133 protein-coding genes, 4 tRNA genes and 2 pseudogenes (1 of these 139 running past the window's edge) are annotated in these 113,342 nt (G+C 42.0%); 66 read left to right on the top strand and 73 right to left on the bottom strand.

The window, feature by feature from the left end; genetic code table 11:
- The 4 genes from J2755_RS10510 to J2755_RS10525 all read right to left on the bottom strand — a co-directional run.
- The coding region (locus J2755_RS10510; RefSeq protein WP_209683437.1) for a hypothetical protein at positions 1–284 on the bottom strand (284 nt) is incomplete at its 3' end.
- Positions 285–416: 132 nt separating this feature from the next.
- Positions 417–776 carry a DUF2149 domain-containing protein gene (locus J2755_RS10515; RefSeq protein WP_209683441.1) on the bottom strand — a complete coding sequence of 120 codons (360 nt, stop codon included), beginning with the start codon at positions 774–776 and terminating at the stop codon, positions 417–419.
- Complete coding sequence (locus J2755_RS10520; RefSeq protein WP_209683444.1) at positions 773–1,396, bottom strand: MotA/TolQ/ExbB proton channel family protein; 624 nt, start codon at positions 1,394–1,396, stop codon at positions 773–775. Before J2755_RS10520 ends, J2755_RS10515 begins: the two co-directional genes overlap by 4 nt.
- Before the next feature lie 19 nt (positions 1,397–1,415).
- The gene (locus J2755_RS10525; RefSeq protein ID WP_209683447.1) at positions 1,416–2,093 is read right to left on the bottom strand and encodes a DUF2162 domain-containing protein; all 678 of its coding nucleotides are present in this window, start codon (positions 2,091–2,093) and stop codon (positions 1,416–1,418) included.
- A 310-nt stretch (positions 2,094–2,403) separates the two neighbouring features.
- Between J2755_RS10525 and J2755_RS10530 the strand changes: the two genes are divergently transcribed.
- The 4 genes from J2755_RS10530 (at position 2,404) to J2755_RS10545 (ending at position 5,749) form a co-directional block, all read left to right on the top strand.
- Positions 2,404–3,444 carry a 60S ribosomal export protein NMD3 gene (locus J2755_RS10530; protein WP_209683450.1) on the top strand — a complete coding sequence of 347 codons (1,041 nt, stop codon included), beginning with the start codon at positions 2,404–2,406 and terminating at the stop codon, positions 3,442–3,444.
- Positions 3,445–3,459: 15 nt separating this feature from the next.
- Positions 3,460–4,614, top strand: coding sequence for an ATP-grasp domain-containing protein (locus J2755_RS10535; protein ID WP_209683453.1), 1,155 nt, complete (start codon positions 3,460–3,462; stop codon positions 4,612–4,614).
- A 125-nt stretch (positions 4,615–4,739) separates the two neighbouring features.
- Positions 4,740–5,234 (top strand): transcription factor, encoded by a 495-nt coding sequence (locus tag J2755_RS10540; protein ID WP_209683456.1) that lies wholly within the window; start codon positions 4,740–4,742, stop codon positions 5,232–5,234.
- A gap of 2 nt (positions 5,235–5,236) precedes the next feature.
- Positions 5,237–5,749, top strand: coding sequence for an HDIG domain-containing metalloprotein (locus J2755_RS10545; protein ID WP_209683459.1), 513 nt, complete (start codon positions 5,237–5,239; stop codon positions 5,747–5,749).
- Between the two features lie 44 nt (positions 5,750–5,793).
- On the opposite strand, the gene J2755_RS10550 is transcribed toward J2755_RS10545, so the two are convergent.
- The 4 genes from J2755_RS10550 to J2755_RS10565 all read right to left on the bottom strand — a co-directional run bounded on the left by J2755_RS10550 (position 5,794) and on the right by J2755_RS10565 (position 8,521).
- Positions 5,794–6,594, bottom strand: a complete 801-nt coding sequence (locus J2755_RS10550) for an ABC transporter permease (RefSeq protein ID WP_209683462.1) — start codon at positions 6,592–6,594, stop codon at positions 5,794–5,796.
- A 21-nt stretch (positions 6,595–6,615) separates the two neighbouring features.
- Positions 6,616–7,251, bottom strand: a complete 636-nt coding sequence (locus J2755_RS10555) for an ABC transporter ATP-binding protein (protein ID WP_209683465.1) — start codon at positions 7,249–7,251, stop codon at positions 6,616–6,618.
- A 154-nt stretch (positions 7,252–7,405) separates the two neighbouring features.
- Positions 7,406–8,134: a DNA/RNA nuclease SfsA gene (sfsA, locus tag J2755_RS10560; protein WP_209683468.1), complete on the bottom strand. Its 729-nt coding sequence runs from the start codon at positions 8,132–8,134 to the stop codon at positions 7,406–7,408.
- 45 nt (positions 8,135–8,179) lie between these two features.
- Entirely contained in the window at positions 8,180–8,521 is a 342-nt protein-coding gene (locus J2755_RS10565; RefSeq protein WP_209683471.1) for a DUF5518 domain-containing protein, read from the bottom strand.
- A 323-nt stretch (positions 8,522–8,844) separates the two neighbouring features.
- Between J2755_RS10565 and J2755_RS10570 the strand changes: the two genes are divergently transcribed.
- The 4 genes from J2755_RS10570 (at position 8,845) to J2755_RS10585 (ending at position 13,380) form a co-directional block, all read left to right on the top strand.
- Positions 8,845–9,357 carry a DUF367 family protein gene (locus tag J2755_RS10570; RefSeq protein WP_209683474.1) on the top strand — a complete coding sequence of 171 codons (513 nt, stop codon included), beginning with the start codon at positions 8,845–8,847 and terminating at the stop codon, positions 9,355–9,357.
- 20 nt (positions 9,358–9,377) lie between these two features.
- Positions 9,378–9,827: a TIGR00725 family protein gene (locus tag J2755_RS10575; RefSeq protein WP_209683477.1), complete on the top strand. Its 450-nt coding sequence runs from the start codon at positions 9,378–9,380 to the stop codon at positions 9,825–9,827.
- Between the two features lie 78 nt (positions 9,828–9,905).
- Positions 9,906–12,116: a DNA topoisomerase I gene (locus J2755_RS10580; RefSeq protein ID WP_209683480.1), complete on the top strand. Its 2,211-nt coding sequence runs from the start codon at positions 9,906–9,908 to the stop codon at positions 12,114–12,116.
- 16 nt (positions 12,117–12,132) lie between these two features.
- Positions 12,133–13,380 carry an MBL fold metallo-hydrolase gene (locus J2755_RS10585; RefSeq protein ID WP_209683483.1) on the top strand — a complete coding sequence of 416 codons (1,248 nt, stop codon included), beginning with the start codon at positions 12,133–12,135 and terminating at the stop codon, positions 13,378–13,380.
- Here the strand turns inward: J2755_RS10585 and J2755_RS10590 are convergent.
- Entirely contained in the window at positions 13,377–13,991 is a 615-nt protein-coding gene (locus J2755_RS10590) for a molybdenum cofactor guanylyltransferase (protein WP_209683486.1), read from the bottom strand. The genes J2755_RS10585 and J2755_RS10590 overlap by 4 nt on opposite strands.
- Positions 13,992–14,087: 96 nt before the next feature.
- Here J2755_RS10590 and J2755_RS10595 point away from each other — a divergent pair, with 96 nt between their 5' ends.
- From J2755_RS10595 to J2755_RS10620, 6 genes are all read left to right on the top strand, one after another.
- Positions 14,088–14,633, top strand: coding sequence for a ferredoxin domain-containing protein (locus tag J2755_RS10595; RefSeq protein WP_209683489.1), 546 nt, complete (start codon positions 14,088–14,090; stop codon positions 14,631–14,633).
- 41 nt (positions 14,634–14,674) lie between these two features.
- A complete protein-coding gene (locus J2755_RS10600; RefSeq protein WP_209683492.1) occupies positions 14,675–14,989 on the top strand; it encodes a DUF6951 family protein in 315 nt (104 codons plus the stop codon).
- A gap of 61 nt (positions 14,990–15,050) precedes the next feature.
- Entirely contained in the window at positions 15,051–15,455 is a 405-nt protein-coding gene (locus tag J2755_RS10605; protein ID WP_209683495.1) for a GNAT family N-acetyltransferase, read from the top strand.
- Between the two features lie 129 nt (positions 15,456–15,584).
- A complete protein-coding gene (locus J2755_RS10610) occupies positions 15,585–16,190 on the top strand; it encodes an NYN domain-containing protein (protein ID WP_209683498.1) in 606 nt (201 codons plus the stop codon).
- Between the two features lie 18 nt (positions 16,191–16,208).
- On the top strand, positions 16,209–16,808 hold the full coding sequence (locus J2755_RS10615) for a hypothetical protein (protein ID WP_209683501.1): 600 nt from the start codon (positions 16,209–16,211) through the stop codon (positions 16,806–16,808).
- A complete protein-coding gene (locus tag J2755_RS10620) occupies positions 16,801–17,361 on the top strand; it encodes a hypothetical protein (RefSeq protein WP_209683504.1) in 561 nt (186 codons plus the stop codon). The genes J2755_RS10615 and J2755_RS10620 overlap by 8 nt, the downstream gene beginning before the upstream one ends.
- A gap of 20 nt (positions 17,362–17,381) precedes the next feature.
- Here J2755_RS10620 and J2755_RS10625 read toward each other — a convergent pair whose 3' ends face one another.
- The gene (locus J2755_RS10625; RefSeq protein WP_209683506.1) at positions 17,382–17,798 is read right to left on the bottom strand and encodes a DUF1801 domain-containing protein; all 417 of its coding nucleotides are present in this window, start codon (positions 17,796–17,798) and stop codon (positions 17,382–17,384) included.
- Between the two features lie 246 nt (positions 17,799–18,044).
- On the opposite strand from J2755_RS10625, the gene kamA reads away from it, so the two are divergent.
- Positions 18,045–19,352 carry a lysine 2,3-aminomutase gene (kamA, locus tag J2755_RS10630; protein WP_209683508.1) on the top strand — a complete coding sequence of 436 codons (1,308 nt, stop codon included), beginning with the start codon at positions 18,045–18,047 and terminating at the stop codon, positions 19,350–19,352.
- Positions 19,352–20,179, top strand: coding sequence for a putative beta-lysine N-acetyltransferase (gene ablB / locus J2755_RS10635; protein ID WP_245312950.1), 828 nt, complete (start codon positions 19,352–19,354; stop codon positions 20,177–20,179). The genes kamA and ablB overlap by 1 nt, the downstream gene beginning before the upstream one ends.
- A gap of 16 nt (positions 20,180–20,195) precedes the next feature.
- Here the strand turns inward: ablB and J2755_RS10640 are convergent, their stop codons facing one another.
- From J2755_RS10640 to J2755_RS10665, 6 genes are all read right to left on the bottom strand, one after another.
- Positions 20,196–22,169: a DUF460 domain-containing protein gene (locus tag J2755_RS10640; RefSeq protein ID WP_342591088.1), complete on the bottom strand. Its 1,974-nt coding sequence runs from the start codon at positions 22,167–22,169 to the stop codon at positions 20,196–20,198.
- A 3-nt stretch (positions 22,170–22,172) separates the two neighbouring features.
- A complete protein-coding gene (locus J2755_RS10645) occupies positions 22,173–23,075 on the bottom strand; it encodes a serine/threonine-protein kinase RIO2 (RefSeq protein WP_209683512.1) in 903 nt (300 codons plus the stop codon).
- Between the two features lie 62 nt (positions 23,076–23,137).
- Positions 23,138–23,530, bottom strand: coding sequence for a DUF2111 domain-containing protein (locus J2755_RS10650; RefSeq protein ID WP_209683514.1), 393 nt, complete (start codon positions 23,528–23,530; stop codon positions 23,138–23,140).
- A gap of 62 nt (positions 23,531–23,592) precedes the next feature.
- Entirely contained in the window at positions 23,593–24,495 is a 903-nt protein-coding gene (gene trxB / locus J2755_RS10655; RefSeq protein WP_209683516.1) for a thioredoxin-disulfide reductase, read from the bottom strand.
- Between the two features lie 20 nt (positions 24,496–24,515).
- On the bottom strand, positions 24,516–24,758 hold the full coding sequence (locus tag J2755_RS10660; RefSeq protein ID WP_209683519.1) for a glutaredoxin family protein: 243 nt from the start codon (positions 24,756–24,758) through the stop codon (positions 24,516–24,518).
- A 121-nt stretch (positions 24,759–24,879) separates the two neighbouring features.
- Positions 24,880–25,569 (bottom strand): archaellin/type IV pilin N-terminal domain-containing protein, encoded by a 690-nt coding sequence (locus J2755_RS10665; protein ID WP_209683521.1) that lies wholly within the window; start codon positions 25,567–25,569, stop codon positions 24,880–24,882.
- Positions 25,570–25,927: 358 nt separating this feature from the next.
- Between J2755_RS10665 and J2755_RS10670 the strand changes: the two genes are divergently transcribed.
- From J2755_RS10670 to trpA, 5 genes are read left to right on the top strand one after another with little or no spacing between them, the layout of a single operon-like run.
- On the top strand, positions 25,928–26,554 hold the full coding sequence (locus J2755_RS10670) for a hypothetical protein (RefSeq protein WP_209683522.1): 627 nt from the start codon (positions 25,928–25,930) through the stop codon (positions 26,552–26,554).
- On the top strand, positions 26,547–26,906 hold the full coding sequence (locus J2755_RS10675; protein WP_209683524.1) for a hypothetical protein: 360 nt from the start codon (positions 26,547–26,549) through the stop codon (positions 26,904–26,906). The genes J2755_RS10670 and J2755_RS10675 overlap by 8 nt, the downstream gene beginning before the upstream one ends.
- 56 nt (positions 26,907–26,962) lie before the next feature.
- Positions 26,963–27,775, top strand: a complete 813-nt coding sequence (locus J2755_RS10680) for an indole-3-glycerol-phosphate synthase (RefSeq protein WP_394357568.1) — start codon at positions 26,963–26,965, stop codon at positions 27,773–27,775.
- Positions 27,772–28,959 (top strand): tryptophan synthase subunit beta, encoded by a 1,188-nt coding sequence (gene trpB / locus J2755_RS10685; protein WP_209683528.1) that lies wholly within the window; start codon positions 27,772–27,774, stop codon positions 28,957–28,959. The genes J2755_RS10680 and trpB overlap by 4 nt, the downstream gene beginning before the upstream one ends.
- Positions 28,916–29,725 carry a tryptophan synthase subunit alpha gene (gene trpA / locus J2755_RS10690; protein ID WP_209683530.1) on the top strand — a complete coding sequence of 270 codons (810 nt, stop codon included), beginning with the start codon at positions 28,916–28,918 and terminating at the stop codon, positions 29,723–29,725. Before trpB ends, trpA begins: the two co-directional genes overlap by 44 nt.
- A gap of 6 nt (positions 29,726–29,731) precedes the next feature.
- Here trpA and ftsY read toward each other — a convergent pair whose 3' ends face one another.
- The 10 genes from ftsY to J2755_RS10740 form a co-directional block, all read right to left on the bottom strand.
- Positions 29,732–30,781 (bottom strand): signal recognition particle-docking protein FtsY, encoded by a 1,050-nt coding sequence (gene ftsY / locus J2755_RS10695; RefSeq protein WP_209683532.1) that lies wholly within the window; start codon positions 30,779–30,781, stop codon positions 29,732–29,734.
- A gap of 21 nt (positions 30,782–30,802) precedes the next feature.
- Positions 30,803–31,228, bottom strand: a complete 426-nt coding sequence (gene pfdA, locus J2755_RS10700) for a prefoldin subunit alpha (protein WP_209683534.1) — start codon at positions 31,226–31,228, stop codon at positions 30,803–30,805.
- Positions 31,229–31,232: 4 nt separating this feature from the next.
- Entirely contained in the window at positions 31,233–31,409 is a 177-nt protein-coding gene (rpl18a, locus tag J2755_RS10705; RefSeq protein ID WP_209683537.1) for a 50S ribosomal protein L18Ae, read from the bottom strand.
- A 25-nt stretch (positions 31,410–31,434) separates the two neighbouring features.
- A complete protein-coding gene (locus J2755_RS10710; RefSeq protein ID WP_209683540.1) occupies positions 31,435–32,085 on the bottom strand; it encodes a translation initiation factor IF-6 in 651 nt (216 codons plus the stop codon).
- Positions 32,086–32,125: 40 nt separating this feature from the next.
- Positions 32,126–32,392: a 50S ribosomal protein L31e gene (locus J2755_RS10715; RefSeq protein WP_209683543.1), complete on the bottom strand. Its 267-nt coding sequence runs from the start codon at positions 32,390–32,392 to the stop codon at positions 32,126–32,128.
- A 10-nt stretch (positions 32,393–32,402) separates the two neighbouring features.
- Positions 32,403–32,558: a 50S ribosomal protein L39e gene (locus J2755_RS10720; protein WP_209683546.1), complete on the bottom strand. Its 156-nt coding sequence runs from the start codon at positions 32,556–32,558 to the stop codon at positions 32,403–32,405.
- Positions 32,559–32,653: 95 nt separating this feature from the next.
- A complete protein-coding gene (locus tag J2755_RS10725; protein WP_209683550.1) occupies positions 32,654–33,247 on the bottom strand; it encodes a DUF7411 family protein in 594 nt (197 codons plus the stop codon).
- Between the two features lie 11 nt (positions 33,248–33,258).
- The gene (locus J2755_RS10730) at positions 33,259–33,609 is read right to left on the bottom strand and encodes a DNA-binding protein (protein WP_209683554.1); all 351 of its coding nucleotides are present in this window, start codon (positions 33,607–33,609) and stop codon (positions 33,259–33,261) included.
- A 50-nt stretch (positions 33,610–33,659) separates the two neighbouring features.
- The gene (locus J2755_RS10735; RefSeq protein ID WP_209683557.1) at positions 33,660–34,109 is read right to left on the bottom strand and encodes a 30S ribosomal protein S19e; all 450 of its coding nucleotides are present in this window, start codon (positions 34,107–34,109) and stop codon (positions 33,660–33,662) included.
- 141 nt (positions 34,110–34,250) lie between these two features.
- Positions 34,251–35,522, bottom strand: coding sequence for an adenylosuccinate synthase (locus J2755_RS10740; protein WP_209683560.1), 1,272 nt, complete (start codon positions 35,520–35,522; stop codon positions 34,251–34,253).
- Positions 35,523–35,650: 128 nt separating this feature from the next.
- Here J2755_RS10740 and J2755_RS10745 point away from each other — a divergent pair, with 128 nt between their 5' ends.
- Together J2755_RS10745 and J2755_RS10750 are read left to right on the top strand one after the other, a co-directional pair.
- Positions 35,651–36,313, top strand: coding sequence for an acyltransferase (locus J2755_RS10745; protein WP_209683563.1), 663 nt, complete (start codon positions 35,651–35,653; stop codon positions 36,311–36,313).
- A gap of 13 nt (positions 36,314–36,326) precedes the next feature.
- Positions 36,327–37,409, top strand: a complete 1,083-nt coding sequence (locus J2755_RS10750) for a DegT/DnrJ/EryC1/StrS family aminotransferase (protein ID WP_209683566.1) — start codon at positions 36,327–36,329, stop codon at positions 37,407–37,409.
- Here J2755_RS10750 and J2755_RS10755 read toward each other — a convergent pair.
- The gene (locus tag J2755_RS10755; RefSeq protein ID WP_209683569.1) at positions 37,375–37,926 is read right to left on the bottom strand and encodes a VanZ family protein; all 552 of its coding nucleotides are present in this window, start codon (positions 37,924–37,926) and stop codon (positions 37,375–37,377) included. The two genes, J2755_RS10750 and J2755_RS10755, sit on opposite strands and share 35 nt — an antisense overlap.
- 146 nt (positions 37,927–38,072) lie before the next feature.
- Between J2755_RS10755 and J2755_RS10760 the strand changes: the two genes are divergently transcribed.
- Positions 38,073–39,056, top strand: a complete 984-nt coding sequence (locus J2755_RS10760; RefSeq protein WP_209683571.1) for an MraY family glycosyltransferase — start codon at positions 38,073–38,075, stop codon at positions 39,054–39,056.
- Here J2755_RS10760 and J2755_RS10765 read toward each other — a convergent pair whose 3' ends face one another.
- The gene (locus J2755_RS10765; RefSeq protein ID WP_209683574.1) at positions 39,057–40,250 is read right to left on the bottom strand and encodes a PGF-pre-PGF domain-containing protein; all 1,194 of its coding nucleotides are present in this window, start codon (positions 40,248–40,250) and stop codon (positions 39,057–39,059) included.
- 63 nt (positions 40,251–40,313) lie between these two features.
- Complete coding sequence (artC, locus tag J2755_RS10770) at positions 40,314–41,141, bottom strand: archaeosortase C (RefSeq protein ID WP_209683577.1); 828 nt, start codon at positions 41,139–41,141, stop codon at positions 40,314–40,316.
- 329 nt (positions 41,142–41,470) lie between these two features.
- Between artC and J2755_RS10775 the strand changes: the two genes are divergently transcribed.
- Both J2755_RS10775 and J2755_RS10780 read left to right on the top strand, forming a co-directional pair.
- Positions 41,471–41,974: a PEF-CTERM sorting domain-containing protein gene (locus J2755_RS10775; RefSeq protein ID WP_209683579.1), complete on the top strand. Its 504-nt coding sequence runs from the start codon at positions 41,471–41,473 to the stop codon at positions 41,972–41,974.
- Positions 41,975–42,087: 113 nt separating this feature from the next.
- Positions 42,088–43,140: a M42 family metallopeptidase gene (locus tag J2755_RS10780; protein ID WP_209683582.1), complete on the top strand. Its 1,053-nt coding sequence runs from the start codon at positions 42,088–42,090 to the stop codon at positions 43,138–43,140.
- Between the two features lie 203 nt (positions 43,141–43,343).
- Here J2755_RS10780 and J2755_RS11610 read toward each other — a convergent pair.
- A pseudogene (locus tag J2755_RS11610) lies at positions 43,344–43,673 on the bottom strand (chemotaxis protein CheD).
- Positions 43,674–43,776: 103 nt separating this feature from the next.
- On the opposite strand from J2755_RS11610, the gene J2755_RS10795 reads away from it, so the two are divergent.
- Genes J2755_RS10795 through J2755_RS10815 form a run of 5 tightly spaced genes read left to right on the top strand, consistent with a single transcriptional unit; the run spans position 43,777 to position 49,036 of the window.
- A complete protein-coding gene (locus J2755_RS10795) occupies positions 43,777–45,270 on the top strand; it encodes a (R)-citramalate synthase (protein ID WP_209683846.1) in 1,494 nt (497 codons plus the stop codon).
- A gap of 1 nt (position 45,271) precedes the next feature.
- A complete protein-coding gene (locus tag J2755_RS10800) occupies positions 45,272–46,966 on the top strand; it encodes an acetolactate synthase large subunit (protein WP_209683591.1) in 1,695 nt (564 codons plus the stop codon).
- On the top strand, positions 46,963–47,448 hold the full coding sequence (ilvN, locus tag J2755_RS10805) for an acetolactate synthase small subunit (protein WP_209683608.1): 486 nt from the start codon (positions 46,963–46,965) through the stop codon (positions 47,446–47,448). Before J2755_RS10800 ends, ilvN begins: the two co-directional genes overlap by 4 nt.
- A gap of 26 nt (positions 47,449–47,474) precedes the next feature.
- Positions 47,475–48,482, top strand: a complete 1,008-nt coding sequence (gene ilvC / locus J2755_RS10810; RefSeq protein WP_209683610.1) for a ketol-acid reductoisomerase — start codon at positions 47,475–47,477, stop codon at positions 48,480–48,482.
- A 32-nt stretch (positions 48,483–48,514) separates the two neighbouring features.
- Entirely contained in the window at positions 48,515–49,036 is a 522-nt protein-coding gene (locus J2755_RS10815; RefSeq protein WP_342591089.1) for a nitroreductase family protein, read from the top strand.
- Positions 49,037–49,051: 15 nt separating this feature from the next.
- On the opposite strand, the gene J2755_RS10820 is transcribed toward J2755_RS10815, so the two are convergent.
- The 7 genes and pseudogenes from J2755_RS10820 to J2755_RS10850 all read right to left on the bottom strand — a co-directional run bounded on the left by J2755_RS10820 (position 49,052) and on the right by J2755_RS10850 (position 54,942).
- Positions 49,052–49,501 carry a GIY-YIG nuclease family protein gene (locus J2755_RS10820; RefSeq protein ID WP_209683614.1) on the bottom strand — a complete coding sequence of 150 codons (450 nt, stop codon included), beginning with the start codon at positions 49,499–49,501 and terminating at the stop codon, positions 49,052–49,054.
- Positions 49,502–49,510: 9 nt separating this feature from the next.
- Positions 49,511–51,841: a DNA topoisomerase gene (locus tag J2755_RS10825; RefSeq protein ID WP_209683616.1), complete on the bottom strand. Its 2,331-nt coding sequence runs from the start codon at positions 51,839–51,841 to the stop codon at positions 49,511–49,513.
- A 54-nt stretch (positions 51,842–51,895) separates the two neighbouring features.
- The gene (locus J2755_RS10830; protein ID WP_209683618.1) at positions 51,896–52,333 is read right to left on the bottom strand and encodes a universal stress protein; all 438 of its coding nucleotides are present in this window, start codon (positions 52,331–52,333) and stop codon (positions 51,896–51,898) included.
- 222 nt (positions 52,334–52,555) lie between these two features.
- On the bottom strand, positions 52,556–52,858 hold the full coding sequence (locus J2755_RS10835) for a winged helix-turn-helix transcriptional regulator (RefSeq protein WP_209683620.1): 303 nt from the start codon (positions 52,856–52,858) through the stop codon (positions 52,556–52,558).
- Positions 52,859–53,092: 234 nt separating this feature from the next.
- Complete coding sequence (locus tag J2755_RS10840) at positions 53,093–53,497, bottom strand: M67 family metallopeptidase (RefSeq protein WP_209683622.1); 405 nt, start codon at positions 53,495–53,497, stop codon at positions 53,093–53,095.
- Between the two features lie 97 nt (positions 53,498–53,594).
- Entirely contained in the window at positions 53,595–54,482 is an 888-nt protein-coding gene (locus tag J2755_RS10845) for a radical SAM protein (RefSeq protein WP_342591090.1), read from the bottom strand.
- Positions 54,483–54,531: 49 nt separating this feature from the next.
- Positions 54,532–54,942, bottom strand: a pseudogene (locus tag J2755_RS10850) (threonyl-tRNA synthetase editing domain-containing protein).
- 337 nt (positions 54,943–55,279) lie between these two features.
- Between J2755_RS10850 and J2755_RS10855 the strand changes: the two are divergent.
- Together J2755_RS10855 and J2755_RS10860 are read left to right on the top strand one after the other, a co-directional pair.
- Entirely contained in the window at positions 55,280–55,516 is a 237-nt protein-coding gene (locus J2755_RS10855; RefSeq protein ID WP_209683625.1) for a sulfurtransferase TusA family protein, read from the top strand.
- Positions 55,517–55,794: 278 nt separating this feature from the next.
- On the top strand, positions 55,795–56,553 hold the full coding sequence (locus tag J2755_RS10860) for a 4Fe-4S binding protein (RefSeq protein WP_209683628.1): 759 nt from the start codon (positions 55,795–55,797) through the stop codon (positions 56,551–56,553).
- Positions 56,554–56,605: 52 nt separating this feature from the next.
- Here J2755_RS10860 and J2755_RS10865 read toward each other — a convergent pair whose 3' ends face one another.
- From J2755_RS10865 to J2755_RS10875, 3 genes are read right to left on the bottom strand one after another with little or no spacing between them, the layout of a single operon-like run.
- A complete protein-coding gene (locus tag J2755_RS10865) occupies positions 56,606–57,613 on the bottom strand; it encodes a DUF169 domain-containing protein (protein ID WP_209683631.1) in 1,008 nt (335 codons plus the stop codon).
- Positions 57,614–58,804 carry an O-phospho-L-seryl-tRNA:Cys-tRNA synthase gene (gene pscS, locus J2755_RS10870; protein WP_209683634.1) on the bottom strand — a complete coding sequence of 397 codons (1,191 nt, stop codon included), beginning with the start codon at positions 58,802–58,804 and terminating at the stop codon, positions 57,614–57,616.
- A gap of 42 nt (positions 58,805–58,846) precedes the next feature.
- On the bottom strand, positions 58,847–59,092 hold the full coding sequence (locus tag J2755_RS10875; protein WP_209683637.1) for a glutaredoxin family protein: 246 nt from the start codon (positions 59,090–59,092) through the stop codon (positions 58,847–58,849).
- Positions 59,093–59,195: 103 nt separating this feature from the next.
- On the opposite strand from J2755_RS10875, the gene J2755_RS10880 reads away from it, so the two are divergent.
- Positions 59,196–59,423, top strand: a complete 228-nt coding sequence (locus tag J2755_RS10880) for a hypothetical protein (protein ID WP_209683640.1) — start codon at positions 59,196–59,198, stop codon at positions 59,421–59,423.
- 10 nt (positions 59,424–59,433) lie between these two features.
- Here J2755_RS10880 and J2755_RS10885 read toward each other — a convergent pair whose 3' ends face one another.
- Positions 59,434–60,393, bottom strand: a complete 960-nt coding sequence (locus J2755_RS10885; protein WP_209683643.1) for an inorganic phosphate transporter — start codon at positions 60,391–60,393, stop codon at positions 59,434–59,436.
- Between the two features lie 194 nt (positions 60,394–60,587).
- On the opposite strand from J2755_RS10885, the gene J2755_RS10890 reads away from it, so the two are divergent.
- On the top strand, positions 60,588–61,448 hold the full coding sequence (locus tag J2755_RS10890; RefSeq protein ID WP_209683647.1) for a 4Fe-4S binding protein: 861 nt from the start codon (positions 60,588–60,590) through the stop codon (positions 61,446–61,448).
- A 143-nt stretch (positions 61,449–61,591) separates the two neighbouring features.
- A complete protein-coding gene (locus tag J2755_RS10895; RefSeq protein WP_209683650.1) occupies positions 61,592–62,335 on the top strand; it encodes a phosphoadenylyl-sulfate reductase in 744 nt (247 codons plus the stop codon).
- A 50-nt stretch (positions 62,336–62,385) separates the two neighbouring features.
- On the opposite strand, the gene J2755_RS10900 is transcribed toward J2755_RS10895, so the two are convergent.
- Both J2755_RS10900 and J2755_RS10905 read right to left on the bottom strand, forming a co-directional pair.
- Positions 62,386–63,297 carry an ABC transporter substrate-binding protein gene (locus J2755_RS10900; protein ID WP_209683653.1) on the bottom strand — a complete coding sequence of 304 codons (912 nt, stop codon included), beginning with the start codon at positions 63,295–63,297 and terminating at the stop codon, positions 62,386–62,388.
- 91 nt (positions 63,298–63,388) lie between these two features.
- Entirely contained in the window at positions 63,389–63,664 is a 276-nt protein-coding gene (locus J2755_RS10905; RefSeq protein WP_209683657.1) for a ubiquitin-like small modifier protein 1, read from the bottom strand.
- Between the two features lie 292 nt (positions 63,665–63,956).
- Between J2755_RS10905 and J2755_RS10910 the strand changes: the two genes are divergently transcribed.
- On the top strand, positions 63,957–64,775 hold the full coding sequence (locus J2755_RS10910) for a HesA/MoeB/ThiF family protein (RefSeq protein WP_245312952.1): 819 nt from the start codon (positions 63,957–63,959) through the stop codon (positions 64,773–64,775).
- Between the two features lie 19 nt (positions 64,776–64,794).
- On the opposite strand, the gene J2755_RS10915 is transcribed toward J2755_RS10910, so the two are convergent.
- From J2755_RS10915 to J2755_RS10930, 4 genes are all read right to left on the bottom strand, one after another.
- Positions 64,795–65,031 (bottom strand): sulfurtransferase TusA family protein, encoded by a 237-nt coding sequence (locus tag J2755_RS10915; protein WP_209683660.1) that lies wholly within the window; start codon positions 65,029–65,031, stop codon positions 64,795–64,797.
- A 270-nt stretch (positions 65,032–65,301) separates the two neighbouring features.
- Complete coding sequence (locus tag J2755_RS10920; protein ID WP_209683663.1) at positions 65,302–65,802, bottom strand: Fe-S-containing protein; 501 nt, start codon at positions 65,800–65,802, stop codon at positions 65,302–65,304.
- A 12-nt stretch (positions 65,803–65,814) separates the two neighbouring features.
- The gene (locus tag J2755_RS10925) at positions 65,815–66,480 is read right to left on the bottom strand and encodes an ABC transporter ATP-binding protein (RefSeq protein ID WP_209683666.1); all 666 of its coding nucleotides are present in this window, start codon (positions 66,478–66,480) and stop codon (positions 65,815–65,817) included.
- Entirely contained in the window at positions 66,473–67,648 is a 1,176-nt protein-coding gene (locus J2755_RS10930) for an ABC transporter permease (protein ID WP_209683668.1), read from the bottom strand. Before J2755_RS10930 ends, J2755_RS10925 begins: the two co-directional genes overlap by 8 nt.
- Positions 67,649–67,814: 166 nt before the next feature.
- On the opposite strand from J2755_RS10930, the gene J2755_RS10935 reads away from it, so the two are divergent.
- Together J2755_RS10935 and J2755_RS10940 are read left to right on the top strand one after the other, a co-directional pair.
- Positions 67,815–68,174 carry a BlaI/MecI/CopY family transcriptional regulator gene (locus J2755_RS10935; RefSeq protein ID WP_209683669.1) on the top strand — a complete coding sequence of 120 codons (360 nt, stop codon included), beginning with the start codon at positions 67,815–67,817 and terminating at the stop codon, positions 68,172–68,174.
- 18 nt (positions 68,175–68,192) lie between these two features.
- The gene (locus tag J2755_RS10940) at positions 68,193–68,873 is read left to right on the top strand and encodes a M48 family metalloprotease (RefSeq protein WP_209683671.1); all 681 of its coding nucleotides are present in this window, start codon (positions 68,193–68,195) and stop codon (positions 68,871–68,873) included.
- Positions 68,874–68,883: 10 nt separating this feature from the next.
- On the opposite strand, the gene J2755_RS10945 is transcribed toward J2755_RS10940, so the two are convergent.
- The 4 genes from J2755_RS10945 to J2755_RS10960 all read right to left on the bottom strand — a co-directional run bounded on the left by J2755_RS10945 (position 68,884) and on the right by J2755_RS10960 (position 71,818).
- A complete protein-coding gene (locus J2755_RS10945; protein WP_342591091.1) occupies positions 68,884–69,174 on the bottom strand; it encodes an ATP-binding protein in 291 nt (96 codons plus the stop codon).
- Between the two features lie 34 nt (positions 69,175–69,208).
- Complete coding sequence (locus tag J2755_RS11570) at positions 69,209–70,633, bottom strand: sensor histidine kinase (protein ID WP_342591093.1); 1,425 nt, start codon at positions 70,631–70,633, stop codon at positions 69,209–69,211.
- Positions 70,634–70,654: 21 nt separating this feature from the next.
- Positions 70,655–71,083: a hypothetical protein gene (locus J2755_RS10955; RefSeq protein ID WP_209683675.1), complete on the bottom strand. Its 429-nt coding sequence runs from the start codon at positions 71,081–71,083 to the stop codon at positions 70,655–70,657.
- A gap of 363 nt (positions 71,084–71,446) precedes the next feature.
- Positions 71,447–71,818, bottom strand: a complete 372-nt coding sequence (locus J2755_RS10960) for a DUF6713 family protein (protein ID WP_209683677.1) — start codon at positions 71,816–71,818, stop codon at positions 71,447–71,449.
- A gap of 299 nt (positions 71,819–72,117) precedes the next feature.
- On the opposite strand from J2755_RS10960, the gene J2755_RS10965 reads away from it, so the two are divergent.
- From J2755_RS10965 to J2755_RS10975, 3 genes are all read left to right on the top strand, one after another.
- Positions 72,118–72,621, top strand: coding sequence for a hypothetical protein (locus tag J2755_RS10965; RefSeq protein WP_209683679.1), 504 nt, complete (start codon positions 72,118–72,120; stop codon positions 72,619–72,621).
- Positions 72,622–72,751: 130 nt separating this feature from the next.
- The gene (gene thiC, locus J2755_RS10970) at positions 72,752–74,035 is read left to right on the top strand and encodes a phosphomethylpyrimidine synthase ThiC (protein WP_209683680.1); all 1,284 of its coding nucleotides are present in this window, start codon (positions 72,752–72,754) and stop codon (positions 74,033–74,035) included.
- 176 nt (positions 74,036–74,211) lie between these two features.
- Positions 74,212–74,880, top strand: coding sequence for a sensor domain-containing protein (locus J2755_RS10975; protein WP_209683683.1), 669 nt, complete (start codon positions 74,212–74,214; stop codon positions 74,878–74,880).
- Here J2755_RS10975 and J2755_RS10980 read toward each other — a convergent pair.
- A complete protein-coding gene (locus J2755_RS10980; RefSeq protein WP_209683686.1) occupies positions 74,837–75,124 on the bottom strand; it encodes a MarR family transcriptional regulator in 288 nt (95 codons plus the stop codon). The two genes, J2755_RS10975 and J2755_RS10980, sit on opposite strands and share 44 nt — an antisense overlap.
- A 144-nt stretch (positions 75,125–75,268) precedes the next feature.
- On the opposite strand from J2755_RS10980, the gene J2755_RS10985 reads away from it, so the two are divergent.
- The 3 genes from J2755_RS10985 to J2755_RS10995 are packed head-to-tail and all read left to right on the top strand — an operon-like array spanning position 75,269 to position 77,958.
- Positions 75,269–75,778 carry a response regulator gene (locus J2755_RS10985; protein ID WP_209683688.1) on the top strand — a complete coding sequence of 170 codons (510 nt, stop codon included), beginning with the start codon at positions 75,269–75,271 and terminating at the stop codon, positions 75,776–75,778.
- A gap of 6 nt (positions 75,779–75,784) precedes the next feature.
- A complete protein-coding gene (locus tag J2755_RS10990; RefSeq protein WP_209683691.1) occupies positions 75,785–77,512 on the top strand; it encodes a sensor histidine kinase in 1,728 nt (575 codons plus the stop codon).
- On the top strand, positions 77,509–77,958 hold the full coding sequence (locus tag J2755_RS10995) for a DUF3887 domain-containing protein (RefSeq protein WP_209683694.1): 450 nt from the start codon (positions 77,509–77,511) through the stop codon (positions 77,956–77,958). The genes J2755_RS10990 and J2755_RS10995 overlap by 4 nt, the downstream gene beginning before the upstream one ends.
- Positions 77,959–77,964: 6 nt before the next feature.
- Here J2755_RS10995 and J2755_RS11000 read toward each other — a convergent pair whose 3' ends face one another.
- The 5 genes from J2755_RS11000 to J2755_RS11020 form a co-directional block, all read right to left on the bottom strand.
- Complete coding sequence (locus J2755_RS11000) at positions 77,965–79,128, bottom strand: ABC transporter permease (RefSeq protein ID WP_209683697.1); 1,164 nt, start codon at positions 79,126–79,128, stop codon at positions 77,965–77,967.
- On the bottom strand, positions 79,115–79,798 hold the full coding sequence (locus J2755_RS11005) for an ABC transporter ATP-binding protein (RefSeq protein WP_209683700.1): 684 nt from the start codon (positions 79,796–79,798) through the stop codon (positions 79,115–79,117). The genes J2755_RS11000 and J2755_RS11005 overlap by 14 nt, the downstream gene beginning before the upstream one ends.
- On the bottom strand, positions 79,782–81,017 hold the full coding sequence (locus J2755_RS11010; RefSeq protein ID WP_209683702.1) for a COG1361 S-layer family protein: 1,236 nt from the start codon (positions 81,015–81,017) through the stop codon (positions 79,782–79,784). The genes J2755_RS11005 and J2755_RS11010 overlap by 17 nt, the downstream gene beginning before the upstream one ends.
- A gap of 131 nt (positions 81,018–81,148) precedes the next feature.
- Positions 81,149–81,643, bottom strand: coding sequence for a YIP1 family protein (locus J2755_RS11015; RefSeq protein WP_209683705.1), 495 nt, complete (start codon positions 81,641–81,643; stop codon positions 81,149–81,151).
- A 329-nt stretch (positions 81,644–81,972) separates the two neighbouring features.
- The gene (locus tag J2755_RS11020) at positions 81,973–82,299 is read right to left on the bottom strand and encodes a winged helix-turn-helix domain-containing protein (protein ID WP_209683708.1); all 327 of its coding nucleotides are present in this window, start codon (positions 82,297–82,299) and stop codon (positions 81,973–81,975) included.
- A 175-nt stretch (positions 82,300–82,474) separates the two neighbouring features.
- On the opposite strand from J2755_RS11020, the gene J2755_RS11025 reads away from it, so the two are divergent.
- Positions 82,475–82,966: a rubrerythrin family protein gene (locus tag J2755_RS11025; RefSeq protein WP_209683711.1), complete on the top strand. Its 492-nt coding sequence runs from the start codon at positions 82,475–82,477 to the stop codon at positions 82,964–82,966.
- A gap of 204 nt (positions 82,967–83,170) precedes the next feature.
- On the opposite strand, the gene J2755_RS11030 is transcribed toward J2755_RS11025, so the two are convergent.
- From J2755_RS11030 to J2755_RS11055, 6 genes are all read right to left on the bottom strand, one after another.
- Complete coding sequence (locus tag J2755_RS11030; protein ID WP_209683714.1) at positions 83,171–83,350, bottom strand: Rieske (2Fe-2S) protein; 180 nt, start codon at positions 83,348–83,350, stop codon at positions 83,171–83,173.
- Positions 83,351–83,425: 75 nt separating this feature from the next.
- Positions 83,426–84,652: a hypothetical protein gene (locus J2755_RS11035; protein ID WP_209683717.1), complete on the bottom strand. Its 1,227-nt coding sequence runs from the start codon at positions 84,650–84,652 to the stop codon at positions 83,426–83,428.
- Between the two features lie 210 nt (positions 84,653–84,862).
- Positions 84,863–85,444 carry a GTP-binding protein gene (locus J2755_RS11040; RefSeq protein ID WP_209683720.1) on the bottom strand — a complete coding sequence of 194 codons (582 nt, stop codon included), beginning with the start codon at positions 85,442–85,444 and terminating at the stop codon, positions 84,863–84,865.
- A 685-nt stretch (positions 85,445–86,129) separates the two neighbouring features.
- Positions 86,130–86,201, bottom strand: a tRNA-Gly gene (locus tag J2755_RS11045).
- A 12-nt stretch (positions 86,202–86,213) separates the two neighbouring features.
- Positions 86,214–86,290, bottom strand: a tRNA-Phe gene (locus tag J2755_RS11050).
- A gap of 53 nt (positions 86,291–86,343) precedes the next feature.
- Positions 86,344–86,420 (bottom strand) — tRNA-Val (locus J2755_RS11055).
- 308 nt (positions 86,421–86,728) lie between these two features.
- Here J2755_RS11055 and mbhE point away from each other — a divergent pair.
- The 9 genes from mbhE to J2755_RS11100 are packed head-to-tail and all read left to right on the top strand — an operon-like array spanning position 86,729 to position 93,873.
- Positions 86,729–89,098: a hydrogen gas-evolving membrane-bound hydrogenase subunit E gene (gene mbhE / locus J2755_RS11060; RefSeq protein WP_209683723.1), complete on the top strand. Its 2,370-nt coding sequence runs from the start codon at positions 86,729–86,731 to the stop codon at positions 89,096–89,098.
- A complete protein-coding gene (locus J2755_RS11065) occupies positions 89,095–89,511 on the top strand; it encodes a monovalent cation/H+ antiporter subunit B (RefSeq protein WP_209683726.1) in 417 nt (138 codons plus the stop codon). The genes mbhE and J2755_RS11065 overlap by 4 nt, the downstream gene beginning before the upstream one ends.
- Complete coding sequence (locus tag J2755_RS11070; RefSeq protein ID WP_209683742.1) at positions 89,508–89,927, top strand: NADH-quinone oxidoreductase subunit K; 420 nt, start codon at positions 89,508–89,510, stop codon at positions 89,925–89,927. Before J2755_RS11065 ends, J2755_RS11070 begins: the two co-directional genes overlap by 4 nt.
- A complete protein-coding gene (locus J2755_RS11075; RefSeq protein ID WP_342591092.1) occupies positions 89,927–91,462 on the top strand; it encodes an NADH-quinone oxidoreductase subunit M in 1,536 nt (511 codons plus the stop codon). Before J2755_RS11070 ends, J2755_RS11075 begins: the two co-directional genes overlap by 1 nt.
- Positions 91,459–91,953 carry a Na+/H+ antiporter subunit E gene (locus tag J2755_RS11080; RefSeq protein WP_209683749.1) on the top strand — a complete coding sequence of 165 codons (495 nt, stop codon included), beginning with the start codon at positions 91,459–91,461 and terminating at the stop codon, positions 91,951–91,953. Before J2755_RS11075 ends, J2755_RS11080 begins: the two co-directional genes overlap by 4 nt.
- Positions 91,950–92,216: a cation:proton antiporter gene (locus J2755_RS11085; protein ID WP_209683752.1), complete on the top strand. Its 267-nt coding sequence runs from the start codon at positions 91,950–91,952 to the stop codon at positions 92,214–92,216. The genes J2755_RS11080 and J2755_RS11085 overlap by 4 nt, the downstream gene beginning before the upstream one ends.
- The gene (gene mnhG / locus J2755_RS11090; protein ID WP_209683755.1) at positions 92,213–92,557 is read left to right on the top strand and encodes a monovalent cation/H(+) antiporter subunit G; all 345 of its coding nucleotides are present in this window, start codon (positions 92,213–92,215) and stop codon (positions 92,555–92,557) included. The genes J2755_RS11085 and mnhG overlap by 4 nt, the downstream gene beginning before the upstream one ends.
- Entirely contained in the window at positions 92,532–93,623 is a 1,092-nt protein-coding gene (locus tag J2755_RS11095) for an L-threonylcarbamoyladenylate synthase (RefSeq protein WP_245312956.1), read from the top strand. The genes mnhG and J2755_RS11095 overlap by 26 nt, the downstream gene beginning before the upstream one ends.
- 10 nt (positions 93,624–93,633) lie before the next feature.
- Positions 93,634–93,873, top strand: a complete 240-nt coding sequence (locus tag J2755_RS11100) for a hypothetical protein (RefSeq protein ID WP_209683758.1) — start codon at positions 93,634–93,636, stop codon at positions 93,871–93,873.
- Positions 93,874–93,887: 14 nt separating this feature from the next.
- Here the strand turns inward: J2755_RS11100 and J2755_RS11105 are convergent, their stop codons facing one another.
- Genes J2755_RS11105 through J2755_RS11115 form a run of 3 tightly spaced genes read right to left on the bottom strand, consistent with a single transcriptional unit; the run spans position 93,888 to position 96,316 of the window.
- Positions 93,888–95,090: a potassium channel family protein gene (locus J2755_RS11105; protein ID WP_209683760.1), complete on the bottom strand. Its 1,203-nt coding sequence runs from the start codon at positions 95,088–95,090 to the stop codon at positions 93,888–93,890.
- Positions 95,091–95,144: 54 nt separating this feature from the next.
- Positions 95,145–95,705, bottom strand: a complete 561-nt coding sequence (locus J2755_RS11110) for a magnesium transporter (RefSeq protein ID WP_209683763.1) — start codon at positions 95,703–95,705, stop codon at positions 95,145–95,147.
- Positions 95,702–96,316: a magnesium transporter gene (locus tag J2755_RS11115; RefSeq protein WP_209683767.1), complete on the bottom strand. Its 615-nt coding sequence runs from the start codon at positions 96,314–96,316 to the stop codon at positions 95,702–95,704. Before J2755_RS11115 ends, J2755_RS11110 begins: the two co-directional genes overlap by 4 nt.
- A gap of 104 nt (positions 96,317–96,420) precedes the next feature.
- Here J2755_RS11115 and J2755_RS11120 point away from each other — a divergent pair.
- Positions 96,421–96,497: transfer RNA gene (locus J2755_RS11120), tRNA-Val, on the top strand.
- A 52-nt stretch (positions 96,498–96,549) separates the two neighbouring features.
- Here J2755_RS11120 and J2755_RS11125 read toward each other — a convergent pair.
- From J2755_RS11125 to J2755_RS11140, 4 genes are all read right to left on the bottom strand, one after another.
- A complete protein-coding gene (locus tag J2755_RS11125; protein ID WP_209683770.1) occupies positions 96,550–97,887 on the bottom strand; it encodes a hypothetical protein in 1,338 nt (445 codons plus the stop codon).
- Positions 97,888–97,974: 87 nt separating this feature from the next.
- A complete protein-coding gene (locus tag J2755_RS11130) occupies positions 97,975–98,898 on the bottom strand; it encodes a sensor histidine kinase (RefSeq protein ID WP_245312958.1) in 924 nt (307 codons plus the stop codon).
- Positions 98,885–99,775 (bottom strand): CHASE4 domain-containing protein, encoded by an 891-nt coding sequence (locus J2755_RS11135; protein ID WP_209683776.1) that lies wholly within the window; start codon positions 99,773–99,775, stop codon positions 98,885–98,887. The genes J2755_RS11130 and J2755_RS11135 overlap by 14 nt, the downstream gene beginning before the upstream one ends.
- A gap of 189 nt (positions 99,776–99,964) precedes the next feature.
- Positions 99,965–100,318 (bottom strand): hypothetical protein, encoded by a 354-nt coding sequence (locus J2755_RS11140; RefSeq protein ID WP_209683779.1) that lies wholly within the window; start codon positions 100,316–100,318, stop codon positions 99,965–99,967.
- Between the two features lie 402 nt (positions 100,319–100,720).
- Between J2755_RS11140 and eif1A the strand changes: the two genes are divergently transcribed.
- Positions 100,721–101,065: a translation initiation factor eIF-1A gene (gene eif1A, locus J2755_RS11145; RefSeq protein WP_209683782.1), complete on the top strand. Its 345-nt coding sequence runs from the start codon at positions 100,721–100,723 to the stop codon at positions 101,063–101,065.
- Positions 101,066–101,159: 94 nt separating this feature from the next.
- On the opposite strand, the gene J2755_RS11150 is transcribed toward eif1A, so the two are convergent.
- Both J2755_RS11150 and J2755_RS11155 read right to left on the bottom strand, forming a co-directional pair.
- Entirely contained in the window at positions 101,160–101,564 is a 405-nt protein-coding gene (locus J2755_RS11150) for a hypothetical protein (RefSeq protein ID WP_209683785.1), read from the bottom strand.
- Between the two features lie 143 nt (positions 101,565–101,707).
- Positions 101,708–102,553, bottom strand: a complete 846-nt coding sequence (locus J2755_RS11155; protein ID WP_209683788.1) for a DMT family transporter — start codon at positions 102,551–102,553, stop codon at positions 101,708–101,710.
- Between the two features lie 193 nt (positions 102,554–102,746).
- Between J2755_RS11155 and mtaA the strand changes: the two genes are divergently transcribed.
- The 5 genes from mtaA to J2755_RS11180 all read left to right on the top strand — a co-directional run bounded on the left by mtaA (position 102,747) and on the right by J2755_RS11180 (position 109,792).
- Positions 102,747–103,778 (top strand): methylcobamide:CoM methyltransferase MtaA, encoded by a 1,032-nt coding sequence (mtaA, locus tag J2755_RS11160; RefSeq protein ID WP_209683857.1) that lies wholly within the window; start codon positions 102,747–102,749, stop codon positions 103,776–103,778.
- A 50-nt stretch (positions 103,779–103,828) separates the two neighbouring features.
- Positions 103,829–104,344 (top strand): deoxyuridine 5'-triphosphate nucleotidohydrolase, encoded by a 516-nt coding sequence (locus J2755_RS11165; RefSeq protein WP_209683791.1) that lies wholly within the window; start codon positions 103,829–103,831, stop codon positions 104,342–104,344.
- A 47-nt stretch (positions 104,345–104,391) separates the two neighbouring features.
- Positions 104,392–105,180, top strand: a complete 789-nt coding sequence (locus tag J2755_RS11170) for a 2-amino-3,7-dideoxy-D-threo-hept-6-ulosonate synthase (RefSeq protein WP_209683793.1) — start codon at positions 104,392–104,394, stop codon at positions 105,178–105,180.
- A 547-nt stretch (positions 105,181–105,727) separates the two neighbouring features.
- On the top strand, positions 105,728–107,470 hold the full coding sequence (gene glyS / locus J2755_RS11175; protein WP_209683796.1) for a glycine--tRNA ligase: 1,743 nt from the start codon (positions 105,728–105,730) through the stop codon (positions 107,468–107,470).
- Positions 107,471–107,545: 75 nt separating this feature from the next.
- Positions 107,546–109,792, top strand: a complete 2,247-nt coding sequence (locus J2755_RS11180) for a DEAD/DEAH box helicase (protein ID WP_209683799.1) — start codon at positions 107,546–107,548, stop codon at positions 109,790–109,792.
- Here J2755_RS11180 and J2755_RS11185 read toward each other — a convergent pair whose 3' ends face one another.
- The gene (locus J2755_RS11185; RefSeq protein WP_209683802.1) at positions 109,793–110,356 is read right to left on the bottom strand and encodes an Sjogren's syndrome/scleroderma autoantigen 1 family protein; all 564 of its coding nucleotides are present in this window, start codon (positions 110,354–110,356) and stop codon (positions 109,793–109,795) included. It lies immediately after the preceding gene.
- A gap of 289 nt (positions 110,357–110,645) precedes the next feature.
- Between J2755_RS11185 and J2755_RS11190 the strand changes: the two genes are divergently transcribed.
- The 4 genes in view from J2755_RS11190 to J2755_RS11205 are tightly spaced (at most 51 nt apart) and all read left to right on the top strand, a layout consistent with a single transcriptional unit that may run on beyond the window.
- On the top strand, positions 110,646–110,918 hold the full coding sequence (locus J2755_RS11190; RefSeq protein ID WP_209683860.1) for a UPF0147 family protein: 273 nt from the start codon (positions 110,646–110,648) through the stop codon (positions 110,916–110,918).
- Between the two features lie 51 nt (positions 110,919–110,969).
- A complete protein-coding gene (locus J2755_RS11195; RefSeq protein WP_209683805.1) occupies positions 110,970–111,605 on the top strand; it encodes a haloacid dehalogenase in 636 nt (211 codons plus the stop codon).
- A gap of 22 nt (positions 111,606–111,627) precedes the next feature.
- Entirely contained in the window at positions 111,628–113,247 is a 1,620-nt protein-coding gene (gene sepS, locus J2755_RS11200) for an O-phosphoserine--tRNA ligase (RefSeq protein ID WP_209683808.1), read from the top strand.
- Between the two features lie 18 nt (positions 113,248–113,265).
- On the top strand, positions 113,266–113,342 hold the 5' end (the start) of the coding sequence (locus J2755_RS11205) for a DUF169 domain-containing protein (RefSeq protein WP_245312960.1). Its footprint extends 559 nt past the window's final position; 77 of the gene's 636 nt are visible here — the first part of the coding sequence; its start codon is at positions 113,266–113,268; the stop codon falls past the right edge of the window.

Consider the following 113,342-nt stretch of genomic DNA (forward strand, 5'->3'; position numbering starts at 1 on the left):
CGTAAATCAAAGTCTGATAAAGGCTCACCGTTCTCAATCACAATTTCAGTTGTGTTGGTATACCATTTCCAGGTAGATGAACTGGAAGAGTACACGTGCTGAAGTGCAACAATCGCATAATTGCCATTGGGAACGTCATTGAAACTGTAATCACCATATTCACTACTCGTTGTATTGGCAACGAGCTCCATGTTATCATATTCTTCAGCCGATACCGCTGACACCGAAAGCGCCAGCAACAACATTATACTTATAGCTAATAAGCCACCTTTCTTCGTACGCATATTATCACCCGATGATATGCAGTGCATCCCGGCAAGGTTACCAGCCATTCCCCGGGATGTACCATCAATTTAATTAACACAATTTTAATTTCTCACATAACAAACATACTTGTTTTCATATGGAAAAAATAATTAGCCTCCTGTTTCATTGCCCGACTCGGGAACATAAATCACACGACCATCCGCCAGTTGGTAAGCCGTACCAAGAGCTTCCCCTGTTCCACCGCCTATTTGCTGAGTCATATTGAGAACCTCAATCTCTGCACCTTCTTTAACAATAATTTTCATATTTTCCTGACCGGGATTCTTAACGATTGTAATGTCCTCGGTAGGCGAAAGGAGTTCAGGAAGCTGGAAAGACATGACAAGTGCCACCAGAAGTGCTACTGAAAAAACCATTGCGATGTCGAAAAGATTTGCAACGCCGGTAAGCGGGTTCTGCTCATCTCCCTCGTACAGCAAGCCTTTTCGTCTGTTGTTGCCCCGACTCACTTTTTTACCTCCATGCAATCAAGGAGATAGTTGATGTCAGCCATGTCCTGCCAGTACCACCTTTTGCGCACCAGTGTCAGGACGTAACCCACAACACCCGCAAAAAGGCCGAGAACCGTTGTTGCAAAAGCAACCATTAAATTGTTGGCAAGCTGCAGGATGTTCCCTTCAGCCAGTCCAATAAGAGCAGGACCCAGAGGGATCAATGTTCCCATCAGGCCAATCATCGGGGCCACCGTAGAGAGAATCTTAGTATACTCAAGATTCTTCGTCATGCGGACTTCATATTCCTCGGAAAGCCAGTCAATTGAAGTTGAAACGTTTTCCCCCAGATGCCTTGCAGCATCCTTTGCGAAAGAAGTTACAAGATGATTCTGATTGATTTTATCAAGAGCAGATGATGCCGACCCATAATCAGAGTCGAAGATACTCTTCTCGACTTGTTTTCCAACCTGTTCAAGCTGTGCAACATTACGATGTCTTCTGGCATATTCGGAAATGAATTCCCCTATAAGTCCTAAAGAGAAAACAACTGCAAGTAAAAGGAGGATAACTACAGGATACAGTAAGGACGAAGATACTGTATACATTATCTGGAAAAGCGATGATTCAATTGCCATTTTTTAATTACTCCTAAAATCAAGATTGTGTTTTTAGCCTGTTTAAGCCAAATCCGATTGTAATTAGTAAAGCAAATCCCACAAAGGGAAACAGCTCAACTTCCGGCCCAACAAATTCCGGTAAACCCATCTGTTTTGTCTTCATGTACGCAGGAGCTATGATTGCACCAAGCATGTAGAAAATACCCAGGAAAGTCATGATATTGCCAAGGGTATCCGGGCCCTTTTCCAGCTTTCGAAGGGTTAGTGAGGAAACAATTACCGCTGCAAAAAAGACGATGCCTACAGCAAAGCCCAGAATTGCAGTACTTGTTTCAAGAGATGAACCCAGAAGCATAATAGATATGAAAAGAGCCGCAAGACAAACCGGACAGGGAATAGAAAGAAGTGCAAAAGTGCGATGGGAAACATCTTTTCCACTGTGCCAATTCTTGGAAGTATAAACACCTACACCTATGAGCAGCAGTGCCATTAAGGCATGAATTGCAATTCCCGCACTTGAGATTTCCATTAGGTAGGATATATCCACACGTGTCAGTATTATTCCTATTATAGTAGCCATTACCAGATAGCTGGATGCTATTAGCAGAATGTCCCTTTTATGAATCGTAGAACATCCACACCCTATACCCGCTTTAACTGCGAATACAAGAATGGAAATAAGGACCCCGATAACTTTGAGGGCAAGAATATCCATCGTTATACCTCATAAGACTGAAGTAGCAGATTTAAAAAGAAACAATCGTTCTTCGATGCTGGCTTATGCAAATTAAATTGAATATCTAAACGTTTTAGTTGTCCCATGATAACCACCTCATGCCACAATGTGGATCAAATAAGCAATTTAACTTGATCCATCCTAAAAAAAAGGTATATGGTACTTAAGAATTGGCAAATGGATTATACATGTAATCCGTCCGGATAACAAAATCCATCGAATGAAATAGCTCATTGAAATTGTAATCCACACAAAAGACTAATATCCAACCACATACTTTTTTGCAACAATGCACGAAGTAATTTGCCCGAAGTGCGGGAAAAACGCTGATAAATTATACAATAATGTATGTGATGAATGTTTCTTCAAGACATTCACACTTGCACAAATTGCTCCAGTGATGCATATCACTGTTTGCCCGAAATGCGACGCAATCCTTGAGCGTGGGCGATGGATTGATGGAAAGCAGATAGAAGATACTGCAATTGAGACTGCTGAAAAGGAACTTTTTATCCATGAACTGGCTGAAAATATTGAACTGAATGTTGAGCCGGTGAAAGTCAGCCCTTATATTTATCGTATCAAATTTTACATTAGTGCAGATATCAATGGAATGCCTGTCGAAGACGAGGTTGAAACGGAAATTCGCATTGAGCGTAACGCATGTGATACCTGTAGCCGTATTTCCGCAGGATATTTTGAAGGAATCCTTCAGCTAAGAGCTGCTGGCAGAAAAATTTCTGAGGAAGAAAAGAAGAAAGCAGGTTCTGTTATATACTCAAATCTTGATCGCCTTCAAAAGAAAGGAGACAAACTCGCTTTCCTCTCCAACTCACTTGACCTTAAAGAAGGCAGCGATTTCTATATCGGTTCAACTCACGCCACCCGGAATGTCTGCAAAGCCATCGTTTCGGAAATGGGAGGAAGCTTCACCGAGTCCCCCACTCTTTTCGGGATGAAAGACGGGAAAAATATCTACAGGGTCACCTTTTCGATGCGTCTGCCCCAGTACAGGAAAGGCGATGTGGTAAATCTTAATGGGAAAAATATCCAGATTAAAATCTCCGAAAAAGTTGTCAAAGGAATTGATCTGGTGACGGGTGACAGGGAGCTCATGACCCATGACGAGATTAGCGAAGCAAAATTCCTCGGCAACGAAAGGGATTCTGTCAAAGCAGTTCTCGTTGCTATCGAAGATGACACTGCCATGATCCTTGACCCGGAAACTTACCAGACCATCACAATCAAGAAACCCTATTTCCTTTCCGGTCAGGGAGGAAGTGAGATCCCCGTACTCAAAACTGAAGTCGGCATTATTCCCCTGCCATAAACGGAAAAGTTGCTTATGAAAAAGATTCTTGTTATTGGGTTTAGCAGTCGTAACATTGCAAGTTCAGCCCATCGGGCAGGCTACGAAGTCTACGCAATTGACGCTTTTTGTGATCAGGATCTGCAGGAACTTGCACAGGAATGCTACGAGCTCAGCGAAGAAGACGTGCGTGACATTGAGCCTGATAGAATATCAAAGGTTATCAGGAATTTCAATGTTGACTTTGATGCTGTAGTACTGGGATCCGGTTTTGAAACACTCGACAGGACTATTTTTGATTGCCCTGTCAGGAATAACGGCCTTGACTCGATAATGAGAGTATCCAATAAGAAGCAATTTGCTGATGAATTGAATGAAATCGGAATCCCACATCCCGAAACCTGGAACATAGGATCTCATCCTGAAATTAAAAAACCTATGATTCTGAAGCCAAAGACAGGGGGCGGAGGAGTTTTCAATCGTGTTGTAAACTCTGAAAATGAACTCGAAAATGCAATTGAAGAGCTTGGAAGCATCAACCCTAACCTGTCAAAAGAAAACTTGCTTCTTCAGCAATTCGTAACAGGAATTCCGGCAAGTGTCTCAGTCATCTCCACTGGTACAGAAGCCAGGGCAATAGCTGTAAACGAACAGCTTATCGGCATCCCATGGCTTACACGAATGCCTTTTGCATACTGTGGCAATATTACTCCTTTTGATACCCCATACAAGAATGAAATGATGGGAATATCCGAAAAACTCTGCACACACTTTGAACTGGTAGGCTCAAACGGAGTAGATTTCCTGATCACGGAAAAGGGTCCTATTGTCCTGGAAATAAACGCCCGTTTCCAGGGAAGTCTGGACAGCATTGAAATGGCAACCGGATTGAATCTATTTGAAACTCATATAAGATCCTTTGAAGGGATTCTTCCGGCGGAAATTACAGAAAATCGATTTGCTGCAAGAGCCATTATTTATGTTGACGGCCAGCCTTTGCAAGTTGGAGAAAGACCTGGAAAATGGGAAATTGTTACAAAGCTTGCCGACATCCCAAAAAGCAATCATATTGCAGAGCAGGATGAACCATTCTTGTCAATATTGGAAACGGGACAAAACAGGCAGGAACTTATGGAAAATCTACAGTCAGCCTGCCAAACTGTCCGAAACGATTCAAAGTTGAATAATTGATATTGGGACATCGATTTTATGCAATCGCAAATACGCTCTGCAAAACCATAACTATAAATACTAATCATAGCAAAAAGACAGAACTCGGTATTACTGATTGTTCTTTACTTATGAGGTGAGTGACTGTGATCGATTTAAATGACCCTGTTGTGCGCGGCTATTTACTCCAGCTTCTTGGAGAAGAAGGTATCAAGATAATAGAAAACATGCCTGAAGGTGAGGTCACTGATGAAGCGATCGCCGAAGCTACCGAGGTGCTTCTGAACATTGTGAGAAGAAACCTTTTCATTATGAATGAGAACAAACTTGCCGTCTGTCGTCGCGAAAGGGATTCAAGCAGCGGATGGCTTACGTACCTCTGGAAACTCGATCTTGATGATATCAACAACCAGCTTTCAAAAGAGCAGCGTAAGCTGATTAAGAACCTGCAGACCCGCCTTGATTTTGAAGAAGGAAATGTTTTTTACGTGTGTCCTGAAGGTCATATAAGGGTTCTTTTTAACGATGCAGCAGATCTGGAATTCCTCTGCCCCATGTGTGGGGAAGACCTTGAATTCAAGGATAACCAGATAATTGTTGATGCTCTCAAAAAACGATTGGAAGCGTTGGCCGAAAGCTAATCATGATCTCTTTTGATGATGCTCTGGAAATCCTTCGAAAAGAAGGAGCTGCCCAAAACGTAATAGAGCATTGCATCGAAGTCTCAAAAGTGTCAGTAGAGATTGCGGAGATATTACAATCCCGTGGAGACAAGGTTGATATTGAGCTTGTACGAGTCGGGGGGCTGCTGCATGATCTGGGACGCGCACGGATTCACGATATAAGTCATGCCCATGAAGGCACCCTTATGGCTAAAGAATTAGGACTTGATGAGCGGCTTGTAAAAATCATCAGAAACCATATCGGAGCCGGCCTTACAAAAGAAGATGCTAAGGAGCTGGGATTACCTGAAGAGGATTTTATCCCACGTTCCATTGAGGAAAAAATCGTAGCCCATGCAGATAATCTTGTGAAAGGTACAAGAAAGATAGGCATCGACAAAAGAGCCAGTATAATGAAGAAAAAGGGTGCAAGCCCTGAATCCATAAAACGTGTGCTTTCACTTGCCGATGAACTCGGTATTGCTAAACTCTGATAATTTGGAAATTTTTTCTTTCAACTGGCTTTTTAATTAAAAGGTCAGGATTTATTTTTGGTCTTACTGAGATCAGGTTTTAAGATGTGATAATCATCAAACCCAAGTCTCACAAAAACCATCAGACAGATCAAGACACCAAGAATAGTTGTTACAAAAATGGCAATCATTATTGTGATCTGGTATTTTATAGCAAGAATAGGGCTTGCACCAGCCAGAATTTGACCGGTCATCATCCCCGGAAGAAAAACAATCCCCATGGTAGCCATGTTTGCAAATGTGGGACGAAGCGCGGAATTCATGCTCTCACGGACATATGGCAACAGTGCCTCCTGTCGGGTTGCTCCAAGACCAAGGCGGTAAAGATAGCGATGCTCATTCGTACTGACCGACTTATAGAGATCATTTAATCCAACTATGTTTGCCCTCAGTGAATTTCCTGCAAGCATTCCGGCTATCGGAATCAAATAACGGGCCTCAAACAGGTTTTCAAGTTCAATTACAAATGCGTCGAAATAAAGAAGAACCAGAATATTGGACACTGAAAAAAGAATGAAAAGGGGACCAATAAAGGTCTTCACACGCAGATCCGCCGAATCAAGAATCGTATAGGACGCAAAGCAGAGCATTACAAAAACCCATATCAGATTGACAGCGGAGTTGTTGATGTCAAAAACAACTGTCAAAAGCATGCCAATCAGGAAAAGCTGAAAAGCCATTCTCGACATTGTTACGGTAATATACCTGATGACACCAAGCTTGAGATAATAGCTTACTGCAAATGAAATCAAAAGTAAGAGGCTGCAAAATACAAATCCCGTAACACCAATATTCTGGATTTCCATCTGTTAATATCTCCTGAACCCTTAAACTTTGTTTCCAACTTCCACAACCCTATCCACAATTTTTTCCCACTGGGGATCATGTGATACAATAAGAAGAGTTGAAGAGGGGTTTTTTGTGAAATACTCTGCCACTTTCTCTTTCATGTCAGAATCAAGCGAGGATGTCGGTTCATCCAGTAAGAAAACATTCCTGTCCAGAAGGATAGAAACTGCAAGAAGAAGACGTTGTTTTTCACCACCGGAAAGATCAGAAAAATCCTTATCTAAAACAGAATTATCAAGGCTGAACTCTGAAAGAATATCCGAGACAGATTGCTCATCCGCAGAAACAGATACGGATGAAAAAGAAAAAATGTTGTTGATGAAATCCCTGATATTCCCTTCTGCAACATCAGCATTTTGAGGAACATAGGAAATATTCGTCCTGACATTTCCAACAATCAAAGGACTCAGGGGTTTTCCGTTGAAAAACACATTTCCTGAATCGGGTTTTGAATACCCCATCAAATAGCTGAAAAGAGTGGATTTGCCACACCCGGATTTCCCTTTGAGAAGAATTTTTTCTCCTTCAAAAACCGAGAGATTAAAATCCTCAAGCACTTTTTTTCCAGAATAAGAAACTGAAATTGATTCAAACTGGATTAATTCCTGACCCATGTATCCACCATTCAAACTACCATCAAATTGGAATATAGCTATATTAAAGCTATTACCCAATAGAATATATAGAAAAACACAATCTATTGGGCTCTTTGTGACTCGATAAGAAGGATAATCAAACTCTTACCTGAAGCAACCAAAAAAAGATTTCTTAGCGTTTGCAGGTTTTTATTGTCATTTTGTACCTGATAGTTCCTTTTTCAAAACCGAATACAAAGGGATATACTTCAACGCCCTTGTCCAGTACGTCATAGAAGGTGTTGTAAAAAGCAGGATCTATTTTTTCATTCGGAGAAAAACATTTGGCTTCCTCGCGGAAAATCAGTATGAAAATCGCTGCCCTGTCACCGTTATTAACTGCTTCACCCAACTCCTCAAGATGCCTCTTTCCGCGAAGGGTGGGAGCATCCGGGAAAAGTGCGTTTTCATTTTCTGCCAATGTGCAGCCCTTGACTTCAATCCACCATTTTTCCCCGTTTTTTTCTGCCAGAAAATCAATCCGGCTTTTCCCGAGGTTTTGTTCAGCAGCAAGAGAATCTATTTCTCCAAGCGGGGATATATTTGGTTTGGAAAAAATCCATTCTGCAATTTTCCTGTGATAAGCGGAATTTATCAGAACCCAGTTTTCACCGATGCGACCCGCAATGACATCCCAACCGGTCTTACGATTTGGATTGCTGGCTTTTTTCAACAAAAGATGGTTTCCGGGATAGAGAATATCTTCAAGTCTCCCCGGATCATGAACATGGACGGGAACTTCTTCGAGACCTGCGACCGGGATGTCTACTATTGCAAGAAAACGATTCGGACGTTCCAGAAGAACAGCTTCGACGTCCCATCCAATTTCAAGAACATCCATCGATCTCAGTGATTTGGCCATTAACGAAAGACCGGGGCAATGTGACTTATAATTAACTTCGAAACATCATTCCTTTGAAACATAGCCACCAAGCATTGCTCCAAGGGTTCCGAGAATGCCGGTAAAAACCACCCCAAGAAGAACGAAGGTTACTCCCACAAAGGCGATGATTCCGGGCAACCATTCGCTGGCGAAACTTGGACCAAGCAGCGCGAGAAGAGCTACAAACGGTATTGCAAACAGCACTGTCATTAAGAGACCGACTTTCAATCCTTCACCCGCTGTTTTTGTTTCCAGGTAAGCACCTGCGAATCCCCCGATAAAAGCCGCAATTACGTTCACATACGGAACAAGATAAAGAACAATAGTAATCAACATTGAGATTACTGCACCTTTTACAATACCCATTTTAACCTGCCTCTTTACAAGGATTACTCATATCAAATAATAAACTTTTCCGGAAATAAAGAAACCCGGATATCTGAAAGTGAAAATCATATTTCCCGAGCAGCTGATGATTTTGACTGCTACTGCTTTAATTCAAAAACAACATCACGTTTACACCGTTAACACTTAAATAGAAAGAGGAACGAGTTATCTAAAGGCAGATAACATTCTGCTCTTCCCAAAGCATATTTGGGCAATATATCATACAACCACCTCTTGTGGATCCCGGATTTTCCGGGGTTCACAAAACCTCAAATACTCTTCTTTTAATATAGCAGCTTGAGATGCAGCGTAGTAACTACAGGCTTCACGTTTATCATGCAAACCAGTGCAATCCGAAAAAGTGCACCGGAAAACGTCTGAAAAAGTTTGAACTGGCACGTATTCATGAGAAAGTGAATTCCATTCCAAAATATTCCATATTACTGGATCCTTTTGCCGAGAAAGCCATCTCAAAGGAAGATATGGATACCAGGGACATTGTAGTGCTGGATTGCTCGTGGGAAACAGTCGAAGAAGTCTTCCCGATGTTGCTTAAAAGAAACTTTAAGCATCGTGCACTTCCCTATCTTGTTGCTGCAAATCCCGTAAATTTTGGAAGACCGTTCAAGCTGAATTCAGCGGAAGCTTTTGCCGCTGCCCTCTACATCATGGATGCCCGGGAGCAGGCAGAAGAAATTCTTTCCAAATTCAAATGGGGACCTACTTTCCTGGAACTAAACCACGAACCCCTTGAGGATTATGCTTCTGCAAAAAACAGCCATGAGGTTGTAGAAATGCAGAAGAGCTATATGTAATCAAATCTGATTTTTTTCGCATGAAACCTCATATAGGAGTTATCGGAGCGGGAAAATGCAGTGAGGAGATCTCAATTCTTGCAGAGGAAGTCGGCAGGGAAATTGCAAGAAGTGGAGGAATCTTGCTTTGTGGTGGCCTCGGAGGAGTTATGGAAGCTGCATCAAGGGGATGCAATAAAGAAGGTGGGACTGTAGTCGGAATACTTCCGACGGACAAACCAACGGACGCAAACGATTACGTTGAGGTTGTAATAACCACTTCAATGGGACACGGAAGAAATGCAATAATTGCGCAGTCTGCTGATGTGCTTATTGCAGTTGCAGGGGAATATGGTACATTGTCGGAAATTGCACTTTCACTTGCAATGGGAAAGAAAGTTGTCTGCCTGAAATCACAATGGAATATTGAGGGAACTTATCCAGTGGACACTCCTGAAAAGGCTGTTGAAAAAGCTTTTTCATTCATATGATAATAATTGGCACAATAAGTTTATATGAAATGATATTTGTCACTCAAGTGCTTTTAAAACAAAAATTACGGGTTTTCAATGCATTTAATAATTGCCGAGAAGCACATTGCTGCAAAAAGAATAGCGTCTATCCTATGTCCCGGGAAGCCGGACAACAAGCGTGTTAACGGTATTGATACATATCAGTTTGATGATGGTGACGAAAAAGTCATCATGGGATTAAGCGGACATATAGTCCAGGTTGATTTTCCCCGTGCGTACAATAACTGGCAGGAAGTGGATGCCGGAGAACTTGTCGATGCTGATATTATTACCACGCCAACTCACACAAGAATAGTCGGTGCCTTGAAAAAGCTGGGAAGGGAAGCTTCTAAAGTTACCATCGCTACTGACTACGATCGTGAAGGGGAGCTTATCGGTGTGGAAGCTCTTGATATCGTCAAGGAAGTTAATCCTGACATTGAATTTGACAGGGTTGTTTACAGTGCAATTACAAAATCCTCAATTGAAGAAGCGTTTGCAAACCCTTTAAAAATTGATTTTAATCTCGCAGACGCAGGCCACTCAAGGCAGGTAATCGATCTTGTGTGGGGTGCAGCCCTCACACGCTACATTTCCCTTGCAGCTATGCGCCTTGGGAAATCATTCCTTTCAGTGGGAAGAGTACAATCCCCAACCCTTGCGCTTATTGTGGACAGGGAAAAAGAGCGTGATGTGTTCGTTCCACAACCCTACTGGGAAATCTATGCAACCCTCAAAAAAGACGGGGAACTTTTCACCACAAAACATTCCACTGCACGATTCTGGGACAAGGATGAAGCTGAAGCGGCCTTTGGAAAAATCGGGAAGGAAGCTGTTGTTTCACTGGTTGAAACCGGGTCAAAGAAGGACCAGCCTCCAACTCCATTTAATACAACTGAATTTATCAGGGCAGCGAACTCCATAGGCTTTTCACCTGCAAATGCCATGAGAGTCGCTGAATCACTCTACACTAACGGTTTTATTTCATACCCTAGGACTGACAATACCGTATACCCGAAATCAATTGATCTCAGGGCACAAATCGAGATGTTCAGCAAAGGGGCTTTCAGTAGATATGCTACGAAGTTACTTGCTAAAAAGGAGCTCACACCCACAAGGGGCAAAAAAGAGACCACTGACCACCCTCCAATCTTCCCGGCCTCTGTTGCCAGCAAATCCAAGCTCAAAGAAGATGAATGGAAGGTTTACGAGCTGGTTGTAAGAAGGTTCTTTGCTACTTTTGCCGAACCTGCCGTCTGGGAAACAATCAAAGCTCGCTTTGATGTCAACGGCGAGGAATTCAGGGCAAACGGCGCACGTCTTATCGAAGAAGGATGGCGCTGGTACTACCATTACAATGCACCTGAAGACAGGTTGCTTCCAAAACTTGCCGAGGGTGAAACACTTCCGATTTCAGGAAAGGAAATGCTGGACAAGGAAACAATGCCCCCGGGAAGATACGGACAGGGTCGTCTCATTAAGATAATGGAAGATCTCGGACTCGGAACAAAGGCAACACGCCACGAAATCATCAGCAAGTTGTATTCACGTTCCTACGTGCATGGAAATCCGCTTCAGCCAACACAAACCGCTTATGCTGTCGTTGAAGCCCTTGAAAAATATGCTCCAACAATCACTAAGCATGACATGACGAGCAAACTTGAAGAAGACATGGATCGCATTGCGGAAGGCAATGTCAGTGAAGACGAAGTCCTTCTGGAATCAAGAACCATGCTTAATTCTGTTTTTGATGAGCTGAAAGAAAATCAGGAAAACATCTCCGAAGCATTAAGGGAGGGACTGCGCAAAGATAAGATCATAGGCGAATGTCCTGAATGCGGTTCTGAATTAATGGTGAGGAGATCTAAGAGAGGTTCAAGGTTTATCGGCTGCAACGGGTATCCTGATTGCACATTCTCGCTGCCTCTCCCTAAGAGCGGCAATATTCTCGTAACTGACAAGCAGTGCGAAGAACATGGCCTGTACCACATTAAAATTAATACCGGGAAGCGCAGGGCCTGGGATCTGGGATGCGTTTATTGCAATTATATTGAATGGAAAGCTTCCTCTAAAGAAGAGAAAAAGGCAGAAGATAAACCTAAAACTATCAATGATATCCCCGGAGTCGGGAAGGTTACTGCTGAAAAATTAAACTCTGCCGGAATCAACACCGTTGAAGAACTTATCAAAGAGGATCCAAGGGAACTTGCAAAAAATACCAACTTACCTATTGGCAAAATTATAAAATGGCAAGAGATCATAACTTAATGGGGAGGTTACTCAAATGCAACTTGATTTTAAAGGGGGAAGCGGAGAGGTAGGAAGATCCGCAGTCCTGGTAAATGAAGAGATTTTGCTTGACTACGGAATCAAACCCGGAGATTATCCGGAATATCCTTTAAATGGCATTTTCCCGAAGACAGTAATGGTTTCACATGGTCACCTTGATCACTGTGGAGCAGTTGCGAACCTGATGGATCTGCATCCAGAAGTATTCATGTCGCCCATGACTTCCAGATTTGCACAGATTCTGGGAAAGGATACTCTGAAGATTTCAGAAGATCGTGGCATTCCCACTCCTTATGATGAGCGGGATTTGCAGGTTATGGCCCAGAGAACGAGGCTCATAGACGCAGGAGAGAGCTTCAGAACCCACGGGTATGATGCACAGTTCTATGATGCGGGTCATATACCCGGTGCCTGTGGTATTTATCTTGAGGAACCTGATGGCAAGAGTCTTTTCTACACAGGAGATATCAGCACCACAGACACAAGGCTTGTGGGTGGAGCTAAAGAATTTCCTGAAGCTGATACACTGATTATTGAAAGTACCTATTATTCAGTTGATCACCCTCCAAGAAGAGAAACTGAAGAAAGATTCATAGATTCCCTTTATGACACCCTTGATATTGGCGGAACTGTCCTGATTCCTGCTTTTGCAATCGGCAGGACGCAGGAAATTATGTTGTTGCTCCAGTCCGAAGGCATTCCTGCCTATGTTGACGGAATGGGTGTCAGGATGTTTAAAGAAATGATGGAACACCCTGATTCGATACGGAACCCAAAGGAGCTGGGCCGGGCTTTTGAAAACGCCACAATGGTTACCGGAGCAAAAAGAAAGCAGGTAGAACTTGAGAATTCTGTAATTGTTACCACAGCAGGAATGTTGAACGGCGGACCTATTCTCTACTATCTGGAAAAACTCTACGACAACCCGAAAACCAAAATAATGCTTACAGGGTATCAGGTTGAAGGCACAAACGGCAGGCTCGCCATTGAGAAGGGAATGATTGAAAATAACGACCGTGTTATGCACCTGAAGCCAAAGATTGAGCAGTATGACTTTTCAGCACACTGCGGAGAGAAGGAACTGAAAGGAATTGTAAATCATTTCTGCCGCAATGGAACTGAAACCGTGATTGCCATGCATGGAGACGGGCAGAGTACAAAGGATTTCGCAGAATGGGCTGCTGAGACTCACGGAGTTGAAGCATACGCACCCGAAAACAGTGAAACTTACATCGTGGATTAATCCACGATGCTTATTCCCTCTTTTTTAAGATCCTGACTTGTATTGATGTTTACAAGGAATCTGAGATCCGGATCTATTTTACTGATTTCAGATATGTCCACGGCAACAACGTCATCAAGCTTGAAAACCGGCGCAAGGATGAAGTTTTTTCCTTCAGCAAGACATTTTTCAATTTCCGGGATCATGGATCTTGCACGATAAACAGCATAGATTGACTGGAAGCGTCCGTCGGATTTGCGAATAAGGGCAGCGTCATGTCCCTGTGCAGCCTTGAAAAGATGTTCAACTACGTCCAGATTGACAAAGGGCATGTCGCAGGCTGTGACAAAAACATAGTCATTGCTGCTTGCCTTAAAACCTTCAAGAATTCCGGCGAGTGGCCCCTTGCCCTTGAAACTGTCAAATACAACCTTCGAGTCCTGAAGCAATGGAGAGAGCAAAGCCCTCTGATCCTCATCCCGCAGTGAAAATATTATCTCGGAACTGACCGCTTTCAGGGAATCCGTGATGACTGTCAACAGCGGAGTTTCATCCAGAAGCAGGAGAGCCTTCTCCCGATTCTCCAGCCTCTCCGCTTTTCCACCTGCAAGGATGAGGGATGTTAATTGCATGTGCTTGCTCCTTTGTACTTCCGGGTTTAAATATTTCTGCCAGCTGAAAAAGAGCACAAAGAAAAAATTAAACGTAGAGACAACTTATCTGAAACCATGATACTGAACCACGAGAAAAACGAAATGGAAACAGTGGCAGCACTTATCCTCGCAGCCGCCCGCACCGCACCCAAAGCAAAAGGTATCGATGACATCGTTACGGCTTTTGCAGAAGCCGAAGATCGGGAGAAATTAGCAGCCAAAATGGAAGAGCTTGCAGACCTGAAGGGAGAGAAGTTTGCTTTCCTCAAAAGGGATGCAGGAAATGTCAGGCAGGCAGATGCCCTGCTTGTAATCGGTGTCAAGAGCTCGGGCATCGAAGGCTTAAACTGCGGAGCCTGTGGATATGCCGAGTGCAGCGAGCTGGCAGCACAGGATAAACTCACCTACGATTACAACGGACCCATCTGTGCATTCAAGCATATCGATCTCGGAATTGCCCTGGGAGCTGCCGCAGCAAAAGCCAAGGATCTCTGCATCGATAACCGCCTGATGTACACGGTCGGGATAGCTGCAAAACAGGCAGGTCTGATTGATGCTGATGTTGCAATAGGAATGCCGTTGAGTATCAGCGGGAAGAATCCGTTTTTTGATCGGAAGTAAGGTTTAGTTTTTTATAAGGATATACTTAGGGGAGTGATTAGATGACAGATGTAACAGTTAATTCAACAATATGCGATTTTGTGCATGAAATCCACGGAGAACTCAAAGACGGAAAAATAATAGTTGATATCGAATCCCCCTGTGAAAAGATCCAACAAATGTCACATATGGAGATTCCAATGATGGAAATTCTTGATATCAAAGAGAATTATGTCATGGAAAAGGCAAAGGAAGCTAAATGTTCTTCTAACTGTCTGGTACCTTGTGGTATTCTCAATCTATGCAGAGTAGAAGCTGGATTTTTGGCAAAATCCCTGGCTGAAAAGGCAGGAAGTATGAGCATTGAGTTCAAGTAAGCTTTGAAAAGAATACCACTTTACTGAAAAAAAGGAAGGGGAGCATAAGGGTGACAGCAATATGATTGAAATAAAAGAAACGTTTGAAATGTCGAAAGAAAGCATTATTTCACTTTATCAAGCCAACCAGTGGTCTTCCGCCCAAAAACCCGAGCAACTCTACAGAGCATTAATGAATTCACACTCCCTGGTATCTGCATGGGATGGAGAGAAATTAGTAGGATTGGCCAACGCGATTTCAGATGGCCATTTAGTGGTATACTATCCACATCTTTTGGTTTTACCTGAATATCAAAGAAGTGGGATTGGAAAACAATTGATGGATGTAATGTCGAAAAAGTACAGTGGTTTCCATCAACAAATGCTAACATCCGATGTTAATTCTGTGGATTTTTATAAGGCCTGTGGTTTTGAGAGAGCCGGAAAAACCGTCCCCATGTGGATTTACGACGGTGATGAACACTAATTTCTGATGATTTTTCAGAGATTGTGACGTCAACACTCTGGATGACTCACAAAACACAAAATTGAAACATAATGATAAAATATATACCAGTGTTTCACCATACTATTTTCTAAGTATGGTGAATTTACAATGCTAACTACGTCAAGAGGATCACAGCCAACTCCTTCTTACAGAAGAATGATGGTATTTGTCGATGGAGAAAATCTTGTCTTTAATTACCAGAGTTCACTAAAAAATGGAAGGAGACCTACTCCATCTGTTCAACATGAACAAGACGTCTTTGTTTGGAATATTAATTCAGTGATCAATCCACAGCTCCATGAAATTATCAGAGCGAACTATTATACTTATTTTACAGGGTCTGATGAGACCTACGAAGTGATAGTAGACAAAATCAAGAATTTGGCATATATGAAACCCGATAAGTCTCGCCTCCCAAACAACCTTTACCCAGTGGTTTTTAAAAAGCCAAAGAAATCAGCGCAAAGTAAAGGCGTAGACATCCAAATGACTGTAGATATCTTGTCTCAAGTATACAATAACAACATTGATACTGTTTATTTATTTGCAGGTGATGGAGATTATTTACCAATAATCAAAGAAGCAATTCGGATGGGAAAACAAGTATATCTGGCAGCTTTTTCACATGGGTTGAACAAAAAGTTGGTCAACAAAGTAGATCAATTCCATTTACTAGATAACATATACTTTGAACCGATTCCCCAAGATGAGTGAAAGGAATGGATGATTTAGATGGTTGATCCAAACTGGCTACCTTCTGCTATAATGCAAACTGTAGGTGCATTATATGGCATATTTATTGCTTTTTTTGTCTTGGTTCTTCAAAGTATTAACAAATACGAGATTTCTGGATCTTACAAAATATCTGTGAAAGCATTTGATGAAAAAATTGACTCTTTTAAAGGCCTTTTCTTAATACTCACTCTTATTGTTTTCATTACTGAGATCTATAATGCGTCACTAGTTTACTTTGTGTCAGATGGGATATATGCTAGCTTTGATTATCTTTTGTTATATTCTGTTTTTAGTTTCACAGTTTCTTTGTTATATATTTTGGGTTTTTCCTACTACTTAACTTCATTCTTAATTTCGCTTGTCAAAAAAACACCGGATATCCACGTCGAGAATGTTTCATTTTTTGAGAAAGTCAACCGCTATGATTTCATTGCAATTCTTATTTGGATGACCATATTTGTTGCAATAGCCATTCTTCTTGTCTTTCTACATGAAAAGCAAGGATTCTCATATGTCCAAACTCTTCTAGTAGGCATCTTGTTGCTAGTCGTCTCCTATACAATAATTAAATTGATGGGGAAAAAGAAAGATGAATGATTTATTTGAGCGATATAAAAAATGGGTTGATGGTGGGCATGCACTTTCTGAAATTGAACCATTTATGGTTCCTGTTGTCCACGGAATTGGCCAAATAGATCGCAAACTGATTTTTAATGATACAATGTATTGTGAATTGATAGCAAAAACAGGTTCAACGGGTTCTACAGATGAAGAAAATATGGAGTACAATGAACATATCATGATTTCATATTTATGGGTACTTGGGGCCTACGAAATAGTACGTTCAATAGATCAACGCGTGGATAAAAATCGTGGTGGAGATCCAGAGTTGCTGGATGAAGATTTGAATGCAAGGGTAAAAAAAGTAAAAAAGAATTTTGAACGAATCAGAATCCCTCTTGCAAAATTCGAACCAGCAAGATCACACGAAGATACTGATGCACCGATTGCATATCCCTATACTCATATGGATTTAGGATTTGCGTGGAGAGTTTCACAGGACACTTTTATCTCCAGAAGGGAACTTTCAAATGATCTATTGGAGTTATTGGTTGCAATTCGCGACCGCAATGTAATAGATACAAAATAATTCCGACTGGTTTTTTGTTCTCACAAACTCGTCTCTCGCATATACTCCACAGACTGCTTCACAAGCTCCCGTAGCACATCCTGATCCACATCTTCCAGCTTTTTGATATACAGACAGGACTTGCCGGTAGTATATTTGCCGAGCTTGCCCAGAAGCTCATCATACTGGTCGAAACCGGGCATGATGTAGAGCGTCAGGTTTTGCTTGCGCGGGGAGAAGCCGACCATCATCCAGTCTCCCGTGCGTCCGCTGGCGTACTTGTACGTATAACTGCCAAAACCAACGATGCTGTCTCCCCACATGACAGGTTCCTCACCTGTCACTTCCTGCATCATTTTCACGATTTCAAGGGAATCATTGCGCTTCTTCTCATTCTCCACGCCGTTGAGAAAATCCTCGACACTCGCATCATTCTTTCTGGTTTTCAGTTCTGCCATTTCCAAACCCCGCCTATTTTTTGAACTACTTATTATTTCATATGAGGGGAAAAGTATATAGGGATTCGGCCAATTTTATAAAAACACTACAAGCTACCTGGGGTATTTTATTTTATAGGCTACCGTCAACGAAAAATTGACAAAAAAATCTATCAGACCCGGAATTCAGTTCCCTATTTTATTCCAGAATTTGGATTTAAAAGATAGATACAATCTTCAAGCCGAAACTTGGCCAGTGGTATTTTAATGGAAAAAAACAGCAAAAAGCAGAAAGAAATAGCATCGAAAATTGATCCTGAAGAAGTTTTAACTAAATGGAAAGACTGGAATTGGCAGCTTAAACATTCAATTCAGGATATTGAAACCTTCGAAAAACTGCTTGGAATCAAATTTGAGCCTGCAGAAAAAAAGAAGGTCGAAAAAACATTGGAATTATTCCCATTATCTATTACACCGTATTATCTCTCCCTCATCGAGGCCGATGATTTCAGAAATGATCCGATTTATCTGCAATCATTCCCCTCACCTGACGAACTTATTGTATTATCGGATGAACTTGAAGATCCGCTTTCTGAAGACAAGGATAGTCCTGTTGAAGGGATTACCCACAGGTATCCTGACAGGGTACTATTCCATATCAGCAATGTATGCTCCATGTATTGCCGCCACTGCACCCGCAAAAGAAAAGTTGGAGACATCGACTACATACCCGGAAAAGAGAAAATAATCAAGGGCATCGAGTATATCAGGAATACCCCGCAGGTCAGGGATGTTTTGCTATCCGGCGGTGACCCTTTGATGCTACCGAACGAATACCTTGATTGGATACTCTCAGAGATAAGCCAGATTCCACATGTTGAAGTTATACGTATAGGCAGCAGGATGCCTGTAGTACTCCCATACAGGATTACGGATGAACTGGTGGGAATTCTGAAAAAATACCATCCTATCTGGCTAAATACCCATTTCAATCATCCCCGGGAAGTCACTGCCTCTTCAAGAGAAGCTCTCAGGAAACTCGCAGATGCCGGAATACCCTTAGGAAATCAAACGGTACTGCTCGCAGGAGTAAACGATTGTCCGAGAATTATAAAAAAGCTGCTTCATAAATTGGTTCAAAATCGGGTGCGACCTTACTATTTGTATCAATGTGATCTTTCAGAAGGCCTGTCACATTTCAGGACACCGGTGGGAAAAGGCATAGAAATAATGGAAAACCTGATAGGCCATACAAGCGGGTTTGCGGTTCCTACCTATGTCATCGATGCTCCCCATGGAGGAGGAAAAATACCGGTAATGCCAAATTATATTGTATCATGGTCCACAAATCGTGTGATTCTGCGTAACTATGAAGGCATCATTACCAGTTACAAAGAACCGGATTCATACACACAGACATATTGTGACCGGAAATGCAATGATTGTCACCTGCAGCTTAAACTGGATGATGCAACCGAGTATAAAGGAACCGGAATTGCAAAACTGCTTGCAGACTACGACGATACTACAAGCCTTGTCCCAAAAAACACTGAAAGAATGGAGAGAAGGACTTGATGGATACTATTGAAAAAATAGGCAATTCTGTTATCCAGCACGGCAAGTATAACGATCGGGTCTATCTTATGAAATTAGATCCTTCAGATATACCTTCAATCATGGATAAAATGGACTTCCTTGCCGAGCAAAAGCACTATTCTAAGATATTCACAAAAGTACCGGAATCATTCAAAAAACTGTTTTGCAAACGAGGATATATTTGTGAAGCGTCAATACCGAAATACTATGACGGAATAAAAGATGCAGTTGTTATGAGCAAGTTTCTTGATCCTGAAAGAAGCATTAACAGACTGAATGAAATGCATAAAAACGTTATAGAGACGGCTCTGTCAAAAGAAGAGATTTCACATTCCAGTCTTCCATCCGGATATTCTATAAAGAAATGTACGCAAGAGGATATTGAGAATATGGCGGATGTCTATCAGGAAACGTTTGAAACATATCCGTTTCCCATACATGATCAGGATTATCTGCGAAAAACAATGGAAGAGAATATAATTTATTTCGGTGTTTTCAAAGATGGGAAAATCGTTGCACTCTCATCGGCTGAAATAGATTATGAACACTCAAATGTGGAAATGACAGATTTTGCTACTTTGTCCGATTTTCGTGGAAAGGGGCTGTCTTCACAATTGCTCATAAGCATGGATAAAGAGATGAAAATATTAGGCATCAAGACTGCGTATACCATTGCAAGAGCGAGTTCCGACGGAATGAATATCGTTTTTGCAAAATGTGGATATGATTATTGTGGCAGACTGATTAATAATACCAATATATCAGGCGATATTGAAAGTATGAATATCTGGTATCGCTGCCTTTAACCTTTTTGGAGGTTTTTCAAACGATCCCACGCCGCCTCTCACTACGGTATTCATCCACAAGATGGTGAAGTTCCTCTTCCTCCTTTTTGTGCCTACGCTCTGCTGCAGACTCTTCCCACTTTGCTATTGCTGCGTCTAAATCGTCTGGGGCCACAACAGCAAAATCACCTACAACCTTGACTTCCAGCTTATGCAACAGAGGCACATTCCTCTCAAAAAACACTTTTTCCGCAGCATGTGCCACACTGTCTGGAACAAGAACTGCCCGAACCTCAAAATCCGCAAGAGTAGTAGCTGTGACAGCACTTCCCCCACTTGGGTCTCTCAGGAAAACAACATCCCCTTTCTTAAGGCCGTAAAGACTTGAAATGTGCTTTATGGCTTCAGCGGTAAATGAAGAAATAACCTTTATCGGGATACCTTCTCCGGTGCTCTCCAGCTTTTTTATCTGCTTGAGCTTTTTGGTAAGCTGCCTGGATTTAAGGAGATTCTTCTTTGACCTCTTAAGATCCTTTTTCAGCCGGGCAATATGCTCATTTCTGATACGGATTTCCTTGTCCCGCTGGATGGTTTCATAACTTGCTTCACGCATCTTCTTTATCTTCTTCTCAAGATTGCGGATTTTTTCATCCTTTGACTCAATGTCAGCCTTGAGTTCACCAATATATTCCTGCAATTCCTCCAGTTCCTCAATTTTCTTCTTCAGGTTTTCAGCAAGATTACGGATTTCCCCTTCATCCCTGCGTGATTCAACAGACTCCGAAACCGGGGTGTGCCGAACAACATCCTCATTTCTGACCTGTTCTATAGCGTCACCTATCGACAAACCCTGAATTACTTTTAGCTTGACTTTGATCTTGTCAACATCTGTAGGAGTTTTTCGGTCAACTTTCAAAAGCAGAGTCTTGTACTTCTTATATGCAGAAACGGCTGCTGTCAGGGAATCCCGCTCATGATCATTGGAATAATCATATGGACGTCCCATTGCGATTTTCTCTTCCGCCGGAATTTCGGCACCCGGGGAATATGCAATCGCGTTAAAACTTCTCCTGACACGCTCAACCGCATCAGGCATCGGATAAACGTCAGTGGCCACAACCGCAGGCTTCCCGTAATCTGCAATAAGTTTCACAACTTCATCAAACGATATTCCGCGAGAGCTGCCTGAATACAGGAGTTCCCCTTCAAGGGAGAGAATGGCAATTCCAACCGTAGTCCCTGGATCAATGCCGACAATCGTAGGCATCCTGCCGGAACTTTTAAGCTTTCTGTAACGGATCTTATCCCCTACAACACTGGTCACTTTTACCTGCACATCAGAACCCGAATAAGAGGACACAGGTACAGAAGATCTTCTGGCATAAACAATAAACTCGCAGCGGACATACCCCCCAAAACCTTCCACTGCCTTAGTAGTAAATGTGAAATTTCGCTCCTTAGAAGCCCGTTTCAGGGTGGCTTCGATTTCCCGGCTCTTCACCTTAACAGCACCATGGACTTTCCGACGATACCTGTTCTGGCTCCACCCACCGCGACCAAGGGAACGGGAACGACTCACTTTTATCCGGGTAACATCCTCGAAAAGCAAGACTTCACATCCCACACCCATATCAGCGAGCCGGGCGCAGGCTTCAGCCTCCTCAATCGGGTCTTTGGGATCAAAATTCAATCCATTCTTATGGGCAAGATGCAAAAGTCCTTCCTGCTTTATTCCACCGGTTACCTGCACAAGCTTGACGTCCGAAGGAAGCCCGTCAAGAATGTGAACAAGAGTTTTCTTGTCAGGAGCCAGCTCAAAAATATTATCAACGGCTATTATAGAAGGAACATCTTGTCTTACCATCCGCAGTATCCTGTGCAGGCTGATCATAGTGTGATATGTAACAGAATCATTGTCAAGTATCACTAAAGCGTAACGTGCAGCCTGCTTGGAGCGTGATGAGCCCCGCGCAATATCAATCCCATAAATGACACGACTTTTCATGCTCATCTATTATATCCGGACTTCATTCCCGGAGGTTAAATCATCATATATCGCATTGGCATCTGTCTGAATGCCGTACTTCTTTTCAAAATGTGTAAGAATGTTGGAAATATCCCTGAGGAGCAGATCCTTTGCATGAGGATGAGCAGGTGTTACATACTGTGGCCAGTCAATAAGCTGAACTCCCTCTGTGCTCACAAATATGTTATATTCACTCAAATCCGAATGTATAATGCCTTCTCCATAAGCATTCGCTACCTGCTGGAGAATTTCATTCAGGTAATGTAGAGGATCGCCCAGGCGGGTTTTAGCGAGGATAGAACCGCTGGCAACTTCCATAACAATAGCATGGCGGTTGCAATCAATAGGCTTTGGAATAGAAACCTTCGGAGACAATTTTTTCATAATTTCATATTCCCTCTGGGCGGCAAGCCTTGCAGCATAAATCCAGGAGAAATGTTCCTTCCCCTCCAGATGACTTCGGGCTCGTTTTACCGACTTGAAGCTGGTCTGCCCTTCCCTGTGAAACTTAACAATCGCAGGCTCATAATCACCTATGGCAAGCTCTGGCTCACGAATAGCCTCGTGTACAACAGATTCCTTACCTACTCCGATTTCATCCCCAATAGCACATATGACGTTGCGTTTTACAAACGCATTCAGAGCTAAAGCATCATAACCTTCAAAATAAATCCGGTACCCGTCATAAGGAGTATGAGTAGCTATCACAAAGTTATAGTGCCGGAGTTTCCTGAGTTTATATTCAAGGTCTCCGTAGCTAAAACCTGTAAAAGAAAGAAGATCTTCTACAGGAACCCATTCATGGGTTCGCATACCAAGCTCAATACCATTGAGTATTCTAAAATCTTTTTTGTCAAGCTCCTTAAAGACCTTGACCACATCACTGATCATAGTAATCTGCAATTACAGCTTCTGTTTAGAAATGTTTTTTGGAAAAAGCAAGAACATCTGAATTAACATTGCTGCTTCCGTGCTTCTTCAACTTCATCTATTATATCAGGATATTCGCGGAATACTGACAATATATCCAGGGCTGCAACAAGATCCACAACGCCGATTGCACCTACTACATCCCCGTTAAGTGTCTTTATTGGAGAAACAACAACTGCCTTACCTCTGTATACACCTTCAGTTGGAACCTTTCGAATTGTCTCATGAGTCTTCAGGACTTCTTCCAGAACCGGACCAGAATACTCCCAATCCACTACCTCACCGCGTTCCATCCTTATTCCGACATTATTCAGACTTCGAATTGTAACAGGTAAACCCAATAAAGAGTGAACTGCTTCTGCTATCGGCTCCAGTTCCTGTGCCCTTGAGTCTTCACATATCTTAAAGCATATCATAAATTCCACCTCTTGAGTATTATTGGACTCAAGAAAATATAGTCCTTGCCCATAATGAGATATTATTGCCCTCGCACATATTTTCGTGTGGAATATGCAGCAACTGCACCATCGGCGGCAGCAGTTATTACCTGGTAAAGAGGCGCTTTCCGGCAATCACCGGCAGCAAACAGGCCTGGCACGGAAGTTTCCATTGCCTCATTAGCCATAATAAAGCCCTGATCGTTCTTCTTCACATCCACAAAATCCGTGTTCGGCACTACGCCAACATAAATAAAAACGCCATCAATAGGAATCCTGGAATTTTCCCCTGTTACAACATTCTTTAAATTCACACCATCAACAAGTTGTTCTCCGGAGATTTCTTCAACAACAGTATTCCAGATGAAATCAATATTTTCCCTCGAAAAAGCACGCTCCTGAAGAATTTGTGACGCACGAAGCGTATCCCTTCGATGAATAACAGTAACCTGTTTTGCAATATCAGACAATACAAGTGCATCCGTGATTGCAGATTCTCCTCCTCCGATAACAGCAATTTCCTTACCAGAGAAAAAAGGACCGTCACAGGTTGCACAGTAAGAAACACCCCTTCCGGTGAATTCCGATTCACCTGGGACACCTAGCAATTTCGGAGCAGCTCCAGTAGCAATTATTACTGCTTTAGAGGTGATGCGGTCTGAATCCGTAACTGTTTCAAAACCGTCATCTGTAACAACAACTTCAGAAACAGAGGCTGCTTCCATAGAAACACCCATATCTTTGGCATGGTCAACGAATCTCTCCATCAGTTCAATTCCGGAAATATCCTGAAACCCCGGATAGTTTTCCACAAGCTTGGCCGAAGAGATCTGTCCGCCTACAGGAAGTGTATCAATAAGCAAAACATCAAGACCATATCGTACAGCATAAATGGCTGCAGTTAATCCAGCAGGCCCTGCACCCACAATAACAAGATCATGCAACTTGAATTACCCCATTAAAATTATGTAATTTTAGAAATTGCTTCATTCTTATCCGGAATGCCAACAAAAACCACATCATTATCGATTATTGTAGTTGGAACCCCCATTACACCAAGTTCCTCAACAAATTGTTGCCCTTCATCCGATTCAACGTCCACTTCCCGATAATCAAATTCATATTCTCCCTTCAAATCCTGCCAGAGTTTCTTGGCCTTCGGACAATTATGGCACCAGCCAGCGTATAAAAGAACAACAGACGTCATAGCATTCCTCCCAATTAAGAATACACTATAACAGTATTTCAAATTAATCATGAAGAAGAAAAGTGAAAACAAAAAAGGAAAAGAGAAGGATAGGGGAATCCTATCCAAATTTTAAACATCATTAGTTGAGGGAAATCCTCTTGTCAACACCGTATGATGTTGGAGTAATGAAACCAACGGTAAGTGGGCTTCCTACTTCTGGATTAAACGAAAGTTGCACATTTGTCCTTGGATCGAGTGAAAGACCTGAAACTTCTGCAGATGTGGCAGCTGTTCCATCAACATCGGTCATCTGGGCACTCAGTGAAGAAACTCTAATGAGAATCAAATCTCCCTGATTCATAACAGGGCTGGTTGCTGTGAAAGAAGAGTCTGCATCACGAATTGCAGTTGCTGTGAAAGAACTATCAGAATCACCGAGCAGTGCAGCAACAGTACCAGTCTGGTTATAGGTCAGTGTGTTACTGGTGGTACCATCACCTATGGTGACTACAAGCTGGCTAAGATCCATTGGTTCACCGCCAGCACTTACAGCAAGCTGAATTTCAATCATATCAACGTAGCTAGAGAGGCTTCCTGAAGAGTTACCACGGATACCTACTACACCCTCCAGACCAAAGTTTGAAGAGACTTCTGCTGTTGCTTGTTCACCTGTAGACTGTGCTTTCTCCTGGAGTACACCAGAAGTCTGGATAAGGACTGCTGCAGCAACAGCTGCTACCAATACCATAGCAATGAATATAATAAGGGTACCGATACCAACTTGACCGCTGGTGTCCTTTTTTAGCATAAATTTTGTGTTTGCTTTCATCCTTTTTTATCCTCCTGCTTGTCAGAGTCCTCATAGACCCTGTCTGAAGAGTCATGAGACTTATAATGATGATAATGAGGTGCTAGTATATATACTTATTGTTGGAAAATTCAAACAACAAACAAACCAATATTAACTATTAAAGTAAAGTTAGAAAAATCGCTTATATGGAGGAATCATAATCAGTCTCGAACTTGGACTCAATCTGATAATCTGCATCTCAATTAGTATTGCAGCACTTGCATTCGCAATTGAACTATATATCAAGCGTGAAAAAGGTCAACCAAAAAGCCTGCCGTCCCTCTATGCGCTTGTGTTTTTCTGGGCAGTGGTATCTATAATATACATTTTAACCAGTTTGAGAGTACTAAGTTCATGGAATGGATATTATGCAATTGATCTACAGTTGTTTAAAGGAACCGTCTTCGCATTCACCATACTTTCAGTACCGATAGCGTTCCTGATAACCTATGTATTAACCGGGAAAAGCAGGTATAGTAGTTTGATAGCTTCATTTTTCTTCATATTTGGAAGCCTTTACGCAAATGATATCTTCAAAAAAGGATTTGCAAATCCTGAAATTTCAGAATGGGGAACAATCTATGCATTTGGAAGCGAATTGTCAACATACATCTATATTTTCGGACTTTTCGTCATCCCAACGGCAATGATCCTCGGAATACTGGCAGTGACAATTCTCAGGAAAATGCCAAAGAGGAAGCGTTACCACATCACTTTTAGCCTACTTGCAATTTCATTTGTTCTGGATTTTGTACTTGTAGATCTTATTTCTACAAACCCTGGAGTACAGATAGGAGCACGGATTTTCATACTTATTGGAACAACACTTGGATATCTGGCCCATTTTACACCAATGAAAATTGAGCGAACTCTTGGGATTCAGGATTCTATTGACATAGATGACTATGATGAAGAGTATGACACGGAATTCTTGATCGAAGACGAGGTCCCAAAAAATGATTGATATAGATGTCGACTTCGAATCCAGAGTTGCAGAGTTCTACCAATCACTGGGAGTTAATCAGGGACCCGGAGATGTCCAATACAGGATAATACTTCGCGTAATGGAACAAAACGAAGGAAGAATAGTTGAATTCTCAGAAATCAGGAGATATACTGACAAATTTGCAGATAAGGGAAGCATCGGAAGCAAAATGAAAAATGTATTCCAGTTTGCAGGCCTTGTTAAGAAAGTGAAAAGAGGCGGCTACATAATCACAGACAAAGGAATGATAGCAGCCGATTTCCTAGAAAGCAGCACTAGCTATTACAACAAGTCCAGAAAGCTTGTTGAAATGATGGAAAGGTTGCCTTAACGTAACCTATAAATAGACAAATGTCTATGTACAAATTAATACATTAATGTACATAGGTGTTCCATTTGCATCAACTAATCAATGATATAATCGAGAAAACAACTGCCCGCATTTCTGACTCCGAAACACGGGAAAAAAACGTATCAGAAAGCATAGCACCAAAAAGATCAATACTTGATGCCATTGCTACAGCTAGGAAGAAACAAAAGGTTGCCGTCATTTCCGAAGTAAAACCGTCATCTCCAAGAGAAAAGATAAAAGATGTTACCCCTTCTGACGCAGCAGCCATTGCAAAGACAATGGAAGAAGCGGGTGCAACTGCCATTTCAGTCCTTACGGAACCTCATTATTTTAATGGCTCAAAAGAAAACCTGAAAAAAGTCAGGAAAGAAGTTACTATTCCAGTTTTAAGGAAGGACTTCATCATCGATGAAAGACAAATTGAGGAGTGTGAAAATGATATCATCCTCCTGATAGCTGCTATCCTGAGGGAGAAACTGCCTTCCTTTGTAGAAACTGCTCTTTCAAAAGGAATTGAACCACTTGTTGAAATCCATAATCTTGAGGATCTGGAGTTTGCATTTCAATCGCAGGCGAGACTACTGGGAATAAACAATCGCGATCTGAATACACTTGAAGTAGATATTGGAACTACAGAAAAACTTCTTCCTTACATCAAAACACATGAAAAAGAGAATAATCGCACTTATTTTGTGGTAAGTGAAAGCGGGATCGGAAATCCCGAAGATGCCCGAAGAATGATAAATGCGGGAGCTGATGCACTTCTTGTAGGAACTTCAATCATGAAAGGTGACATATACGATAACACAAAAGCAATTGTAACAAGTCTTGAAGGTGGAATAAAATGAAGGGATACTATGGAAAATATGGGGGTCAATTTGTTCCTGAACTCCTTATGCCTGCTCTTGAAGAGCTGGATCGGGAATACGAAAAAATGCGTTCTGATAAAAAATTCCAGGATGAACTTGACTATCTGCTCAAGGATTTTGGGGGAAGACCAACTCCCCTTTACCACGCACCAAACCTCAGCCAGAAATATGGAATTAAGATCTACCTGAAAAGAGAAGACCTTGTCCATGGTGGTGCTCATAAACTGAACAATGCGCTTGGTCAGGCCTTGCTTGCAAAACATATGGGTAAAAAGCGCATTGTCGCTGAAACCGGAGCTGGCCAGCATGGAACAGCTACTGCAATGGCCGCAGCAAGACTGGGAATGGAAGCTACCGTCTACATGGGTGCCAAAGACGTCGAAAGGCAGAAAATGAATGTTTATCGCATGGAATTGATGGGTACCGAAGTTATCCCTGTGGAAACCGGATCCAAAACCCTCAAGGATGCCATTAATGAAGCAATGAGGGATTGGGTAACTAATGTAAAAGACACTCACTACCTGATAGGTTCAGTAGTTGGACCACATCCATACCCCATGATAGTAAGAGATTTTCAGAGTGTTATCGGAAAGGAAGCCCGAAAACAAATCCTTGAAAAGGAAGGGAAACTTCCCGATTCTATCGTAGCATGTACAGGAGGAGGAAGCAACGCCATGGGAATCTTCCACCCCTTTATCAAAGACGATGTGGACCTTTTCGCTGTTGAAGCCGGAGGCAAGGAACTAAAAGAAGGAGCCACAGTAGCATATCACTCTGCCTCGCTCTGTGAAGGTAAAGAAGGAATTTTGCATGGAGCACATACAAAAGTCCTGCAGAACAAAGATGGCCAGATCCTCGAATCGACCTCTATTTCAGCCGGCCTTGACTATGCTGGTGTCGGACCCGAACTTGCTTATCTTGTAAATATCGGTCGCCTTAAACCAAGATATATTACTGACGATATGGCCGTTAATGCTTTTAATGAATTAAGCCGGAAAGAAGGTATCATTCCTGCTCTTGAATCATCACATGCTGTGGGATATGTTCTGGAGAATGCAAAGAGCGGAGAACTTGGTGAAACAGTAATCATTAACCTATCAGGAAGGGGAGATAAGGATCTTGAGAGCCTCATTAAAAGGAGAGATGGAAATGAAAATAGCTGATAAATTTGAAGAACTTAAAGAGAAAAAAGAGGCGGCTCTTATAACATATATCTGTGCAGGAGATCCTGACATTGAATCCACAAAAGATATTGTTTATGCACTGGAAAAGGGCGGTGCAGATATTATCGAGCTGGGATTGCCTTTCTCAGATCCGGTTGCTGACGGACCGGTTATACAGGCAGCATCAGTGCGTGCAATACAAAACGGCATGGATACAGATAGTTATTTCAAACTCATAAGTGACCTTGAAACAGACATCCCACTTGTCTGTATGACATATTACAATTTGGTTTATGCACACGGAATAAAAGAATTTGTCTCAGATTGTGCAAAAAGCGGAATTTGTGGGTTAATAATCCCGGACTTACCTGTTGAAGAAGCAGGTGAGCTCATCGCAGAGTCCCGGGAAAAAGGAGTTGCAAACATTTTCATGGTGACCCCAAATACACCGGCAGACAGAATTGAAAAAGTCTCACAAAACACATCCGGCTTTATTTACGTGGTTCCAAGAATGGGAGTTACGGGAGGCAAAACCGAACTTGGAGAATCCCTTAAAGTGCAGCTTGATGGCATTAAAAGTAATAAACCAAAAGCAGTAGGTTTTGGAATTTCAACAAAAGAGCAAGCTGAAGAGGCCGTCAAAGATGGAGCCGATGGTGTAATTGTAGGTTCAGCATTAGTCAACATAGTTGCTTCTGGAGACAACGTATTGGAAAGAATAGAATCCCTCACAAGGGATATCAAAAGTGGTTGTAAAAAAGCTTGAAATGGATCAATTAAACAATTGATCCACAAACCATTTTGGATCGAATTTCTGCAGGTCATCATAGCCCTGACCCATACCGAGGAAGAGAATAGGTTTCCCGGTGATGTAGGCTATTGATATTGCAGCACCACCTTTTGAATCTGCATCTGTTTTGGTAAGAATCGAACCGTCGATGGGAACGGCTTCATTAAACTGCTTTGCCCGCTCAACCGCATCGTTACCTGCAACTGCCTCATCCACAAATACGATGAGATCAGGAGCGCTTACGCGACAGATTTTCTCCAATTGTGACATAAGATTGACGTTTGTGTGCATACGGCCTGCAGTATCTGAAAGGATAACATCGGTGTGATGTGCTTTGGCATATTGCACAGCATCATAAACAACAGCAGCCGGATCTCCGCCAGGCTGGTGTTTGATAAGTTTCACACCGAGATTGTCTGCATGAATGGCAATCTGATCAATTGCTCCTGCACGGAAAGTATCGCCTGCTGCGATTACTACTGACCTGCCATTGTCTGTCAGGTGTTTTGTAAGTTTGGAAATTGTTGTTGTTTTCCCGGTTCCGTTGATTCCGATAAAAACAACATGCACCGGTTTATCATGAGAATCGACAAAATCATCGAAGTCAAAAACGTTAGCGGACATTACATCATAGATAGACTTCTTCAACGCATCTTCAACAATGGTGCCTGTATTGGAACCAATTTTCCGACGACTGCCCACAAGCTCATTTTTGACATCAGAAACGATTTTTTCAGAAACTGATAGTGCAATATCACTTTCAATCAAAGCCATTTCAAGTTCCCAGAGGGAATCTTCAATATCACTTTCAGTAAGGATAAATTCCCTTTCAAAAACAAGAGCTTTTGCTTTTTGGGCAAAGCCCAGATTCTTCTTGTTTTCCTGAACAGGTTCTTCCTGAGAAACTACTGCCTCTTCGACAATTTCCCCTTCAGGTTCAACCGGATTCTCCAAAGGAGTAGCTTTTTCATCTATCTGAGTCTCTACAGATTTCGTGAAACCCGATAGCTTTTCTTTGAGTTTCCCAAACAAACCCAAAACCTCTGAAAAACCTTACTGTGGAGGAACTCCACCCTGCTGCTGTGCTACCAAAGATTCAATTGACTGCATTTTCTCAGCAATCCTGGAAAGAGATTGAGTCATGTTATCCAGAATCTTTTGGAAATTATCACAGCGTTTGTTAAGGATTTCCTTTGCCCCCTCTGCAGACTTCTCGACACGGAATCCCGCTCCGACATCTACGACAACTTTATCGTTATTCAGGACACGGGCATTAAGGAAAGAACCGGAACCTATGGGAATTAAAGATTCCAATTCGGGCTCATCGGGCAACTCATCAAGAGTATTAATAGCCATTTTGCATTCGTCAATCGAAACTTGAACCATGCTTATCTGTTGCTGGATAGTCTGAGCCTGCTGCTGGTATTCCCTGTGCTGCATTGCAAGGTTCTGAATATCCTGCTGCCCGATTTCTGCCATAGAATCATGCCTCATTAACTACATCAATGTTAATCAAGGAGCGCTTGATTCCGTGTTTACTTCCAAAAATGGAATAAACCTTTTCACGTGCGTTCTTTTCATTCTGGCTTTCTACATTCTTAGTGAACTTTTCCCAGTCATGGCCAGCTTTGAATGTACCTTTTACCACGAAATTTTTCATATAAAATCACCAGTTTCTTTAATAATTAATTCATAAGGGCATCTTCAATTCGCCCCAGTTCATGACCTGTTGTTTCAGATCCTGCAACATATCCTTTGGAATTAGCAAGAACACCTGATCCTACTACCTGTGAGCCGTAGTTTACTGTACCCACTTCAATGGGAAGATTGAAAACATCTTCCAGTCGTGCTAATTCATGCTGGTTAATGCGAGGATGTACTAACAAGCCTCTGTTGGTGGCCACTGCTGCCATTCCCACGGTTTTGACCCCTGCAATTGTTCCCCTGTGGACATCTACATTAAGAGCCCTGGAAATAACTTCAATTGCTCCATCTGTAAGTTCGGGGTTCACCAATGCTGCTGAATCATTTACAAGGATATTGTTACCCATGGCAGTAAGATTTCCCGGGACTTCTACAATGGGTATATCACTACCAATTAATCCTGGCAGGGAACTCTGTCGGGGCACAAGCAATCCGGAAGAATTGCCACATGACAAAGAACCTACAACTACACTTCCACTTATAAGAGTGGAAAAGACATCCACGTCAAGATATTCATTAAGTGATTTGACAATGTTTTCACCAGTACCATAAGGCACAATTGCAGCATTTTCAGTGCAAGTGGCAAAAACCCCAATCACAGGATTATCATAGATGTTCAAAGTTCTAATCATGATGTAACCGATTAAATGTCAGTGCTGTCACCAAAAAGCATCAGGCAAGTTCTGCCTGTACTTCGCCATCATCGAATTTTGCCGCCCTTACACGTATGGAGGAAGGTGGCTTTTCTGAACCCCTGTTCCAGATCAGTTCATTGATTGTGCTATCAATTTTGATCTGTTTAGGATCAGCTTTCATGTGGCGTATCAAATACTTTCTTATAAGTGTAATTGCACGGTTTGCACGCCTCCATTTTGGAGCCAGTTTGGCTGCACGAAGAGGAATTGTATAAACCTGCTCTTTTACTATATCGCCTTCCATGGTCTTCACCTCACTTTACCTTAAGACTGCCCCTTCTCCAATGCCTTCTCTTTGGATGGGTGACAACCTTTCTGTTAGTCTTTATAATTGCCCAAGTAGGAACCCTCTGGTTCTGAACATGGGCTTTTGCCAACCTTTTCTTCTGTCCTTTTGTATTATGGCTCACGTATCTCACCTGAATCGACGTTGCTCTCTAGATTTAAGTGCATAAACCAGCTAATCATATAAATCTTTAATCTGCCTGATAAACCAATGACACCATTACTTGCGGGAAATTACTCTTGATTGTATGTGCTCCGGGAAAATTTCCCCGATTTTTTCATCACCGCATCGATCCTTGATCAGCTGTCTGAGTTCAGTTTCATAATCTGCCTTGTCCAACCTGTCGCTTAAATCTTCCTTAATAACCAGATGCTGGTTCACAAGATCATTGACCGCAGCCCTTCCGTACCCAACAAGAGGAGATACGCAGGAAACTCCAAAACGATCTTCTATACTTCGGAGATTTGATTGATCAAGCCGTGGTGCTATGTCATCCCTCCGGATACCATCTGCGATTACGTATCCCGGAGAAAGAGAAGCAACCTTTTCAAGGGCTTTCAAATGAACGTGGTTAATGGCATTCCTTGGATATCCGTCCCCCAGAATCATCTGAAGAGCTTCGTCCAGAACAGCCATATCCATTTCAATAGCTGTATGTTTTAATCCCAGCTTAGCAGCAACTTCTGCAGCAATTTCGGCAACTGGTGCCAATGAAAACGTACAGGTTACCAATTCCACATCAAAGAATGGCTCCAGAAAGAGCGCGGAAAGGGAACTATCCTTCCCTCCACTAAACAGTACTCGCGCCTTCATGGATTAACTTCTCACATCCTTGTGATCTTGGTTTCACGCTTTTTTGGCTGCATCTGCATAAGCAGGGCTTTCAATTTTTCATCATCAATTTTGCTTTGTAAACGACCGCTCTGAGCAAGTGAAACAAGCTGTGCTTCGATCTGGTCAGCCATTTCTTTGCGTGACATTTTTAAGCGTGTCAGCCTTTCCCGGGCTTCAGGAGTCATGATCTGCCTGAGGACAGATTGAATCATGGCTTCCCTTTCAGCCATCTCTTGCTCTTTTTGGTATGCAGCCTGGACATCACTCTCACCCATTGCCGCCTGTTGGCGCTGGAGATCTTCCATCCGTTTCCTGCGTATTGCTTCGAGATCGTCTTCCATAGCATCACTTCCATCTGGATACTGCCCATCAGGGCAGAATGCAGAACATATCAGTATTTTTCAAGACCTGGAACAGCAGAAACCAATTCAGCTTTGACTTCAGTTGCTGTATTATCGAGTAAAGACTGACCTGCAGGTGTTACAATCCTACCGCCTTTAAGCTGGGATACAAAACCTGCTGATTCCAACTGCTGGGAAACCACACGTGCAACAGAACCGCTGCCTTTGGCCTTCTTTGAAGGATTTGCGCCCCTGTTCTTCTTTCCACCATAAACGGATCTGAGCCTCTGGATTCCGATAGGACCATCTATATAGATCCTTCTGAGAACTGCGGCACATCTGGTGTACCACCAGTCACTGTCCATTGGAGGCAGTTCCTTGTGTACTCCGGTCTTTGCAAATGCAGCCCATTCAGGGGGCTGAATGTTATCATTTTCTTTTAGCTTCTCTGCCAGCTTGGAAATAATATCAGTAGCAGGCACATCATACGCTGTAGTCATTATATCCTCCTTGAAACTTGAAATATTTGATGAATCTTCTCAGATTATCATGAGTTTTATTTTGCTATATGCAGTGAGATAAGGTTCTTAAAGCTATCGTTTCATATATATGGTTTTTGGCCGATTAATGGAATCAGGCACTTACTTTTCAAATGTCTGTTCCCTTGCCGGACCAACCGAGACATATTTTATAGGAACTCCGATGAGTTCTTCCATTTTTTCAACATACAAACGGGCATTCTCAGGGAGCTTCTCATAAGAATCCACATCTGTAAGATCCTCTTCCCACCCCGGGAAATCCTCATAGACAGGAACGCATTCAGAAAGAACTGTTGTACTCTCCGGCGGATAGTCAAGTTTCTGTCCTTCAGACATGTATCCCACACAAATCTTAATTGGGTTCAGTCCTGTCAGAACATCCAGTTTTGTAAGGGCAAGTGAAGTGTATCCATTGAGATAAGCGGCTTTTTTAACGAGGGGAAGATCAAACCAACCACAGCGTCTGGATCTTCCTGTAGTTGTACCGAATTCATGACCTACATCATGCAAATGCTTACCTGCTTCATCTTCAAGCTCAGTTGGTAGCGGGCCGGCACCCACACGAGTAATATATGCTTTGACAATGCCGAGTACTTCATCCACCCTTGTAGGACCCACACCAAGACCTGCACATGCTGAACCGGCAATGGTGGAAGATGATGTCACGTATTTTTGCGTTCCGTGAATTACATCAAGATGACTGCCCTGAGCACCTTCTGCAAGGACATTCTTTCCCTCATCAAGAGCACGGTTAATTTCAAGTGACACGTCTGTTACATAAGGAGCAAGCATTTGACCGAGTGCGGCATAACGGGATATTTTTTCATCATCGAGAACGATAGATGCATCCCCACCCATTTGGACAATCGTAGCTTCTTTTTGAGCTGAGATTTCAGCAAGGCGACTGCGCAGGCGCTCTTCATCCACAAGATCCGCCATTCGAATTTCATCCCGGGCAACCTTGTCGATATAGGCATATCCAATGCCCCTTTTGGTAGTTCCTATTTTTTCAGAGCGTGCAGCCTCTCTCAGACCATCCATCTCAATGTGATAAGGCATAATAACACTGGTTTTTGCATCCACACCCAGTTTTTCGGATGTCACCGGAACACCAGCTTCCTCAAGCATCTCCATTTCTTCCGCCAGAACAGCCGGGTTTAAGACTGTCCCGGGCCCAATAAGAACACGGGAATCTAAAAGGAAGCCTGAAGGAATTAGATGGAGTTTGTAAACTTTTCCACCTGCTTTCACTGTATGGCCGGCATTGTCACCGCCCTGAAAACGGGCGACAATGTCGTAGTCTTTTGCCAGCAGGTCGACAATCTTCCCTTTTCCTTCATCTCCGAACTGAGAACCAGTGATGATAGTGAACATAGGGTGCACATAGGAATGGAAGCATAATAATGTTTTGATTATCTCTTACAGATTAATTCAGAAATAGCTATTTAAACTACAAACGCTCCTTTCTTAACAGAATTAAAAATATTAAGAGCCTGATACATATGGACAAGGAATACATCCATCCTTCCGCAAAAATATACGGGAATTCTACCATCGGAAAGGAATCTGTAATAATGGAGAATTGTATTATCGGATATCCTGAACATAATATACTCAAGGAAATAATTGCAAAAGGTATCATTGCGGAAGAATATGATTTTGCAGGCTCAAACATAGGAAACAATGCTATGATAAGAGCCGGTACAACTATCTTTAGCAATGTAGTTACCGGGAACCGTTTCATGACAGGTCATAATGCCATGATAAGGGAGAATACAGAATTCGGCGAACATGTGTTGGTGGGAACAAATACAATCATTGACGGCAATTGTAAAATCGGAAGCAATGTGAGCATTCAGGGAAATGTGTACATTCCCACCCATGTTACGATTGAAAACAATGTTTTCATTGGACCTTGCTCCTGCCTCACAAATGATAGGTATCCGGTGCGTGGAGAATATGTTCCAATGGGCCCAACCATTCGAGAAGGAGCAAGTATAGGAGGAAACGCAACTATTGTGCCAGGGGTTGAAATCGGTGAAGGTGCAATGGTAGCCGCCGGAGCTCTCGTAACAAAAGATGTACCCGACTGGAAAATGGCCATTGGGTGCCCTGCAAAAACAAAGGATCTTCCTGAGAAGATGAAAATTGCAAACCAGATCTAAAAGGAGAATTGTCATGATAAACATTGCAAAACCGGACATCGGGCAAGATGAAATTGAAGCAGTCACAGAAGTAATGAAAAGCGGAATGATCGCATCCGGCCCACAGGTAACAGAATTCGAAAAAGAATTCGCAAGTTATATCGGGACAAAACACGCAGTCGCAGTAAATTCCGGAACTGCTGCCCTTCATGCTGCATTACTTGCAAACGATATTGGCAAAGGTGATGAGGTAATCACTACACCTTTTACTTTCATAGCTACAGGAAATTCCATCCTGTTTACCGGTGCGAAACCTGTTTTTGCAGATATTGATCCCATTTCATTCAATATTGATCCAGACCTAATTGAAGACAAGATAACAGACAAAACAAAAGCAATAATGCCTGTACACCTTTACGGGAATCCTGCCGAAATGAAAATTATCATGGAAATTGCCGATGAATATGACCTTGCCATAATCGAGGATGCATGTCAGGCACATGGAGCAGAATACAATAAAAAGAAAGTCGGATCTTTCGGATGTGGTGCATTTAGCTTCTACCCCACCAAAAACATGACGACAGGCGAGGGCGGAATAATTACTACAAACGATGACGAAGTTGCAGAAAAGGCTCGTATGATACGTGCACATGGATCGCGTGAGAGATACATGCATGAAATGCTGGGATATAATTTACGCATGACCGACATATCTGCCGCAATTGGAAGAGTGCAGTTGAAGAAACTGGACACATATATTCAGAAACGCCGGGACAATGCCAGATTGCTTAATGAAGAGTTCGGAGATCTGGAAGGTATTACTGCACCTGTAGAGGACACAAATGCCAGGCATGTTTACCATCAATATACCGTACGTGTAAAGAACCGTACAAAAGTTATTGAATCGTTAAAAGACTCTGATATTGGTTATGGAATACACTATCCACTCCCACTTCACAAACAGCCTTACTATTTAAGCCTTGGATACAAAGATAACCTGCCACTATCAGAAAAAACTGCTGAAGAAGTTATTTCTCTACCAGTTCACCCAGCGCTTGGTGAAAGCGAGTTATTGCAAGTTATTAAGGCCATGAAAAGAGGGCTTTCAAATAGCTAAAAGCTTTGCGAAAAATACCTGTACGCTTTTTTTCTTTTTTCCAAAAGAGGGCTTTGATTATTGCAAGCCAGAAAATTATCTGGGCTATTGCAAGCCCAATACTATTTGCAAGAAGATCATCGGTTGTGGCAGATCTACCCGGTACAAATGACTGGTGAATTTCATCTGTAATTCCATACAGGACACCTATCAAAATAGCAAAAATCGGAGCATAATGTTTCAAAGTCCGATTGTTAGAATTTCTGAACGTAAGATGTAAAAGAATTCCGAAACCAAAATAAAGAAACATGTGCACAATTTTATCAAAATTGTCATACGAATAATTGACGATATCGACTGCAAATTGCATATTATGTTGTTTGAAAAAATCTCCCAGATCATGAATAAACTGTAATTGTGCAAAATCTGACGCAAGTTGTGTGGGATCACTGAGGGAAGATAAGTAAAAAATGAAAATGGCATATACTATTGATAGAAAAGCAAAAATCCGGAATTTGGATATTTTTAGCATGTGCATTTTAAATCACAGTTTGCAACAATACAAAATAAAATTACTTCGGCACTTTAGACCTTAATATGCATAGGTAATAGATATATTCTATTGGTGTCTATAATGACCAAATACTAAAGAAATAGCATATGAATTAAAAAATGGGACTGTTTATGCTGGAAAATCTTTCATACTATGAACTTGAAGCACTAATTGTTGCAAGCAATTTCCTGATACCCTTTGCTGCGACTGCAATTTCAATGCCTTACTTCATTCGCAAGTTAAAGGAGAGAGGAATTACTGCAAAGGACTATTACAAGAAAGGAGAAGTAATGGTTGCTGACAGGGGAGGAGTTGCAATACTCCTCATAGCCATGCTTTCAATTTCACTGAATTCACTTTTTTTCCAGTTTCCTTCAACTAATTATGTTGCTCTGATAGTTGTTGCAATGTTTGGGATATTCGGCATTCTTGATGATATGATTGACATAGGCAGAGTTTCAAAATTACTGCTTATGTACTATTGCTCGTATCCCCTCATCCAGTATGCAACCCACACGGCAATTACCTTACCATCCTTAGGTCAATTTGAAATGGGCATACTATACCTGCAATTTATAGTTCCGACTTACGTGCTTGTAGCGTCCAATCTCGTAAATATGCATTCGGGGTACAACGGTCTTGCTTCCGGACTTTCTCTAATAGTATTATTATCCCTTATAATCAAATCAATAATCATTGGAGATGTTGGAAACATAATTGCAATTATTGGAATTGCAGGTGCTCTTTTTGGATACTGGCTTTATGACAAATACCCATCACAAATATTTTGGGGAAATATCGGATCTCTGACCATTGGTGCAGCCATAGGGACAATAATAGTCATACAAGGCTTCATTATCAGCGGTTTTGTCATGTTAATCCCGCATACCATCAATTTCCTTATGTATTTTTACTGGAGAGTTACTAAGAAGTACCCTGTTGCTAAATTTGGGCGTGACAGGGGAGATGGAATCCTTGAGGTTCCAAATCCATTAACTCTGAAGTGGGTACTTCCATACTACTACAATGTCACCGAAAAACAGGCAACTTATGCCATGTATGCATTTACAGCTATTTTCTGCATAATAGGCATCTTCCTACCAGGAAGGATTTAATCATCGCCTGTAAAACATCAGCATTATAAAAGCAATTAGCAGAAGAAATAAACCGTTCTGAGAAACTTCAGGGAAGATCGTTTCATCCCTATTATTTTCGGAGATGCTAGCACCATCTGTATCATCTTCCAGAATTTCATCGCTTGAAGAATCGGAGTTATGTTTAGACTCTTTTTCAGCATATACTATTGCAAACGGCGAAAACCCCGGCGTCTGCGCTCTGAAATACGAATTTCCTTCATTTTCAAATAAAAAGTAAGTGGGCAAAGAAGACCACGAACCTTCATCATAACGCCTCAGTTCAATTTCTGAAAAAGAAATATCATTCCCTTCAAACCACCCCATTGGTACCTTAAATACAATCTCTGCATCTTCTATGTTTGAAGGAGTAGCATAACCTGCAAGACCAATCCACAAATTAAAATTGGCATACACGTTTTCCCCGGCAGGAGAATCCACGAAAACAGAAGTGTCGTTAAGTAACTCAACTGTAGCTTTCGTTTGTCCCGCATTGGTTAATGGTGTAAAATTTATGTAAGCAATCGGGTTTAAAGGATCATCAAATGCGTATGATGCCGGATTTCGTGCAACGAGAATGTTGCTTGAAATTTGCTTGAGAGCCACGTTTGAGGGAGGTTCGCCATCAGACCCACTGCCACCTCCCCCGCCACCAGTGCCCCCCGAAGAAGATGACGAAGTTCCGGAAGAAGATAAACTTACATAAACAGATTGTGATACAAAAGGAAGCGAGTCCCCATCTTCATTACTTACAACAATATTCTGGGCTTCGAATTCATAGGTTCCACTGGAATTGCCAGCGGCGAACTCAATGTGGGCAAAGTGTCCATCGGAAGAAGTGTTACTTTTTCCCAAGATTACACCAAAAACATTTGATATCGTCCCTAACTCCGCATCAATATCACCGGAATTGAATATTGTTGGTGACCCTGAAGTCTGAAGAAAGCTGCCTTCATCGACCAATGTAGCTTCTGCAAAAGTTGGTTCAAAATTTATGTCCATTTCTATGCCTGTAACTGGAACATCGGGGTTGACATAAACACTAATTGTAAAGTTATCCCCTGAAGAAACTGATGTGGAAGATGATTCCAAGAATATCTCAACTTGTCCAAGGGCAGGTATAGAAGCAAATAGAATCAAAAGCACTATAGAAAAAATAAATGGAGTTTTTTGCATCAACTCTCCTTTTCTAACAGAAACTAAAAAAGTATTTCGTAAATTCAATGCTTATAATTCAAATTATCGGTACTTTTCAAGTAAGAACATAATCGAACCTGCAACTGCCGCAAATATGATCCACCCAAGATGGGTATGTACTACCATCATGGTATCAAGACCGTAATAAAATGCAGTAATATAAAGAATAATGACACGAACCAGATTTGAAATATATGCTACAACAACAGCAACTCCCAATAGCGCAAGGGTTTTGTTGAGTTCCATTTTTTCAATTCGGCTATATCCAAAAACGATTCCAATCAAAAGGAACATGGAATAAAGACCGGAACATGGCCCACCGATAACAATTGTCATTGGCACTACCCCCCCAAGTTGGACAGTTTCAGTAGCCACAACCTCAACAGGAATTCCAAACAATTTAATTACTGAAACTGTAGGCAATAATACAAAGTAATGATCAAAAAGGTGAAGAAAATCAATGTTTAAAGCACCAAATGTACTATAGAAAATTATGAAAAGAAAGAGAAATGATGCCGAAATGTAAATGCCAAATTCACCTAGTTTCGCAAATTGCTGGATGTTTAGACCATAAACAACAAGTGATGCTCCCAAGAAAAAAACCATCGTATCAAGGGTTCCAAGCTGATTCAAGGCTTGGAGATTATAGGCAACATCCGCAATGATCATTACCACTCCAATTAGAGCATAAATATAGGAATTCTTTGCCGAAGCGGACGAAGTAATCTGAAGACGTGTGAATACCAAAACCGCAAGAAGAATCAAGACTATACCCGCAAGTGCAGAACCTTCACTCATTTCTATTGTTGCGCCAGTGAATAAGGCGAGTATCAACAGAATGTACAAAATGTTTTTGTTTTCTTCAGGCATTTATTCCTATGTCTCCGAAATACAAAAAGCCTTTTTTATATAATATTCTTTCTACTAATATAGATACACAAATATCTTAATTAATCAAAGGAGCGAGAGTGTCCTGTTTTTTGAAAAATTCATGTCAATAAAAGTATAATATATTAAACTCCACACGGTTTAATCCAATACTGCTCAAAAGCAGCATTTTTAGAGATGAAATAATATAGAGTTGAAAATACCACTCATCATTATCATAATAATAACATTTTACTTTTTTTCACAATGTTTAAATAGAAGAGAGATATATAATATTCATTAACTAAGGATTACCAGAAGGTGGTACAATTATGAAAGCAAAAGTATTAGTGGCCATACTGGCAGTATTCCTGCTTAGTGCAGGAACAGCTGCGGCATATGATGCAAACTTGTGGAACGCAGATGGAAGTGCAGCACTTCCAAATCCAATTATCATCCAACCAGGAGAAAACATTACGGCAAGTTTTTTGATGGAAAATTTGTTGGCGAATGACCTGAATGAAACGTTCTACTACGACTATACAGTAGTTGTAGTATCTGGTAGCGGAGTTCCAAGTGACATTACAGTCACAACCCCGGTTAGCGTGGTGCCAACAACATCACCATACATGGATGTTGGAGTTATCAAGATTGAGAAAGATGCAAACGCACCAATGGATACCGTTTACAGAGTACAGGTAGAAGCTGGTGGAGAAGGAACTGAAATTGATACTGCTTCAAGGACAATTAACGTTCCAGAATTCCCAACCGTAGCACTCCCTATCGCTGCAATCCTCGGACTTGCATTCTTCATACAGCGCCGCAGGGATGAATAATCCCTTCATCCCCTCTTTTTTTCTTTTTTATTTTTCCTTGAGCTAAAAGCTCGGTTAAAACTATTTATTCCTTAAACACCAACTACCCTACTATTCTTTTGAGGTAGATCAAGATGGATGTTAAAGAAATCCTTCAGGAATTAGCAAATGCCCACGGCATATCCGGCCATGAACAGAATATTCGGCAGATAATGGAAAGAGAAATCAAGCCTTATGTAGACAAAATCAGAACTGACAAAATGGGAAACCTGATTGCTACCAAGAAGGGAACCGGGCCATCCATAATGCTTGCAGCTCACATGGATGAAATTGGCCTCATGGTGAAATACATTGACGATAACGGATATCTCAGGTTTGTGAAAATTGGAGGATGGTTTGACCAGACACTACACAGCCAGAGAGTCATTGTACATGCGGAAAACGGCCCTCTTCACGGAGTAATTGGTTCAAAACCTCCACACGTCATGAAAGAGGAAGATAAAAAGAACCCGGTTAAAGCAGATGACATGTTCATTGATATCGGAGCAAAGAACAAAGAGGAAGCAGAAAAACTGGGCGTTAAAGTCGGAACCTCCATATCCCCGGACAGAGATTTTGTGCCACTTCTCAATGGACTTTACACATGTAAAGCATTTGATAACCGTGCCGGTGTAGCGATGTTAATCGAAGCGATGAGGCAAATTTCCGAAATGGATATTGATGCGACTATCTATGCAGTTGGTACCGTACAGGAAGAAGTCGGATTGAAAGGAGCGCGAACCTCTGCGTTTGGGCTCGATCCTGATGTTGCAATTGCCACAGACGTAACAATACCAGGAGATCATCCCGGAATTGAAAAGAAAGACTCTGCGCTCGAAATTGGAAAAGGTCCTGTTATCACAGTAGTAGATGCAGGCGGGAGAGGCCTCATGGCTGACCAGAATGTTGTTCGTTGGTTGAGTGAAACTGCAGAAGAGAATGAAATCCCATACCAGCTTGACGTAGGAGATGGCGGAACAACCGATGCAACGGCTATTCACCTGACAAAGGAAGGAATACCATCAAGCACAATCAGCGTCCCTGCACGTTATATTCACTCCCCGGTAGAGGTAATTTCTATTGAGGATTTGAAGGCGTGTGCAACTCTTATCGCAAAAGCTGCAGCAAACGTGAGCAAATATTTTTAAAACAGTATTGGGGCTTCGCCCCTTTCTTTTTTGAACACTAGTGAGATCAGCCATCCCAGGAAACCGAACAACATAATGAAAATTCTGTTTCCCCACAGAAAGGATGTTGAACCCTTGGACAAAACCCGAGTATAGATCTCTATGATGCATGTATCTGATGCATCTACTTATGCATGATTTTAACTAATGAGTACCAGAATATTTCAGATAAAGACCTCACCGCATAGAAAACTTTTTACCAAAAGTTCACCGCTACCAGTATCAAACACAATAGTACGCCCATGATTCTTTCCTATGTCTTCAGCAATTATAGGAATGTCCAATCTGGACAGTGTTAATTTCGTTTCCTTAATATTTCGTTCTCCGATAGTCATCTATGCTGCCTTGCCAAAAGAAAACATATGTGCACCCCCAGCGAGTTTTGCCCAGAGACGGTTCTTTACAGCACCTTCATTTGCCATATCACCTATCAGAGAAACAATCCCAGCATCTCCAAATTTTGAATGCCATGGGTTATAAATAAGATAACTCAATATTCCATATCGTGAGTAAGGTATGGATAAATTAAGGCAGTAAAACCCAGCTTTTATTCTGGTTTGTCACATTTGTACAGCGCTTACAAAAATACCGTGAGGGATTGTATTATTCGAAAATGTACGCTTTTTAGACACTACACTCCGAGATGGTGAACAAACACCTGGAGTCGCACTGAATACCGAAGGTAAACTTGCAATAGCCCGCAAGCTTGATGAGCTGGGCATATCTATAATAGAAGCCGGCTCTGCAATTACTTCCGAAGGCGAACGCAATGCCATGAAAGCTGTAGCCGCCGAAGGACTTGATGCAGAAATCTGCAGCTATTGTCGTATAATGCAGCAAGATGTTGATTATGCACTTGAATGTGATGTTGATTCCATTCACTTGGTAGCTCCGGTTTCGGATCTTCACATCAATGTGAAATTGAAGAAAAGCCGTGAAGATGTTATTGATATGGCAGTCAATACAACCGAATACGCCAAGGAACACGGCCTTATCGTCGAGATTAGCGGAGAAGATGCCTCAAGGGCAGATTTCGAGTTCCTGAAAAAGTTCTATCAAAAAGGAATTGAAGCTGGTGCGGACAGGGCCTGCTATTGCGATACTGTCGGATTATTAGTGCCTGAAAAAACAACCGAGATCTTTGGTGAACTTGCAGATTTCTGCGAGGTGCCCGTAAGTATACATTGCCACGATGATTTTGGTATGTCAGTGGCAAATACAGTGGCTGCCCTAAATGCAGGAGCAAAAGAAGCCCACTGTACAATAAACGGCATTGGCGAAAGAGCCGGAAATACTGCTCTTGAAGAAGTAGTGATGATTCTGGAATGGTTATATAAATATGACACCGGAATCAAAAAAGAGGAATTATACCGCACATCCCGCCTTGTGAGCAGGCTCACCGGAATACCGGTGGCAATCAACAAATCACTTGTGGGAGGCAATGCGTTTACCCATGAAGCAGGAATCCATGTACACGGCCTGCTGGCAGACACCTCCACTTATGAACCCCTGAAACCAGAAATTGTGGGAAGGGAGCGCAAGATTGTTCTTGGAAAACACGCAGGAAAGAGCTCAGTCACCCTTGCCCTGAAGGAACTGGGGCTTGACGTCGATAAACCACAACTTGATGAAATCCTGCTCCGCGTAAAAGAACTCGGTGATCACGGTAAAAGAGTTACAGACTCTGATCTGCAAACAATCGCAGAAACAGTTCTTGATACTTACACTGAAGCCCGCGTCAATCTTGAAGAATACAACATTGTATCCGGAAGCAGAGTGATGCCAACCGCATCCGTCAGGCTTACCGTTGACGGCAAAGAAGTCATCGAAGCAGATGTTGGAGATGGCCCCGTTGATGCAGTAGTGAAAGGCATCAGCAAAGCTGTTGCAGGAATTGCCGACATCCAGCTAGAGGAATATCATGTTGATTCCATCACTGGCGGCACAGATGCACTCGTAGAAGTACGTGTAAAATTGTCCAGAGATGGAAAGATGGCAACTTCAAGAGGGGCTCGTACAGATATTATTATGGCATCCGTTGAAGCCGTAATTAACGGAATTAATCAACTTATAAAAGAAAACAAGGGATAAGATGAGCGAAAAGAAACAGAGGATGACAGGCGCAAGAGCCCTCATCGAATCGCTCCATAGAGAGAATGTCGAGGTGATCTTTGGGTACCCCGGAGGTGTCCTGTTACCCCTTTATGATGAATTGTATGATGCTGACATCAGGCACATACTTGTGAGACATGAACAGGCAGCAGCCCATGCTGCGGAAGGATATGCAAGAGCAACAGGAAAGGTAGGCGTATGTCTTGCAACATCCGGCCCCGGTGCCACAAATCTTGTAACAGGTATTGCAAATGCCTACATGGATTCCATACCAATGGTAGCGCTAACCGGACAGGTGCCAACATCTCTGCTTGGAAATGATGCATTCCAGGAAGCTGACATCACCGGAATTACAATGCCAATTACCAAGCACAATTACCTTGTACAGGATGCAAACGATATCCCCCGGGTTATCAAAGAGGCATTCCATATTGCATCTACCGGCCGCCCTGGTCCCGTATTAATTGATATTCCAAAAGATGTCACAACAGATGAAATTGACTTTTACTACCCTGAAAAGATTGATTTGAGAGGCTACAAGCCGACATTCAAAGGAAACCTCCAGCAGGTAAAGAGAGCGGCATCCGCAATTGCAAAATCATCCAGGCCACTGATTTATGCCGGTGGAGGAATAATCAGTTCAGGAGCTCATGATGAGCTCATAGAATTCGCAGAAACAATTCAGGCACCTGTAACAACAACCCTGACAGGAATCAGCAGTTTCCCTACCGGACACCCACTTTATCTGGGAATGCCTGGTATGCATGGAACAAAATATGCGAATTATGCAATTCAGGAATCTGATCTGCTAATTGCAGTGGGTGCAAGATTTGATGACAGGGTTACAGGAAAACTCCAGTCATTTGCACCAAATGCAAAAGTCATTCATATCGATATCGACCCTGCAGAAATCTCAAAGAATGTTAAAGTTGATGTTCCGATTGTTGGAGACGCTAAGAATATTCTGGCTTCTCTCAACAAGCATGTCAAAAAGGCCGAAAGGAAGGACTGGATTGAAAAGATTAAGAACTGGATAGACAGCTATCCACTCCACTACATTAAGGAGAAAAATTTCAATCTTAAACCACAGTTCATACTTGAGCAGTTGCACGAAGTCTGCGATGATGCAATCGTTGTAACCGAAGTCGGTCAACACCAGATGTGGACAGCCCAGTATTACAAGTTCAAAGAACCAAGAACTTTCATCAGTTCAGGTGGTCTCGGAACAATGGGATACGGTTTCCCTGCTGCAATGGGTGCCAAGGTAGGCAAGCCTGACAAAGTTGTCTTCTGTATAGCAGGTGATGGCTCATTCCAGATGAACATGCAGGAACTCGCCACAGTTATGCAAAATGACATTCCGGTTATTGTTGTTATCATGAACAACGGTTGGCTCGGGATGGTTAGGCAGTGGCAGGAATTGTTCTTTGACAAAAGGTATTCATTTACCTGTATTCAGGATAGTGTTGATTTTGTCAAACTGGCTGAAGCCTTTGGAGCTCTTGGAATTCGAGTTACCAAAGAGGAAGAAGTCAAACCGGCTATTGAGAAAGCAATCGAAGCTAACAAGCCAACTGTTATTGACTTCATTGTTGAATGTGAAGAGAACGTTTCACCAATGGTACCAGCAGGTGCTGCAATTAATGAAATACTTGATCTGGAGAGGAAAGAATGAGACACACACTTGCAGTTCTGGTAGAAAACAAGTTCGGTGTTCTGTCAAGGGTTTCCGGACTTTTCTCAAGACGCGGATACAATATTGACAGCCTTGCAGTGGGCATTACTGAGGATCCCAATATTTCAAGGATGACAATTGTAGTTCGTGGTGATGATCATGTCCTCGAACAGGTAATCAAGCAGCTCAACAAACTCATTGATGTGATAAGGGTCATGGATCTCGGCGCGGAGGAATCCGTGGAAAGGGAACTTGCACTTATCAAGGTCAATGCAGACAAGGATAACCGCGCTGAGATTATCCAGATAGTGGATATTTTCAGGGCAAGAATCGTTGACGTTGCAGCCCGTACCCTTACAATTGAAGTAACAGGTACAGAAGGCAAAATTGAAGCAATTGAAAACCTGTTGAAACCTTTCGGAATCAAGGAAATGGCACGTACAGGTAAAATAGCGCTTAACAGGGGAACTAAGAGTCCCTGATTACATTGATATTAGGAGATTGAATTATGGTAGAACTATTCTATGACAAAGATGCGGATTTCGCCGCAATGGATGGAAGGAAAATTGCAGTTATCGGCTACGGAAGTCAGGGTCACGCACAGGCACAGAACCTGCATGACTCCGGTCTTGACGTAGTAGTTGGTCTTCGCGAAGGAAGCCGCCGGTGGAAACAGGCTGAAGGCGATGGCCTTAAGGTCATGACAGTGGAAGATGCAGCCCGAGAAGCAGACATCATCCAGATTCTCATGCCCGATGAGATCCAGGCTGATGTTTACAATGAAAAGATTGCACCTGGACTTGAATCCGGAAACGCACTTGTCTTCTCCCACGGATTTAACATTCACTACAACCAGATTGTCCCACCAAAAGATGTAGACGTTTACATGGTTGCACCAAAAAGTCCGGGACATCTTGTCAGAAGGACTTACAAAGAAGGCGCTGGCGTACCTGGTCTTATCGCTGTTTACCAGGATGCAACAGGCAACGCAAAAGCACTTGCACTTGCCCATGCACGTGGTGTCGGATGTACCCGTGCCGGTGTAATTGAAACCACATTCCGCGAGGAAACCGAGACTGACCTCTTTGGTGAGCAGGTTGACCTCTGTGGTGGTGTTGCATCCCTTATCAAGACTTCATTCGAAGTACTTGTTGAAGCAGGATACAAACCAGAGATGGCATACTTCGAGACACTCCACGAACTCAAGCTCATTGTCGACCTCATCCATGAGGGCGGTCTTGAGAAGATGTGGTACTCCGTATCCAACACCGCAGAATACGGTGGTTTGACTGTTGGTCCACAGGTTATCAACGAAGAATCACGCGAAGCAATGTACATTGCTCTTGAGCGTATCCAGAACGGTGAATTCGCTCGTGAATTCGTGCTTGAAGGCAAGACAAACCACGCTGTGCTTACATCCATGGAACGCCTCGAGAACGAACACCCTGTAGAGGTTGTTGGTAAGAAGCTCAGGGCAATGATGCCATGGCTCAACAGTGAACTTAACGAAGAGTAACTTTTTACTCTTCCTTTTTTGGAGGAATGATTGTGGGAAACACAATCGATACTATTTTTTCCCGGCGTAGTGTCCGGGAATTTACTAAAGAAGATGTGAGTGATGATGCTATCACCACCATCCTTGAATGCGGACGCTGGGCACCTTCGGGACTCAACAACCAGCCCTGGAAATTTGTGGTAATTCGAGAGCAAGATGGAATTCATAAACTTGCAGATTGCACAAGATACACAAAAACCGTTCTCAGTGCAAATGTCCTGATTGCAGTTTATTTTGATAATGAAACTTCCTACAACAAGACAAAGGATATTCAGGCAATAGGAGCGGCTGTACAAAACATGCTGCTTGCCTGCGAAGAACTTGGTCTTGGTGCAGTCTGGCTTGGGGAAATTCTCAACCAGCAGGAAGATGTTGATTTCATCCTGAAAGCTCCTGAAAATGCAGAGCTTATGGCTGTAATTGCCATAGGGCACCCTGTTGAGAAAGCGAGATCGTCTTCAAGAAAAGACCTTGAAGATATTGTTTTCAGGGAAAAATTCGGCACTAAATGGTGATAGAACTTCACCAATTCATTTTTTTGCTGTTTGTGGAATCAAAGACATTTCTATAATCGATTTTTTAATCTCTTCTATCGGACACTTCTCCCTATAAAAAAGATGAGAATCGCAGGAACAATCCGAGCATCCAAACCTGCTTATTCCGGAATCAAACTTCCCTGCTAGAAGACATTCGATTCTCTTTTCGGATTCCACATAAACAGCCTCTTCAAGAGCAAAAAGTGGACTCAAAAGCAAATAATCAATATGCCAACGCGGTTTTTTGGCAGAATCATTCCTCCGCCTTTCAGATAAAGAAATATGTCGATGCATTCGCTTTAGTCCACCAGAACCGAGTGCAGAACCAACATAAAAGTAGTAGCCGGATTCAAAATCGATTTCCCCAAGACTTCCGACAACTTCTGTACCACCGTCGCATTTCAGGATGAGACAGTACGTTCCTTTGGGAAAACCTTCAGCCAAATAAATTCCTCATAAAAGGTTCCTGAATTTCTTGGAACAACGCTTGTTAATACAGAAATGGCGCGCATCACTTCCAGTCTCCTTAACCCTCACAATGCGCCATCCACAATCTTCACAAACTTCGTCACGTAGTGTGACCCTTCCCTTTGTAGGATATGAGCATGTAAATCCACATTTCTCAAGGCAGCCCACAAACTTGGACTTTGCAGTTTCAATCAAAATCATGTCCTTTCCGCATTGAGGACATTTCCCGATTACAGTAGGTGGGTAACATTCCTTTTGCTTTTCACAGGTAAAGCACGGACCAACCCCTACTGCCCAGAAATATTTGCCTCCACCAACCTTTAGAACTGAAGGACTGCCCATTTTACATTCACGGGATCGCATCACGTCAAGTGTACCCTGTCTGGGAAGTGGATGCGTATTCCTGCAATCAGGATAGCCACTGCAACCCACAAACCTTCCTTTATCAGTACTTATGATTTTAAGAGCCCTTCCACATTGATCACAGGTTCCAATGTAATTTTTCTTATCTTCAGCAATCTTTTCATCCTGAATTGTACCGGCAATCCTTGAAACCATTTCTTGCTTTCCGGCAGTAAGCTGCCCATACATCCGTTTAATTAGAACTACACCTTCATCCAGTGCCTCATCCAAGGATTTCTTGCCATCTTCAACTTCCTGAATCAAAGCTTCAATTCTTGCCCTGATCTCAGGTTGTATGAGAATAGGAACACTTGAACCCAAAGCATCCATTAAAGTGTAGCCGGTATCCAGCATATTAATCGTCTTGCCCTTTGTCTCAAAATAGCCACGTTTCTTATTGGTCTCGATGTGAGATGGAGCAGTTGCTTTAGTCCCGATTCCATGTTTATCCATGAGAGTCAAGAGTTCAGCTTCAGTCAGCCTTTTTGGAGGAGAAGTTGCTGATTTAGTGTTCTTTAATTCATTTACGCCAACCGTATCTCCCTCTTTGACAGACGGTAGAAGTTTTTCCATGGAAGTCTCATAAGGATAAACTTCCATCCACCCTTTTTCCCTGAGAACGGACCCCTTTGAATCAAAAGGCTCATCCTTGACGTGAATTTCAAGCCGGGTTTTCTCAAACATCGCCTGTTGCATTAGATTTGCAAGGTAGTGCCTGACAACCATATCATAGACATCCCAAGCGTTCGGAAGCCGGACAGATTTTTCAATCTCAGCTTTTGAAGCTGCCTTTATTGGATGAATTGGAGGGTGATCATGCCCGTCTTTTTTTCCATTGCGTGGAATAATCTCCCTTTCAAGTAACCTGCTTACAAAATCGCGGTAATCATCCAGTTTATGGAGGGAAACAAGCATTGACTTGAAATCATGCCCATCCTCGTAGCGGTTAGTCTCAGTCCTCGGATAACTGATAAACCCTGAAAGATACAGTTGTTCTGCAATTTCAAGGGCTTTATCCGGACTGACACTGAAATACTTGGATGCACGCTTGAGAAACTCATTGGTATTTAGCGGATATGGGGGATTTGTAGGCTGCTCACGAACTTTTCTTACAACAACCTTTGCGGAATTGCAACCTTCAAGTTTTTTGGAAATTGCAGCTGCTTCTTCGGGGTTTCGCATATTCCCTTTGCGGTGCTGCCCTTCAAATTGAATTCCATTGAAATCAAAGAGTGCTTCTATCTTCCAGAAATCCTCAGGTTTGAAATTCCGAATAGCTTTCTCCCGCTCATACACAAAACCACAAGTTGGGGTCTGGCAGGGACCAATCGAAAGGATATCCTTTGTCCGGGCTTTTTCCCTAACTGAAAGAGTCACAAAACGCGTAAAGGCCGCACCCATCTTAAGATCAAGAATCTGGCGAGCCTCTGCCGACATGGCTAGGTTTGTGTCCGGTTCCACTAAATTATCAAAAGCACTGTTGACTTCTTTTGCAGAAAGAGACGAGAAGCGTGCACGTTTTACCGGGAACTTGCCCATCTTTCCGGCAATGTCCCGTGCCTCAAATCCAATATTTTCCCCTTCGCGATCATAATCGCAGGCAAGGACTAAATTATCAGCTTCCTTTGCAAGACTCATTACTGCATTTGCATAATTTACCTTTGTAATCCGTTTTTGCGGTTCTGCCACCAGCAACGAACCCGGATCAACGCCTCGCCAATCCTTGTAAGAAGGATCAAAATCATATGAGGTTATATGACCTGCAAGACCCATGATTTTCCAATCTGACCCATCCCTTGTAAATGCGTAAACCGGCAGGTCGTTGACATAGATTCTTTTGCTGTCTCCCCTGCTTAAAATTGCCGCAATCTTAGCTGCAGCTTTGTTTTTCTCCGCAAATACAACAGTAGTCATGATAATTGCATTTAGAAGGAGGTGAAATTACATAAAGATAGCTGGAAAAGCAGTTCAGCGCACCATCAAAACCGGACGTTTGGAGTGACGGAGCACATTTTCGGCAACACTTCCCAAAAGAAAACGATCCATGCCTGAACGACCAAGACATCCCATTATAATTAAGTCAATATCAAGCTCATCGGCAACCCTGATAATTTCGTTCACCGGGTGACCTTCTACAATCAAACCTCCAAAATCCACCTTCTCCCTGTCACAGAGTTTCTCTATTTTAGCAAGTGCTATTTCACCTTCTTTTTGAATGGCAGCATGAGGAACCCGATTTTCTAGCATGAGTTCCCTGCCAGGCATTAGTTGCGGAAACACTTGTGGAATCACAAAAACAGCGGTTACAGCAGCATCTGTAGAAGAAGCAAGTCTGACAGCTGCATCACCTGCATTACATGCGGGTCTTGAATTATCAGTCGCAACAAGTATTCTACTAATCCTCACATCTATTCCCCATAATAATATTTCCTGTATAATATTTCAATTTTATTCGATGAAATAGAAGCAGGTAAAAGAGAAAAAGGTAAATTTACAGAAAAGTTAGAAGTAAGCTGCCATCAGGTAAAACAGGTTGTTTGCTTTGGATGTGAGGAGGTTGTTCCACCCATAGGCAGCATATTGGTTGAGATTTTACTTTTAGCTATCAATTAGCAATTGTTCGTGTTTTTAGAGAGATGTTCCGACAGCAGTAGCAGTCATGCCTTCCTGCACAGGGATAGAAGTAGCCATTGGTTTCGCCAGTGTAGGTATCAACCCATACAGGCTTTGCCGTGCATCCTTAAAGTAAAATTTCTCCTGCAGGAAGTCTTCAACCTTCAGGCGGTTTAATGCATACCTCACAGTCCTTGGTGGAAGGAATGTCTCCTCTGCAATTTCTTTCTGCGTCAGGAAACCGCGATATTCCAGTACTTTGAATACCAGTTTCGCAGACGGGGGTAATTCTTCCAGGGTCTTTTTGATTTCTTGCATATTTTCACCGCTTGTTTCTTTTTTTATCTGTACTTTTATTTCGTCGCTATCAACAAAAACGATCCCTCATTTCATTTTCACCTTTTTTTGTGTTATGTGATTCACATATGTGAATTCACAACGTGAATATTGTCTATATTGTATATATAGTTAATGGCAATATGAGTCATACTAATAAAATGTGTAGGGATTATGATTTTGAGAAATTAAGAAAGAAGAAACACTCAAACAAAATCATCGAAGGATAGCGATTTCCCTTATCCCCATGTCAAATAGTTCATATGCAAAAATTCCGTCAATCCCCGCAATCAACCATATTGGAGGAGAATTTTCCATGGATTTCTGATCCCAGTCTGAGGGGCGGGCATTGCTCTCAGGGTGGGTATGGTACACACCAATTAAATCCATGTTTTCTTTTTCAGCAGTGTCCCAGGCATTGTAAAACTCCACAGGATCCAGTTCAAAACTTCGCTCCGTCCGCCGGGAATTCTTAATCGGAACGGTTCGCTTCACATACGCAATATCTCCCTCGTAAACACCTACAAGAACTCCACATGCCTCAAAAGGGCGATTCAACTCAAGTTCATCAAGTATTAGTTTCACATCTTCTGGAGAAATACTCACTTTGCTGGTACGCATATAATCGCTCAATCAAGATCTATGTGCGGATTCAGATCACAACCTGTACACGGCAAGCACATTGTTTTTGAAATATCAGCCCTCAACTCATTTTCGTCTAAAATCCTCCGAAGAAGGGTGTAAGCCTGAGCAACCGGTCCCTGGTTGGCCTTTCAACATCGATTTCGCCCATGCGCAGAGGATGCATACCGCCTGCACGAAGAATGGGAACAACACCCATGGAAACGAGTTCTTCAAGCCCTTTTTCCACAGTTTCATCCGATTCACCCAAACCAATAATAAAATTCGAGAAAACCCTGTTTCTCCCAAATATGCTTACAGCTTCTTTCAGGTAGTTGAGAATTTCGTCCAGATCCTGATCTGGACACACCTTCGGATACAAGTGCCGATCCATGGTTTCAACGTTGTACTTGATTTCATCTGCACCTGCATTTTTCAGGACAACAGAAGAATCCGGTGTCGGGTATACTGACACACCAATAGGAACATCGTGTTTTTTTACTGCCCTGACAACTTCAAGGGCACGTTTAACTTCATTTTCAGGAGTGCTTTCCACGCCCGAGGTTATAGAAATGGCTTCCAGTTTGCCTGTGGAATGAGCTTGTTCCACAAGTTCCAAAACCTCGTCGAGGGATTTCACCTTCCCATCAAGTTTTGGAACCGGACAAAATTTGCAATCAAATACGCATTTTTCGCTCATAGTGATAAATGCCTGACCGGGACAATGAAGCAGTTCCTCCTCAAGCTCACCTCTCACAAATTCCTTGCCACCCTTCATGATTACAATATCATTTCCATCCAAAACAGCGCTTAGTGGCGACCCTTCATTCACAGCAAGGCGAACCCGATGACCATCGGATTTGAAAAAGAACGCAGTGCTACCTGCACCCGGTCCTGCAGTCGGAATGGTTATTTTCCCGATAAGGGATTCATCCATATCCACAGCACCGATTGCGATTAGCTCTGCTTTAACTTCCGGTTTCATGTATCCAACTCAATAGTACCATAATCTGGAAAGACACGTTTTACTGATTTCAAATTTCCTTGAAAACCTTCGCAAGGGATTCTCCTTTGACATGGATTGAAAATTCTGAAAAGTATCCAAATGGAGTTGTGTACACCTCGAAATTTCTGCTTTCAAGTTTTTCTTTGATTATTGAGATGATTTCTGTCGCGAATTCCGGCGATGAATTGCTGTTTGACAGATGTGCAAATGAATGCAAGACTATCTTGTCTTTGTTCACTTTATTGAGATACCATTTGAGATTCCTTACTGCAGTTTTTATTACCTTGTTTTCCCTTTCTTCATCCTATGCTTCAACATGGATAAAAATAACAGCAGCGTCTTCTATCTTCTCCTCTTTCTCCATATCTTCTGCTGTTTCGAGGTTTTTTTCAAAGGTCTCAAACCAGAAGTCTTCGGTATCAAACATTAGTAATTTCATAATTCACCTTTCTGTTTCCATAGCTAAATGGAAGTGTATTTCCGGTAAATATAAGCAATTCAACTGACAAAAATTGCCAGAATCAACAAAACATGCAGTCATTGCTTCCCAGAAACATATCACCACATGAATTCACAATTGTGAATTTACTCTTATGAGATATAAACCTGAGGGATAAACAAAAGTCACAACCCACCAGTGTGAAATGCCTACATGTCCCGAAGCCGTAAATAGAATTCCCACTCATGCGCCTGTCTCCTATTTGCCGAGACCTCAAGCTATTTATCTTTAGAGGTAAAGGTTTTCTCAGTCGTATAATTGGGAATCAGGAAAAAATATGGAAAAAAAAGAATTTGAATTGGATCTGAGAGGAGAAGTTTGCCCGTTTACCTTTGTAAAAACAAAACTCCAGCTTGAAAAAATGGAAAGCGGTGACAAACTAGCTGTTATTTTTGATCACGCTCCAGCAATCGACAATGTTCCGCGAAGTGTAAGAAATGAAGGACACAAGATTCTCGGAATCGATAGGATAGAGGGCAAACTCTGGAAGATCCATATTGAAAAAGTAGACTAAGTCGCTACTATCTTTTTTATTTTAACTATTCTGTTGGTCATGCCATATTTTTTCCGCTCTATGAACCCTGATTTTCAAAAAGATCCAGAATTCTGGCGAGTTTAGATCTTGGACTATTTGGAATAGTAATGTCTTTCGGCAGATCACCTATCGTATCGAGAGTCAGATCAGGGGCACTCGTTTTGAGAAAAGAGATCGTTAAAGTTATAAAAATATAAAAAGTATTAATAGAACGCTAGGTTCTACTTTCTGATTTATTTTCAGTATCAAGGATACCCATGCAACAAAATGAGGGAGAAAGCTTGAAAAGACAAGAATTCAGAAAACTTATACTTATCGTATCATTCTTTTTGTTTCCGGTCACAATAAACTACCTATCGCCTTATCTCATAATTAAAGGAGCTTCAAATGGAATTGCTTCGGGAAGTCTAATTGTATTTAGTTTCCTTTTTCTATCTTCACTTCTTGTTGGGAGATTGTGGTGTGGTTGGTTATGCCCTGGTGGTGGCTGTCAGTTGTTGCTAATGCCTGTTAATAAACAGAATGCCAAAGGTGGAAGATACAATCTAACAAAGTATGTCATCTGGACCATCTGGATATCTGCTATCGCCATTCTTGCTGTGATGGCAGGCGGATTTAAAGTAGTTGATTTCTTCTACATGTCCGAAAGCGTCGTCTCGGTTGACAGCCTGTATAAATACTTCATCTATTACACAGTATTAGCTGTTTTTGCACTCCTTGCAATCACATTGGGAAAAAGAGCAGCATGCCATTATATTTGCTGGATGGCGCCTTTTATGATTATTGGAAGAAAAATCAGAAATCTATTGAAATATCCTTCACTGCGCTTGAGAAAAGATGAAAATAAGTGCATTGATTGTAAAAAATGCAATAAAATATGCCCAATGAGCATTGATGTAAACACAATGATACATAGCCAAACAATGGAGAATACCGAATGCATCCTTTGTGGAGAATGTGTTGATGTCTGCCCCAAAGGTGTTATCGGATATTCTTTTAGCTCTGGCAACGAATGAAGTATTTCTGATTCGAATTAACAATAAGTGATGTGGATATCTCAATATCCCATCATTTGATTGCTTTTCTCTTGAATTTTGAGATTTTCTCAAGCATCACTTCTATCCCGTCATTTACAAATGCAGTAAATTTTTCAGGTTTTGCAGCTGCACGATTGATAGATTCATAAAGTTCTACCAGAAGCACAACGTCAATCCAGTTTTCACGCCTGCGGTACATCATCAAGTCTTCAAACAAGGTTGATGCCACTTCTTCTGCAGCTTCTGCCGCATCATTATCCTTGAACTTGACAGGTACATGAAGCGTAACCGTCGAACTTTTTCCGCGTTCGTCCTTCGGAATATAGAGTCTGATGATTTCATCGCCGAAGCGTCCAATGAAGTGATCAGTTCCCTTTGTGAACCCGAGGGAAAGAATTGAATCCACAACCCTTGCAGGCAAATCATCCATGAGACAGCCACAAAGCGCCTTGGTGATACTATCCTCTTTTAGGGATTCGACAAGGTGCACAAAGGAGTCCAACGGGAAACCAAAAGCAAGCTCGTCACTTCTGTAATCACTAAACATGCGTGCGCCACTGCACAGCATGGAGAGATTTGTCTTATTTTCCATTACTGGAATAGCGGTACATTCTCCACAAACTGCAAACTCACCTTTGAATTTTGAAGCTATCATACCTCCCTCAACTTTTGCAAGGGTTGCAGCTATTCGCATGAGTTTAGCAGAACTGCCTACAACAACAACTGCGTCAGGTTCAAACTCTGTTTTATCTAACGGAGAGACGGTTATTTGCTTAGTATCTGCAGGTTTTACCCGTGGATAAACTTCCCCGTAACTGGGTTCTGTAAATCCAAGGGATACTTCTGCACTTGCACAGGACATTTCATCAACCGTTGCGGTAAAAGTGGTTCCGAGTGCCGCACTTTTTCGAACCATTTCACAGTATCTCATAGGTGAAGAAATGTTAGGAGTCTCGTCGCTGTTGAATTTCACTGCAACCGGAGTAAGAGGAAGTTCGAAGAATTGCCTGAAACTTTTCGTCATTTCTGCATATTTCATTCAAATATCCTCCACTGGAATTTCGTATTGCCTGGCAATATCCAGGAACGCGTCAGCCACATATTCAACCTGCTCCCTGCTAAGCCCGTATGTATTTAGTTTGAAATTTTTACTCATTCCCGGATGTACTCCGATTATTTTTCGTTTCTTAAGTTCATGATAAAGGAAATAGCCGCGTTTCTTGGTAGTTCCCGCAACTTCGAAAAACGGCAAAGTCTCAAATGCAACCATTGTGTGTTCTGTGGGTTTTACACCCATCTGGTAGAAGCCTTCTATCCTCTCAAGCTGAGTTGCGAGGTACCGGGCATTTTCGACTTCTTCATCCCAGTGTTTGACACGTTCAACCACAGCCGGGAAGGAGGCCATAAGAGACATCACAGGTGCCCCGAAAACAGGGGAGCATCCAAACAATGCAACTTCCTTCTTTGTGAAACCTCGTCCACTCCAGTCTCCACGGATCGTTGATTTTTCAAATACCTGCTGGTTCCACTCGAATGTAGTTGCAAGAATACCCATGGGAGCCGATGCAGCCCAGCTTTTGTGTCCGGAGCAGCAAAGGAAATCCACACCGAGTTTCTTGCCGTCAATAGGCATAATACCGGATGAATATGCTGTGTTCAGCAGGAATGGGACGCCATATTCCTTACAGATTTTACCTACCCCGGCAGCATCCGCCACATTACCGTAGCGATAGTCTACATGCGTGAGCAAAGCCAATGCAGGAAGAGAACCTGTTTTCCGTTCAACTTCCTCAAACTTTTCAGCATAGTTCTCCGGATCAATGGTAAATTCAGGATATCCGCTATGAGGCACTTCCACAACACGCAACTGGTTTGCTTCGGCTGCAAGATATGAAGTGTAATGGGCAAGGGAATCCAGAACCAGAGTATCCCCAGGTTCGGTGACCATGTGCATGGCAGCCCATTTTGCATGGCGGCATCCGGCAGTATAGCGAACATCATCCATATTCAGGAATTCAGCTATATCCGAAGACAGGTTCCTTACCGGAGGATTCTGAACCAGATCTACCCTGGACTCAAAACAATAATCACATACAGAGTAACCGTCTGCAAATTCAAGAACAGCTTTCCTGGCTTCGGGTGTAAGTACACCTCCACGCTGGATGGGGTTTAAGTTTATGTATGAACTTTCAACACCCCGTTTCAGATCATTGTAAATATCCAGATTCAAAAGGACTACCTCAGTTTCAATTTATAACAGTACTCAATTCAATTACAGGAAACTGTTAATTTCCTGCTCTATATCGTCTTTGTCCACCCGCCCGATGAGAACAACTTCCCCGTCAATGGCAATTGTAGGAACTTCTTCAATGCCCAACTGCCTTGCACGCTCTGCGCCTTCGGAACCGGAAATATTGATTTCCTTAAACATAATCCCCCCCGGGAGAATGTCTACTATCTGTTTCCTGACATAATGGCAATTTGGACATGTATCAGAATAATATAGCTCTAACAACATTATATCACAATTGGTAGGGGTATAAATAACAAGTCGTATCCTGACAAATCTTGCCACACCCCGGTATGTTATACATTAATAGAAGTCATACATATTTGATAATATGGATGAAACTACCCTTAACCGTACAAAATCTGCAATTGATGCATTGATAGATGTCCAGCAGCTATGGATTGAAAATGTTCCGGAATACAATTTGTCAGATCAGGATCTTATCAAATTGAAAAAGCGCCTGAAACGTGCAATGGACAATGTACAGAAGATCTACAATGAAAATGAAGATAAGTTTGCGGCAGCGGAAGAAAATCTCAAAAAGAAGAGACGACCCTAACAAGCTTTTTTCAGGAAACAAGGCGGAGTCCTGCATAAGCCAGAGAACCCGCTATCAGTGGTGAAACCAGCCACATTGTCAGGATTCGTTTGACTGTTTTACTTCTTACAGTGTCCATTCCTTTGCTTGCGCAGCCTATTCCGATTACCGCAGCCGGTACTACCTGTCCCAATGCCACGGGAATACCTGCAATTGAAGCGGTATGAACTATTACAGCCGCAATAAATTCGACAAAAACAGCACGTATTGCACAAATTTCGGCAATGTCATTGCCGACGGTTTCAAGGATGCGACCCCCGATCAATATTGCACCGACACCAAGTGTTAGCCCACCGAGTATTGCCCCATTGAGTGGAGAAAGGAAACCGGCTCCAACAAGCGGACCTACAGCATTTGCAACATTATTGGCTCCTGCGGAATAAGCTACATAACAACCGGAAACCGTGAGAAGCATGCCTATTATTTTCCTGATCTGGGCTTCGGATTCATGATCAACCAGCCATACCAGAACCTGTGGATGAAGATATTTACCGGCTATGTACGCAAGTACAAACGCAAGGACCGGGGTTGCTACCCACCACACCACAATGTAGGATAAAAGCTGGGTATTCAGAACACCGAGAAACACACCTATACCTACAACAGCCCCTACAGCAGCCTGACTTGCGGATATGGGAACTTTTAGCCAGTTGCCGACAAATAAACTGATGGAAGCAGCCGCTATTGCAACAATAGCAGCAATAAGTGTCATCGAACTGCCGGGTATAATGCCTTCGCCAAGTGTTTTGATGACTTCACCGCCGCTAAAAACAGCACCCAGCAGAGAGAAAACAGCAATTAATAGCACAGCCTGGTTTTTTGTTCGTGCTTTTGCACCGTATGCAGCACCCATGGAAGCGGAGGCATTGTTACCACCAATATTGAGTCCCATAAAAATTGCTGCTGCAAAAGCTGCCAGTACTATTAACATATCCATACCCTCCATCACAGCCTATAAGAATTTTCCCATAAGCTAGACTCATCCAGAGAACATTTCAACAACGTTTGTTGAATATATAGCACTGGAGAAACAGGCCAAATTTACCACATATTCTAACGCAATATTTGCCTTTTAATGCAGCTATATATAAGAAATGTATGTTATACCTAGGGTAGTGAACTTCCATGGAAGAGAAAGAAATTAACTATGACAGGCTTAAACAGGGTGGTTTTCTTCGTCAGCGCCAAAAGGAAGATTTCTTTTCCATACGCCTTCGTATGGTAGGGGGACAGTTAACATCCAAGCAACTTCGGGCATTAGCAGATGCAGCGGAGAAATATGGGAAAGGGGAAATCCATATCACATCCAGACAGGGAGCTGAAATTTCATTTGTGGAACTCGAAGAAGCAGACGATATGCTAAACGAACTTGAAGCCGCAGGAGTGCATCAGGGTACCTGTGGACCAAGAGTAAGGGGAGTTATTGCATGTCAGGGAAATAGGGTTTGTACTCACGGTTTAGTAGATGCACTCGGCATTGCGGAAAAAATCGATGAGAAATATTTTGCAAAAGAACTCCCAAGCAAGTTCAAGTTTGCTGTCACTGGTTGTCCATCTTCCTGTATGAAACCACAGGAAAACGATTTTGGCATCATGGGTGCTCTTGAGCCGGAGTGGATAGACGAGAAATGTACTCGTTGCGGACTCTGTGAAACAATTTGCTCGATGGATGCTATTAAGATTGAAGATAATACGTTCCATTTCTACGAAGACAAGTGTAATCTTTGTGGAGATTGTGTTGCAGTCTGCCCGACTTCTGCATGGATAGAATCCAAATCCGGTTTCACCTTATGGGTGGGCGGCAAAGTCGGAAGGCGACCTGAACTCGCTATTAAATTAGTAAATATTGTAGATGAGAAAGAACTCTTTGAAATCATAGAGAAAACTATCGAGTTCTACAAAGAGAATGCACCTGCAGGCGAGAGATTCAGGGACACCATCGATAGGGTAGGCCTTGATAAGTACAAAGAAGCCGTGCTTGGGTAAATTTATTCTAATTAACGATTTGCAGGACAACAGCTGTTGTTCTGCAGACATATTCAGAATTTGTCCTGAACTCGGGGTAAATTAGAAAAGGATATCCTGAGTACTACATATGCTATTATCAATTATATTACGGGGATCACCAATTGCCTGATACTGATATATACTTTAAAGGAAAAGCAGAGCAGCTAGCCAAAGACCTTGAGAATAGTTCCCCACAGGAAATACTTGAATATGCCCTGGAAAACTATTCCCCGGATATAGCTATCGCATTCAGTGGTGCCGAAGACGTAGTGCTCATCGATATGGCAAAGAAGATCCGCAAAGATGTGAGAATGTTCTCACTTGATACCGGAAGACTGCATCCTGAAACATATCGTTTCCTGGAAAAAGTCAGGGAACATTATGGAATTGATATCGAGATATATGCCGCAAACCGGGATAAAACCGAAGAGCTTGTTCGCGAAAAAGGCTTATTTTCATTTTACAAAGACGGACACAAGGAATGCTGCTCCGTAAGGAAAGTGGACCCTCTCAGGAGAGCTCTTTCCAGTCTTGGTTCATGGGTAACAGGTCAGAGAAAAGACCAGAGCCCTAATACGCGTCAGTCTGTTCCTGTAGTGGAACTCGACCCCGTATTTGGCAACGGGAATCTGCTCAAATTCAATCCCCTGGCAAACTGGACATCAGAGCAGGTCTGGCAGTATATCAGGGAAAACAATGTTCCATATAATGAACTCCATGAGAAGGGATTTGTCAGCATTGGATGTGAACCATGCACAAGGCCAGTTCTGCCGGGACAACATGAGCGTGAAGGGCGCTGGTGGTGGGAAGAAGCAACAAAGAAAGAATGTGGCCTTCATTCAGGGAACATTAACAGGAAGACATGATTCACTTAAGCCATTGCAAACAAAAACATTCGATATGTGGAATGGAAGATTTAGAGTTTCAATTCATTCACAAACCGCATATCAAAAATTTCTTTTTCTTCCAATGGACGTGAAATAAAATCAAGTTCATGCAAAACAGGGCTGAACTTCATAGTGGATTCAATGTATTCCCTTGTAAGCGAAGCTGAATATTTTGGAGATATGGCGAACAATTCCTGTACGAAATCAGCATCCACAATACCAACCTTTTCCGCAACAATTCGGGAAGCTTCAAGGGGATTTTCAATAATGAATTTGCATGCCCTTTCATGTTCTTCAATGAAGCTCAAAACCAGCTCAGGTGATTGCTCGATCAGCTTTTCGCTTGCAATAATGCCGTAACTGGGATTGTTAGGCCACAGCCTGTAAGGCTCAATAACTGTCTTTGTATCACAAAATCGTCGTGCTACAACCGCCAGTGAAGGAGTGCCAACTGCAACCTGGATTTCCCCGTCTGCCATTGCATCGGGAATCATGTCAGCCCATTCAAAATTCTTAACTAAAATTTCCTTTTCAAATCCGGCTTTTTTGATACAATTTCGGATTATCACATCATGAATAGAACCGCCGGGAGGGCAGGCAATTGTTAAGCCTTTAAACTGCCCGAAAAATAAGTGTGCATCATTGTTTAGCTCATCCAGTGACTTAAATTGTGGATTTGCAATCATCACAGTTCCTTCAACGTGACCCCCTGCAACACATTTCATAGGAACTCCCCTGTCTATACCGATCATCACCGGAGGCAAACCAATGTACCCCAGATCAACTTCCCTATTTTCAAATGCCCTGACAATTGCAGGACCTCCACCAAAAAGCTTCCAGTTTGCCTTTATGCCGGATTCTTCAAGCCAGTCTGTACCCATCAGGATAAATGATGTATGGTACATTGTCGAAAGATGACCGATATTCAAGGATTCACCCATAAAATAACCTCAACAATTCTTAAAATAAAAACAGCCCTGCAATCAGGAAACCAAAAAAGGATTTCATTACAGGTACTGCACTTTTAGGAATTTAACCGCCGCTTACCGCAGGGAGAATGGAAATCTCATCGGATGCTTTGATTTCAGTCTCAAGTCCTGAAAGGTGCCTGATGTCCTCACCATTCACATAGACATTAACAAACCTGCGAATTTCCCCGTTCTCAAAGAGACGATGTTCAAATTCATCACCAAACTCCTTTATTAGTTCATCAAATAAAGCGCTGATAGTAGTATCACCTAGATCAAGATCAATAGACCTTGTTTTTGTGATATTATTCAGCGCTGATGAAAATCTTACTGATACCATTGTTTTCACTTCCTTTTTTATGCACAGGTAGCTTCATTGATATAACCATGGTTATAAGGCAATGTTTGCCGCCACATAAAAGAATGAATTGTCATACTCTGTTTCTATTATTCTCAGCAAAATTTCCATAATAATCGTTTAAGGATACGTATATTTCAGAAGAAAGAAAAGCACAATTGTTGCCCAGAACAAAATACTTTTATTGCGCTGATACTTTCTGAAATTAAATAGTACCCGCAGTAATAATCGCTTTTATGGGGTTTCAGAATTAGATCAAACAATAACGGGGCTTATGATGATTGATGATTTCACGGATGAACAAATAAGACGATATTCAAGGCATATATTGCTTCAGGAAGTAGGAGGGATAGGCCAGCAAAAATTACTGTCCTCAAAAGTCCTTTGTATAGGCGCAGGCGGCCTTGGTTCACCTATAATACAATACCTTGCGGCAGCAGGTGTAGGTACTATCGGCATCGTTGATGATGATATTGTTGACCTTAGCAACCTCCAGAGACAGGTCATACATGGTGGAAACGTTGACAGGCCAAAAGTGGAATCTGCAAAAGAGTTTGTGCAAAAACTGAATCCTTATGTCAATGTAATAACTTACAATCATAGGATTAATCCGGAGAATATCCTGGAAATAATCGAGGACTATGATATTATTGTGGATGGATCTGACAATTTCTCAACCCGCTTCCTCGTAAATGATGCCTGTGTTCTCGCAAAAAAACCACTCTCTCATGGCAGCATTTTCCGATTTGAAGGACAGGTGACCACTATATTACCCCATGATGGACCCTGTTACAGGTGTCTTTTTGAGCATGCACCCCCCGCAGGCATGGTTCCAAGCTGTCAGGAAGCAGGTGTTATCGGTGTCCTGCCGGGAATCATTGGAGTCATCCAGGCAACAGAAGTTGTCAAATATCTTCTCGGAATCGGTGAATTACTAACCGGTCGGATGATCTATTATGATGCTCTTTACATGTCGTTCGATGAGATCAAAATACGCAAGAATCCGACATGTCCGGTTTGTGGTGAAAATCCAAAAATAACGTCAATCAAAGAGGAAAATTATCAGGATTCATGTGCCTGCTCAATTGAATGATGAAAATGAAAGAGATGTTTCAATTTTTCTTGACATATATAGTAAAAACATCTCCCTCTTTCTCTATTGAAATCAGCACGTCTCCAGACTTTTTTGTCCATGCTACGATGTTCTGGGGCGTCATCGGATCGTCCGATATTACCATCAGGACTTCATCCTTTTCAAGAGTATCGAGCATCTCTTTAACTTTTACAAGAGGATATGGGCAGCACTGCCCCTTAACATCCAATTCAAAATCTGCAATGATATCAACCATGAATTACCCTTTTCATTAACACTTTGTTTCTTATTGTAGGTATTGAATGAGGCAATATTTAGATCATTGCATTTAACTTTCACGTAAAAGAAATTGTTCAACGATTAAGTTACATATATAGCTTAAATTACATGTCAAATGTTAAACAAAAAAAAGATAATGGAAATCCCCAACACATGTGAAAGGTTGTGTGGTGGAGGTATGATTACATATGTTGGGGGATTTCGCACGAGTTGTATGTTGATTTGGAAGAAGAATTGGTTATCTTCTTCATCCCTGCTGAATAGTCTTCCTGTGAGCCTCAACGATATCATCGAAGTCCATTACAAGATTCCCGTCGGCTTGTGTATATTTTATTTCCTCTTTTGGATAGGCTGCACATGCACCCTGTATTCCTTCCCCGGTACTCGTTTCAAAAGTTGTCCCACATGAATCACATACAAGGGTGTCAGATGCCAGACTAAAGCCAATCGAGTTGCACGGAGGACAGACATTGGACCTGACAATAATGTCATCATCCTGCTCATACGCCATCATGGCAATTGGACCAGTGCTCGTATCAACTGAAAAATGTACAATTGTGTTATCCTCTACTTCCTGAGCTGGAATTGAAACGAGGTTGCCCTCTATCTGTGGGGTAATCCAGGTTGCCGCTATAGGACCTGCTGCGGACATCGAGGATTCTGTTTGTGAGTCTGTTCCGGTACATCCTGACACCATGACAATTACTGAAAATACCAACAATGCCATTGCTATTGATTTTATATTCATATCTTACACACCTTATTTTCTGATTGTTCCATCTTCTAAGTGGATAATGCGATCTGATTGTTCCGCAAGCGCCTCATTATGAGTGATCATTGCGACTGTTATTTCCCCGGACAATGATTTCAGCAGGGAGATAACCAACTCACCAGTTTTGGCATCCAATGCCCCTGTTGGCTCATCGGCAAGCAGTATTTTCGGATTCATAACCAATGCGCGTGCAATGGCAACCCTCTGCTGCTCCCCACCGCTCAATTCACTTGGTTTATGGTTCATCCTGTCGGAAAGACCGACACGTCCCATGACATCTTCCACGGCCTTTTCGTTTTTCCTGCCGGCAAATATCAGAGGAAGAGCAACATTTTCATACGCGGTCAATGAAGGAATTAGATGGAATTGCTGGAAAACAAATCCAACGGATTCACGCCTGAAATCTACCAATTCTTTTTGGGATTTATTTGTGATATCCACACCATCTATCAGAATTTGTCCGCTGGTAGGTCTGTCAAGCATCCCGATGAGATTCATCAATGTTGTTTTCCCCGAACCAGACTGACCCATTATTGAAACAAACTCACCTTCATTGATGCCGATATTGATACCATGCAGAACTTCAACATCAACAGGACCAATGCGATAATTTTTGGTTACATCTTTAGTCTGTATGAAGCTTGTATCAAACACTTCTGAGCACCTCCGCAGGATCAATACTCAATGCACGCTTTGCCGGGATAATGGATGCAACCATTCCCACAACTACGGATACACCAACTACTGCAGGGAGGAGAATCCATATAGGAGACGCAGTTGCCGAAACGATTATCGGAGCTGCCACATACGATACAGCCGTACCGAGTGCAAAACCAATGGTTCCACCAACAACACCGATGACAAGACCTTCAAGGAACAGCATCCTGACAATCTGGATATCATTGGCCCCAATTGCTCTCATTATGCCGATTTCTTTGATTTTCTCATTAACAGATGCAATCATTGTGGATGCAGTGGTAAGAGCACTCACAAGAAGTGTGATGATTGAAACCGCCATCGCAGAAGATTGCATGTGGCCTATGACAGCCATCTCGCTTTCTACTATCTGGCTCATTGCACGTGCTTCAAGGCCCGGAAGAACTCCTTCAATCTGCCGGCTCATTTCAGGAACCGGACATGAGTTACACAGAGCCCTCACTTCCAGGCTGCTAACCTTACCTTCCTTGTCCAGTAAGTATTGTGCAGTTGCAAGTGGAAGTATGATTTGACTATCCTCTGTCCCGCCAGTACTTTCAATAACACCGACAACGTTTGCATCCATTGTCCTATTTCCACTGGTCAAAGTAATAGATGAGCCGGGTTCAAGTCCCAAAGGAACAGCAATATCCGATCCTACCATTACCTGTTCACTTCCGGAGCCTGTATCCGAAATCCATTCCCCTTCAATATTCCACCAGGGTTTCAATTCTTTTTCATCTTCTACAGAAACTCCCATTACAACAACGGAAGAATTGCTAATTTCCGCAACTCCATACAATCGTGGAGCAACAACTGCCAGGTTGCCGCTATTCTGTATTGTATAGATCTTTGGAACATCCGATTCGGGAATATAGTTTTCACCTGTAGAAAGGGAACCAATTGATGTTGATCCAACTACAAGCGGAACATCGGTTACCTGTGGTCTCACAATGATATTTGCACCGAACTTGGTCGACTCTTCATAAAGACTATCAGACGCAGCTGAGAAAGTCGTAACAACCGCAACAATTGCAGCTGCAGCAACCACCACTCCCAGTATTGCAATCGCAAGTTTGGATTTCCTGCGAAGAAGATCTTTCAATACAATAGAATCTAAACGCATTTTTAACCTCAAAATTTAATGGCTTGAAACAATACCCTGTTACACCAACCTGTGTAACACCCCACTATACACTAGGTGTAAAACGTATTTTAACTTTACGCCTATTGTAAAACACACCATATACCCGGCTCATAAGGTTTATATTCGTTTACAACAATTGTAAACCATGGTTAAAGTGGATAGGATTAACCTGTCAAATGAAGGATTAACTAAATTCTTCAGCCCTACTGAAGCACAAATAATGGGTGTTCTGTGGGCACATGACGAGCTTACCACATCAGAAATCACTACAAAAACCGACATTTCACTTTCCAGTGTCGCAGGCACTTTGGATAGACTGGTCAAAGCAGGTTTTGCACAGCGGCATATTGACAAGAATGCGCATCCTGTAAGGTATGTCTATTCTGCATCAGATTCAATTGAGGAAACCGCTAATTCAATAACAAGACGTGTGCTTGACAGCCTTGTAGATACTTTCGGGAAAGTGGCTGTCGATAATTTCCACAATTACCAAAAGAAAGAATAATTCTTTTTGATGATTGGCATGGGTGTAATAGAAGAGGGAGTGGCATGCTATGTAGCATGCGTAAATAATTCAGGCTACCTGCCTATTATACTCCTGTTGGCAGTATCAACCATGCTTCTACTCCTTGCTTATCTGAAAACCCAGACACCTCTTTTGCGGATATTCTCATTTGCAGGAGTGCAACTTTCGATGATAGGAATAATTTCTCTTATCATACTTGCGATGGAGTGTAGCGGAATGCTGGCATTGCAAATATATCTTGGATATGTTGCGATTTCAACACCAGTAATCATCCTGTTTCCCAGGATGTACTATAAGATACTGATTCGAAGGTTCAATGCGAAACCTGTATCTGATATTGTCTCATGGCCTCAGGAATTTGCAAATGAACTGGCTGGCGGGGCAAAAGTGTATTATTTTGATTCTGCTGTTCCAAAAGCATTTACCTCCGGGAAAGCAATTTTCGTTTCACTCGGTATGCTTGAACTTTTCAGTGAAGATGAAATAAAAGCTGTACTTGCACATGAAATCTGGCATTTCAGAAACCGTGCAAAAACACCTGTTTTAAGGCAGCTTTCAGCAATGACTTTTACAAGATACAAGTCTGAGCCGGAACTTGAAGTTCTCGCTGATGAATTTGCACAGAAAGTTGTTAGCAAGGATGCTCTGGAATCCGCAAGGAAACAGGTTGAAAATTGATTTCTGAAGCTTATTCTTCGGCTCCACAGGAAGAATACCCCTCAGCAATAACCGGGATTTCAAATGTGAAAGTGCTTCCTTTTCCAACCTCACTTTCAACCAATATACTGCCGCCATGCATCTCAACATGCTGTTTGACAAGGGCAAGCCCTAAACCGGTTCCCTCATATTTGCGGGCATGGGAAGCGTCAACCTGCCTGAATGGTTCAAAAATAATCCCCAGATCCTCCTCCTCAATCCCAATTCCAGTATCGGAAACTGAAACCTGAATATATCCTTCAATACATCTGGATTTAACCACTACTTTTCCGTTTTCAGGTGTAAACTTAATAGCGTTACCAATACAGATTGTACATTATTTGCCTGAGCTTGGTCCTGTCAGCACATATTTTCACATCATTGGGCTTCAAATCGAGCTCAATAATAATGTTCTTTTTCTGTGCCATTAGTTTCATGGAATTTTCAACCTCAAAAATTACCTCTGACAAACTAATCATTTCAGGATTGAAATCCATGTTTCCTGCCTCTACCTTTGAGATATCCAGAATATCATTGATGAGGCTGAGTAAATGCTTTCCACTTTTTGATATATTGCTTAAATAGCGGGTTTGCCTTTCAGTAAGATCGGCCTCGGAATCTCCAAGAAGTACATCAGAGAAACCAATAATGGAATTCAAAGGAGTTCTAAGCTCATGGCTCATGTTAGCCAAAAACTCTGATTTTATACGAATCAATTCCTCAGAGATATTTCTGGCACGAGCAAGGGCATGCTCAGCAAGCTTGTAAGTTGTTATATCCACAATAATGATCAGGACATCATCATCCATGCTGCCGATTATGCGAGCCTCATAATCACGGATATCATCATTCACTGAAAGCTGGTATTGGAAATTTTGCGCTTCACCGGTTTGGAACGCCTGGTCAATTGCATGCATAACCTGCTTCGCAACATCTTTGGGGAGAACATCACAAATCTTCTTGCCCAGGAATTCTTCTTCAGGTACAAGAGTTGCTTCTCCTGAATGGGCCTGATAATCTAAAAATGTCCCATCTCTTTTGCACTCAAATGCTAAAACCGGCAATGCATCCAGTATAGCCCGGTTTTTCCTGTCGCTCTCATAGAGTGCCCATTCGCTTTTCAAAATGCTATTGTCCGTTCTTTTCAGGATGATATAATAAAGGGTTGAAAGAATTCCGAAAATAAGTACCAGAAAAACAATTACAAACTTCAGATGATTGGAAAATGCTTCCTCACTTGCAGTAACATCCTGCAATATGAACAAATCTCCTATTTCATTTCCAGCACTATCCGTCAGAGGAATCCCCGAAACCACCCATATTCTCTCACCGTTCCTGAGTTTTTTTGATTCGTGGGAAGACCCCTGAGAAACGGTAAAATCATGAATATTCGAAATATCGTACAGGAATTCATCAGGCAATGCAATAGTACTGTATGTAAGAACCTGATCAGGGTAAGCATCCCAGTTGTGATCCCTGCCAAGCATCTCCATACCTGATTCCCAATGCTCGCGGTAGAGTTCATTTTTATGAATGAAGATCATCATTTCAGTACGTGATCTGGAGGCAGAGGAATCCAGGACTTCTTTAATATCTTTGCCTATTTCGATATAGCCAACCAGTGTCCCGTTATGATATACAGGCGTCACCACACGCAATGAAAAAGAACCAAACGTACCCAGCTCAACATCGCTGGCTGTTTCTCCTGTTTGCTCGGCTTCAAGAAGGCTAAATCGATCTATTACATCCCCATTACGTTCAGGCTAATGAACACGCAGGATATTTACACGATCCGGCCCATGGAAATAAAAAAGGCTTATATTGTGAACTCTTTGAAGCCTTTCAAAATAGTCCTGGGAATTAAGGAGCAATTGTTCAGAATCATTTTCTGCCATCGCTTTTTGGAGTAAAGGATCTTTTGCTATCCATTCTAGTTCTCCCGCCAATGCAGTGGATTGCGCAGATAGAGAATAAACATACTCATCATGGGCAACAGAAAGGGAATTCTGGAGACGATCATCTGTCTGGTAATCATAATGCCAGACTAATGTTGCGAAAAATGCGGCAATAACTATTAGTGCCACAAGAGCCAGTGGAAACAAAAGAACCCGTGTGATAGGCTGAGAAGACGTCTCATCTTTGGACTCAGGGAACCTATTGCCAATTGGTTTTGATTCCGTCTTTATCTTCATTTTTGCTCCCTTCCAGAAGGTGTTTTCCTGAGTTATTCTATCGGGTTTTCGCCTGAAGCATTGAAACTCCTTAAGAATTTTGGAATTAATTCATTAGATCTGACAAATTTCTTTTTTAAAATATACTTATAGAGTATGAAGTAAGCACATATAAATTGTTTGGAAGGTGAATGCTTAATGATGGTCTATTGATACCGAAAAAAACAGAGATATTAATTTGGATTCCACTTCTGAACCAGGCCGATTAAAATTATTCAGGCAGACTAATCTGTAAAGTTAGATGAATTGAAGCCGGAAAGATTACACATTGTTATCTTGCTGCTACAGACGAGTTCTATCTTTGGACAAAAACGCATGTGACTTTCAAAGCAATAAAGCCAGTGTAAAAGAGAGTTGTACGGCAGACACAACCAGTGTGGAGAGCAGGATAAATATAGACACAGGTGTTGTGAATTCCTCATTTCCTTTCAGCATGAAAAATGTATGCGCCGTGAAAGCAAATATACCTGAAAGTGCCAGAAGTAACGAGAAGAATAAACCGTATTGGATATTTGCATAAACCAATACCAAGCCATAGAGCACGAATAAAAGAATTGGAAAATGCAAGAGCAAAAAACCATTGATTCCACCAGGAAGTTTGAAAAGGTTCCACTCTTTCCAATATGCCGAGTCTATTTCGTGACTAATCAGTAAAATAGCATTTGTGAGATAAAGCCAGAACAGGAGCTCAGCCATAATAGCAGATTTATTCCTTTATTTAATAAATTTGGCACCCTGACAGCAGCATTTATAATGGAATGAATCTATAAAAATAGATTCTCTAATTATTGAAATATATATTTCACCAAATTTTGATGTTTTGTTCAAAAGATTTATATCTGTTAGATCTCTTCTAGCAAGAGGTGTGGCGAAAGGTGATGGCTTAAAAATCTTAGCTTGATGGCCTGGATCTTAAACCGGTATTTAGACTTCACTAGGCATAGCTTTAGGCATGGCCATATTTGTAGAACACATAAAAATTTTGGTGAGCGGTAATGGGGTGCAGAGTTGTCAGTGTTGCCTATAAATCAGAAGGTTTTAGCGTAAAGGAATTCTGGAACAACCTTTCAAGTATGCAAGGAGAATCCAGGTACCAGACCGGAAAACTTGACTTCGAAATAGGAGTTGAAAAAACAAGCATAAAGCCCCATGAAGTTTTCAAAATCGATCTCAAAATGACAAATACGGGTGCTTTTCCGGTTAATCTATTGAAAATGTATGAGCACGTAAGCTACGAACTTATTTTCTGCTATCCGGATGGTTCAGAGATCCCATATGAGTGTGAAATCGTTCACAAAAGTTCGCTGAATGATAACGATCTTGTCGAACTACATCCCGGTGTTTCAATAATTGCAAGTATAGAATGTGACTGCTGGTACCTCAGGGAAGGCGAATACCAGCTGTACGCCGTGTACCATACAACAGATGAGAAAAACATCAAAACTCCATATTGGCATGGAAAAGTAAAATCAAATTCTGTCAAAATTGTAGTTCATTAACTGCACTCCGGTTTTCCTGCAATAGCAGATTATAAGCATTTGAAACAGACGAACAGCCTGGCCTGTGAAACATATATATGCAAACACCGTATAATCCACTCCAGAAACATAAGAGGCAGCAGGCATTACCATGACACTGATGGACGAGGCAAGAAAAGGAATAATCACTCCTACAATCAGAAAGGTGGCTGAGAATGAACACATCGATCCGGATACTGTAAGGAAGTATGTTGCAGAAGGCCTTGTAACAATTCCACAGAATATCAAGGGAAAATCTAGATCGATGGGTATCGGAAAATGCATGAGTGTCAAGATTAATGCCAATGTCGGAACATCAAGGGATTTTGTTGATGTAGACGATGAAATTGAGAAGGCAATAACTGCTGTCAAATACGGTGCTGACACAATAATGGATCTTTCCACAGGTGGCGATCTTGATAGTATCCGCAGGCGAATAATGGATGCTGTGGATGTGCCATTCGGAACCGTTCCCCTTTATCAGGCAGCCTCCTCCAAGGAAACCGTTGTGGACATGAGTTCTGACGACATGTTTGATGCAGTCCGAAAACATGCGGAAAGCGGTGTTGATTTTGTAACTATTCATGCAGGAGTGAATCAGAATGCACTCCAAAGGCTGCGAAAGGGAAATCGTATCATGGATGTTGTGAGCCGGGGTGGCTCCTTTACTATTGCGTGGATGCTCCACAACAATGAAGAAAACCCATTTTATGCAGAATTTGATTATCTTATTGAAATTGCAAAAGAGTATGATCTGACGCTCAGTCTGGGTGATGGAATGCGCCCGGGATGTGTACATGACGCGTCTGACAATGCGAAATTCATGGAATTCATCACATTGGGAGAATTAGTCAAACAGGCTCGTGAAGCAGGCGTCCAGACATTTGTTGAGGGGCCCGGTCACGTGACTGCCGATGAAGTCCAGCTCAGCGTAACAAGTATGAAGCAACTTTGCCACGGAGCACCTCTTTACCTGCTCGGCCCTCTTGTGACCGATATCGCTCCGGGATACGATCACATTACCGGTGCAATTGGAGGTACTATTGCAGGAATGTGCGGGGCTGATTTCCTTTGCATGACAACGCCTGCCGAACACCTTGCACTTCCAACCTGCGAAGATATCAAGGAGGGAGCTATTGTCACAAAGATAGCTGCTCATGCCGCAGACCTGACACGTGAAGGGCAGCGCGAACGTGCAAGGGCCACAGATATGGAAATGGCAATGGCACGGAAATCTCTTGACTGGGAAAAGCAGTTTGACATTGCCATCGATAAAGAGAAACCACGCAAAACACGTGAAAGCAGGAAAACAGGCAGTGACGCATGTTCAATGTGCGGAGAACTCTGTGCATTAAAAATAGTCCAGAAAGCACTGGAAGAAGATAAGCAATTGTGAGATTTGCAGCTTCTTATTAATTTTTTTGGCCAAACCCATATTTCATAGGGTAGTATTTAAGTATAGTTAATGCATTGTCTAACTTGACTAAAAATAGACGTGTTTGAACAAATCTCTGCAGATATGGCTGAAGCAATTTTCCACAAACACAGTAGTTGGAACAGGTGTTTTCTTAAATGAATATCGAAGAAAAAGCGTGGTCACAGATTTTTGGTGTTCCGTTCAGGCGCCAGACATACCTGAACATGCTTTACATTCTTTTCACTTTTCCATTGGGAACGGCATATTTTATATTCCTGATCTCCGGCCTCCTGATTGGCCTTAGCTTTTCGATAATACTACTTGGAATTCCGGTTTTGCTTCTTGTTTTCATCGCATGGTGGGAATTAGTTGCCTTTGAAAGGGAACTTGCAATACATCTTCTTGGAGTACAAATTCAACCACTTTCAGAAAAGGAAAGTGCAGATGGAGGATTCTGGAAAGAAATCAAAAACAAAATACTAAACCCGGTTGCATGGAAAGGACTGGCATTTCTTTTCATAAAGTTTCCGTTAGGAATCTTTTCACTTATCGTTTCCATAACATTAGGAGGAATTTCAGTTATCTTTTTCCTGACGCCTTTGTTTTACCAGTCATTTACTATGGGAATTATGGATCTTACAGTTTCAAGTTTGCCTGAAGCAACCTTTTTTTCCATTGTCGGAGTATTGCTCTTTGTTCTAACGTTGCACGTAATCAATACTATGGCGACAATATCAGGATATCTTGCAAGAGTGATGCTTGGAGGACATAAGAAGGGAATTAGCTATCAAACTGTGCCAGATTATCATAAAATTCAAGAATAAGACCTGTCAATTCATTTTTAGTATCAAGTTGGAAAGTTCTAATTTGCTTTCCAAGGGGTTTTTCTATTACCACGCCAACTTCAACAAGAGGGGCAATAACCCGTGCAACACTTGAATGAGAAAGACCTGTTTCTTCTGCGATTCCTGAAAGGTAGGTTGATTCATCCCGATGTTTAATAAGATTCTTGAGCACGGTCATCTGGGCAGTTTTCCCAAAAATCCTTTCAAGTGTATCCGCATCCATTGGATTTAATTATTGCATCATCGGTAATAAGGATTTCTAATTATAAACACAGTTTGTCTATATATCGATAAACAAGACGTAAAATCAGAAACCTATTAATAGACCAAAAATTAATATTATCCACCAATAAATCAGGGGTTTCACATGCAGCACAATGAATTAGACAGAAAAATCCTCAAGATTCTGGAACAAAGAGATGCTTCTTCAAAGGAGATTGCTGCAGAACTGGGTGTTGATGAATCACTAATCCAGCAAAGGCTCAATAAACTTGCTGACAATCGACAGGCGATTATGATTGTTGATGATGAACCAGATGCATTACTGGCAACACAAAGAGCCCTTGAAGCAGATGGCTATAACGTTATTGTTGCCCGAAGTGGTCTTGAAGCACTTGAAAAAATGGAAGAGACAATTCCTGATACCATTCTTCTGGACGTAATGATGCCGGACATGGACGGATTTGAAGTATGCAGAAGGCTCAAGGAAAACAAGCGTTTGAAACATATTCCTGTGATAATGCTCACAGCTAAGGGGCAAACGGACGATAAAGTTGAAGGCATTGAATTGGGAGCTGATGATTACATCACAAAACCATTTGAACTTCGTGAACTAAAAGCCAGAATTAAAATGGTCCTAAGAAGAACAGGACAATAAGGAAACATGCTATTCAGAAAACGAAAACTGAATGTCCTGATAATTCTCTTCATTGCTTTTCTTTTTATTAGTTCAATTATCTTTTTCGGAACACGTGCCAACCAGGAAGTTCAGGAGATTTTTGAAGAACAATTCACCCGACAACAAACCCTTGTAGCAATGCAAATCTCCTCCGGGATAAGTGAATTCCTGAATGAGAAATTTGTAGCGCTGGAGATTGCAGCAAACTACGAAAATGGAGTTCCACCTGATAATTTTTCCCGACATTTTGAAGCTATATACAACCATTCCGCCGGATTCTACGCGCTTGAATTTGTGGATAAAAACGGAACAATTGTTTCAGGATATCCAGAAGAAAACGTACCCCTGGGATACAACCTCTATGAAAATGAAAGAGCAATTGCATTTGAGAAAACAAAAGAGATAGGAACCACATACGTAACCGATCCAATAGAATCAATAGAGGGAGACCTCACAATATTTGTATGGGTGCCTGTTTACAAAGAAAAAGAGTTTCAGGGGACAATTCTTGCCTTAATCCATACTGAAGAAATAACAAAGCGTGTGATTCGGGAATACAATGCATCTTCCGGATATATTTACATAATAGACAGCAATGGGAAATTACTCTACGACAGTTCAGAGGATTACTATCCAGGAGACAACTATTTTGATCTTTTAAGCGAACCGGATCACAGGCGCCTCTTCATCCTTGGGGAGCAGGTAGAAGGAAACAGTGGCTCAGGATGGTATCGGGAATTAAATGAAAATGGGGAAGAAGAAATCAGATTGGTTTCATACGTTCCTATTGAATGGCATAATCAGGTATGGTCGGTGGGCGTTGTCACCCCTCTGCAAGATATAATCGCAATCATTCGAACAGTTTACCTCAAGCAGGCAACTTTCATGCTTTCAACGGGATTTTTTATTCTATTCTTCAGTGCTCTTATGGTATTGATATTCGCTTCGTGGAACCGAACCCTTGAAGATGAAGTTGCTCGCAAAACCGCAGAACTTGAAAAATCAAATCGGCACCTTCGAAAGCTGGATCGCCTGAAAAATGAATTCCTTTCAATGGTTTCACACGAATTAAAGACACCGTTGACAGCCATGCGAACATCCAGCGAATTCCTCAAAGAAGGAAAATGTGACAGTGAAACTCAGGATGAAATGCTTGACTTGATTATCCGCAACATCGATAGACAGTCAAGGATGGTTGATGATTTACTTGATATTTCCAGAATCGAATCCGAAAAAATGACTTTCAAAGAAGAAAAAGTCGATATTGCAGAAGCAATTCATAATGCCATGGAAGTAGTCAGATCAAAGGCAGAAAAAAAGAAAATTCATTTAGAGATCGATGACATGGATTTACCCGCAGCAAGAACCGATAAAGATAAACTGATTCGCACCCTTGTAAACCTTCTCGACAATGCTATCAAATTCACCCCATATAATGGGGAAGCTATTCAGATTAGTGGAAAAACCGAAGATGATTTCCTCAGGTTGACTGTGGCCGATAAAGGAACTGGCTTTCCTGCAGAGGAAATCGAGAAAATATTTGATAAATTCTATCAGATAGACAGCACTGCAACAAGAAAAGCTGGTGGAACAGGTTTAGGCCTTGCAATCATCAAAGGAATTGTGGAAGGGCAGGGAGGCAGGATTTCCGTTACAAGCGACCCGGGGAATGGAAGTACTTTCACATTTACAATAAGGAAGTGGGTGGAGTGAAAAAACTAGTTTTAGCCGTTTTGGTCCTTTTAGCAATATTCTCTGCCGGATGTGTGCAGGAGACAGAAAATAACGACGTACAGGAAAAAGTGGATCCAATAGCAGACAGACTTGTTGAAGCAATTATTGAAAAAAATTATACCAAGTTTTCCGAGGATTTCACACCATTGATGCAAAAAGCATTACCTGAAGAAATGTTTGTTGAAAACAACAAACTTGTTTTGGAAACACTCGGAGAGCCTACGTCAAAAGAATTCCTGAAAGCGGTTGAAGGAGACCGCTATACTACAGTAACCTATGTGCTTACCTTCGAAGATGAGTCGGAAGCATTTTTTAACATCGCTTTACTGGAAGAACATAACGAAACAAAGATAGCAGGCGTTTGGATTGATTCGCCTATATTAAGAGAGAAGCTTGATCTGGAGAGAAAAGAAAGGCACCCCTAAAGTGCCTCATTCATATCTCAATGCATCCAGTGGTTTCATCATGGATGCTTTCCAGGCAGGATAAAGACCTCCTATCAGGCTTGTCCCGATTCCAAAAGCAACTCCTGCACTGATGTAGAGGATTGTTGTTATAGAGAAGAAATAAGAGATGTCTTTTGTTATAAGGTAAATCAAACCCATACTTCCACCTACCGTAAGTATTCCACCTGCTGCACTTGCGAGTATCCCGAGGAACAGGGCTTCATACAAAAACATTTTGAGAACATCGTTTTTTGATGCCCCTACAGCTTTCATGATGCCGATTTCACGAGTACGTTCCATGGTAGACATGAGCATGACATTGAGAATACTGACACCTGCAACCAGAAGGGAAATAGAACCAATCCCCATAAGGAACAGTGAAATTGATCTGAAAGCTGTATCAATTTCCTGGTTAATTATATTGGTTGCAAAGATTTCCACTTTTTTTTCTTTCCTGTTCAGCGTCTCATCAATATCATCCTTGACAGAATCTACCTGATTTATGTCCTCAACTACCACCACAACCTGATCGTAGCCATCCCCTTCTTCAGGATAGAGTTTTTCGTACATATCAAAAGAGGTGAAGATACTACCATCGGCACTTATATCAATTCCAATACCCTGCTCCTTAAGAATCCCAACCACACGGAGTCTTGATCCATCAACTTCAACTTTGCTACCTGTTTTTAGTTCAAGTTCGGAAGCTAAACGATTTCCAACTACACATTCCGTAGATCCGGATTTGAAGAATCGGCCTTCTTCAAGCTCCACCAGATTTGAAAGCTTGTCTGATTCAATTCCATAAGCAGTTCCATAATAGATCTCATCCCGTGACTCAATGGCCTCGCCTGTCACCCAGAAAGGAATAATCTGCTCGATCCCGCGAACCCTCTCTATGTCCCCCACCTGCCTCTCAGTGACGGAATCTTCCCCGGCAGTAGGATAAATGATCAGCCGATCCCCAATATCCCCGAATGAATCCTCAACAGATAATTTGAGAGTGTTCCCAAGCACCCCCATGGAAGAAATTGCCATTACACCAATGATAATACCAATTGCCGCAAGGATAGTCCTTACTTTCTGCCGTTTAAGATTACGTTCCGCAAGCTGAGTGTACATATTGTTGCGAAAGCTGTCAATTGCCCTCATCAACGACCTCCCCATCCTGCAAACGTATCGTGTGGTGTGAATACTCGGTTATTTGCGGATCGTGCGTCACTACTATCAGGGTTCTGCCCCGGTGATTCAGATTGCTTAGCAGTTCCATTACCCCTTTTCCGGTTTTGGAATCCAGGTTTCCGGTTGGCTCGTCGGCAAGAATAATTGGAGGATCATTGGCAAGTGCCCGGGCAATTGCGACCCGCTGTTGTTGGCCACCGGAAAGTTCATTTGGTTTATGTGTTGCATATTCAGGATCCAGACTTGCATCTTCAAGAAGCTTGAGTGCCTTTTCCTGCCGCTTCTCTTTAGGAATACGGTTGAAAATCATGGGAATTTCAACGTTCTCAAGAGCAGTAAGTGTTGGAATCAGATTGAATTGCTGGAAAATGAAGCCGATGTTATTCCTCCTGATACGAGTCAATTCATCATCGGTAACCTTTTGGATATCAACACCATTAATGCGAACAATGCCACTGGTCGGCTGATCAAGACACCCTATCATGTTCAGAAGCGTGGATTTCCCCGATCCGGATGAACCCATGATGGTCGTAAAATCACCTTGTTCAATCGAGAAGGAGACACCATTTAGGGCATGTACTTTATTTTTGCCCATCTGGTACACACGGGTGACATCCTGAACCTCAACTATCCTGTTCATCGTTCACAACCTGGGAATCCGGCTCTTTCGAGCTTTTCCATGAGCGATAGATAACAAAGCCAATGACTCCTGTAGATAGCAAAATGATGGCCCACACATAAACCGGAATGCCACTTTCAGAACTGGAAGATGAAACACGGCCAGACTCCAGTGGAAGATTTTCTATAGCACTTGCGTAGGTATTGCCTGAATCCCTGAATTCAATAAGAACCGGTATTTCAGTTACATTATCACCTGTTACCAAAGCAGATAATTCAAACCCACTAAAATCATCTGCCTCTAATGTGCCTATAAAATAGCTACCGGAAGGCTGGACTGGTTCGATTCCTTCCTCAGGGTAAATGGATAAAATAACATTCTGGGCAGATGTTGTGCCAAAGTTATTCAGATCTCCGGTAAAAAGATAACTGTTTCCAAATCTGGTGATTTCAAGATTAGTAAATATGAGTGAAGATCTTTCCACAATTTCGAGAGTTGTATCTTCCGTAAAAGTGTGAAGATTATCGCCGTTGTAGTAGAAAACATCGAAAGATATGTCTTTGACCCCTTCAGAAGACTGCATTGTATTCAGGGTGAGACTGACAGCAGAACTGTTGCCTCCCTCAATATTGCCTACGAAGTATTCAGACGGTGTGAAGCCAACATCGTTTCCTTTGGGTATAACAATAACGCCTGTTACCGACCCGGATAGTGGGTTTACTACATCAACAGAGACTGTGGATATTTCATTGATAGTAGTTGCAGGAAAGTCGGCAATAATCAAATCGACCTTCCGGGAATCAACCTTTACCGGAACCTTGTAGTTCAAATCCTGCATATCGCTGCCACCCACAATTTCAAGATTGAGGTAATGGGTTCCAGATGAAGCATTGGCTGATGCACGAATATTGAATGTAAATGTGATTGAATCACCAGGACCCAGAAGGCCAACGTCTGTAAACGTTGTGCCACCGGATTTCACAGAATCCTCACCTTTGAGAGTTGCACTGGCGACGTATGCATTCATATCGAAAGTTTCGTCATCTTCCTCAACATAAACTTCACCACTTGCCATATTTTTTAATTCAAAAGTAATCGTGCCGGAATCTCCCGGAAGCAGTACAACGGGATCAACGGTGTAGGTCACGGAAACCGTAGGACGTATTTCAGTGTCTGCACTTGCCGGAACCAGCATAATACAAAGAATTGCAAAAAAAGAAAAAAGGAAAACTGGTTTCATCAGAAGACACCTAAATTAAAAATGGAATAAAGTATGTACAATCCTACTGGAATACCCACTGTTATAGCGGCATTTTTAGTAGTAAGGGAGCGAGCGTGCTTCATACCGAATATCCAGATGTTTGCACTCCATTACATGAAGATAATTCCGATGATGGAAACCGCCTGAAGGACTGGATCCGCAGCGATAAGTTCAGCATAGGCTGCACTATCTTCTATATTGATATTTTGCAAATTTCCCGCAAGACTCTGTATGCCAACAATTCCGACAATGGAACTGAGTATCGTAGGAATGTAACCATAGCCTACAACTTCAAGAGACCGTTTGAAAGATCCTTCCCCCCCTAAAAGTGCGGAGATTCCATGGAAGATTCCTGTGTAGATTAGCCACATAATGAAAATCGATATAAAGGCACCTATTGCCCCTCCAATTGCAGCTATTGAGGAAAAAGAAGAAGCTTCCGGGATATTCGCAAGAACAGCGTTCGTCATAATATATCCGCTTACTCCTGAAATTAGAGCTGTAACGAATACAATTAAAAAGGGAATCTTTAGTTCGATCGGATCTTGCATTTTCTCACTGAAAAATGCATTTGGATTAGTTAACACACCTGTAATTTCAGCCATTTCATTTCCTCAACATCATCATATTCTGTAATAAGAGTTAAGAGTTTCCAGACTCTTGATAAGACGCGATAATGAGACTGGAGAAAGAGGGGTGGCGTATGGTGGTGGTACAAGTTAAGCCAGTGCCCAGCCTCATCATCGATTGCAAGTATAAATTGGCTATAAAGTAAATAAACCTTTCTATTTTTAGACAGGTTTTTGGATATATCTTTTGTCCTGCAGGTTTTTCACCCCCTTCCCTGCAGAAAAAAGCTTTCATCCGAGCGAATAGGGATAAATGAAAAAAAGTCAGATAGAAAGAAAAAGACCGGACAGGTGAGCCCGGAAACTCAGCATTTAGGAAGTTTATCCCGGGCATTACAATCGGAAAGCAGTTCCAGACCTTTGTCTGTCAGCCTGTAGGATCCGCCTTCGGTTTTGATGAAATCGCCACTCAGCAGGAAGTCAACATGATACTTAATCGAAGTATCATCAGAATCAACTGCTCCTGCCAATTCATTTTCAGCGATTCCAAAACTACCAATCGCTGAGATCATTTTCCTCCTCAGGGGATGGGAAGCAGCCTTGTTCATGAGATCATGTTCCTGTTTAACAGCTTCACCCTGAGAGGGAGCACGCATCATTATATCATCAAGTTCGTCGTAATCTTCATCCATTATTCTAACCCCGTATTTTAATTTCCGACTATTCATAACTATTAATCATTTATATTGTTATTGGTAAAGGGAACATGAGAACTGCAAAACGGCAGTACCGATATTGCAGCATACAGTTATCATCATATACTGTTATAATCATAGGTCTTTCAAATAAAATTGAGGAGTTTTTGATATGAGTACAATGGAAAATCTGGAAGGTGCATTTACAGGTGAATCAATGGCAAACAGGAAATACCTCGCGTTTGCAAAAAAAGCAGATGAAGACGGACATCCACAGATTGCAAAACTTTTCAGGGCAGCAGCAGCTGCGGAAACAGTGCATGCACACAATCATCTTGGCATTATGGGTGGCATAAAGAGTACCGAGGAAAACCTGAAGGAAGCTATTGAAGGTGAAACCTTCGAATTTACTGAAATGTATCCAGAATTCATTGAAAAAGCAAATGAGGAAGGAGAAGGCAAAGCTGCATGGAGTTTCAAGGTTGCAAATGAAGTTGAAGCCATCCACGCAGAACTGTACAAGAAAGCACTTGAAAATATCGGAAACAACGAAGAAGTAGACTACTATGTCTGCGAGGTTTGTGGAAATACTGTAGAAGGCAGCGCACCTGATGTTTGTCCGATTTGTGGTGCTCCCGCTTCCAAATTTGAAAAAATTAACTAAAATCCGGTTCAACCGGATTTCTCTTTTACTTATCACGTGGCAAATTAGTTCATAGTGCTATTAGCACTTGATTTTCTTCAACTTTTAAATCAAATGTTTTCTGATCGTGGCACTTCCCGGAAAAAGCCAGTGTCATGAAATCCACGTTCTTTACAACCTTTCCTGAAGTCACATCATATTTACATCCATGAGAAGGACATTTGACTATTTTCCCCTTAGTTTCCCCGAAGGAAGATCTCCCTTCATGTGACTGCAGACAGCATCCATTGCGTAAAAGTCACCTTCAATATTGGCAACGAGGATTTTCTGCCCGTTAACTTCGATTCCTTTCATTTCCCCTTCAGGAATTTCATTGGTCTTACATAATTCAAGGTATTCAGCCATGCATTCTCCCCAACCTAATATTTGGCTAAAAGCGTAAAAAGGTTACTGGAAGGTAGCATGTAGAAAAGCGTAATTTCACACGAATTGACCATAGAGACTTTCGAGATCTTTATCTGAAACTGATTGTGCAATTGACTTATGATAATTGCTGTCAACACCCCTGGACGAAGAAAATTCCTTGTTTGCAGCCTTCATATTACTCAGGCCAATTTCTTCATAAAGACCATAAACCATAACAAATGATTTATCATAACCAAAATCTACCTGCCCTGCATTGCTGGAATTATAAGTAGCAGGTACAGACCACTCATCAAGATCTAAAGCATAAAGTGATTCCGCCTCATCATAACCCTCAAAGAAATTATCTTTCATTGAGGATGATGCAGTGGAATCGGTTTTTTCCAGTGCCAGATATGTGTAGAAGTTGGCATAACCTTCATGCATCCACAATTCATCAAAATGGCAACCACGAGTCCAGCAATGTACTATTTCATGAATAAGCACCTGATCACTGGCTGAATTTAAAATAGAGATTTTGCCGTTACCATTATTGAACCCCTTATAGCCGTTCATTTCAGAAAATGAGCATTCGGTAATGATGATATTGGTATTTCCCGGATACGGAATTCCCCAAAGTTCCTCCTGCAAAGGGAGATTTTCCTTTACAACATCAAGCTTATGTTGAGCCCATTCATCTTCCCCCTCCCAGTATTCAACGCTGATTGTCACATTGTTTAATTCAAGTGGGACAACACATGTAGCAACTTTTGTATCGGTTTTTTTGGCACATGAAACCAGAGAAGGAGATTTCCAAATGTTTCCAGATTCAAATTTATAGATTGTTTTTCCGGAATCTGAAGAAACAACATAATCATTTCCGGAAACCTGTGTTTCATACCCTTCTTCAACTATGAGAGTCACATCTGCAGATTCTACTGTTTCCTGAACATAAAAAGTGGCCGAAGAGGGAGTTGCGGGAATATCATATTCAATTGTGAAGGCATAGCTCTCACCATACCACACACGTTCATCAAACTCAAACAGGAAATAGCCATTGTTGTTTTCACTGAATTGGACAGGTGAAGAAATGTCATAGGCGATAAGATTGGAAGCCTTGTCTGGAATGTAGTAGCTCAGCGAAGAATAGTACCCTTGCCAGAAACGAGTATCTTCATCCTGGTTTGTGAAGGAAATATATTTTGTAACATGAACTGAACCGGACTTTACTTCATAAGTTGAATCAACATGAGTATCGGTTTGCTCCCACCCTGCAGAAACAGGCACAACTGCAAATAGGGCCAATATAAAAAGTACAGAAAATAAATAAAAAGTATTCCTGATCCGAAGAGTCTTCCCAGCCATCATGCATTTTTAAGTTTTTATGTACATGGACATAACCAACATGGCAACAAACGCATTATGTGTGTACATGAGTGCACAAATTGAACAGAAAAATATGCATGCAAAGTGAAAAGGAAAAAATCAGCCAACTAAAAAAGCCCGAGTGGCCGCTCATTCAATGAGTCCAAAAAGTTCCTGATATTTACTACTAGCAGCAACAGAAGGTAATTCAAGAATAGTAGCATTAGAATTAATCCTTATGAGGAAAGCACGCAGGTCTTCAACCTGTCCTTCACCTGCTGAACCCCGGTTAATGCAAATAATATCTGAGTCCCGTATCTGTGACAGGAAAAACTCCGGATATACAGGAATATCGATCCTGAATGTTTCAGCATTTACAAAGTAAACTATTGGGGAAAAAGAGAGGTTAGGAAGTTTCATTGGTTCAAGACTTTCCCTGGTTTCAAGGAGTAAAGTGCTCCCAGACAATTCTATTACGATAAAATCGGAATTACGCATTTTCTTTAGCATTTTTTCAAGAACAAAGCGCAAACTGCATGGCGTACAGTCCAAAAACAACTCAGTAACCGTAAGGCCTGGAATAGAAGAATCTTTGTAGCCAGAGTCGTATTCCCCTTTTTCAGTTATAATGAGAGCCCCTTTTTGCCCTTGCGCAACAAGCTTCTTCCCAAGAGCAAAAACGGCATCCCTTTTTCCACTTTCCGGCCTGCCGGCCATTATAATGAATTTCATAAATAACCCATGGAAGCATTACTTTTTCCAGCACCAATTCCAATCATAGATATCCAATACAACTCGGAGAGATTGATATAAAAAAGTGTTCATTGTCCCACAAAACTAATTTTCAAAGACATGGAAAACACGGCAATACAACATGAAATATTGATTGCCAAAGGAATCTATCGAAACGTTGTTTTTAGGGAAATTTGAGGCAAATACACAAAGGTATTAAAAAGCAATTAAAATTTTTAATTGAAACGAAGTTTGATGAAAGTTTTATAAACCATAGCATATAATGATATGATTGGGCCGCATTAGCGGCACAAAAAGGAGTTTGGTCCCCTGGGGAGGGGATTATCACATTGGTTCCATTTGCTTCTATATCATATATAGTTGTAAATGGAACTATTTATTAACGGCGTTAACAGTGTGTATTGAAGTCTACTATACATGAGGAGAGAGAGAGAATGCTTGACAAACTAAGCTAAAGAAGCAGACTCCATCCATCCCGCTCCATCATAGGTAGCTACTTCATGGATTGTCATGTACTCCCATAAAGATGTTAAAATGTTCTGATTCCTTTCTCCATTCAGCAACCAGAAACGCACAACTTTTTTTGAATACAGGAAGAAAGTTTCTAAAAGCGAAAAAAATTAAGACTCTACCATTGAAAAGTGGTATGTAAAAAATAAGGGAGTACACCAGCCGGGATTCGAACCCGGGTTCGAGCGTTGGCAACGCCCGGTGATAACCACTACACTACTGGTGTATATTCGATGTTTGGTGCCCAGACCCGGACTCGAACCGGGGACAACTGCCTCTTCAGGGCAGCGCTCTCCCAAACTGAGCTACCTGGGCAATGAGAGCATCACATAGATAATGTGTTTGCATTTATAGTTATCGAATTGTTGTGGTGGGCCCGCGGAGAGTCGAACTCCGGACCTCCGCCATGTCAAGGCGACGTCATAACCATCTAGACCACGAGCCCATACAATTTGCTGACATCCACAAAAACGAGGATGCCTTCTACTTCAGGAAACAAGCCCCGAAGCAAACACTCCTATACAAATTTACCCTATATATAATTTGTTCCACCCACCGGTTGCCCATATAAAGCAACGGAAAGAGTAAGAGCAAAACAGACTGAAAAACAGAATAATTCCAAAAAAGATAATTGACTTTCTTTAAATTAATCTTGAAATTAGTAGGAGTGAGCGGTAAAAACAATCCGACTGTTCTAATTTATTAATTCTTCATTAACAACAGTTATATATCGGTAATGCGATTAGGAAGGGCATGGACTCCTTTAATGCAATTGTTCTGTCAATTTTCTTACCATTTATTGCTGCTTTATTGGTGCCCCTTGTGGAAAAGGTCATCAAGCAGCGTGTTGGATGGTTCTCAGCAGCCATTGCATTTATCAGTTTTATCCTCATCGGACAGGTTACCCATAACGTGGTAGAAGGACATACAATTGAACAGTCAATAACCTGGTTGCCCTCTGCAGGCATTGAATTTGGAATTTATGTTGACGGCCTTTCAATGATGATAGGCTTCATAGCATCCGGTATTGGCGTAATCATAATGTCCTATTCAAATGGCTACATGTCACACAAGGAAGACCTGCCACGATACTACCAGTACCTGTTACTTTTTATGGGATCCATGATAGGGATGATTTTTTCATCCAACATCGTACAGTTGTTCATTTTCTGGGAACTCACCAGTATTACTTCATTCATGCTTATCGGCTACTGGAGAAGTAAACCGGCTTCCATTTACGGAGCTACCAAATCATTACTTCTCACAGCCGGAGGCGGCCTATTCATGCTGGCTGGCTTCATATTACTTCACAGCATAACAGGCACATTCGACATCCCTACAATCCTCCATAATCCGGAAATCGTGCAGGATCTAAAGGCACACCCGCTGTTCCTTGCAACCCTTATCCTGATAGTAATCGGTGCTGCATCGAAATCCGCACAAGGACCCTTTTATATATGGCTTCCTAATGCAATGGAAGCTCCGACCCCAGTGAGTGCTTTCCTCCATTCAGCAACAATGGTAAAAGCCGGTATTTACTTAATTGCACGAGTACACCCAATCTTTTCCGGAACAGATGCATGGTTCCTTCTTGTAGGAGGAATTGGTATTTTCACAATGCTGCTTGCAGGATTCCTCGCATTCAGGCAAACAGATATCAAAGCAATCCTTGCATACTCCACCATCAGCCAACTTGCCTACATGATGACAATGTACGGATACACATCATACCATGAACCCGGCATTGGAGTTGCAGCAGCTACATTCCACCTTCTCAACCATGCGACATTCAAAGCATGCCTGTTCCTTGTAGCCGGAATTGTAGCACATGAAGCTGCCACCCGGGACATTCGCAAGCTTGGAGGATTGCGAAAAGAAATGCCAATTACTTTCATAATCGCATCAATAGCAGCCCTGGCCATGGCAGGAGTGCCTCCCCTAAACGGATTCCTCAGCAAAGAAATGTTCTATGAGACTTCCCTTGAGATGGGACATGTGCTGGGAGGACCGTTCGAATTCCTCATACCAGCTGCGGCAGTCATGGCTGGCGTATTCACATTCGCTTATTCAATAAAGCTCATAGACGGGATATTCCTCGGGAAAAGACATGACGACCATCTTCCCGAGCACATCCATGAAGCACCATATACAATGCTGGTTCCTGCAGCCTTTCTGGCACTTCTTGTAATATTCATAGGAATATCGCCTTCACAGGCAGTTCATTACATAATTGAACCAACTACTGCCGGAATCCTCCTTGAGGAAGTACATTTACATGTAGCCCTATGGCATGGATTTACAACATCCCTTATGATGACGATTGCAACTTTCCTGATAGGAATTGCAGTTTACACCAAATATGACAACATTGCTGCATGGCAAAACAGGACTAATGAACGCTACCCATGGTTTAGTGTGAATTATGTATATGACAGGATAGTAAACGGAGCAAAATACAGGGCTGGAAGCTTTGCCGCACGTGCACAGCCCGGGCCCGTGAAGACATACATTAGTGCAATGTTGCTGCTATTCGTAGTTCTGGGAGCAATCCCCGCCTTTATTGTCACAGCAACATTGATTCCGGACAGCATGAATTTCAATGTTCCTGCATATGAAATATTGATCCTTGGTATGATGATAATTGCAGCTGTGGCATCTGCAGTATTGAGAAAATATCTGCACGCCATAATTGCGCTTTCATCTGTCGGATACCTTGTGAGCCTTGTATTCATCTATCTCAAGGCACCTGACCTGGCCCTCACCCAAATACTTGTGGAAACACTTACAACAATCATTTTCCTGCTGGTAATTGTAAAAGTACCCCAGACATTCAGGGAAAAAATATCCAACACAACCCTAGCAAAAGATCTTATCATCGCATCAGCAGTTTCCCTGATAGTGCTGGTGTTGATGCTTAATGCTACGCAGGGAATTGTATCCCCATTGGAATCCCTTTCATACTATTTCGTTGAAAACAGCCTGCCTCTCGCCGGAGGACACAACATTGTCAACGTTATTATCGTTGACTTCAGGGGATATGACACACTTGGAGAAATCTCAGTCTTGTGTCTTGCAGCCCTAGGCGCATACAACCTTATAAGCAGCAGAGGTGATAACCAGTGACGACCCTCATCACAAAAACTGTTACTAAAATATGCATTCCGCTAATTATTTTATTCTCAATCTCCCTGCTACTCGCAGGTCATAATAACCCGGGAGGAGGATTTATAGGCGGAGTTATGTTTGCTGCGGTAATTTCCCTCACATACGTAGTTTTTGGATTAAAGAATATGAAAACTATATTTAATCCGGGTTGGGACAGAGTATTTGCATTCGGACTCTTGCTCGCATCGCTTACAGCTTTCGCAGCCATTCCCTTTGGACACCACTTTTTCAGAAGTGCGGTTGCTTTTGTGCACCTGCCTCTTTTCGGGGAAATTGAGTTAGTATCGGCTGCACTTTTTGACACAGGCGTTTACTTCGTAGTAATTGGAAGCCTGCTTTACATATTCAAAACACTGGGAGAGGACAAATGAACAGTGCGTTACTTTCGATAACCATAGCTTTACTTTTTGGAATCGGTACTTTCCTCATCCTCAGGAAAGATCTAATCAAAATAGTCATCGGGCTTTCCATACTTTCACATGCAGTTAACATGTTAATTGTTTCAACCGGATTGTTTGAAAACGGGAAAGTTCCAATTATAACCGGCGAGCACGCCGAACATTCATCCGGCATAGTTTTTACAGACGACCTTGCAAACTCGGTCCTTGCACCAGTAGTTCCGGAGTCTGCTGAAATGATATATGTTGACCCACTGGTTCAGGCCCTCGTACTTACTGCAATTGTAATCAGTCTGGCAACAACCGCATTCATTTTGATCCTTGCTTATCGCATATACGAAGAATACGGCACAACGGACATCTCAAAACTACGGAGGCTATGGGGATAATGGAAATAAACCACATCCCAATACTCCTGATAGCACTTCCAATAGTGCTCGCAACTCTTACCATAATACTCAGGACGAGGCCATCCTTCCAGAAAAACATCAACATTGTTGCATCATTCGTACTGTTTGTGTTGAGCATAATGCTTCTCTTCAATGTCTGGAATAACGGCATCATAGTATACGAAGTTGGGGAATGGGGAAAATACGGGATTCTGCTTGTAGCGGACCTGCTGGGTTCCGGGATGGTCGTACTCAGCTCGCTTGTATCCCTTATGGCGTTGATATACTCCCTTGATTACATGGACAGTAAGGCACTCAACACCACATATTATGCATTATTCAATTTACTGGTTGCCGGGCTTAACGGGACATTCCTCACAGGCGATATTTTCAACATGTTCGTCTTCTTCGAAATCCTGCTCTTATCATCATGTGGTCTTGTGGTCACTTCCGGAAAAGGAGGTTTTACAAAAATCCCTGACAAGATGGAAGCCACGTTCAAGTACCTCATGCTTAACATGCTGGGCTCCATTGTCATGCTTATTGCAGTAGCTGCACTATATGCCACAGTCGGAACACTCAACATGGCAGACATCGCAGTTAAAATAGCAGCCATTAGTGCAGCAGGAGCGCTACCCTGGCATATATATGTCATAGCACTTTTGTTCATAATTGTTTTCGGAAGCAAGGCTGCAATTTTCCCACTGCACTACTGGCTTCCGGATGTGCACCCTTCAGCCCCTTCACCAATAAGCGCAATGCTTAGCGGAATAATGATAAAGGTCGGCGTATACGGAATACTGAGGACGTACTATCTCATATTCAACGAGGCATTGTTCATTCTCCAGCCAATCATAATTTTCCTGGCGCTTGCAACCATAATTGTCGGGGCAATTTCAGCAATCGGACAGAATGATGTTAAACGTTTGCTGGCATACTCAAGTGTAAGCCAGATTGGATATATATTCCTTGGAGTCGGAATGGGTACTGCTTATGCACTTGCGGCAGCACTTGTATATCTTGTGAACCACGCAATCGCCAAATCCATGCTTTTCCTTGCATCCGGAGGAATCATTCACCATGCAGGTACAAGAGACATGCGTAAAATGGGAGGCATGGTGAAAACAGCACCCGTGATGAGTGGAGTATTCCTCATTGGAGCCATGTCTATTGCAGGACTTCCACCCATGGGAGGGTTTATTGCAAAATTTTTCCTTTTCGATGCAGGACTTCTCGGAGAGTATTATGTCCCCATAGCAATTGCATTACTATTTGCAATTTTGACTCTCTTCTACATGTTCCGTGCATGGCTCCTCATGTTCTGGGGAGAGAAATCAGATCTGGCCGATTACGATACGTTCAAGAGACACCGGATGTCAAACATAATGATCTACCCCATTGTCCTGCTGGCAGCACTTGTTGTAATTCTTGGATTGTACCCGGAGCCTTTAATAGCACTTTCCACATCAATTGCAAATGAATTGCTCAATCCGCAACCATACATAACAGCAGTACTTGAGAGGAGTGTAAGATGAAACAATATGTCATCTATTCAGTGACGTTGGGAATAGCATGGTGTTTCCTTCATGGTGCTATCAATTTACCTAACTTCCTCGTAGGCCTTGTACTGGGTTTCTTAGTAATCAGACCTTTCAGGGAACTTTATGATTTTGATGAACAGGCAACATATAGCGATTTCATCAGGCGCATTCCAAAGCTGGGAAAATACCTTTCCATACTCATGGTGGAAATCATTAAGGCCAGCATTGTTGTAGCCAAAATTGTCCTGCAGCCAAAAATGAATATCAATCCGGGCATTATTGCAGTCCCGGTACGCACTACAAAAGATGTTTCCATAACTGCAATTGCCAATACCATTACCCTGACACCGGGGACACTTACAATTGATGTTTCAGACGACAGATCGGCACTATACGTTCACTCAATAGATGTTTCTGATCCAAAAGGTCTGAGTGATTCTATTCGTGATGATCTGGAAGAATATGTACTGGAGGCATTTGAATGATTTCGGAATTACTCTACATCACCCTGTTTTTCATGGTTCTTGCATTAATTCCATGTATCTACAGGGTAATAGTGGGACCCACCATCCCTGACAGGGTAGTCGCCCTTGATGCGCTTACTATAGTACTCGTGGTTATACTTGGTGTTTATTCATTTGTGCAGGAATCCATCTTTTTCCTTGATGTTGCCCTTGTACTTTCAATTATTTCCTTTGTCGGAACAGTTACAATATCCAAATATCTTGATGAGGGGTCGGTATTTTGAGCATACTAGCAACTGCAATTGACGCTATCAGCATGTTTTTTTTCCTGATAGGACTGGCTTTTGTATTTCTCGGCATGATTGGTTTATTGCGTCTTCCTGATGTCTACAACCGCCTTCATGCCACAACAAAAATCGGAACTGTAGGCGCATTGGCGGTGATGATCGGGATTGTTTTGAAAGTAGGTCTTTCGGCCATGGGACTAAAAGCCATAACCGTAGGTCTCTTCCTGCTCCTGACAGCACCGATTGCAGCTCACATGATAGCAAGAGCAGCCCACAGGCATGGTGTCGGTTTATGCGAAGAATCAATCATGGATGACTACGGAAAAACTTACAAATAAAGATGGAAAGAATCTTATGAAGATGCATACCCATCTTTTTGTTCCGGAAGAGAAAAACTTCGAAGAGATTATGCAAACCGCCGGAAAAATAATCAGGAAAGGCGGACTTGTTGCATTCCCCACGGAAACTGTTTATGGGCTTGGAGCAGACGCCCTGAATCCGGATGCTGTACAGAAAATTTTTGATGCAAAGGGAAGACCCGCAGATAATCCCTTAATTGTACATGTTGCAAAAAAAGAACAGTTTTCGCAGCTTGCAGAGGAAATCACACCAACTGCACAAAAACTCATGGAGCATTTTTGTCCTGGACCCCTAACACTAATCCTGAAAAAGAAAAAAAATGTACCTGACATCACCACGGCCGGACTGGACAGCGTGGCAATCAGGTTACCTTCAAATGAAATTGCCCTGGAGCTTATAAGTGCAGCCGGAACACCTATTGCAGCACCAAGTGCCAATCGATCAGGAAGCCCAAGTCCTACTTCCGCCTCACATGTGATGAATGATCTTGAAGGAAGAATTGATGCCATCATTGATGGAGGAAGTACGGAAATTGGCATCGAATCAACTGTTGTGGATGCCAGAGGCAAAATCCCAATTATCCTGAGACCAGGAGATGTTTCCAGAGAAGAACTTGAAAAAGTTGCTGGAAAAGTCGAGATTGGATACAAGGATCACAAAATATCCATGGAAAAGCCCCTTTCCCCGGGAATGAAATATACCCACTATTCCCCCAGTGCCAAAGTCATTTTGTTGGAAGGAAATGCGGAAGCTATAAAAAAGAAGATTGCAGAACTTATACAGCAATATTCATCAGAAGGAAAGAAAGTCGGAGCACTTCTAACAACAGAACTTCAAGGCAACTTTAAATCTATGAAAACAATATCTTTAGGATCAGCTTCCGAGCCTTCTATAGCAGCAAACCGAATATTTTGCGCAATGAGAGAAATGGATCTTGAAGGAATGGATATCATACTGGTAGACGGTTCATTTACAGCACAGGGAATCGGTGCTGCCGTATTCAACAGATTGCGAAAAGCATCCACGAATATAATTAACCTTTGAGGATACGATTATGAAAGATGAAAAGAAAAACTACATGCTGGAAAAACAAAACTACATCAGGGTACGGGACAGGAACAGGAAAATTGGGCTTGCCAGCATGATACTACTGGCCATAGGACTTGGCCTGAAATACGTGGATATGGCAGATGTGGGAGAAAATTTCATCTGGCTTGGAGTTGTCATGGTGATATACATCTTCGGCTCAAATATGATGGCTCGTTCTGCAATGAGCAAATACGAAAAGAAGTAAAAAAGGATAAGAGATTAATCCTTTCTTACAGGACAGGCACACATTTCCATAAGCGCTTCTTCTCCTGTATGGGAACCGCGCCCTATCAGGAGATCGCCGCTTTTTACTTTTGTTCTTGCACTTGGCCCATAAACCCATCTTCCAGCTCTTTTTACTGCCATGATGTGTACACCGGTCTCAGTACCCAGTTTGAGATCGCCAAAACTCTTTCCTACTATAGGAGAACAATCATCAACCTCAAGGCGAGTGATTACCTCATCAGAGCCCCTGACTGCAAGGGTAATGATTGGATGCAATTCGATATCTCTCAGGACCGTGTCAGCAATGCTATATGCTGCATCTGAAATTCCTTCTGATGCATTTGCAAGGTGAAGCAGACCTTTTAGTTGATCAACATCCTCAACGTGCTTGGCCGTTTCCAGAACCCAATGCTGGAGATCATATTTCATGGAGTCCATTTCAACTTCAAGAGCCTTGACCTCTTCTGCAATATCAATATTGTCAAAGAGAATTGCAGAGTATGCGAGGCCGACAGAAAGTTCAGCCATGTTTTTCATGTCCACAATAATATCAACGGCTTTTTCGAGATCCCTGAGAACGCGTTCATGGGCTATTCTTTGTGGGAGATATGTGCGGTTTGTTGCAAGTTCCACGAATAGGGGAACTCCTTCATCATGACCACGTGCAAATAAAACGTCACCTTCCCTTATCCTTGTTGAATGATCAGGAGCATAGACCCAATCAGTATTACGTCTGATAGCGATTACCCACATTCCGGTCTCAGTATCCAGCTCAAGATCACCAAGTGTAGTACCTACCATTGGGGAACTTTCACCTACAGTTGAGCGAACAATTGTTTCTTCGGCTTCACGTAATGCCATTTTGAGCTCAAGGGGAATTCCCAGATCCATCAGCACGATCTTGGCAATGTCACCTGCTGCATTGGCAATCTTTTCAGAGGAAGATGCGACCTGAAGAACACCGGTCATTTCCTCTGCTTCATCCACTTTCCTGGTGCTGAGCATTGCAGCCATGTTCATGTGGTAGAAATAAGTATCCATCCTCTCTTCGAGGTTGTGTACTTCCTGTGCGATGTCCTCATCATCATAGACCATTGCCGAATAGGCAAGATCTACCATCAATTCAGAAGTGTCTTTCATCTCGATAAGAAGATCTTTCAGGTTTCTAGGACAGTATTTTATTTCCTTTGGATACATGGTTTTCGGACCTGAATATATGTTATCTATTTTCGTATATTAGTGGTTTTAGTTTTAAATTATGTTAAAGAGGTTAATTGTTGCAAATATTGCCAGCACTCCCACAAGATCTCCCAGGGTCGCAATCATAGGAATAATGGTATCATCTGGATCCAGACCGAATCGATGAGATGCGATGGCAATTCCAAGTGTTGCGGCATAAACGACAATCAATTCAAAAATTTCGGCTATGATGCATAGCTGAAAAATTACAAGGAAAGGTAAAGACATAGTTAAGAAGTGGCCCGCTATCCAGACAAGAACACTAACAGCTACCGATGCACTGGTGCCTACAATAAAAGCTGCTATCAAGCTGTTTCTTACTACCGGATTCTTGTGGATCTGCGTGGTACCCAAACCCATATGGAAAGCGGAGGCAAGCCTTGCAGCAAGCATGCTTCCAGTATCCCCACCGATTTTGATGAGAGCAGGAATCAGGAGTAACAGGATGGGAAGTGAGAGTAGACTGTCAAGTCTTGTGTTCATAATTTGTCCCGCAGCAATTCCTATGATTGATGTAAATGCGAGAATTGGAGCACTGCTCCGTACAATCCCCTGAATGGTGTAGTAGCTCATAGCAGAAGCACCACCCTTGCCGCAACAAAGAGCATTATCATGGATACAATGTCCCCAATGGTTGCAATTGATGGAGTTACTACATTGTCAGGATCAAATCCGAATCTGAACATACCCAGAGCAAAGAGAACTGCTACTATTGAAAGGATCAAACCCGACGATACTCCGGCGATTACAGCAATTGTTATGAGGATCAAAGGACCTGCACTTTCCAGCCCCATTGCAAGAGTCATGAGATGGCCCAGTATACCCAGAAAAATGGATAGCATTAAACTCAGCAGAAGTGAACCAAAAATATTGTTGGTAAGCTCAGGGTTTTTCCTGTCGACTTCGGTAATCAGACCCATATGAATGGCACTGCCAAGCCTTGAACCAAGTGTGGAAGAAATATTCCCCCGCATCCCCAGCACGGCTGGAGCAATCACAATCAAGCCGGGAATCATTGCCAATTCATCGGTCATTCCTGAAAGAATAAGACCTGCAAGCACACCTCCGACTGTGGCTAACAGTTCAAAGGGGAGGGCTTCCCGCACAATAGAACCGACACTTGCATAGTCACCGAGATAGTATTCTTCTATATCGGCTTCGGTTTCATGGGATGAATCAGCCATTAACCGTAATCAGACTTTTTTATGTATAAAAAACCTTCCAAAAGAGCGACATGACTGCAAAAATGATATATACCAGCTTTTCCATTAGGGAGATGCAATAATGCGGGCCCGTGGTCTAGACGGTTATGACACCGCCTTTACACGGCGGGGATCCTGAGTTCGAATCTCAGCGGGCCCACCAAATTTCGTTTTTCTGTCTTATAATGGCAGCTTTGATTCAAATCCAAACACGTTTAGTATTTGATATCCGTCTTATCACCAAAAACATGTCTTACATCTGAAAGAAGCACCGATCTCACTCTTTCCAGTTCTTCTTCGAGGTTATTCAGATGTGTTTTCTCTGAATTAATATCGCTATTTACAGAACTTATCAGGACCTGCTGATCTTCTATCTCTTTTTCAAGTTCTTCCCGTTGTCGATAAATGCTGAGACCATTCAATTCCTGCCTCAGTTTTTCCTTTTCAGAAAGATAGGCTTTTTTCTGTTCAACAAGGGATGAAGTATTCATTTTGTCATTTAGTACATGTACCTGTTTTAGAACTTTATCACACATATGATCCTTCAGGCCAAGTTCTCCACTCTCCACCCTGCTGGCAAGTTCTGAAAGAAATGGATCGAGATCATATTCGATAGCATGGAACGGGTTCTCGTTAATTGACTTAAGAATCTCCCTGTTCTCCGGAGAAAGCACGCACATTTCATTTTTGTCCTGTTTTTCCATTCTGGAAATAGCTTTTGAGAGAGGTGTGAATAATCGCCGTGCTTCCAATCCAATATCAGATATTTTACTATCAAGCTCCCGGATCTTGTTTTCAAGATCCTTTGCCATCTCGAGATCCCCGCTGTTATCAAGTTCCGCCAACCTAGAATCATAATCAGATAGAGCTTTCTTTGCAGATTCATACTTTTCAGCCAGTTCACTTAAGGCTGTTGTGCTCGCCTTCATCCCATTCTGGATTTTTTTGATGTTTGATGCTTCTTCTGAAATCTTCATTAAATCCTCTATCCTTTCATTTCCTTCAATAACAGAGGAATATAGTCCATCAATTGTGTCTTCGAGGTCTGCAAGTCCCTTATTTATCTTCTGGTGCTCCTGCGGATAGAGTGCTTTTATGTACATCAGGCTCCTGCGAGTATTATCCAGAACAATCTTCAGTGTGGATTTTGCATCTATGCAAAACTCAGCAGCCACAACAGGAGAATTGTTCTCAGGAATTTTCAATTTATTATGGATGGTCTCCATATTATGAACAACATTATCCCTGTTCGAATCACCAAGTTTTTCACCTCTTTTGCCTGCTTCTTCGAGAGGGGTTGCTTCAAGAAGATCATTCTTTAGCTTATCCAACTCTCCGACGTAATGTGTTATATCTTCGAATTTGTCTTTAACAACAGGATCGAGTAGTTCTTCCTGCTTTTTTATTTCATCCTGAACGATGCTCGAAAGCTCAACTAATTCAAAAACGACAGGCTGAGAGGGTGCTTCTTCCTGCTTTTTTCCAAAAATCCTTTCAATGAAATTCATAACTGCAACGAAATGAGGATATGGAACTTTAAAAGTTTGTTGCATAGACCTCATTAGATCTTTTTTGTTGCCTAAATGATTAGAATTCAATTTCAAGCAACAGTATTGATCTAAACAGATCTGCAAACCGTGTCACACATCAAGATCATTCATCGTTTTTTCAACAGGTATAATAAAAGTGAATTTCGTACCCTTGCCCACTTCGCTCTCAAACCAAATATCCCCACCATGCATTTCCACGAACTGTTTTACAAGTGCAAGACCCAGACCGGTTCCTGCATACTGGCGATTGGCAGCCGAATCGATCTGTGAAAACGGCTGGAATACCAGATCGTGGTTCTCTTTTGAGATGCCAATACCTGTGTCCTCAACTGAAATAGAGACCATTTTCCCATCAAGTTTCCCATCAATGCTTATCGTTCCCCGGTCAGGTGTAAACTTAATGGAATTACTGACAAGATTATAGATAATCTGTACAAACTTGATCCTGTCAGCAACAATAGTACTCAAGTGAGAGTCTATATCTATTTTCAGTTTGAGATTCTTTTCCGATGTAAGCGGAGCGATTATCATCTTTACTTCATCAATTACGGATGGAACTGTAAACTCTTCATAGTGAAGTTCCATTTTTCCGGCTTCCACCTTTGAGATATCAAGAATACCATTAATCAGACCCAGCAAATGCTTTCCACTTTTTGAAACGTTTCGAACATATTTCTCCTGCCTGTCATTTAACTCTCCGATTTTATCTAACATAAGAATCTCAGAAAATCCAATAATAGAATTAAGAGGAGTGCGCAACTCATGACTCATATTGGCCAGGAATTCGTCTTTGGAACGATTGGCAGCCTCTGCGCTCAGTTTAGCCTGTTGCAGTCTGTTTTCAGTTTGATTGAGGTTTTCCAGCATATTATTAATTTCCAATGCTAGAGCAGACAGCTCATCGTCACCATCTAATGAGACGCGAGATGAAAGATCACCAGTTGAGCTAATGGAATTAACATCCTCTCCAAGCCTTGAAAGGCGCGAAAGTATGGACTTCTCAAGAAGGATCATTATCACTGCCCCAAACACCAGTCCGGCAACCACTATAGACAATACAAGGTAAGATAATAGTACTCTGGCCCTGTTCATAGATACCACGTGGTAAGTTCACTCGCAAAACAAGAGCAGGATCTCCATAAATATCATTAATTACTGTATATCCGGCAATTGATTGTTCGCTTAAAGGCTGGATGAAAACAGAAGATGATGCCAAAAGGGAAGATTGGGCAACCTGTACATCTAAAGGATTGGAAGAATCGTTGAAACGATGGACATCAAGAGACAACTGTGTATTTTCACTTAGCTCTTCAATTTTCGCAGAATCAAGATATCTGCACAATATCAAAGTTCCCCTTATAGGACCTTCGTCATTGCTGGTCAAAATGGGACGTGAAAACACAATCATAGGGTTTTCCGGAAAAAGGAGTATTCCCGAGATACTACTCTCTGTATCAGGGTGATCTAAGATGAAACTTCCCTCATAGATCATATCATATAATTCCGGAGGAATCGGAACCTCCTCTTCATTTTCCAGATCCATGGCTTTTCCATAAACAAGGTAGCCAGAAGAGTTTACGTAAAGCATTGCATTCACATCCAGAGCATAAAATGTTGAATCAACCAGATTTGAATCAATATATTCTTCATTATGATCCTCAACAAATTCATAGGTGTCATCCCAGGCACCCCAATCATATGCCAGAATCCCTAAACGAGTATATTCATTCGAGATGGAAACTTTGACACGTTCGAGGTTCTGCTCTGTGTCCTGTAGCTCAAGATCGGCAAATCCGGAAATCAGGATAGCCTGAGCTGATAAAAAGAGAACGATAATTAAGGTTATGATTGTAATACCAAGAATCAGGAGCGTTTTTTTATGAATTTCCATTTTTCAGCCCGATTGCCACATGTAAACTGGCTTAAAATTAATATAAAAGAAAAGATATAAAAACCTTCTTTTGTAGGTCATTTTAGAATTTATTAAAAGGAAACAAAAGTAAGTTATTATCTGAAAAAATCAAAACTGAACTAAACAATTAAATTCTGAATACTAAAAAATAAGAGTGTAAAAACACTCTTAAGGTTCGAGGATTTCATTATTCCATATTGCGGAATAGTTTGTGTATCCTGGTGATGCATGTGCACCAGCAGGAGAAACGGTACCATCACCATTTGTAGCATGTACTGGAACCATCAGGACTTCATCGACTGTTGGCCCATGCTGTCCTGCTTTGCCAGGAAGTATTGAATGATCTCCATTTGCAATATTGATTGCATTTGGATTGTGATCACCCACTGCTGAATTCGGGTTAAAAACCGGACATACAAAAGCTTCGACTTTCTTTACTGGTTCTGCTATAGCAGGACTCATCGTCAGCAAGCAGAATAAAGTGACAATACTTGCCACCACTATAATATTTCTTACATTCATCTTTCTACCTTCTTATCACTTATATTCCAGAACAGAAGAGCACCAAACCATACTCTAATGTCCTATGTGGAAACAAGCTTGTTGAGAGAGAACAGAAGAGTAAGCGGGATACCAGATCTAAGATACAGCTTTGCGCTCAAACCCCTATCAAACTCCCAGTTACAGTTAGTGTAAAGTGCATAAATACCTATCTCCTTTTATTTAGGCTGCATAATAAAAGCACTAATCTCCCTGAGTTCGATTCAATTTAAATAAGTTGAACTCCTTTCCGTAGACTGTAGCTAAAGATCATATAATCATGAAAAAAGCGTCCAATGATATCAGATATATGTTGATAATTCCGGATAAGCCATTGATTATTTCGGAGTAAATATATTTTAGCTTAATAATGTAAAAAGAGGTATGAACCTGAATAACAGAAGTTTCAATAAAAAGAAAAAAGGTCAGCAGGGAAACCCGGGAGAGCAGCAGACAACAAAAGTGCGTACTCCCAATAAACGCAAAAATGAAATCATTGCAACAGTAACCACACTTTTCGGAGGAAAGCGGGTAAACCTGAGGTGCATGGATGGAGTGACCCGCATGGGCCGTATCCCCGGTTCTAAAAGAAGGATGAGGATCAGGGAAGGCGATGTAGTACTTATTGTTCCCTGGGAAATACAGGATTCAAAAGCCGATATTGTTTGGAAATACAGGCCACCTGAAGTTACCTGGCTTCAGAAAAAAGGTTTCCTGAAAGACTTTTAAGTAAAGTGGATGGCAGGATTTGTCCTGTGCATCCAGATCTAACTTCTTTTCTTTAATCGAACTTTGCCACCTATGGGTTTCTAGATATAGCCATTCAGGCAACCATTGCGAAGATATGCAAGCCAAGGAGATACGAAAGAGTCCATGAAAATGCTGCTACTTTCATCAGGCTTCTCAGGTTGATTATTGCTTTCAATTTTCCTGACAGGATTAGATGTAGATAGGGAACCAGAAGAAAAGCCAAAAGTCCAAGACCATGATGAAGAAGTACTTCAGTCCCAAGCACCGAACCAATAGCTGAATAGTTTGTAGCTCTCATGGCAGGTGACATGAATAGCACAATGGAAAACAGCTGGATAAGCCAGGCAACAGAAATAATTTTGCAGTGATCTCTTGTATTTCTTTTTCTGGCATATGTAATCCCGGCAATTATTCCAAAAAGCAGGATTGTTTGCAATACCATATTTATGAGAGCATAGTCTCCCGGATTAAGCGCCATTGTATATTTCCTCCAGAACCCCGATTCAAGCTGATTTTCACGATCAAATTAGTAACAAAATCATTACTTACAAAATTTTATCCTTACAATTGTTTAATAAATTGTTGCTCGCGGCAGTCCACCTATCCACATAACTGAATTTATTAAACCGAAATCAGGATTATTGCAATTAAGCACATTGTTACTCCAAACCACTGTTTCCTGATAAGGGTTTGTCTCAAGATAATCCAGGCAAGCAGCACAGTTACTCCTGTGGAGAGAGATGACAGGACGGTGGCCACATCCAATCTTCCAATCTGGGAAGCTAATGAGAAAGCAACGGTTCCCGTTACATTCGCCAATCCTGAAAAAATTATTAGCGGCAGAATGGATTTTTCCGGGATCCTAATGTCTTTGGTGAACAAAAAAAAGCTAATCAGTATGACTATTGCAGATATTCTTGCAACAGTCAGAGGCCAGAAAATTGCAGTTTCACTGAAATTGTCAATGCAAATAAAAAACAATCCGAAACACAAACCTGCAAGTACGGGATATTTGAAATCATCCAGATGCGGGATTGTCTCATGGTTCATACTCACAACGAACCAGATCCCAATGACAGCAAAAAGAAATCCCGCAATTTGATAAAAAGATGGAAAACCTTCATTGAATGTTCCGTAAACAACAGGAACCGTAACAGTGATTATTGCAGACACCGGGGCCACTACCCCCATTTTTCCTTTTGCGAGAGCTGTGTAAAACACAATCAGCCCGATACCTGCAAAAAGACCCGCAAACCCTCCCCATACAATTCCTTCAAGCGGCGGAAAGGCTTCTGAGAAAGCATAAGCAAGAATTGGCAACAGCAATATTCCCACGGACTGTGCTATCAAAACAACAACAAACACATTTACACTTTTTGAAGCAAGCCCGCCACTAAAATCACCAGCCCCCCAGAGAAGGGCTGCTGAAAGACCAAGAAATACTACGAGAAAATCTAAAGGTAACATTTTGCTTTTCCTGAAAACTGGAGTCAGATAAATGATATTGCTGATCACTTTATATATGCACCCCTTGTTCCGGGAAAAAAATCAGATCAACAGGTTAAAATATATTCTAAACTGAAAAACCTATACAGCCCTTTAAAGTGAAAATGGACTTTTACGGATTAAGCGTATCATAAAAAAAGGCGGAGGAAGCACCATTACAGACGTCACACAGAGAGAAAGATTTGTAAGATCTCTTAGAGGAGAGAAGGTTGACAAGGTACCGGTTTGTGCCGTTACGCAAACCGGAACCGTAGATCTCATGGAAGCATGCGGTGCACACTGGCCTGAAGCACACTATGATGCGGAAAAAATGGCTACTCTGGCAATTGCAGGGCATGAAGTTGCCGGACTTGAAGCAGTACGTTGCCCCTTTGACGGAACAGCAATTGCGCAAACCCTTGGATGCACAATCATGGAAGGAACAGCGGATGCCCAACCGGGAGTTGTTGATTTTCCATGTAAAAAGATAGAAGACATCAAGAATATCAGCATACCAGAGAATTTCCTTGAAAGCGAAAGGATTGCCACGATTCTTGAAGCAACCTCAATAATGCGGGAAAGAGTCGGGGAAGATGTGCCTGTAGTTGCAGGCATGCTTGGACCTGCTGCAATTTCGTTAGCACTTGCAGGAGTTCGGAACTATCTGATGTGGTCCATCAGGGAGCCTGAAGCCCTCGGAGACCTGCTGGAAATCGGAACTGAAGCTTGCACTGAATATGCTAACGGGCTATTTGATAGTGGAGCAGATGCAGTCTGTATGCCTGATTCCGAAGCAGGGCCTGATCTTGTTCCTCCGACATTTTATGAATCCTCAGTGCTGCCAGAACACAAGAAAATTGCTTCCGGAACTAAGGGAATGATGATAGCACACATGTGTGGAGACGCTACAGCTATTCTTGATCTAATACCTGAATCCGGTTTTGAAGGGATAAGCATTGAAGAGAAAGTCGATGTCGGATACGCAAAAGAAGTTATTGGAGACAGGGCATGCCTGATAGGAAATGTTTCACCTGTTCAGGTGCTTCTGGCAGGTACACCTGAATTGGTGATTGAGGAAGCAAAAACCTGTATTGAAAAAGGAGTGGACATACTGGCACCCGGATGTGGCCTTGCACCCCACACACCACTTAGAAACCTGAAAGCATTTGTTAGTGCAAGGGATGAATATTATCAGGGAATTGAATGATCTGTTAATTTCCAAAAGGAATAAAAACTTTAGACGCTTAGCCAGAGTACATGGCACTGCTTTCAAAAAACAGATTACTGGAACTTATTCACTCCGAACAACCGATGGTTGAGGGAATGAAGGATGAGTGCATTCAGATCCAGCCAAATGGAATTGAACTTACCCTAAAAGAGGTCCATACACTTCAGGGAAGGGGAACAGTTGATTTTGACAACTCGGAAAGAGTAATTCCCGAAACCACACCACTTCATTTCAATTCCGACGGATGGATCGAACTTGAAGAAGGGATTTACAAGATTCTTTTTAACGAAATCGTCAACATCCCAAAGGACACTGCAGCCCTTGCGACTCCACGTTCAAGTATTATACGCTGTGGGGCAACACTCGAAACTGCAGTATGGGATGCAGGTTACAGAGGAAGAAGCGAGTGCCTTCTTGTAGTATTTAACAGGGAAGGAATCCGGTTGCAAAAGGATGCACGTGTAATCCAGCTCGTATTTTACTCAATGGAAAGTGCTGTTGATAAAGGGTACTCCGGTCGTTATCAGAACGAGAATATATGCTAAACATACTCACACAAAAGATATGTACAATGATGTCTTAATGCGGACATATGAGTGAAATTGGAAAATCAGTGAGGATAGAACGTATATTCGATCGTAATACCGGAAATACAATTATTATCCCCATGGATCATGGCGTCGGTGCAGGACCCCTTAAGGGATTGACTGACTTACCATCAACTGTGAACAAGGTAGCAGATGGCGGAGCAAATGCCGTATTGGGCCACATGGGACTCCCAAAATACGGACACCGAGGATATGGGAAAGACGTGGGACTTATTATCCACCTTTCAGCATCAACATCCCTCGGGCCTGATCCAAATCACAAGGTTCTTGTCACAACTGTGGAAGAAGCAATTAAAGTTGGAGCAGATGCTGTTTCTGTCCACATAAATGTTGGAGCAGATGATGAAGCAAAAATGCTTCAGGATTTTGGCCATATTGCCAGCAAATGCGATGAATGGGGAATGCCACTTCTTGCTATGATGTACCCACGTGGACCAAAAGTTGCTTCCGAGCATGATGTCGAATACGTGAAACATGCTGCTAGAGTAGGAGCTGAACTAGGGGCAGATATCGTAAAAACAAATTATACCGGAGATATTGACTCATTCAGGGAAGTCGTTGATGGTTGCCCTGTTCCGGTTGTCATTGCAGGAGGACCTCAGATGGATACCGATGAACAGCTCTTGCAAATGATCCATGATTCCCTTCTTGCAGGAGGAAAAGGTGTAGCAATTGGAAGAAATGTTTTCCAGGCAGCTGATCCGACTGTAATGGTACAGAGAATTCATAAAGTTGTTCATGGCGGAAAAAGCGTAGAAGAAGCTATGAAATAATAAAAATGAAGATAGAAAAGAAACAAGATCAGACAAAAAGGCGGTATGGCCAATTAAATCGATATAAGGTGGTGGTGGTGGTACGATATGAATGCTGATCTTGTTCTACTCTCATCTATCATAGTAATCTTATATAAACTTTTCTGTTATTCTCATCATTATGATGAGATATTGATGTTGAATAATATTTATCCAGATAATAGAAAACAGACAATATTTTCAACATAAAAAATCCAGCTTTTTTATGCTTACTGCTGGAAGTGAAATAACTGTTATACTTTGATTATTTCAAAAAAAGAAGGTAGAAAAGAAACAAGACCAGACGAAAGGTGGTATGGCCAAATTAATAGCTATAAATTGGTGGTGGTGTGGTGGTACGATATGAATGCTGGTCTTGTTCTATTTCCTATATATCAGGCTACTCCTATATATAACTTATCATTATTCTCATCATAATAATGACATTTGTATTGCGATAACATTAAATGGAATGGAAATATGGAAGATGTATCCCAATATTCACTACGAACCATTATGAGGAACCATTATGGACAGGTATGAACAGGTTATTGAACTCGCTAAAAGGCGGGGTTTTTTATGGAGTTCCTTTGAGCTCTACGGAGGAACAGCCGGATTTTATGATTATGGTCCTCTCGGAAGCACTTTGAAGCGCAGGATTGAAAGTATCTGGCGCCAATTGTATGTGATTGAAGAAGGATTTATGGAAATTGAGACCCCCACAATCGGTATTGAAGACGTATTTGTTGCTTCAGGCCATGTTGGAGGTTTTTCCGATCCGCTTTGCGAGTGCAGTGAATGCGGCGAGGCATTCAGGGCAGATCACCTGATTAGCGATATCGTAGAAATTGCTGATGCACTTTCAAATGAAGAAGTGGACGAAATAATCATAGAGCACAATGTTACCTGTCCCGAATGCGGAGGCAAACTTGGGAATGCCACCGAATTCAACCTGATGTTCCAGACAAAAATCGGCCCTGGAAACGGACGTAACGGATACATGCGACCCGAAACAGCCCAGGGGATGTTTGTGAATTTCCAGAGGCTTTCAAGATTCTATCGTGAAAAGCTTCCATTTGGAACAACACAGATTGGAAAATCATACAGAAATGAAATTTCCCCACGTCAGGGAGTCATTCGCCTCAGAGAATTTACACAGGCTGAAGCAGAAATATTCATTGATCCTACAGAAAAGACACATCCTGAAATTGCACGTTTTGAAAATGAAGTCCTTACCCTATATTCCCAGGATGCACAGGAAAAGGGGGAAACAGAGTCAATGACCATTCGTGAAGCAATAGACAATAATATCATTGCACATGAATTCCTGGCATACCAGATTGCACTGACCAATAATTTCCTGCAGCGTATTGGAATTGCACCGGACAAACTTCGTTTCAGGCAGCATATGAAAGACGAAATGGCCCACTATGCTATTGACTGCTGGGATGCGGAAATCTGGATGGAGCGCTTTGGATGGGTTGAAACCGTAGGAATTGCAGACCGAACAGACTACGACTTGCTGGCACATGCTAAAATGAGCCAGGAAGAGCTTGCAATCTACAAGGAATATGATCAGCCTAAAATGATCAGGAAATTTGTAGTCAAGCCTGATATGGGCAAGCTTGGGCCACTTTTCAGGAATAAAGCAAAAGCTGTTGCAGATGAATTGCAAAAACTTGATGAAGAAACCCTGTCACAGAAAGAGATCACGGTCACAGTTGAAGGTGAGGAGTATAAGGTTCCATCCGAACTTGTTACCTTTGAAGAAGTAGAAGAGAAAGTTAGCGGTGAAACTGTCGTACCTCACGTAATAGAACCCTCCTATGGCATTGACAGGATTTTCTATTCATTGATGGAACATGCTTTCAACACTGAAAGTGTTGCTTCAGAAGATGCTGAGGACGAAGAAAGAACGGTGCTGAAATTCAAGAGTGAGGTTGCACCTGTTCAGGTGGCAGTGCTACCCCTGATGGGAAAGCCAGAGCTTGCGACCCCCGCAAAGGAAATAATCAGGAAACTCACCAACCGTGGAATACTTGCCTCCTATGATGAGTCCGGAACTATCGGAAGGCGTTACCGCCGTAACGATGAAATAGGAACACCATATGCAGTCACCGTTGACTATGATAGCCTTGAGGACGACACGGTAACAATCCGAGACCGCGACACTATGAAGCAGGTTCGCACTTCAATAGACGCACTTGAAAATACACTTGCAGAATTAATTTACGGGAAAATAAGGTTTGAAGACGCAGGTAAGCTTCAATAATACTTTCAATCCCCTTTACAAAACATTAAAAGGGGGAACTTCCTATTTTTTTACAAACCTGCTTTCTGCGAGACCATGCAGTATATTACCCACCCATTGATCAAAACGGATACCGTTGAACAGCGACTTTACCAGCTTGATCTGACGTCCCGTGCACTATCCTCCCCAACACTTGTAGTTTTACCAACAGGACTGGGAAAAACAATTGTCGCACTTCTGGTCATGTCTTCAAGGCTTGAAAAAGCAGGAGGAAAAGCACTGATTCTTTCACCTACGAAACCGCTTGTGGAGCAGCATGCGGACTTTTTCCGCAAAGTTATGAATATACCTGAAGATGAGATCCTCACATTTACAGGCAGCACTCCGCCATCCCAGAGGGAAGAAATGTGGAAAAAAGGAAAGGTCGTCGTTTCTACCCCGCAGGTAATTGAAAACGATCTTCTTGCAAAACGCATTGACTTAAAAGATGTTTCACACATTACATTTGATGAAGCACACCGGGCTGTTGGGAGATATGCTTATACTTACATTTCAGAACGCTACTTCAAGGAAGCTGGAAATCCCCTAACTCTTGCAATTACCGCAAGTCCGGGGAGTACTGATGAAAAAATAGGCGAGATCTGCGAGAATCTCCACATCAGGAATATCGCAGTAAAAACGGAAGATGACGCTGATGTAGTTCCTTACATCCAGAAAAAGAACATCGAGTGGATGCAAATCAATCTTCCTGAAGAGATGAAAAAACTCAAAGAGTTATTGGACAAAGTGCTTGATGACAGGTACAAAAAACTTGCCAACCTTGATATCAGTTTGCCGTTTGGGAAAAAAACCTCCAAAACAGAACTTCTTGCCCTCCAGAGAGGATTACAGGGAGAAATAAGAGGAGGAAAACCAGATCCAACTGTGTTCAGTGCATTATCAATTCTTGCAGAGATTATGAAAGTAAACCATGCAGTAGAAGTTACTGAAACACAGGGAATTGAAGCTCTCAACAAATATATGGACAGGCTCGAAAAAGAAGCCGGAACAAAGAGTGGGAGCAAGGCATCGAAACGGCTTGCAGAAGATATTCACATACGCCAGTTATACCATCGGCTTAAGGAATGTGGATCTGAGCATCCAAAGCTCGAAGCTGTAAAAGAGATTGTTGGAGAGCAGCTTAAAGACAAAACTGATTCCAGAGTAATCGTGTTCACAAACTACAGGGATACTGCGGAAATGGTGACTGCGGCATTGGAAGAAGTCAATGGCATCTCCCCTGTCAAATTCGTAGGACAGAGTTCAAAATATAAAGATAAGGGGCTTACGCAAAAACAACAGGTAGAGATTGTCAGCAAGTTCAGACAGGGAGAATACAACGTTCTTGTGGCAACATCCGTAGCCGAGGAAGGATTGGACATACCATCCACGGATCTTGTGCTGTTTTACGAACCGATCCCTTCAGAGATACGTAGCATCCAGAGAAAGGGGCGCACCGGAAGGAAAAACGAAGGAAGAGTTGTTGTTCTTGTCACCAAGGGAACGCGCGATGAAGGTTATTACTGGAGCAGCAAACGAAAAGAAAGGAATATGCAAAACAGTATTCGAATGTTGCAGGACTCCAACAATGGAGATGTAGTTGAGGAATTCCAGATGCCCGCCGAAAAACAACAAAGCCTTTCAGATTTTGAAGATGAAGATAAAATCCAGGTTGTGGTTGATCAGCGTGAAATCAGAAGCACTGTTGCGCGTAATCTGGAAAAGATCGGAGCAGACCTTACCTTAAAAACCCTTGAAGTAGGGGATTATGTGGTCAGCGACAGACTCGCTATTGAACGAAAAGAAACCAGCGACTTTCTGAGTTCCCTCATAGAAGGAAAATTATTTGATCAGATTTCAAACCTCGCGAATGCTTACGAAAAAGGAATCTTGCTTCTTGAAGGAGAAGGTTTATTCACCGGCAGAAAGATCAGCCCGAACTCCATTCATGGAGCATTGCTATCCATCAACCTCGACTTTGGAATCAGTGTTATTTACACCCGGGATGCAGATGATACCGCTTCCCTGATTTACCAGATTGCAAAGCGTGAACAATCAGATGAAAAAAGAGTGGTTAATGCCCACGGGAAAAAGACGGCACGCCTGCTTTCGGAGCAGCAGGAATACATCATATCTGCAATTAATGAAATTGGGCCTGTGGCTGCAAGAAATCTGCTGTCACATTTTGGATCTGTGGAAAAAGTAATGTCTGCAACTGAAGAAGAACTCCTGAAGGTCAAACTAATAGGTCCAAAAACGGCTGCAAAAATAAAAGAAATTGTTGCCAGCGAATACAAGGCATAATTACAATTTCTTTATGCGTTCGGCAAGATTGAGAGTCCTTTCAACAAGATCAAGTTTTTCGGTAACTTTTTGTATGTCTGATTCCCCTGACATCTGCAATGCAACCTTTTCAAGATTCTGCAAAAGAGCCCGTCCAAGAGCTTGGGGATCGGAAGTTGAAGTAAAATCTGTAGAAGCGGTGGTTGATTTGTCAGGAGTTACAACTTGCTCTTTTGATGAAGAAGCAGCGGATTCAACCAATTTTTCACTCTTATCCCCTTCCTCCGGGGCAGAAACGGTTTCATTTACGGAAGAAATTGTTGGCGCAACCTCTTCACTGACAGCTATTGATGAAGATTGTTTACTTTCTGCCCGAGAAACAGAAACCGATTCCTCTTTTGGAGTTGCTAATGTTTGCTCACCCAAAGTACTGCAAACCGGACATAAAATCTCACCATGATAGCGGAAAAAAGGAGCACCACAAACATTGCAATGCTGTGCAAGCATAGTTCCCCCTGATTCCAGTAAACGTGATATCTGTTGAATTTTATAGTCGCCGTCTTTGATGCTTTCAGCACTTGACATATAACCACCTTATAAGGCAACATAATATATAACGTGTTCTATATTAGTCAGGACATTAATGCTGCCTATCCACATTTCCATCAAACGAGGTATTACTCATAACTTAAGGTATTCAAAGCATAAAACTCTTTTACTACCTACAGTCAGTAACTATCCTAAGCCTGTTTTCCTATTTAAAAATCTGCATTTTGAATGGAAATCATGAATATACTTTTATAGGATATGCCTGTTTACATTACAGCAGGTAACACTTATTTTACGTATTTTTACATGTGCAAAGGTGATTAAAATGCTGTCGGCTAATACTGAAGATGTAATACAGCAATGTGTTCAGGTGCTGGAACAAATTGGAAATGATAACTCAGTACCACGCAATATAAGGCGCTCTGCCAACGAAATAGTGGAAAGACTCAACAACGTTGACGAACCAATGTACCTGAGAACTTCCATGAGTATATCAATTCTCGAAGACATCAGTAATGATCCCAACATACCACTTCACACAAGGACACTGATCTGGAACGTTGCCAGTCAGCTTGAAACAATTCCAGTCGACGAGTGATTCTCACTCAACTACTGTCTTTTTTGTACACATCCGGGGACATGGAGGAAAATGGTTCCGGAAGCAGAAACTTCTCAATTATTTGGAATTCTTGAACGTCTAGATTCAAGGGACAGGGTAAGAGAGAAAGGGCTTATTCTTGCACGCAATGTCGTAAGATGTTGCCGCAAATCCATAATGGGAATCCATCGGGGAGATATAAAACAGGCAATATCCCTGAAAGATGAGGCAGCCGGGCTTTTAAAAGAAATGCATGAATTGCTTTCACCCTATCCGGAATTATACTATTCCGGCACATTTGATACCGCGCAACAAGAGTATGTAGAGTGCTATATAACTTATGAGTTGCTTTGCGAAAAAAAAATTCTTCCAGATATTCCGGGTCCGGAAGAGCTTGGTGTAAAGGACAGTGCCTACCTCAACGGGCTAGCCGACACAGGAGGAGAACTCCGGCGTCATATCCTTGATATGATAATGAAAGGGCAGTCATCTGAAGGAAAAAAGTATTTAGACATGATGGACAACATTTACTCACTTCTGGTAATGTTTGATCATCCGGATGCACTAACGTCCAACCTGAGGCGCCGCACAGATGTGATGCGTTCCCTTACAGACAAAACCCGGGGGGAACTGGCAAGTGCAATTAAACAACGTGAACTCCAGCAGGCGTTAAATAGAACCAATTAATAGAGAATCACAGGTAATTATCATGAAATTTGATCCCGAATCCATCAAAAAACAGGCGGAGGAAGATTTTGACCGTGCATGGAATGAAACTGCCTCCTATGTAAAATTTCCTATTTTAAACGAGAGGTACCCTCAGGTATCCCTTCGGTACGGGAAACCCCATCCGGTTTACGATACAATATCAAAGCTAAGGGAAGCATACCTGAGATTGGGTTTTGAGGAAATGATGAACCCTCTTATTGTCGATGAAACTGAAGTCCACAAACAATTCGGACCTGAGGCCCTGGCTGTTCTTGACAGGTGTTTCTACCTCGCAGGCCTTCCACGCCCTAATGTAGGAATATCGGACGAGCGTATTGCGAAAATAAAGGAAATGCTCGGGGATGTAGGGGACGAAGGAATTGCAATTATCCGCGAGGAATTGCATGCATACAAGAAAGGAACAATTGAAGGTGACGATCTTGTTTCCGAAATGTCAGGAAAGCTGGGACTTTCAGATTCCCTCATTGCAGAAATGATCGAAGAGATTTTCCCGGAGTTCAAGGAACTAACGCCTGTTGCAGCAACTAAAACACTACGAAGCCACATGACATCCGGGTGGTTTATCAGCCTCTCGGAAATGATTGGACGCAGGGAACCGCCATTCCATTTGTTTTCAATTGACAGATGTTTCAGGAGAGAGCAGCAGGAAGATGCCTCTCGCCTCATGACTTATTACTCCGCATCCTGTGTGATAATGGATGAAGACGTCACTGTGGATTACGGCAAAGCAGTTTCTGAAGGATTGCTTTCCCAATTCGGGTTTGAAAAATTCCTTTTCAGGCCGGATGAGAAACGCAGTAAATATTACACCCCTGAAACGCAAATCGAAGTTTTCGCATACCATCCCAAGCTAGTTGGATCAAATACCAAATACTCTGACGGATGGATAGAAATTGCAACTTTTGGAATCTACTCCCCACTTGCGCTTTCCAAGTATAATATACCTTATCCGGTGATGAATCTGGGACTTGGTGTTGAGCGGTTAGCCATGATACTTTTTGAAGCAACAGATCTCAGGGGCATGTCCTACCCACAGATTGCCCAGTATTCCGAATGGGAACTCTCTGACAGTGACCTCGCAAAAATGATTTCCATTGCAGAAATTCCAAAAACTGAAGAAGGAAAAGAGATTTTCAAATCTATTGTCCGTGAAGCGGAATTACATGCAAGTGAACCCAGCCCTTGTGAATTTGCCGCATGGGAAGGGGAACTAATGGGTAAGAAAGTCAAAGTTTCTGTTGTTGAACCTGAAGAAGAAACAAAACTTTGCGGCCCTGCAGCTTTCAATGAAGTTGTTGCATACAACAATGACATTCTTGGGCTTCCAGACACAAAGAAGTGGAAGAAAGCTTTCGAAAACCATTCTGCAAGAACTGGAATAAAGTTCATAGATGCCCTTGCTTCAAAAGCCGCAAGGGAAATCGAAAAGGCAGTTGAAAACGGTTTAACAGAAACCGAAACCCGTGCAAGGATTGTTAAAACCCCGGCCGAGATCAACATTGCACTAAATCCACTTGCACAACGCTTCATCACTGGAAAGAAAAAGAAAATTGACATCCGTGGACCTGTGTTTACAACAATACGTGCAGAAATAGAGTGAATTTGATGAAGGTTTTTAATGTCTGGAAAACTGCCGGAAATGGACAAATTATGCACGCTCATGGACGATGGAGAGCCAGTGTGCATCACATTTCT

The sequence above is a fragment of the Methanohalophilus levihalophilus genome (assembly GCF_017874375.1).
Lineage (GTDB): Archaea > Halobacteriota > Methanosarcinia > Methanosarcinales > Methanosarcinaceae > Methanohalophilus > Methanohalophilus levihalophilus.

Coding starts and splice junctions, on each gene's coding strand:
- J2755_RS11140 (WP_209683779.1), bottom strand. CDS start 100,318: ATGAATGTAAGAAATATTATAGTGGTGGCAAGTATTGTCACTTTATTC.
- J2755_RS10665 (WP_209683521.1), bottom strand. CDS start 25,569: ATGAAAGCAAACACAAAATTTATGCTAAAAAAGGACACCAGCGGTCAA.
- J2755_RS10980 (WP_209683686.1), bottom strand. CDS start 75,124: ATGGATGCGGATACACTTGAAAGGATTTTTGGGAAAACTGCCCAGATG.
- J2755_RS10930 (WP_209683668.1), bottom strand. CDS start 67,648: ATGCGTTTAGATTCTATTGTATTGAAAGATCTTCTTCGCAGGAAATCC.
- J2755_RS10550 (WP_209683462.1), bottom strand. CDS start 6,594: ATGGAAATCCAGAATATTGGTGTTACGGGATTTGTATTTTGCAGCCTC.
- J2755_RS10840 (WP_209683622.1), bottom strand. CDS start 53,497: ATGCGTACCAGCAAAGTGAGTATTTCTCCAGAAGATGTGAAACTAATA.
- J2755_RS11115 (WP_209683767.1), bottom strand. CDS start 96,316: ATGGCTGATTCATCCCATGAAACCGAAGCCGATATAGAAGAATACTAT.
- J2755_RS10885 (WP_209683643.1), bottom strand. CDS start 60,393: ATGTTAATAGTACTGGCAGCTTTTGCAGCAGCAATTTTTATGGGACTC.
- J2755_RS11020 (WP_209683708.1), bottom strand. CDS start 82,299: ATGGATGAAGATTACGACGAACTTGATGATATAATGATGCGTGCTCCC.
- J2755_RS10935 (WP_209683669.1), top strand. CDS start 67,815: ATGGTTAAAGTGGATAGGATTAACCTGTCAAATGAAGGATTAACTAAA.
- ilvC (WP_209683610.1), top strand. CDS start 47,475: ATGGTAGAACTATTCTATGACAAAGATGCGGATTTCGCCGCAATGGAT.
- J2755_RS10835 (WP_209683620.1), bottom strand. CDS start 52,858: ATGCAAGAAATCAAAAAGACCCTGGAAGAATTACCCCCGTCTGCGAAA.
- J2755_RS10745 (WP_209683563.1), top strand. CDS start 35,651: ATGGACAAGGAATACATCCATCCTTCCGCAAAAATATACGGGAATTCT.
- J2755_RS10990 (WP_209683691.1), top strand. CDS start 75,785: ATGCTATTCAGAAAACGAAAACTGAATGTCCTGATAATTCTCTTCATT.
- J2755_RS10625 (WP_209683506.1), bottom strand. CDS start 17,798: ATGGCAGAACTGAAAACCAGAAAGAATGATGCGAGTGTCGAGGATTTT.
- J2755_RS10940 (WP_209683671.1), top strand. CDS start 68,193: ATGGGTGTAATAGAAGAGGGAGTGGCATGCTATGTAGCATGCGTAAAT.
- J2755_RS10735 (WP_209683557.1), bottom strand. CDS start 34,109: ATGACTACAGCGTATGATGTGCCTGCTACTGATATTATTTCCAAGCTG.
- J2755_RS10860 (WP_209683628.1), top strand. CDS start 55,795: ATGCAACAAAATGAGGGAGAAAGCTTGAAAAGACAAGAATTCAGAAAA.
- J2755_RS11110 (WP_209683763.1), bottom strand. CDS start 95,705: ATGAGCTACTACACCATTCAGGGGATTGTACGGAGCAGTGCTCCAATT.
- J2755_RS10780 (WP_209683582.1), top strand. CDS start 42,088: ATGGATGTTAAAGAAATCCTTCAGGAATTAGCAAATGCCCACGGCATA.
- J2755_RS10600 (WP_209683492.1), top strand. CDS start 14,675: ATGACAGATGTAACAGTTAATTCAACAATATGCGATTTTGTGCATGAA.
- J2755_RS10855 (WP_209683625.1), top strand. CDS start 55,280: ATGGAAAAAAAAGAATTTGAATTGGATCTGAGAGGAGAAGTTTGCCCG.
- J2755_RS10730 (WP_209683554.1), bottom strand. CDS start 33,609: ATGGAAGACGATCTCGAAGCAATACGCAGGAAACGGATGGAAGATCTC.
- rpl18a (WP_209683537.1), bottom strand. CDS start 31,409: ATGAAAAATTTCGTGGTAAAAGGTACATTCAAAGCTGGCCATGACTGG.
- J2755_RS10960 (WP_209683677.1), bottom strand. CDS start 71,818: ATGGCTGAGCTCCTGTTCTGGCTTTATCTCACAAATGCTATTTTACTG.
- J2755_RS10650 (WP_209683514.1), bottom strand. CDS start 23,530: ATGATATGCTTTAAGATATGTGAAGACTCAAGGGCACAGGAACTGGAG.
- J2755_RS10585 (WP_209683483.1), top strand. CDS start 12,133: ATGCAACTTGATTTTAAAGGGGGAAGCGGAGAGGTAGGAAGATCCGCA.
- J2755_RS10575 (WP_209683477.1), top strand. CDS start 9,378: ATGAAACCTCATATAGGAGTTATCGGAGCGGGAAAATGCAGTGAGGAG.
- J2755_RS10640 (WP_342591088.1), bottom strand. CDS start 22,169: ATGAGCATGAAAAGTCGTGTCATTTATGGGATTGATATTGCGCGGGGC.
- J2755_RS11070 (WP_209683742.1), top strand. CDS start 89,508: ATGAACAGTGCGTTACTTTCGATAACCATAGCTTTACTTTTTGGAATC.
- J2755_RS10900 (WP_209683653.1), bottom strand. CDS start 63,297: ATGGGTGAATCCTTGAATATCGGTCATCTTTCGACAATGTACCATACA.
- J2755_RS11190 (WP_209683860.1), top strand. CDS start 110,646: ATGCTGTCGGCTAATACTGAAGATGTAATACAGCAATGTGTTCAGGTG.
- J2755_RS10775 (WP_209683579.1), top strand. CDS start 41,471: ATGAAAGCAAAAGTATTAGTGGCCATACTGGCAGTATTCCTGCTTAGT.
- J2755_RS10975 (WP_209683683.1), top strand. CDS start 74,212: ATGAATATCGAAGAAAAAGCGTGGTCACAGATTTTTGGTGTTCCGTTC.
- J2755_RS10915 (WP_209683660.1), bottom strand. CDS start 65,031: ATGGTTGATATCATTGCAGATTTTGAATTGGATGTTAAGGGGCAGTGC.
- sfsA (WP_209683468.1), bottom strand. CDS start 8,134: ATGGCCAAATCACTGAGATCGATGGATGTTCTTGAAATTGGATGGGAC.
- J2755_RS10520 (WP_209683444.1), bottom strand. CDS start 1,396: ATGGCAATTGAATCATCGCTTTTCCAGATAATGTATACAGTATCTTCG.
- J2755_RS10740 (WP_209683560.1), bottom strand. CDS start 35,522: ATGTTCACTATCATCACTGGTTCTCAGTTCGGAGATGAAGGAAAAGGG.
- J2755_RS10555 (WP_209683465.1), bottom strand. CDS start 7,251: ATGGGTCAGGAATTAATCCAGTTTGAATCAATTTCAGTTTCTTATTCT.
- J2755_RS10595 (WP_209683489.1), top strand. CDS start 14,088: ATGATACTGAACCACGAGAAAAACGAAATGGAAACAGTGGCAGCACTT.
- J2755_RS10545 (WP_209683459.1), top strand. CDS start 5,237: ATGATCTCTTTTGATGATGCTCTGGAAATCCTTCGAAAAGAAGGAGCT.
- J2755_RS10905 (WP_209683657.1), bottom strand. CDS start 63,664: ATGGTATCAGTAAGATTTTCATCAGCGCTGAATAATATCACAAAAACA.
- J2755_RS10660 (WP_209683519.1), bottom strand. CDS start 24,758: ATGACGTCTGTTGTTCTTTTATACGCTGGCTGGTGCCATAATTGTCCG.
- J2755_RS10590 (WP_209683486.1), bottom strand. CDS start 13,991: ATGCAATTAACATCCCTCATCCTTGCAGGTGGAAAAGCGGAGAGGCTG.
- J2755_RS10610 (WP_209683498.1), top strand. CDS start 15,585: ATGCTAACTACGTCAAGAGGATCACAGCCAACTCCTTCTTACAGAAGA.
- J2755_RS10765 (WP_209683574.1), bottom strand. CDS start 40,250: ATGCAAAAAACTCCATTTATTTTTTCTATAGTGCTTTTGATTCTATTT.
- J2755_RS10965 (WP_209683679.1), top strand. CDS start 72,118: ATGGGGTGCAGAGTTGTCAGTGTTGCCTATAAATCAGAAGGTTTTAGC.
- J2755_RS11030 (WP_209683714.1), bottom strand. CDS start 83,350: ATGGCTGAATACCTTGAATTATGTAAGACCAATGAAATTCCTGAAGGG.
- J2755_RS11125 (WP_209683770.1), bottom strand. CDS start 97,887: ATGCAACAAACTTTTAAAGTTCCATATCCTCATTTCGTTGCAGTTATG.
- J2755_RS11165 (WP_209683791.1), top strand. CDS start 103,829: ATGGCACTGCTTTCAAAAAACAGATTACTGGAACTTATTCACTCCGAA.
- J2755_RS11130 (WP_245312958.1), bottom strand. CDS start 98,898: ATGATCCTTCTTGAGAAGTCCATACTTTCGCGCCTTTCAAGGCTTGGA.
- J2755_RS10880 (WP_209683640.1), top strand. CDS start 59,196: ATGGATGAAACTACCCTTAACCGTACAAAATCTGCAATTGATGCATTG.
- J2755_RS10725 (WP_209683550.1), bottom strand. CDS start 33,247: ATGAAGGCGCGAGTACTGTTTAGTGGAGGGAAGGATAGTTCCCTTTCC.
- ablB (WP_245312950.1), top strand. CDS start 19,352: ATGGATACTATTGAAAAAATAGGCAATTCTGTTATCCAGCACGGCAAG.
- trpB (WP_209683528.1), top strand. CDS start 27,772: ATGAAGGGATACTATGGAAAATATGGGGGTCAATTTGTTCCTGAACTC.
- J2755_RS11135 (WP_209683776.1), bottom strand. CDS start 99,775: ATGGAAATTCATAAAAAAACGCTCCTGATTCTTGGTATTACAATCATA.
- ilvN (WP_209683608.1), top strand. CDS start 46,963: ATGAGACACACACTTGCAGTTCTGGTAGAAAACAAGTTCGGTGTTCTG.
- J2755_RS11015 (WP_209683705.1), bottom strand. CDS start 81,643: ATGGCTGAAATTACAGGTGTGTTAACTAATCCAAATGCATTTTTCAGT.
- J2755_RS11040 (WP_209683720.1), bottom strand. CDS start 85,444: ATGAAATTCATTATAATGGCCGGCAGGCCGGAAAGTGGAAAAAGGGAT.
- J2755_RS10760 (WP_209683571.1), top strand. CDS start 38,073: ATGCTGGAAAATCTTTCATACTATGAACTTGAAGCACTAATTGTTGCA.
- J2755_RS10605 (WP_209683495.1), top strand. CDS start 15,051: ATGATTGAAATAAAAGAAACGTTTGAAATGTCGAAAGAAAGCATTATT.
- J2755_RS11105 (WP_209683760.1), bottom strand. CDS start 95,090: ATGTATCCAAAGGAAATAAAATACTGTCCTAGAAACCTGAAAGATCTT.
- J2755_RS10800 (WP_209683591.1), top strand. CDS start 45,272: ATGAGCGAAAAGAAACAGAGGATGACAGGCGCAAGAGCCCTCATCGAA.
- J2755_RS10580 (WP_209683480.1), top strand. CDS start 9,906: ATGCATTTAATAATTGCCGAGAAGCACATTGCTGCAAAAAGAATAGCG.
- J2755_RS11170 (WP_209683793.1), top strand. CDS start 104,392: ATGAGTGAAATTGGAAAATCAGTGAGGATAGAACGTATATTCGATCGT.
- J2755_RS10755 (WP_209683569.1), bottom strand. CDS start 37,926: ATGCACATGCTAAAAATATCCAAATTCCGGATTTTTGCTTTTCTATCA.
- J2755_RS11005 (WP_209683700.1), bottom strand. CDS start 79,798: ATGAACAGGATAGTTGAGGTTCAGGATGTCACCCGTGTGTACCAGATG.
- J2755_RS11010 (WP_209683702.1), bottom strand. CDS start 81,017: ATGAAACCAGTTTTCCTTTTTTCTTTTTTTGCAATTCTTTGTATTATG.
- J2755_RS10570 (WP_209683474.1), top strand. CDS start 8,845: ATGCAGCGTAGTAACTACAGGCTTCACGTTTATCATGCAAACCAGTGC.
- J2755_RS11080 (WP_209683749.1), top strand. CDS start 91,459: ATGAAACAATATGTCATCTATTCAGTGACGTTGGGAATAGCATGGTGT.
- J2755_RS11000 (WP_209683697.1), bottom strand. CDS start 79,128: ATGAGGGCAATTGACAGCTTTCGCAACAATATGTACACTCAGCTTGCG.
- J2755_RS10530 (WP_209683450.1), top strand. CDS start 2,404: ATGCACGAAGTAATTTGCCCGAAGTGCGGGAAAAACGCTGATAAATTA.
- eif1A (WP_209683782.1), top strand. CDS start 100,721: ATGAACCTGAATAACAGAAGTTTCAATAAAAAGAAAAAAGGTCAGCAG.
- J2755_RS10865 (WP_209683631.1), bottom strand. CDS start 57,613: ATGAAATATGCAGAAATGACGAAAAGTTTCAGGCAATTCTTCGAACTT.
- J2755_RS10825 (WP_209683616.1), bottom strand. CDS start 51,841: ATGACTACTGTTGTATTTGCGGAGAAAAACAAAGCTGCAGCTAAGATT.
- sepS (WP_209683808.1), top strand. CDS start 111,628: ATGAAATTTGATCCCGAATCCATCAAAAAACAGGCGGAGGAAGATTTT.
- glyS (WP_209683796.1), top strand. CDS start 105,728: ATGGACAGGTATGAACAGGTTATTGAACTCGCTAAAAGGCGGGGTTTT.
- J2755_RS11095 (WP_245312956.1), top strand. CDS start 92,532: ATGACTACGGAAAAACTTACAAATAAAGATGGAAAGAATCTTATGAAG.
- J2755_RS10750 (WP_209683566.1), top strand. CDS start 36,327: ATGATAAACATTGCAAAACCGGACATCGGGCAAGATGAAATTGAAGCA.
- artC (WP_209683577.1), bottom strand. CDS start 41,141: ATGCCTGAAGAAAACAAAAACATTTTGTACATTCTGTTGATACTCGCC.
- J2755_RS11085 (WP_209683752.1), top strand. CDS start 91,950: ATGATTTCGGAATTACTCTACATCACCCTGTTTTTCATGGTTCTTGCA.
- mbhE (WP_209683723.1), top strand. CDS start 86,729: ATGGACTCCTTTAATGCAATTGTTCTGTCAATTTTCTTACCATTTATT.
- J2755_RS10675 (WP_209683524.1), top strand. CDS start 26,547: ATGATTGATATAGATGTCGACTTCGAATCCAGAGTTGCAGAGTTCTAC.
- J2755_RS10920 (WP_209683663.1), bottom strand. CDS start 65,802: ATGAATATAAAATCAATAGCAATGGCATTGTTGGTATTTTCAGTAATT.
- pfdA (WP_209683534.1), bottom strand. CDS start 31,228: ATGGCAGAAATCGGGCAGCAGGATATTCAGAACCTTGCAATGCAGCAC.
- J2755_RS10910 (WP_245312952.1), top strand. CDS start 63,957: ATGATGATTGATGATTTCACGGATGAACAAATAAGACGATATTCAAGG.
- J2755_RS11025 (WP_209683711.1), top strand. CDS start 82,475: ATGAGTACAATGGAAAATCTGGAAGGTGCATTTACAGGTGAATCAATG.
- J2755_RS10645 (WP_209683512.1), bottom strand. CDS start 23,075: ATGATCAGTGATGTGGTCAAGGTCTTTAAGGAGCTTGACAAAAAAGAT.
- thiC (WP_209683680.1), top strand. CDS start 72,752: ATGACACTGATGGACGAGGCAAGAAAAGGAATAATCACTCCTACAATC.
- J2755_RS11150 (WP_209683785.1), bottom strand. CDS start 101,564: ATGGCGCTTAATCCGGGAGACTATGCTCTCATAAATATGGTATTGCAA.
- J2755_RS10620 (WP_209683504.1), top strand. CDS start 16,801: ATGAATGATTTATTTGAGCGATATAAAAAATGGGTTGATGGTGGGCAT.
- J2755_RS11075 (WP_342591092.1), top strand. CDS start 89,927: ATGGAAATAAACCACATCCCAATACTCCTGATAGCACTTCCAATAGTG.
- J2755_RS10890 (WP_209683647.1), top strand. CDS start 60,588: ATGGAAGAGAAAGAAATTAACTATGACAGGCTTAAACAGGGTGGTTTT.
- J2755_RS10715 (WP_209683543.1), bottom strand. CDS start 32,392: ATGGAAGGCGATATAGTAAAAGAGCAGGTTTATACAATTCCTCTTCGT.
- J2755_RS11100 (WP_209683758.1), top strand. CDS start 93,634: ATGAAAGATGAAAAGAAAAACTACATGCTGGAAAAACAAAACTACATC.
- J2755_RS11155 (WP_209683788.1), bottom strand. CDS start 102,553: ATGTTACCTTTAGATTTTCTCGTAGTATTTCTTGGTCTTTCAGCAGCC.
- J2755_RS10525 (WP_209683447.1), bottom strand. CDS start 2,093: ATGGATATTCTTGCCCTCAAAGTTATCGGGGTCCTTATTTCCATTCTT.
- J2755_RS10955 (WP_209683675.1), bottom strand. CDS start 71,083: ATGAAGATAAAGACGGAATCAAAACCAATTGGCAATAGGTTCCCTGAG.
- kamA (WP_209683508.1), top strand. CDS start 18,045: ATGGAAAAAAACAGCAAAAAGCAGAAAGAAATAGCATCGAAAATTGAT.
- J2755_RS10845 (WP_342591090.1), bottom strand. CDS start 54,482: ATGAAACCGGAAGTTAAAGCAGAGCTAATCGCAATCGGTGCTGTGGAT.
- J2755_RS10875 (WP_209683637.1), bottom strand. CDS start 59,092: ATGTTGTTAGAGCTATATTATTCTGATACATGTCCAAATTGCCATTAT.
- J2755_RS10565 (WP_209683471.1), bottom strand. CDS start 8,521: ATGGGTATTGTAAAAGGTGCAGTAATCTCAATGTTGATTACTATTGTT.
- J2755_RS11185 (WP_209683802.1), bottom strand. CDS start 110,356: ATGTCAAGTGCTGAAAGCATCAAAGACGGCGACTATAAAATTCAACAG.
- J2755_RS11180 (WP_209683799.1), top strand. CDS start 107,546: ATGCAGTATATTACCCACCCATTGATCAAAACGGATACCGTTGAACAG.
- J2755_RS10535 (WP_209683453.1), top strand. CDS start 3,460: ATGAAAAAGATTCTTGTTATTGGGTTTAGCAGTCGTAACATTGCAAGT.
- J2755_RS10985 (WP_209683688.1), top strand. CDS start 75,269: ATGCAGCACAATGAATTAGACAGAAAAATCCTCAAGATTCTGGAACAA.
- J2755_RS11195 (WP_209683805.1), top strand. CDS start 110,970: ATGGTTCCGGAAGCAGAAACTTCTCAATTATTTGGAATTCTTGAACGT.
- J2755_RS10615 (WP_209683501.1), top strand. CDS start 16,209: ATGGTTGATCCAAACTGGCTACCTTCTGCTATAATGCAAACTGTAGGT.
- J2755_RS10710 (WP_209683540.1), bottom strand. CDS start 32,085: ATGATTAGAACTTTGAACATCTATGATAATCCTGTGATTGGGGTTTTT.